The organism is Luteimicrobium sp. DT211, from assembly GCF_049844995.1.
GTDB lineage: Bacteria > Actinomycetota > Actinomycetes > Actinomycetales > Cellulomonadaceae > Luteimicrobium.
Map to the genome: position 1 here is coordinate 318917 of NZ_JBNCMC010000001.1, position 111739 is coordinate 430655.

The window sequence follows — 111739 nt, forward strand, 5'->3', positions numbered from 1 at the left end:
TCTCCGGCAAGCTGGCCCTCAAGGCGACGGACGAGCTGTCCGGCGTGAAGTCGATCCAGTACTCGCTCGACAACGGCAAGACCTGGAAGACGTACACGTCGGCGGTCGCGATCTCCGGCGCCCCGAAGGCCGTGAGCTACCGGGCGACGGACAAGGCGGGCAACGTCAGCGCGACGACGTCCGTGACGGTCCAGGGCGTCCTGACGCTCTCGAAGCCGGTCGTCAAGGGTTCGGCGGTCGTGGGCTCGAAGCTCACCGCGTCGGTCGCGCAGCACACCTCCGGCGCGACGCTGTCGTACCGGTGGAACCGGGACGGCAAGGCGATCTCGGGTGCCACGAAGTCGACCTACACCGCGGTGTCGGCCGACCGGGGCACGAAGCTGAGCGTCACGGTCACCGAGAAGAAGTCCGGCTACACGACGGTCACCGCCACGTCGGCGGCGACGACCGTGCTGGGCAAGCTGACCCTGTCGACGCCCACCATCGCGGGCACTGCGGCCAAGGGTCACACCGTGACCGCGAAGGTCGCGCAGCACACCTCCGGTGCGCAGCTCTCGTACCAGTGGTACCGCAACGGCAAGGCGGTCTCGGGTGCGACGTCGTCGACCCACAAGGTCGTCTCCGCCGACCAGGGCAAGAGGCTGACCGTCAAGGTCACGGAGAAGAAGTCGGGCTACCTCACGGTGGTGAAGACCTCGGCCTCCAAGACCGTGAAGAAGTAGCGGCTCAGCCGAACGAGGCCCCGTCGTCCACCCGGACGACGGGGCCTCGTGCCGTCCGGTCTCGGGCCGCGTCGCTCTCGGCGCGTCCTAGGGTGGGCGGGTGACGACGGAGACCGGGTACCGGGAGCCGGACGCTGCGGCCGTCGGGAGGCTCGTCGACGAGGTCCTCACCGCCGCAGGCGACCCGGCGCGCGCCGCGACCGCCGCGTGGGTCCGGAGCGGGTCGTCGTCGCTCGTGGTGCTGGGGGAGCGCACCGCCGTCCGCGTCGCCCGCGACCCGCACGCCGCGCCCGAGCTGCTGCGCGCCCAGCGGCTCGTCGACGCGCTGCCGTACCTCCCGTTCGCGGTCCCGCGCTCGGTCGGCGAGGTCGCCGTGCTCGACGGCGTCACCGCGGTCCCCGTCCGGCGGCTCGGCGGGACGCCCCACGAGCCGGGGAGCGGCGACCCGGTCGAGCTGCGCCGGCTGCTCGTCGCGATCCACACGATCGACCCCACGCCCCTGGAGGGTCTGCTCGCCCGCCCCCGCGCGTTCTACGGCGGCGACCGCTGGTACGAGGTGCTCGCCGAGGACGCCGTCCCGCTCCTGCCCGCGACGCTGCGCGCCGCCGCCCGGGACGCCGTGGACCGGCTGGCCGCAGCCGAGGTGCCGGTGAGCGCCGTCGGGCACGGCGACCTCGCGGGCGCCAACGTGCTGTGGGACGGCGGGCGCGTCGTCGGGGTGCTCGACTGGGACCTCGCGAGCGTGGACGACCCCGCCGAGGACGTCGCCAGCCTCGCCGGGTGGCACGGCTGGGACCTCGCACCCGCGCTCGCCGACCCCGCCACGGTCGAACGGGCGGCGTTGTTCCGTGCCGTCGCCCCGCTCACCGTCGTGGCGTTCGCGCTGCTCCGGGGACGGCCCGACGAGGAGGTCGCGCGCGCCGTCGCCCGCGCGGCCGAGCGCCTCCCGGGCAGGCTCCCGGGATAGCCGAACGGCCCTACCGGCGCGCGGCGGACCCGTCGACGACCTCCCCGTACGCGGTGACGAACTTCCCGAGCAGGGTGACGAGCTGCTCGGCGTCGTCGGCACCGAGGGCGGCGAGGGCGGCGTCGTACTGGCCGAGCGAGCTGGCGATGGCCTCGTCGAAGATCGCGAGGCCGTTCTCGCTTGCCGTGAAGACGTAGGCGCCGCGCTCGGGGTCGCGCTCGCGGTCGAGGAGGCCGGCCTGGTGGGCGGCGTTGACCTGACGGTTGACGGTGGACTGCTCGAGGTTCAGCTCCTCGGCGATCTGGCGGAGCGTCCGCGGCGTGTGGTCGCTGAAGAGCCAGAGCAGCCGGCCGTCGGCGACGTTGAGGCGGCCCTGGTGCTCGGCGATGCGCCGGTGCTGGTCGAGGTGGAAGAGCGCGGACGCGACGCGTGTCCCGGGCGCTGCCTCGCGAGAGGTCACGGCGGAGCGGGTCCGGGCGGACGGTCGGGCGGCGGTCATGGGTCCTCCTGCGGTGGGGGCGTCGTTGCCCCTCGTGAGATATGTAGGTAGCATACATGACAGGTCAGCCTTGTGTAACTTGCACATCCCTCCGAGGAGTCCCCGTGAACCCGCCGTCCACCACCACCGCGCGCCGGAGCGACCGCGCGGTGCTCGTCATCGCGGTGCTGTGCTTCAGCAGCCTGTGCGCCGCGCTGATGCAGTCGCTCGTCATCCCGATCCAGTCCGAGCTCCCGCAGCTCCTGAACACCAGCGCCAGCAACGCGTCGTGGGTCGTCACCGCGACGCTCCTGGGCGGCGGCGTCTCCATGCCGCTCACGGGTCGCCTCGCCGACATGCTCGGCAAGAAGCCCGTGCTCGTCGCCGCCGCGTCGATCCTCGTGATCGGCTCGTTGATCTGCGCGCTGTCCGACTCGCTCGCGTTCGTGCTCGTCGGCCGCGTCCTGCAGGGTGTCGCGATGGGCTACATCCCCGTCGCGATCTCGATGGTCCGCGAGGTCGCCCCGGCTCGCCTGGTCAACACCGCCGTCGCCGCCGTCAGCGCGACGCTCGGCGTGGGCGGCGCGCTCGGCCTGCCGCTCGCCGCCTGGATCGCCCAGGGCCACGACTGGCACCTGCTGTTCTGGGTCTCGACCGTCCTCGCCGTAGCCATGGTGGTGCTGTCCGTCGTCGTCCTCCCGCACGTCCACGACGCGCACCCCGCGCGCATCGACGTGATCGGCGCGATCGGCCTCGCCGTGGGTCTCGTCGGCGTGCTCGTCGGCATCTCCAAGGGCAGCGACTGGGGCTGGGGAGAGCTCTCCACGATGGGCTCGATCGTCGGTGGCGTCGTCGTCCTGCTCGTCTGGGGCTGGTACCAGCTGCGCCGGCAGGACCCGCTCGTCGACCTGCGCACCATGAGCAAGAAGCCGATCCTCTTCACCAACCTCGCCGCCGTGCTCATCGGCTTCGGGATGATGGCGCAGTCGATCGTCGTGCCGCAGCTCCTCGAGCTGCCGTCAGCGGCCGGCGGCCTCGGCCAGACCATCCTCGCGGCCGGTCTGTGGATGGCGCCCGGCGGCCTCATGATGATGGCGTTCGCGCCCGTCTCCTCGAAGCTCCTCACCCGCTTCGGCGGCCGGATCACCATGTCGCTCGGCGCGTTCGTGCTCGCCGCCGGCTACGTCGTCGCCGTCTTCATGACGAACGCGCCGTGGCAGCTGCTCGTCGCGTCCTGCGTGGTGTGCGCGGGCGTCGGGATCGGCTACGCGGCCATGCCGACCCTGATCCTGAGCAACGTCCCGGCAGCCGAGGCCGCGTCGAGCGTCTCGGTCAACACGCTCATGCGGTCCATCGGCACCACCGTCGCGGGCGCGGTCATGGCGCTGGTCCTCACGAGCCAGACGTTCACGCTCGCCCCGGGCACGCCCGAGATCCCGACGCACGGCGCGTTCCGCCTCTGCTTCCTCATCGGCGCGCTCGCGGCGGCCGCCGGCGCGGCGATCGTCCTGCTGATCCCGCGGCGCGGCCGGACGCCCGAGGTCCCCGCCGAGGACGCGGCGCCTGCCGTCCGCGACGAGCTCGCCGTCGCCGCCGTCGCGGAGTAGGGCACCGGGGGCAGGGGTCAAGGATCGGGCGCGCGACACGCGCCCGATCCTTGACACCGTGCAACGGCGCGGGATAGACACCTAGGGGCTTGGACAACGCTGTCAGCCAGCGATGTCACCAGCGTGGTCGAAGCGTTCAGTGCGTCCGTCTCACACCGCACGAAGGGCAGGAACCGACGATGGTGCACCACCCCTTACGAGGACGTCGCGCATGGCGCGTCCTGGCGGCCTCCGGAGCAGCCGCAGCGCTGCTCACGGGGGCCTTCACGGCCGGGCCTGCGCAGGCGCAGAAGCTCCCGGCGCTCGTCACCGACCCCGCCACGTACGTCGACCCGATCATCGGGACGTCGAACGCCGGCAACACCTACCCGGGCGCCGTCGTGCCGTTCGGCATGCTGGCCTGGAGCCCGCAGACGTCGACCGGCAACCAGGCGTCCAACCCCGCGCCCGGCGGCTACCGCTACGACGCGACCCGCATCCGCGGCTTCAGCCTCACCCACCTCAACGGCGTGGGCTGCTCGGGCGCCAACGGCGACATCCCGGTCATGCCGTACGTGGGCGACGTGACCTCGTCGCCCAGCGCCGACACGAAGGACGCCACCTACGCGAGCACGTTCTCGCACGCGAACGAGAAGGCCGAGGCCGGCTCGTACTCCGTCCGCCTCGACAGCGGCGCGAGCGCCTCGCTCACGACGACGCAGCGCACCGGCACCGGGCTGTTCGGCTTCCCGGCGGGCAAGGCCGCGAGCATGCTGTTCCGCACCTCGAGCTCGGAGTCGGGGAGCACCGACGCCACGGTCACGGTGGACCCGAAGGCCAAGACGGTCACCGGCTCCGTCGATGCGGGGAACTTCTGCGGCCCGCAGAGCGCCAACAACCGCCACGACGGCTACACGCTGTACTTCACCGCCCACTTCGACACGAAGTTCGCGTCGGAAGGCACGTGGAAGGACGACGCGCTCACCCCGGGCTCCACGTCGGCGTCGGGCGGCACGGGCTACTCCACGAGCGGCAACCCGGTCGCGGGCAAGGGCTCGGGCGCGTACGTGACGTTCCCCGCCGGGACGCGCCAGGTGCAGGTCAAGGTCGCGATCTCCTACGTGAGCGCGGCCAACGCCGAGCTCAACCTCAAGGCCGAGAACCCGGCCTCGAAGACCTTCGACAAGACCCGCAAGGCCGCCGTCAAGACCTGGGACCGGGCCCTGGGCGCCGCCCAGGTCGGCGGCGGGACCCAGGACCAGAAGACGACGTTCTACACGGCGCTCTACCACTCGATGCTCGAGCCCACGCTCACGAGCGACGTCGACGGCCGGTACCTCGGCGGCGACCGGAAGGTCCACACCGTCACGAAGTACCAGGACGAGCAGTACGGCACGTTCTCCGGGTGGGACCAGTACCGCGGCCAGGTGCAGCTCCTCGCGCTGCTGAACCCCGACGTCGCGAGCGACTACGCCCAGTCCCTCAAGAACTACGCCGACCAGCGCGGCGGCGAGTGGGACCGCTGGCTCCTCGAGAACGCGAAGACGAGCGTCATGTCCGGCGACCCGTCGGCCGCGGCGCTCGCGGGCATGTACGCGTTCGGGGCTCGCGGGTTCGACGTCAAGGGCTCGCTCGCGTCGCTCGTCACGGCGGCGACCGTCCCGACCGAGAACGACCTCAGCAGCGCCGGCTGCAACGTCGAGTGCGTCGGCCAGCGCCCCGCCCTCGACCAGTACCTGAAGATCGGCTACGTCCCCGCGGACGACTGCCACTGCTGGGGCGGCGCGGCCGAGACCCTCGAGGACTCCGCGGCCGACGCCGGCATCTCCGAGCTCGCCTCCGCGCTCGGCAAGGACGCGGTCGCCTCCGAGTTCCGCGACCGCTCCGGCGCGTGGAGCAACGTCTTCGACCCCGACGCGACCTCCGACGGCGGCTACATGCGCAACCGGTCGGCCGACGGCACGTGGTCGGGAGCGAGCTTCAGCCCGGGGACCGGCTCCGGCTTCGTCGAGGGGTCGAGCGCCCGGTACACCTGGATGGTCTACTCCGACGTCGCCGGGCTCGCCTCGGCGCTCGGCGGCAAGCAGGCCACCGTCGACCGGCTCGACGGCTTCTTCAAGGCCGACGACGGCACCTTCGACTTCTCCGCGAAGGACGACACCAAGTACGACGCCACCAACGAGCCCGACATCAACGCGCCGTACCTCTACGACTACGTCGGCGCGCCGTACAAGACCCAGGAGACGGTCCGCGCGGAGATGGACCAGCTCTGGACGGCCGACTCCGGCGGCATCCCCGGCAACGACGACGCCGGGACCATGTCGTCCTGGTACGTGTGGTCGGCGCTCGGCATGTACCCGCAGAACCCGACGCGCGCGGACCTCGTCCTCACGTCGCCGCTGTTCCCGCGGGCCGTGGTGCACACCGGCACGGGCAAGACCATCACGGTGAACGCGCCGGCCGCGTCCTCGAAGAACGTCTACGTCCAGGACGTCCAGGTCACCGGCGCGCCCTCGAACCGGCCGTGGGTCCCCGCGTCGTTCGTGAAGAAGGGCGGCACGCTCGACTACACCCTCGTCGCCAAGGCCCAGAAGTCGTGGGGCAAGGCGGCGGCCGACGCCCCGCCCTCGTTCCGCGACGGCGAGATCCCGGCGTTCGTCCGCTCCTCCGACTCGTCCGTGAAGGTCGAGCCGGGTGCGCAGGCGAAGACGTCGCTCACGATGTCGACCATGACCGGCAAGCAGGTCCGGGTGCGGTGGAGCATCGAGGCGCCGGACGGGCTGAAGGTCACACCCTCCGCCAGCGCGGTCACCGTCCCGAAGTCCGGGCAGGTCACCGTGCCGGTGACGGTCAAGGCCACCAAGCAGGCCGCGGACGGCGTCTACACGCTGCCCGTCACGGCGACGACGACCGACGGGCAGCGCATCGCCGCGGCCCCGCTCACGGTCACCGTCGGCACCGAGGGAACGCTGAGCTGGTACGTCAACAACCGCGCCATCTCGGCCTCGGACGACGACCCGAAGGCGAACTTCGACGGCGAGGGCTGGAGCTACTCGGCGGCGGCGCTCGCGGCGGCCGGGGCGACCCCGGGCGGGACCGTCTCGGCCGGCGGGTTCGACTTCACCTGGCCCGACGTCGCGCCGGGCTCGCCCGACAACGTCGTGGCCGGCGGCGGCGACCAGGTCCTCGACCTGAGCGCGTCGTCGAAGGGCGCGACGAAGCTCGCGTTCCTCGGCAGCGCGAGTGAGGGCCAGGCGTCCGGCACGGTGACCCTCACGTACACGGACGGGTCGACGCAGACGGCCACCGTCGGGTTCAGCGACTGGACCCTCGGCGGTGGTGGCGGTGCCCCGCAGTTCGGGAACGTCATCGCGCTGCAGACCGCGTACCGCGACCAGTCGGGCCTGGGCAAGGACCCCGTGAAGACGGACATCTTCGCGACCGCGCCCATCGCCCTCACCGCGGGCAAGCAGCTCCAGAGCGTGACGCTGCCGACCACGGTCGACGGCGGCGACCTGCACGTGTTCGCGGTCGCCACGGCCTGACGGCCATCGGACGGACGGCCCGGCCGGGGTGGGTGCTCAACCCCCGGCCGGGCCGTCGTCGTGCCCGGGGAGCGAGCCGCGGAGCAGACGGGTGAGGATCCCGGTGAGGCGCGGCTCGACGTCGACCAGGGCGTGCCCGAGGCGCGGGTCGCTGCGGTACAGCGCGAGGACCTCCGCGCCGGGGGTGGCGATCTGCCAGAACGCCCCGGCGAGCGCCACGGCGGTGGCGACGACGTCGACGGCGGCCGGCTCGGGAAGTGTGGGCAGCGCGCCGCGTGTCGTGGCGACGATCGCCTCGAGCTCCTCGTGGGTGACCAGCTTGAAGGCGCGCACGGCCTCCACGGAGACGTTCCGCTCGAGGTTGAGCGGCGCGTGCGCGAGCAGGTCGCAGAAGGGGCCGCGCGCGGCGAGCGTGCGCGCGTAGGCGCCCGCGACGGACGACGGCGTGGGGGCGTCGTCGCCCGCGAGCTCCGCCCGGACCGCGGGGCCCCACTCGCGCCATCCGTCGGCGGTGAGCCGCAGGAAGATCTCCTCGCGCGTCTCGAAGTACCGCAGGAGTGCGGACTTGTGCATTCCGACGGCGTCGGCGACGTCGGTGAGCGTGATCTCGCGGACGCCGCGCTCGGAGGCGAGGCGTCGGGCGGCGTCGAGGATCGCCTGCTCGCGTGCCTGCTTGGCCTCGGCGCTGCGCGCGCGCTGGAACCCGGTGGTGGACGTCACGCAGGCAGTCTAGCGCAACGGCGTTGCGCTATTAAGAGAACGGTGTTGTACTAACTGTCATGCAGCAGACATGGTTCATCACCGGTTCCTCCCGCGGCTTCGGCCGCGCCCTCGTCCGTGCGGCCCTCGAGGCGGGCGACCGCGTCGCCGCGACCGCGCGCCGACCCGAGTCGCTCGACGACCTCGTCGCCGAGTACGGCGACCGCATCCGCCCGATCGCCCTGGACGTCACCGACCCGGACGCTGTCGGCGCGGCGCTCGCCGACGCACGCGAGGCGTTCGGGCGCGTCGATGTGATCGTCAACAACGCCGGCTACGCGAACGTCGCGCCCATCGAGACGGCCGACGACGCCGACGTCCGCGCCCAGTTCGAGACCAACTTCTGGGGCGTCTACCACGTGTCCAAGGCGGCGATCCCGCTCCTGCGCGAGCAGGGGGGCGGGCTCGTGATCCAGTTCTCGTCGGTGGGAGGCCGCGTCGGCGGGTCACCCGGCATCGCGTCGTACCAGGCGGCGAAGTTCGCGATCGACGGGTTCAGCCGGGTGCTCCGCGCCGAGACGGCGGCGTTCGGCATCAAGGTGCTCGTCGTCGAGCCGAGCGGGTTCCGCACCGACTGGGCGGGAGCCTCGATGACGGTGCACGACATCCCGGCCGAGTACGCCGCGACGGTCGGGGCCGCCGTCCGCGACCCCGCGACGTTCCCCGGCGACCCCGCGCGCGCCGCCGGGATCCTCGTCCGCGTCGCGAAGCGCGCCGACGTCCCCGAGCACCTGCCGCTCGGCTCGGTGGCGTCCGCGATGTCCGTCGCGCAGGACGAGCGGCTGCTCGCCGAGGACCGGCGGTGGGCCGCAGTGAGCGCCTCGGCCGACGCCGACCAGCCGTATCCCGTCGAGCTCCCGCCCGATGGGTCCAGACTGGCGTCATGAGCGACTGGAACCAGGGCATCATCGACGAGTTTCGCGCGACCGGCGGGAGTGTCAGCAACTTCGGCCGGGGGCTGGTGCTGCTGCACCACCGCGGCGCGAGGACGGGCATCGAGCGTGTGAGTCCCGTCGCGGCGATCCGCGAGTCCGACGACTCGTGGTTCGTCGCGGCGTCGAAGGGCGGGGCGCCCGAGAACCCGGCGTGGTTCCACAACGTCCTCGTGCACCCCGACGTCGAGATCGAGACGCCCGACGACGGCACGGTCGCCGTGCACGCCGTCCGGCTGACCGGCGCGGAGCGGGACGAGGCGTGGGGGCGGTTCACCGCGATGTCGGAGGGGTTCCGGTCGTACGAGGCGAAGACGACGCGGACGATCCCGGTGCTGCGCCTCACCCGGCGGACCGCGGGCTGAGCGCCGCGGGCGCCGTCGTCGGCCGAAAGGTGCAACCAAAGGGTTGCATCGAGGCTGGCGTCGTGCAACGCTGAAGTTGCAGAACGGGTGCCCGGGAGAGCCGCCCCGACGACCGAGCGAGAGGAAGCACCATGACCACCGTCAACGAGCCCGCCGTCATCGACGACGAGGCGTTCCGGGTCACCCGCACCGTCCGGATCGAGGCGTCGCGCGAGCGCGTGTGGGCCGCCCTCACGCGGGAGGACCTCCTGGCCGAGTGGTTCCCTCAGCGCGTGACCCTGCCCGACGCCGTCCCGGGGGCGACCGGGACCTTCACGTTCGACGGCTACGCCGACGTCCCCGTGCGGGTCGACGAGGCCGACGAGCCGCACGCGTTCGCGTACACCTGGGGTCAGCCCGGCGCACCGCTGACCCCCGAGACCTCCACGCAGGTCCGCTTCACCCTCGCCGCCGACGGCGCCGCGACGGTGCTCACGGTCGTCGAGACCGGCTTCGAGCGGCTCGCCGACCCCTCCGCCGCGATGCGCGGCAACCGTGAGGGCTGGACGAGCGAGCTCGACGAGCTCGTCGCGTTCGCGGAGGGCGCGTGGGTCGACGCGGAAAGTCCCGCGTCGTGACCGCCGCGTCCACGGCCGCGGCGGGTGTCGTTCCCGTGTTCAACGCCCTCGGCGACGACACCCGGTGGGCGATCCTCCAGCACCTCGGGCAGGCCGACCTGTCCGCGTCGGCGCTCGCGGAGCGGCTCCCCGTCACGCGGCAGGCGATCGCCAAGCACCTCGCCGTCCTCGCCGACGCCGGACTCGTCGAACCCGTGCGCGTCGGGCGCGAGGTGCGGTACCGCGCGCTCGGCGCGCGGCTCACCGAGACCGCGCGCGCCCTCGAGGCCGTCGGCGCGGCGTGGGACCGCCGCCTGGCCGCCCTCAAGCGGCTGGTCGAAGACGAGGATCGCGGTCGCTAGTGCGCCGCGCGAGCTGTCGAACGGGGTCGCGTGCGGCCCCTCAGGCAAGCACGGAGGTCTCGGCCGGCGTCGCTGCGGGAGGCGGAGCTGCGTCCCGAGCGCCCCGGACGGCGTCCAGGTAGTCGGCGACGGCGTCACGATTGCGCTCGAGGCAGCGAATGCGGTCGGTCATCCGGTCGCGTTCGCGCTCCAGGGTCGCGATGGTCTCGTCGGTGGCCTCCGAGATCCGGATGGTGCGCGAGGTGTCCATGCACGGCAGGACCTCCTTGATGATCCGGGTCGGCAGCCCTGCGTCGAGCAGACCGCGTACCTGGAGCACGCGGTCGACGCAGGACTCGGCGTAGACCCGGTACCCGCTCGGGGACCGGCCGGAGCTGACCAGCCCTTGCTCCTCGTAGTAGCGCAGCAACCGGCGAGACGTGCCGGTGCGGTCTGCCAGCTCTCCGATCAGCATGTGATCCACGCCACCTCTCGATCGCCTTGACCTTCACATCAATGTCAAGGTTTGAGCATAGGGCATGACCACATCGCAGATCGGGTTGCTCGCATCCGGACGACGCAACGAGGACCCACGTCAGAGGCTCTCCTGGTCCCCTCTCCTGGCACTGGGCACGGCCGCGTTCATGAGCATCCTGACCGAGGCCCTGCCTGCCGGGGTCCTGCCCGAGATGGCCCGCGACCTGTCCGTCAGCGAGTCGGCGGCGGGCCAGCTGCTGACCGTCTACGCCATCGCGACCGGCGTCGCGGCGATCCCCCTGTCCGTGGCCACGTCGGGATGGCGACGCAAGCGGCTGGTGCTGCTCGCCGTGGCCGCCTTCGCCGTCGCCAACGTCGTCACCGCGGTGTCCTCCAGCTACCTCCCGACCATGACGTCTCGGTTGTTCGCCGGTGTGGCGGCCGCAGCCGTCTGGGCCGAGCTGGTCGGGTACGCGCGCAGACTGGCACCGCCTCATCTGCAGGGGCGGGCGATCGCGATCACCATGGCGGGCATCCCGCTGGCCCTTTCTCTGGGCATCCCGGTCGGCACCTTCCTCGGTGGACTGTTCGGCTGGCGACCGACCTTCGGCGTCGTGGCCCTGATCTCCGTCCTGCTGCTCGTCTGGATCGGCGTCTCGGTGCCCGACGCCTCAGGGCAGAAGTCCGGGAAGCGGCAGCCGATCCTGCAGGCGCTCAAGCTGCCCGGCGTCGTGCCGGTGCTGTTCGTGGTGGCCGCCTACGTGCTGGCCCACAACATCCTCTACACCTACATCGCCAGCTTCCTCGACGAGTACGACATGGGCGGCCGGCGCGACATCGTCCTGCTGGTGTTCGGCACCGCGTCCGTGGTGAGCATCTTCGTCACGGGTGCGTTGGTCGACCGCAGGCTGCGGCAGCTGACGGTGGTCTCCGTGGCGTTGTTCATCGTTGCGGCGGTGATGCTGGTGCTCGTCGCCGAGAGCGAGATCGCCGTGTACACGTCGATGGTGCTGTGGGGGCTGGGCTGGGGCGGGGTGGCCACCCTGCTGCAGACCGCCGTCACGGACGCGGGTGGCGACCGAGGTCAGGCCCTGCTGGTGACCACCTGGAACTCGTTCATGGCGGTCGGTGGCGCAGCCGGTGGCATCCTGCTCGACGGCATGGGCCCGACCTCGTTCCCGTGGAGCGTGCTGCTCCTCCTGGTGCCGGCGCTCCTCGTTGTCGTCGTTTGCCACCGGCACGGCTTCCCCACGAAGCGCCCGGACGCGGCATGAGCCACGCACGGTGAGGATCGGCGCTCCTGCCTCAGTCGGCCACGAGGGACATCAGCTCGGCGGGCGCCGTCCGCGGCGTGGACTCGTCCGTCCACGTGCGGCGGCAGCCGTCGAGCTCGACCCACACCGGGCTGCCCGTGTCGTCGCCGACGACGGGCAGGACGACGGCGAACTGGGTCGGGTCCGTCCGGCACGGCGGCGCCAGGGGGCCCTCGCCTGGGAGCGCGAGGACGCGCGCGACGTCGTCGCCCCGGAGCTCGCCCCCCGAGGCGAAGGTGCCCATCGGGACGTGGGTGCCGTCGCCGGTGTCGATCGCCTGGTCGGGGTCGACGTCGTAGCGGCAGACCCGGACGGCGTCGACGGCGATGCCGGCGGCGGTCGGCGGTGCGGAGGTGGCGTGCGACGTCGGCGGCTGGAGCTTCCAGCCCGTCTCGCAGTCGGCGTCGAGCGCGGCGCGCGGGGTGAGCAGCGCGACCTTCGTCGTCTTCCGGGACTCGACGGTGAGGTCGGCTAGCGCCGCCCGCACGGCGCCCTTGGTCTTGTGGCACGCGTCGACCGGCCAGTACGTGAGGACAGCATGCCCGTCCGCGTCCACGAGCCACAGCGGCGGGACGATCTCGGCGTCCGCGGTGCACGCCAGGCCGGCGGCCGGAGGGCGGTCGTCCGGCTCGGCCAGTGCGGCGAGCAGCGGCGCCAGGTCGCCCGCGTAGCGCACCCGCTCGACGGCGGACCAGACGCCGTCGGCGTCCGTGACGGTCGGCATCGCCGGGCACTCGACCGCCGCCACCGCGACGAAGCCGCCGGGCACCCGGCCCGGCGTCGGCATGCTCGGGGTCGGGACGCCGGAGCCGTTCTCGGGGAGAGGACAGGTCGCGCGGTCCTGGACGCTCGCGTCCGGCACGGGCGTCACCGTGGGCTCCGCCACGCCGGACGCCGTGCTGCAGGCCGCGAGCAGCGCGGCGCCGAGCGCGAGCGCGACCATGACGCGGACGACGGTGCCGCGACGTCGGGAGGACACGGGTCCATCGTGCCGCCGCGCGCCGTCGACGCCCAGCGTCGACGGGTCACGGTTCGGCCGCGGTCTCGCGGCGGGTCGGTTGTGCCGGGTCGCTCATCACGGGAAAGATGGCCGCTCGTACGGAACCCGATGGTCAGGAGCGCACGCCCGATGGAGCACACCCCCCGCGGCCTCGCCCCGTCGACACGGATCCTGCTGGCCCTCGCCGCCGCCGTCGTCGCGCTGGCCGGCCTGCACGCCGCGCGCGGCGTCTTCGGCCCCATCGCCCTGGGCGCGGTGATCGTCATCATCGTGCTGCCGCTGCGTGCGCCGCTCGTCGCGCGGGGCTGGCCGTCGTGGGTCGCGAACACGGCCGTGATCGTCGCCGCGTACGTGATCCTGGCGATCCTCCTCGCGATGCTCGTGTACGCGGGGGTGCAGTTCGGGCACCTCGTGTCGTCGTACGTGGACGAGCTGCGCCAGACCGCCCAGGACATCACCGACCGGCTCACCGACCTCGGCCTCGCATCCTCCACGGCGGACGACGCCGCCCGCTGGCTCGATCCGTCGAAGCTGATCTCCATCGGGACCAAGATCAGCGGCACGGCCGTCTCGGTGGCCGGCGCGTTCTTCTTCGTGCTGGCGTACGTGATCTTCATGGCCGCCGACGCCGCCCGGTACAGCCACGCGCGCGGCGTCTTCGGGGCGACGCGGGGCGCGGTGATCGACCGGGCCGAGGCGTTCAACGACGGCGTCCGCCGCTACTTCGTGGTCAACGCGACGTTCGGCGCGATCGTGGCGATCGTCGACGGGTTCGCCCTCTGGCTGCTGGGCGTCCCGGCCCCGGCCGTGTGGGCGATCCTCGCGTTCGTCACCAACTTCATCCCGAACATCGGGTTCGTCCTCGGGCTGGTGCCGCCCGCGGTGCTGGCGCTCGTCGTCGGCGGGTGGCCGCTCGCGCTCGCGGTCGTGGCCGTGTACTGCGTCGTGAACGTCGTCCTGCAGGTGCTGGTCCAGCCCAAGTTCGTCGCCGACACCGTGAACCTGAGTCTCACGCTGAGCTTCGCGTCGGTGGTCTTCTGGACGTTCGTGATCGGCCCGCTCGGGGCGATCCTCGCGATCCCGCTCACCCTGCTGGTCCGCACGCTCGTGCTCGAGCCCGACCCGGGCGCCGGCTGGCTGCGGTGGCTGTCGGGCGACCCGGCGGCGCGTGATCCCGGGCCGGGCGCCGTCGTCGAGCGCGACCCCGAGCCGGCACCCGCGGAGGGCGCGCCGCCCGCCTGAGCCTCACGCGACCGGCGGCCGCCAGTCGAGGATCCAGTCCAGCCGCTGCGCCGCCCGCGGCAGCAGCCAGCTCCCGACGGCGCGCATGGCCAGGTCCCGCGCGTGGACCAGCATGGGCGCCCGCCACGTGGTCGCGGCCCCGACCTGCGCCGACATCCGCGCGACCCGCTGGGTGCGCCCCTTGCGCGCCGCCGAGTACGCGGCGAGCGCCGGGGGGATCACCGCGCCCGACGTGGGCGTCGCCCGCAGGCTCGCCGCGAGGACGACGGCGTCCTCGATGGCCTGCGCCCCGCCCTGCCCCAGGTTCGGGGTCATGGCGTGCGCGGCGTCGCCGAGGAGGGCGACGCGGCCGACGTCGTACCGGGGCAGCGGGTCCTTGAGCCAGCGGAGGTCGTGGTGGAGCAGGGTCGTGGGGTCGAGGTCGTCGAGGAGCGCGCGCAGCGGCGGGTGCCAGTGCCCGAACCGGCGCTGGAGCTCGCCGACCTCGTCCTGGAACACGGTCCCCTCGGGCATCGTGGCGGTGAGGTAGCAGTAGACGCGCCCGTCGGCCAGCGGCGTCAGCCCGACCACGGACCCGCGCCCCCAGGTCTCGGCGGGCTCGACCTCCACCGGCTCGGGGGTGACGAACCGCCACGCGGTCACGCCCGAGTACGCGGGCCCGGGGTGGCGGGGGAACAGGGTGGTGCGGACGGGGGAGTCGATGCCGTCCGCCGCGACGACGACGTCCGCGGCGATCTCCTCCTCGTCGCCCCCGGCCGTGGCTGCCGTGCGGACGGTCGCCCGCTCGGTCGAGCCGCCGGGGTCGACCGAGGCGACCCGCACGCCCAGCCGGACGGCGTCGTCGGGGAGGGCGCCCCGCAGCAGGTCGACGAGCTGCGAGCGGTGGAGCAGCACGGTGGGCTCGGGCCCGACCATCGACGCGTCGGCCCGCACCAGCCATCGGCCGTCGGGACGGCGCAGGCCGACCGGTCCCTGGAGCGCCGCGAGGTCGCGGACCGCGTCGCCGAGGCCGAGGGTGTCGAGCGCCCGCACCGCGTTGGGAGCCAGCGCGATGCCGGCGCCGACGGGTTCGAGGGAGGTCGCCTGCTCGAGGACGGCGACGTCCCATCCTCGGACTCCGAGCGCGACCGCGGCCGTGAGGCCGCCGATCCCGCCACCGACCACGATCGCCGTCCGCTCGTCCGCCATGCGTTCGATCCTCGCGCGTAGCGGCACCAGCCACCACAGTTCCGCCGCCGGGGCCGGCCGCGGCGCGCGGAAACGGCACGGCGTCGCGGCTCGGCGGACCGGTGAGCGGTGTCGGCGCCCGCGCTGTGGTGGCTGGTGCCGCTACCTCCCGAGCGTCCGGACCTGCGCCGCGGGGAGCGTGGGCCACCAGTGGTCGTAGCGCGCGTAGACGAGCGGCTGCCGGTCTGCGAGCAGCGCGCGGAGGCTGCGCGCCTCGGCGTCGAGCCCCTCCCAGGTTTCCTCCGGCAGGTCGTGGAAGGCGGTGGCCTCGATGCCGTCCGGGGTCGTGCGCCACGCTCCGGCGACGCGCCCGTCGACCAGAAGCGTCGGCAGGGCGTCGCCGTTGCGCCGCAGGACGTGCGCGGCGTACCCGGGCGGGACGAGGCGTGTGCGGTCGCGGTGGGCGAGCAGGACGTCGTCCCACATGCCGAGGAGGCGCGGCGGCGCGGGCGTCCCGGCGGGCGGGCGGGGAGCGTCGGGAAGGTCGAGCAGGCGCGCGCCGTCGGGCCCCTCGAGCTCCACGAGGTCGCCCCGCAGCGCAGCGATCGCGGGACCGCTGAACGTCCGGCGGAGCATCGTGAACTGCCCGAAGTCGGCCTCCGACGCCGGCCCGAACGCCTCGAGATACCGGCGCAGCAGGTGCACGACGGCGGGGTCGTCGCCGGGCGGCATCGCGTCCGCAGCGGTGCTCGCGAGGGCGTGGAGGGTGCGGCGCCTCGGGTCGTAGGACCAGGGCGAGCCGGTCGGCACGTAGCGGAGCGGCGCGAACGTGCGCAGCGCCCACCAGGCCGCCTTGGCGCGCTCGGGGTCGTCGAGGCGGTCGGTGAGGAACGCGACGACCTCCTCCTGGGTGCGCGGCTCGGCGGCGAAGGCGGCCAGGACGTCGCGGAGCTCGTTGGCCTCGGGGATCGTCAGGCCCGCGGGCAGGAACCGGCGGTCGCCGAGGCGAGAGCGTCGCAGCGGGTCGGTGACGGCGCGGTGGAACGGCGCCCAGTCGTCGGCGTGGACGGCGTGGAACGTGATCCGCATGAGCGTGGCCCGCACGACCGTCCCGTCGGCGAACGCGGCGTCCAGGGCGGCGGGGTCGAAGCCGTCGACCCGGTTCCAGAGCGCAAGGTACGGGGACGCCGGCTCCTGGGCCTGGACCGCCGCGATGCGGCGGACCGCCTCGGGGACGGGCAGGCGCTCGCGCGCGAGCAGGAGCTGCCGGGCGAGGGTCGCGCGGTTGAGGTCGTCGAGCGTCAGGGGCACGGGTCGACCTTCCGGTGCTGCGGGGTGACGCGCAAGGGCGGCTCGCCGCCGAGGTCGAGGGTTTCCGCCGAGGTCGAGGTCCTGGGGCTCGTACTCGCCGGAAACCCACGTACTCGGCGGGCTGGTGGGACGTGCGCGGGCCTCAGGCGCCGTCGTCGGGCGGGCACTCGGCGAGGCGGGCGGCGAGGTGGAGGAACTCGCGCCGTTGCGCCGGGGTGAGGGGGGCGAGGAACGCCTCCTGCACCCCGTCGATCACCGCGTCGAGCTCGCCCAGCCGCGTCACGCCGTCGGGCGTGATCGTCACGATCTTGCGGCGCTTGTGGCCGGGGTCCGGGGTGCGGGTGACGAGCCCGCGGGGCTCGAGCTCGCCGAGCGCGCCGGTCACGTCGCTGCGGTCGATGCCGGTCCGCCGGCCGAGGTCGGCCTGGCTCATCGCGCCCCACTGCTCCAACGCCGCGAGCAGCCGGTAGTGGTAGCTGCGGAGGCCGGCGCCGTCCGTCTCGAACGCGGCGGCGAGCAGGCGCGAGACGCGGGCGTGCATCCGGCTGACCTGCCAGGTGGCGCGGGCCTCGAGTCGTGCCGGGGTGTCGGCGGAGTCGTGGTGGACGGTCACGGGTAAAGGCTAGCCGTTGTGGGTGCGGCCAACACTCGCTACGGTGGAGGAGTCAGTGTTGGCAGTGCCAACATGGAGTCTGCGACGAAGGGCCGGAGCCATGACCGCCACACCAGGGAAGGAGCGGCCGCGGGTCATCGTCGTCGGGCGCAGCCCGAGCGTGCTCGAGGCCGCCGTCGACGACCTGCGCGCCCAGGGCTACGACGCGGACGCCACCAACCAGTTCGCCAGCGTCCTGGACGACTACGACGGCCGGTCCGTCGACGTCCTCGTCTTCGGCGGGATGGTCCCCGCCGACGCCAAGGAGCGGCTCCGCCGTGACGTCTCCGCCCTGAACCCCCAGGTGACGGTCGTCCAGGGGCTCGCCGGCATCGCGGGACTCATCGCCGCCCAGGTCCGCGCCGCGACCTCGCCGGGCGCGCCCGCCGTCGCCTACGACCCCGACGCCCGGACGGTCTCGGTCACCCTCGAGGCGGCCGCGGACGTCGTCGTCGACGCCTGGTGGGCCGTGTCCATGACGCCGCCCGAGCCCACGAGCGCGTCCCTGCGCGTGCTCGACGCGCGGCTCGAGGCCGGGACGCACGCCGTCGCCCTGCCCGACGACGTCCCGTCCGTGGCGTCGTTCGTCGCCGTGACCGTCGGGCCGTCCACCGGGGTGGTCGTCGTCGGGCCGATGCCGCGCGCGGTCACGCAGCTCGCGCCGCGGACCGGCACCGACGGCCAGCTCCCGCCCGTCCGGGCCGTCTCGACCGGCGCGGGAACCGACTAGCGGAGCCGGTCCGCGACCTTCGCCGCGGTCCGCCGCAGCGCGCCGACGATGCGATCGGTGTCAACGTCCTGCCGGCCCTCCCACGTGACGGCGACGGCGGCCCGCACGTCCGGGGACTCCACCGCGACGGCGACCGACCGGAACCCCAGCGTGACCTCGCCGTCCTCGACGGCGTACCCGCGCCGGCGGGTCTCGACGAGCAGGGCGCGGAGCTGGGACGGCGTCGTCGGGCCGAGGCCGGTGCGGTCGGTAAACGCGGCGCGGTCGGGGTAGAGGGCGCGCACCTGCGCGGCGGGGAGCGCGGCGAGGACGGCGCGGCCGGACGCTGTGAGGTGCGCGGGCAGCCGCACCCCGACGTCGGTGACGAGCGGCGGCCGCCCGGGCGCGCGCTCCTCGAGGACGTAGACGACGTCCGACCCGTGCAGCACCGCGAGGTGCGACGAGTGTCCGACCTCGTCGACGAGCCGTGCGAGCGGGAGCCGCGCCAGCCGCGCCAGTCCCTCCTGCCGGCTGTAGCCCTGGCCGACCTCCCACGCCGCCAGCCCGACGCCCCACGTGCGGTCCTCGGGGTAGTGCACGACGAACGACTCCGCGGCCATCGCGGTGAGCAGGTGGTACGTCGTCGAGCGGGGCAGGTCGAGGTGCGCGGCGATCGTTGCCGCGGGGACGGGCGACGGGCGTGTCGACAGGTAGCGCAGCACGCGGAGCGTCGCGGTCGCTGCGGGCACGGGGCGGGGCACGTCTCCATCGTCCCGCCTGATCGTTCGGCGGGTCGTCGGAGGCGGCTGAAGGATGAACCTCGACGTATCTCCTTGGCACGTGGATGAGATACCTTGGGGTATCGGTAGCCCTAGAAGGAGCGAACCTCGTGGTATCGAACATGCAGATGATCCGCCGATCGATCGAGGGACGGGTCGAACCACTTCGCGACCATCCGTCCGCGACCGCCAGGCCGGCCGGGGGCTGGGTGCGTGCCGTGAGGTCGGCCCTCGGCATGTCGGCGACCGACCTGGCGCGTCGCCTGGGCATCACCCCCGCGGCCGTGCGCAAGCTCGAGGCGAGCGAGCGCAACGGCGTCGTCCGGCTCGACACCCTCACCCGGGCGGCCGACGCCATGGGGTGTGATGTGGTCTACGCGCTCGTGCCACGAACCTCGCTCGAGGAGTTCGTCGCGGCGCGTGCGCGGGAGCGCGCCAACGCCGAGCTCACCCAGGTCGACACGACCATGGCACTCGAGGCCCAGCGGACGAGCCAGGCGGAACGGGCCCACCTTCGCGACCAGCTCGCGGACGAGCTGGCCCGTTCGAGCCGTTTGTGGCGGGACCCGTCGTGAGCTTCGGGCCGGAGCCTGATGGCGCTACCCCGCTCGCAGAGGAGGAGCGTGTGGGGTTGATCGCCGACTGGGTCGCCACCCGCGAGGAGCTCAACGTGGTCGAGCAGGCCAACGTGGCCGGTGGCCTGGCGCGTGTCCTCCGCGGTCGGCCGCCCTCACTGGAACGAGCCCTCGACGACGTCTTCCTCCGCGATCTTCACCGTCGGCTGTTCGGCGCCGTGTGGTCGTGGGCCGGGACCTACCGGACGACCGAACGCAACATCGGGCTCGATCCGTGGCGGGTCCCGGTCGCGGTCCGCAGCCTGCTCGACGACGCCCGCTACTGGTTGGTGCCAGACGTCGACTGGATCACCGTCGACCAGGCCTTGTGCCAGGTCCACCATCGTCTGGTCGCGATCCATCCGTTTCCGAACGGGAACGGGCGAACGGCGCGGGCCTATACCGACGCCCTCGCTCGGGCGTCCAGGCGACCCGTGTTCACGTGGGGTGGCGGCGGCGATCTCCAGCGCCCGACCCCAGATCGGGGCGCCTACCTGACCGCGCTTCGTTCCCTGGATCGTGCGCCGGAGGATCGGCGGGCGCTCGACGCTCTCGTCGCCTTCGCTCGCTCGTAGCCCGCCCGCGTCCGAGGCCCCGTCCGTCTCGGATCCGAGACCCGATCGCCTCCAGATGCCTGGGATCCGAAGGCCCCCGCGCGCTTCCATGGTCCTGTGAACACCGTTGCCACCCGGACCGTGCTCGTCGGCGCGGGACCCCTGAGCCCCGCGGACGTCGTCGCCGTCGCCCGTGAGGGCGTCCCCGTCTCCCTCGCGCCCGACGCGCGGGAGGCGATCGCGGCCTCGCGTGCCGTCATCGACCGCCTGGCCGCGAGCGACGAGCCCGTCTACGGCGTCTCGACCGGGTTCGGCGCCCTCGCGACCCGCCACATCGCCCCCGCCGACCGCGCCCGGCTCCAGCGCAGCCTCATCCGCTCGCACGCCGCGGGGACGGGGCCGCGCGTCGAGGACGAGGTCGTCCGCGCGCTCATGCTCCTCCGCCTCTCGACCCTGGCCACCGGTCGCACCGGCGTCCGGCTCGAGACCGCCGACGCCTACGCCGCCCTGCTCAGCAGCGGCCTCGTGCCCGTCGTCCACGAGCACGGCAGCCTCGGCTGCTCGGGGGACCTCGCGCCCCTCGCGCACTGCGCGCTCGCGCTCATGGGGGAGGGGGACGTCGTCGACGACGGCGCGGTGCGCCCGGCGGCGGAGGCCCTCGCGGACCACGGGCTCGCGCCCGTCGAGCTCGCCGAGAAGGAGGGGCTCGCCCTCATCAACGGGACCGACGGCATGCTCGGCATGCTCCTGCTCGCCCTTCACGACCTCGACCGTCTCGCCGACGCCGCCGACCTCGCCGCCGCGCTCTCCGTCGAGGGCCAGCTCGGGACGGACCGCGTCTTCGCGGAAGACCTCCAGGCACTGCGGCCCCAGGCGGGCCAGGCGGTCTCGGCCGCGCACCTGCGTGCGCTGCTAGCCGGGTCGCCGATCGTCGCGAGCCACCGCCACGGCGACGGTGTGGTGCAGGACGCCTACTCGCTCCGCTGCTCCCCGCAGGTCGCGGGCGGCCTCCGCGACACGATCGCGCACGCCCGGACGGTCGCCGGCCGCGAGCTGGAAGCCGCCATCGACAACCCGTCCGTCCTCCCGGACGGCCGCGTCGAGTCGCACGGCAACTTCCACGGCGCCCCGCTCGCGTACGTGCTGGACTTCCTCGCGATCCCCGTCGCCGACGTCGCCGGGATGAGCGAACGCCGCACCGACCGGTTCCTCGACGTCGCCCGCAACCGCGGGTTGCCGCCCTTCCTCGCCGACGACCCCGGCGTCGACTCGGGGCTCATGATCGCCCAGTACACGCAGGCCGCGATCGTCTCCGAGCTGAAGCGCCTCGCCGTCCCCGCGAGCGTCGACTCGATCCCGTCGAGCGCGCTCCAGGAGGACCACGTCTCCATGGGCTGGTCCGCGGCGCGCAAGCTGCGCCGCGCCGTCGACGGCCTCGCCCGCGTCCTCGCGATCGAGATCCTCACGGCCGCCCGCGGCGTGGACCTGCGCGCCCCGCTCGAGCCCGGACGCGCGACGGGCGCCGCGATCGCCCGCCTGCGCGAGGTCGCCCCGGGCCCCGGCCCCGACCGTTTCCTCGCCCCCGAGATCGAGGCCGCGACGGACCTCGTGCGCTCGGGCGCGCTCGTCGACGCGGCCTTCGCGGCCGCCGGCCTCGCCGCCGCAGGCAACCCGACCACCGGAACGGAGCAGACCTCATGACGCACCCGCCCGTCCGCGCCCCGCGCGGCACCACCCTCTCGGCCAGGTCCTGGCAGACCGAGGCGCCGCTCCGCATGCTCATGAACAACCTCGACCCCGAGGTCGCGGAGCGCCCCGAGGACCTCGTCGTCTACGGCGGGACCGGCCGCGCGGCGCGCAGCTGGGAGGCGTTCGACGCGATCGTCCGCACCCTGCGCACCCTCGACGACGACGAGACCCTCCTCGTGCAGTCCGGCAAGCCCGTCGGCGTCTTCCGGACGCACGCGTGGGCGCCGCGCGTCCTCATCGCGAACTCGAACCTTGTCGGGGACTGGGCGACCTGGCCCGAGTTCCGCCGCCTCGAGGCCGAGGGCCTCACGATGTACGGGCAGATGACGGCCGGGTCGTGGATCTACATCGGCACCCAGGGCATCCTCCAGGGCACGTACGAGACGTTCGGCGCCGTCGCGCGCAAGCGGTTCGGCGGCACCCTCGCGGGGACGCTCACCCTGACCGCCGGCTGCGGCGGCATGGGCGGCGCGCAGCCGCTCGCGGTGACGATGAACGGCGGCGTCGTGCTCGTCGTCGACGTCGACGAGGCCCGCCTGCGCCGCCGCGTCGAGCGCGGCTACCTCGACGGCGCCACCGACTCCTACGACGACGCCGTCGCCCAGGTCCTCCAGGCCAAGGCCGAGGGGCGGGCGCTGTCCGTCGGGCTCGTCGGCAACGCGGCCGAGGTCTTCCCGCGGGCGCTCGCGGACGGGCTCCCGATCGACGTCGTCACGGACCAGACCAGCGCCCACGACCCGCTCGCCTACCTCCCGGTCGGCACGAAGGTCGAGGAGTGGAAGGACGAGGCAGCCCGCGACCCCGAGGGCTTCACCGAGCGCGCCCGCGCGTCGATGGCGCGGCACGTCGAGGCGATGGTCGGGTTCATGGACGCCGGCGCCGAGGTCTTCGACTACGGCAACTCGATCCGCGAGGAGGCGCGGCTCGGCGGCTACGACCGCGCGTTCGCGTTCCCGGGCTTCGTCCCCGCGTACATCCGCCCGCTGTTCTGCGAGGGCAAGGGCCCGTTCCGGTGGGCCGCGCTCTCGGGCGACCCCGCCGACATCGCTGCGACGGACCGCGCGATCCTCGACCTCTTCCCCGACGACGAGCACCTGCGCCGCTGGATCACGCAGGCGAGCGAGAAGGTGCACTTCGAGGGCCTGCCGGCCCGGATCTGCTGGCTCGGCTACCAGGAGCGCCACCTCGCGGGGCTGCGGTTCAACGAGATGGTCGCGTCAGGCGAGCTGTCCGCGCCCGTCGTGATCGGGCGCGACCACCTCGACTCGGGCTCCGTCGCCTCCCCGTACCGCGAGACCGAGGCCATGGCCGACGGCTCCGACGCGATCGCCGACTGGCCGCTCCTCAACGCGCTCCTCAACACGGCGTCGGGCGCGACGTGGGTGTCGATCCACCACGGCGGCGGCGTCGGGATCGGGCGCTCGATCCACGCGGGCCAGGTGATCGTGGCCGACGGCACGGACCTCGCCGCGGAGAAGATCGTCCGCGTCCTCGTCAACGACCCCGGCACGGGCGTCATGCGCCACGTCGACGCGGGCTACGAGCGGGCGGCCGAGGTCGCGCGCGAGCGCGGGCTCCGCGTCCCGATGGCGGAGGGCTGAGCGCGTGGTCTCCGGGGTGACGGGCCTGCTCGACGACGTCGCCGCCGTCGGGCGGTCGCGGTCCGGCGGGTACCGGCGGTTCGCGTGGACGACCGAGGACCTCACGCTGCGCGACTGGTTCGACGGGCAGGCAGCGGCGCGGGGGCTGGAGGTCCTCGAGGACGGCAACGGGAACCGGCTCGCCGTCTGGGGTCGGTGGTCGGGCAACCCCGGCGAGGGCGCCCTGCTGATCGGCTCGCACCTCGACTCCGTGCCTGACGGCGGCGCGTTCGACGGGCCGCTCGGCGTCGCGTCGTCCTTCGCCGCGGTCGACCGGCTGCGGGCGGGCGGCTTCGCGCCGACCCGCCCGATCGTGATCGGGAGCTTCACCGACGAGGAGGGCGCGCGGTTCGGCGTCGCGTGCCTCGGCTCCCGCCTCGCGACCGGGGCCACCACCCCCGAGCGTGCCCTCGCCCTCCGCGACGACGACGGCACGACCCTCGCTGAGGCCATGCGCGCCCAGGGGCGCGACCCCCGGGCCGCGGGACCCGCGGACTGGCTTGCCGGCGTCGGGCAGTTCGTCGAGCTGCACGTCGAGCAGGGGCGCGGGCTCGTCCACGACGACGCGGCCGTCGGCGTCGCCACCGCGATCTGGCCGCACGGCCGCTGGCGCCTCGACTTCTGCGGCGAGGCCAACCACGCCGGCGCGACCCCCATGGGCGACCGCAAGGACCCCATGCTCACGTACGCCGCGACGGCGCTCGCGGCCCGGCGGCTCGCGGGCGACGCGCGCGCGACGTTCGGCCGGCTCGCCGTCGAGCCCAACGGCACGAACGCGATCCCGTCCCGCGTCACCGCGTGGCTCGACGCCCGCGCGGCCGACGAGGGCGAGCTCGAGCGGCTCGTCGAGGGGATCGTCGCCTCGGCCCGGTCCGCCGCCGCCGACGACGGCACGACCGTCGACCTGTCCGCCGAGTCGGTCACGGGCGCGGTCGCGTTCGACGTGCCGCTGCGCGACCGGCTGGCCTCGCTGCTCGACGCCCCCGTCCTGCCGACGGGAGCCGGCCACGACGCGGGGATCCTCGCGGCCGCGATGCCGACGGCGATGCTCTTCGTCCGGAACCCGACGGGCGTCTCGCACGCGCCGTCCGAGCACGCCGACGACGCCGACTGCGAGGCCGGAGCCGACGCCCTCGCCGCCGTGGTCCGGGAGCTGGCGGGATGACGCACGCCGCGTTCGCGAACTGCCACAGCCACGTGTTCCACCGGGCGCTGCGGGGCCGCGAGGTCGGCGGCGACACGTTCTGGGCCTGGCGGGACCGGATGTACGCGGTCGCGGGCGTGCTCGACCCGGACCTCCTGCGCGCGCTGGCGCGGGCGACCTACGCCGAGATGCGCCTCGCGGGGATCGGCGCGGTCGGCGAGTTCCACTACGTGCACCACGCCCCGGGCGGCGCTCCCTACGCGGACCGGCACGCGATGGCTGACGCGCTCGTCGACGCGGCCCGCGAGGTCGGGATGCGGCTGTGCCTGCTCGACACCTGCTACCTCCGCTCCGGGTTCGACGCCGACCCGCTGAGCGCCGAGCGATTGAACGGCGTCCAGCGCCGGTTCTCCGACCGCAGCGCCGAGGCCTGGGCCGAGCGAGCCCAGGACCTGGCGACGCGGTACGCGGGGGCGGGGGACGTCGTCGTCGGGGCGGCGATCCACTCGGTCCGCGCGGTCCCGGAGGCCGACCTGGCGACCGTCGCGGCGGCCCTGCCCGACGCGCCGTTGCACGTCCACGTGTCCGAGCAGCCGGCGGAGAACGCCGCGTGCCTGGCGGCCACCGGCCGCACGCCCGTCGCGCTGCTCGCCGACGCCGGCGTCTGGTCGCCGCGCACCACCGCGGTCCACGCGACCCACCTCACGCCCGACGACGTCGCGACCCTCGGTGCGTCCGGCGCGACGGTCTGCCTGTGCCCGACGACGGAGGCCGAGCTCGCCGACGGGGTCGGCCCGAGCGTCGCGCTGCGCGAGGCGGGGGTGCGGGTCACGCTGGGGTCGGACAGCAACACGGTGATCGACCCGTTCGTGGAGGCGCGCGCGGTGGAGATGCACGAACGGCTGGCGAGCGGTCGCCGCGGGTCGTGGGCGGCCGAGGCGCTGTGGCGCGCTGCGACGACCGACGGGTACGCGTCCCTGGGCTTCGACCCGGGCCTCTCGGACGCGGACGGCTTCGAGCTGCGGTCCGGGTCGGTGCGGACCGCGGGCACGGCCGAGCCGCTCTGGGCTGCGACGGCCGCCGACGTCGTCCCGCCCCCGGACCTCGACCCCGGCCGGGTCGCGGCCGACCTCGCGGCGGCCGTCGGCGCGATCTGGGAGCGCGTGTGACCGCGCGCCTCGTGACCGGGATCGGCGAGCTCACGACCTGGGACGCCGACCGGCCGGTGCTGCCGGACGCGGCGTTCGTCGTCGAGGGCGGGCGGGTCGCCTGGTGGGGAGCCGCCGCCGACGCTCCGCCCGCGGACGAGCGCGACGACCTCGGGGGAGCGGCCGTGATCCCGGGCTTCGTCGACTCGCACACGCACCTCGTCTTCGCCGGGGACCGGGCCGCCGAGTTCGAGGCCCGCATGGCGGGCGCCCCGTACCGGGCGGGCGGGATCCGGACGACGGTCGCCGCGACCCGCGCCGCCTCCGACGACGAGCTCGACGCCGGCGTGCGCCGGCACCTCGCCGAGATGCACCGCCAGGGCACGACGACCGTCGAGATCAAGAGCGGCTACGGGCTCACGGTGCGGGACGAGGAGCGGGCGCTCCGCATCGCTCGCCGGCACACCGCCGAGACCACGTACCTCGGGGCGCACGTCGTGCCGGTGGGGACGGACGTCGCCGCCTACGTCGAGCTCGTCACGGGGCCCATGCTCGACGCCTGCGCCCCGCACGCGCGCTGGGTCGACGTGTTCTGCGAGGAGGGCGCGTTCGACGCCGACGCCGCGCGGACCGTCCTGCGGGCGGGGGCCGCCGCCGACCTGGTGCCGCGCGTGCACGCGAACCAGCTCGGGTACGGCCCGGGAGTGCAGGTCGCGTGCGAGGTCGGTGCCGCGGCCGTCGACCACTGCACCTACCTGACCGACGTCGACGTCGACGCGCTCGCGTCCACCGGGACAGTCGCCGGGCTGCTGCCGGGAGTCGAGTTCTCCAGCCGGCACCCGTACCCCGACGCGCGACGCCTCCTCGACGCGGGGGTCACCGTGGCGCTCGCGACCGACTGCAACCCGGGCAGCAGCTACACGTCGTCCATGCCGTTCTGCGTCGCGCTCGCCGTCCGCGAGCTGCGGATGACGCCGCGCGAGGCGCTGTGGTCCGCGACGGCCGGGGGAGCGGCGTCGCTGCGACGCGACGACGTCGGGCACCTGCGCGTCGGGGCGCGCGCCGACTACGCGGTGCTCGACGCGCCGTCGGCCGTGCACCTCGCCTACCGGCCGGGCGTGCCGCTGGTGCGGGAGACCGTCGTCGGGGGCGAGCGGGCCGCATCCTGACGCGGCGCCGCCGTCGCTTCGGCCGACGTAGCGCGACCCACCTCCACAGTCCGCACGACGTCTGCCCGCGGCGATGAGTTCCGACGACGGCGCAGGTCAGGAAGGGTGAAGAGGCGACGCCTACCGCGTCGCCCGACCCGAGCAGGAGGACCCGCCATGTCGTTCCAGGCCTACCTCGACGCCGTCGAGACCAAGACCGGCAAGACGCCGCGCGAGATCGTCGATGAGGCGAAGGCCCGCGGCTACGCCGAGCCGTCCGTAAAGGCGGGCGTCATCCTCGAGTGGCTGGCCGAGGAGTACGGCCTGGGCCGCGGGCACGGGATGGCGATCGTCCACGTCGTGAAGAACGGGCCGGCGATCAGCTCCAAGCACGTCGGGTCGGCGGGAGCGCACGCCGACCCGACCGACACCCTCTGGCTCGACGGGAAGGCGACCGACCCGGCCCGCGCCTGACTCCGGCGGCCGCTCCGGTCCGGTCGCGAGGCCACGAAATCCCGCGAAGATCAACGTTGTCTTTGCCCCGGGCGCTGTCCATAGTGGACGTCCGGCGAGCGAAGGGCGGGGCATGCACGCACAGGTCAGCAGGGTCGAGCAGGTGGCCGAGGAGCAGCGGTCGGTCGACGCGATGTACGCGCGTTTCGACCCGGAGGTGACCGCCAAGGTCGCGGCGCAGGATCGCGCGATGGCCGCACCGGTCGGGGAGCGGAGCGACCTCTACGTCCGGGACGTCGAGGTCTCGCAGGTGGCGGCGAGCCTGCGGCAGCTGCGGGCGGCGGACCACGGGCTGTGCTTCGGGCGCATCGACGGCTCCGACGGAGGCGAGGCGCTGCACGTCGGTCGGATCGGCCTGCGGACCGAGTCCGGTGAGCCGTTGCTCGTCGACTGGCGGGCCGAGGCCGCGCGGCCGTTCTACGCGGCGACCCTCGCGTCGCCTCTGGGGGTGCGCCGGCGTCGGCACCTGCGGCTGGAGGGGCGGGAGGTCGTCGAGCTGACCGATGAGATCCTCGACGGCACCGCGCCGACCGGCGCCGACCTCGTCGGGGACGGCCCGCTGGTGTCCGCGCTCAGCGCGGCCCGGACCGGCCGGATGCACGAGGCAGCGGCGACCCTCCAGACCGAGCAGGACGAGATCGTCCGGTCTCCCCACCGCGGGGTCATGATCGTGGACGGCGGCCCCGGCACCGGCAAGACGATCGTCGCGCTGCACCGGGCGGCGTACGTCCTGTACGCGTTCGGTGCGGTCGCCGAACGCGGGGTGCTCGTCTTCGGCCCGAACCGGCGGTTCCTCACCTACATCTCCGACGTGCTGCCGTCGCTCGGCGAGAACGACGTGCGGCTGGCGACCATGCCCGACGTCGTCGGCGTGGAGGCGACGCGGACCGAGCCCGACCGGCTCGCGCGGCTCAAGGGACGCGCGGCGTGCGCCGAGGGTCTGGCGTCCTGGGTGCGGCGGCACGAGCCCCACGGCGTCCCGCTGGAGCTGACGGCGACGGGCGAGACCGTCGTCCTCGACGTCGCCCTGGTCGATGCCGCGCGGCGACGCGCGCTCGAGGGCGGCGTCGGGCACAACCGCGCCCGCGTCCGCTTCACGGAGCACGTCGTCGACGACCTGGTGAACGAGCTCGAGCGGCGCACCGCGCAGGAGGTCGCCGACTTCGAGGAGGAGCTGGAGGCGCTCGGGATCGACCTCGACCGCATCGCGGGCACCGGCGGCCGGCACGTCGGCCCCGGCGGCGAGGGCCCCGGGGACGGCCTGGGCATCGACTGGGACGGCATCCGCGACCAGCTCCTCGACGACCCGGCCGTGGACCGGACGATCACGCGCGTCTGGCCTCGGCTGCGCCCCGCGGACGTGGTCCGCGGCTTCCTCGGCGACCGGCGCGCGCTCTCGGCGGCCTTCCCCGATCTGGCCGACGACGACGTCCCCTCGCTGGGCGGGCACGACGGCTGGAGCAGCGCCGACCTCGCGCTCCTGGACGAGGCCGCCGCGCTCGTCGACGGTCTCCCGGAGGCGGTCTACGGGCACGTCGTCGTCGACGAGGCGCAGCTCCTGTCCGAGATGGAGTGGCGCGCTCTGGTGCGCCGCTGTCCCGGTCGGTCGATGACGATCGTGGGCGACCTCGCGCAGGCCGGCCCGGCGACCACCGTCCGCACCTGGGACGAGCTGGGCCCGTTCGTCGGCGACGGGGTCGCGCACCACCGCCTCACCGTCAACTACCGGACCACAGCCGAGATCCTGGGGGCGACCGAGCCGCTGCTCGCCGAGATCGCGCCCGACCAGCGGCTGTCCCGCTCCCTGCGGCACGGCGAGCAGCCGCGCGTCGTCGGCGTGACCGAGCAGTCGGTCACCGCACGCCTGCGCGACCTGGTCGCCGAGCTTGCGCAGGAGCGCCCCGACGAGCTCGTCGGGATCGTCGCCCCGGCGGGTTGTGCCCAGGAGCTGGAGGCCGTGCTCGCGGGAACCGGCGCCGCCGTCGTCGCGGCCCCGGACGCCCGCGGGCTGGAGTTCGACACGGTCGTCATCGTCGACCCCGACGGCATCCGGGCCGCCGGGGAAGCCGGCCTGCGCGACCTCTACGTCGCCCAGACCCGCGCGACCAAACATCTGGTGAGCCTGCAGCTCGCGCGTCCCGAGGCGGACGCCGACACGAGGTGACCGGCCGTCCTGTTCGCCGAGGGTGACATGGTCGAGCTCGCGGTGGTCCGTCCCCCGCCACCGCGCGGCCCGACCGGTCACGATCGGTATCGAACCGCCGCGCAACCGCAGATCGTGACCGCTCAACGGGGCGACCCGGCATGCGCGAACGCAGCGTCACCGTCGGCGAACGGGGCGTCACCGTCGGCGAGGTGGGTATCCCTCAGCCGCGGAGGCCCGCGACCAGCAGCCCGACGAGCCGGCGGGCGTCGAAGCCGTGGCTGCTGGTCGCGCCGGCGCACAGGTTCCCGACGCCGCGCATGAGCTCGAGGGGCTCGATCGGCGCCGTGATCTCGGCGCTCGCCGTCGCAGCGTCGACGAGCTGTCCGCAGACGGGCACGAGCCGGTCGAGGAAGTAGGCGTGCAGGGGGTCGAAGCAGCTGTCGTCGGACTGCAGGACCGCCGCGAGCCCGTGCTTGGTCACCAGGAAGTCGACGAACCTGTCGATCCACAGGGTCAGCGCCTCGAAGGGGCTGTCGTGCGTCGCGAGCAGGCGCGGCCCGGCCTCGGCGAGCCCTTCCACCTGGTGCTCGTACACGGCGATGATCAGGTCGGCGCGGGTGGGGAAGTGGCGGTAGATCGTCGCGGTCCCGACGCCGGCCTCCGCGGCGATCCGGCGGACCGGCGCCTCGACGCCCGACGCCACGAAGACCGCGGCGGCCGCGTCGAGGAGTGCCTCCTGGTTGCGGCGGGCATCGGCTCTGCGGGGCCGCGCCGTCGCGGTGTCGTCGTCGCGCGCGTCGGCAACGGTCATCGCGTCGGGCCTCCTCGTCAGGTGCTCAGTCACCCGTTGCTAAACGGGACGCTGTTCCGTATCGTCGAAGCGGGACGTCGTCCCGCTTCCGTCGATGATGCCATGAACTGACCCGAGGAGCCTTGCCATGCCCAGAACCGTGGTGTTCGACCAGACCGGTGAGCCCGACGTCCTCCACGTCGTCGACGAGCCGTCCCGCGAGCCCGGGCCCGGCGAGGCGCGGGTCCGGATCGAGGCTGCGGCCGTGAACCGGCTCGACCAGCTCATGCGCGCGGGCCACTTCCCGCGCCCCTTCCGCCTGCCGCACGCGCGGATCGGGTGCGAGGGGACCGGCGTCGTCGACGCCGTCGGGCCGGGCGTGGAGAACGTCGAGGTCGGCGACGCGGTGCTCTTCGCCGCGGTGCCCGCCATGGACCTCGACGGCACCTACGCGGAGGAGACCGTCGTCGCGGCGAGCTCGCTCGTGCCGCGTCCCGCCGGCCTGGACGCCGTCACCGCGGCCGCGCTCTGGGTCTCCTACTCCACGGCCTACGGCGCGCTCGTCGAGAAGGCCGGGATGCGCCCCGGCGACCGCGTCCTGATCACGGCGGCGTCGAGCACCGTCGGCCTGGCCGCGATCCAGGTCGCGAACCAGATCGGCGCCGTGCCGCTCGCCGTGACCCGCACCGACGCCAAGAAGGCCCGGCTCCTCGCCGCCGGCGCCGCCGAGGTCTTCGTCTCCGCCGACGACGACGTCCCCGCGGCCGCCCGTGCGTTCACCGGCGGGGCGGGGGTCGAGCTGATCCTCGACTCGGTCATGGGCCCCGGCCTCGCCGACCTCGCGACGGCGGCCGGGCCGAGGGGCACGCTGGTCACCGTCGGCTGGCTCGACCCGCGCCCCGCGACCATGCCGACCCAGGCGCCGCTGACGATCCACCGCTACATGAGCTTCGAGCACACCCTGGACCCGGTGGTGGTCCGACGGATGGCGGCGTTCCTCGGCGCGGGTCTGCGCACGGGCGCGCTCGCGCCCACCGTGGACCGGACGTTCCCGCTCGCCGACGCCGCCGCCGCCCACCGGCACCTCGAGCAGGGCGACCCGTTCGGCAAGATCGTCCTGACCGTCTGAGCTGCACCCTGCCGCACGGGGTGCCGCAACGGGTACCGTCGGGCGTCATGACGGAAGCTCGTGCGTCGGTGCGGGCGCCGCTCCCGCCCGTGCGAGGCGCGACCGTCGACGACGAGACCCGCTGCGTGCACTGGTCCTCCCCGCTCGACGTGGTCGCCCTCCGGTTCTGGTGCTGCGGCGTCTGGTACCCGTGCTTCGAGTGCCACGAGGACGACGCCGACCACCCCGCCGTCCCTCGCCCGCCGTCCGCGTGGGACGAGCCGTCCGCGCTGTGCGGGGTGTGCGGTCACGTCATGACGACGCCCGAGTACCGCGCGTCGGACGCGTGCCCGCGCTGCGCCGCCCCGTTCAACCCGGGGTGCCGCACCCACGCGCACCTGTACTTCGCCGACTGACTGGGGCCGTCCGCCCTGCCGAAGAGGAGAACGCCGTGACCGTCCCCGCCCTGCGCACCCGCGACGAGCGCCGCGCCGACACGCTTGCCCGGTTCGAGCGCGACGTCGACTGCTGGGTCGCGAGCGCCACGCCCGACGGCGTCCCGTACCTCGTCCCGCTGTCGTACCTGTGGGACGGGGAGACGTTCCTGCTGTCGACGGTCTCGTCGTCGTCGACGGCGCTCAACCTGGTCGCGTCCGGCCGCACCCGGCTCGCGTTCGGCGCGACCCGCGACGTGGTGCTCGTCGAGGGGGAGGTGATCCGCGTCGTGCCCGACGACGCGACCGCCTCGGCATTCGCCGCGGCCACCGGGTTCGACCCGCGCGAGGAGCCGCAGGAGTACGCCTACCTGGCCGTGAGACCGCTGACGGTGCAGGCGTGGCGCGAGGGGAACGAGCTTGCGGGCCGGACGCTCATGCGGGACGGCGCCTGGCTCTAGGAGCTCGGCGGGCCGGGTCGGGTGCTTGTCAGCGCGTGGTCCTCGTAGTTGGATGAGCGGGCATGACAACGATGTCTACGAAGGAGGAAATCTCCATGGCTCGAACGGTCCGCACACGAACCCTGGCTACCGGTGCCCTGCTCGCGGGCGTCGCCGGCCTCGTCGGGGCGGCGTTCGCCGCGCCCGCGGGAGCGGCCACGCCGACGCAGTCCGCCGCGCTCCCGCCGGACACCGGGAGCCTCGGCCAGTGCAGCGCCGGGGCCGGACGCGACACGCTCGTCCCGACCGGCGCCGTCGCGAACGACCGCTTCACCCAGGCGTTCCGCGAGTTCGGGAACGGCGGGGGCGGCTGGTCCGACCACGGCGGCTGGGCGGCGTCCGACGGCGTCTACTCCGCCGACGTCCCGGGCCACGGCGTCGTGTGGCTGATGAACGACACGTTCCTCGGGCCGGTCAACGCGGACGAGAGCATGACGTCGCCCGGCTTCATCCATGGCTCGGCGGTGCTCGGCGGCCGCGACGGCCTGCCCGACACCACGGTCACGCAGGGCACGCACGATGCGCCCGAGTCGCTCGTCTCGCCCCCGGGAAGCGACGGCGACCCCTGGTACTGGAACGGCGACGGGATCGTCGACGGCGGCAAGCTGCTCCTGTTCGAGGGTCGCACCGGCTCGACCGACGGCCCGCCGCCCTGGAACTTCGGCTGGCTGGGGAGCGACATCGCGACCCTCTCGACCCGGGACCTCTCGGTCGAGAAGATCACGCCGACCTACGGGACACCTGGCGGCGTCGAGTGGGGCAACGAGCTGGTCAGGTGCGGCGGCTACATCTACGTCTACGGCCAGCTGAGCGGCGACATGTACGTCGCGAGGGCGCACGTCGGGCACCTGGCCGAGAAGCACTGGCAGTTCTTCGACGGGACGGGCTGGTCCCAGGACGAGCTGTCCGCCGCGTCGATCGGCAACGACGTCGGCGCCTCGTACAGTGTGACTCCCATGGACGGGCAGTTCGTCCTGACGACGACGGCCAACGCCATCTTCACGGACCACAAGATCTACGTGGCGACCTCGGACTCGCCGACCGGCCCGTTCGTGAACCGGACGGCGGTCTACACCGCGCCCGAGGGGGTCGGCCACATCTACGCGCCCTACAACGTCGCCGCCCACCCGACCATCAGCAAGCCGGGCGAGCTCGTGGTGTCGTACAACGTGAACTCGCAGGTCGGGGACGACCTGCTGGCGAACGCCAACAACAACCGCCCGCGGTTCGTCACGATCACGTTCGACCGGGTGCCCCGGGGCTGACGCGCGTCGGGCGGGCGGCAGTGAGGGGACGCCGCCCGCCCGCCCGGCCGGGTCGCGCGGCAGGGCAGTGTGACACCTACGGTGCCAGTGTTACACTTGGACGGTGCCCACCACTCGACCGCGCCACCCCGTCACGGAGACGGACGCCGTCGCACACGCCCTCGACATCGCGCGTCGCCGGTGGCCGGGAGAACGGCCGACCGCCTTGCTGACGCACCTGATCATGGCCGGGGCGAGTGCCGTCGAGAGCGATCTGAGCGACGGTGAGAGACAACGCCGGCGTGCCGTAGAAGAGCTGACGAGCCTGGCCGCGTACTACCCCGACGGCTACCTGCAGGAGATCCGCGAGGGCTGGTCGGAATGATCGTGGTCGACGCGAACGTGGTGATCGCGGCGAGCACGCCCGCTCATCCTCACCACGACGCCGCGCAGCGCATCGCCAGCGAGCACGGGGGTGACGGGATGGTCCTTCACCCCCTGACGATGGCCGAGGTCCTCGTCGGTCCAGCTCGGGTGGGGGCAGAAGTCGCCGCACGGCACGTGCTCGAGGCGGCAGGGTTCGACATCGCTCCCGACGGGGGCCCATCGCCTGAGGACCTAGCGCGGGTTCGGGCGACCGCCGCGCTGAAGATGCCCGACGCTTGCGTCCTCGCGACGGCTGAGCAGCTCTCCGTGCCGCTCGCGACCTTCGACCAGCGATTGACCCGCGAGGCGCAGGCTCGCCGGGTCGCCGTCCTCGGGCTCGGAGCGGACGACTGACAGGTCGTCACGCCGATCGGCCGGCCGCCGTGAGGACCCGCGTCCGCTCTGCGAGGAAGTCCTCCCAGGTCCGGGTGCCGGTCGCGTGCTCGGGCGTGAGATTCGCGCCGGCCCGGTAGGCGGCGGCCGCCTTGCCGGGGTTCCGCATCGGCAGGATCGGCCGACGACGCCCGGTCGCCCGCAGGCAGTCGCGGACGAGGTCCGTCATGGGGTACGTCGTCGGGCCGCCGAGCTCGGCGACAAGTCCCTGGGGCTCGCCGAGCGCGAGCCCGGTGAGGCGGTCGGCGACGTCGCGCGCGTCGACCGGCTGGAAGCTCACCCCCGCGAACACGGGAACGACCGGCATCTTCCCCAGCTGGTCCGCGAGGTCGGCCACGAAGTCGTGGAACTGCGTGGCGCGCAGGATGGTCCAGGGCAGCCCCGACGCGGTAACGACGTCCTCGGCGAGCCGCTTCGCCTCGAAGTACCCGAACTGCGCGCGGTCGAGCCGCGACTCCACCGGGATCCGGTCTACCCCGACCACGGAGATGTGGACGAGGTGCTCGACCCCGGCCGCGACCGCCGCGTCGACGAGCGTGCGGGCCTTGGCGTCGTCCCCGGCGGCGCTCCCGGCGCAGTGCACGACGACGCCGACCCCGGCCAGCGCCTCGGCGACGCCTTCTCCGGTGGCCAGGTCGCCCGCGACGAACTCGACCCCCGCGGAACCGGAGCCGCGCGGCTCGGCGGAGGCGCCGTCGTCGGGCAGGTGGCGGGCCAGGACGCGCACGGGGCGCCCGGCCGAGCGCAGCCGCTCGACGACGAGGCGGCCGAGCGTGCCGGTGCCGCCGGTCACGAGGACGGTGGGGCGGTCGGCGGAACCGGTGCGGGTCATGGGACGTCTCCTTCGGTGTGGTGTCACGCTGCGCTGCTGCGGCGTGTCAGGGTGCTGACACCCCGGACGGAGGGAACGTGACATGACGACGAGCGAGGATCTGCTCGCCCGGTTCGAGGAGCAGCGCCCGAGGCTCCGGGCGGTGGCCTACCGACTGCTCGGGTCGCTGCCCGACGCCGACGACGCCCTGCAGGACGCGTGGCTGCGGGTGGCGGGCTCCGGCGGGGACGAGGCGGAGGGCCGCGCGGAGATCGTCAACGTCGACGGGTGGCTGACCACCGTCGTGTCGCGGGTCTGCCTCAACGCGCTGCGGTCGCGCCGGACGCGCCGCGAGGACCCGTTCGAGGTGCACGTGCCGGAGCCGATCGTCGGGCCCGTGTCCGGTCAGGACCCGGAGCACGAGGCGGTCCTCGCGGACCAGGTCGGGCTCGCCCTGCTCGTCGTGCTCGAGACGCTCGGGCCGGCCGAGCGGCTGGCGTTCGTGCTGCACGACATGTTCGCCGTGCCGTTCGACGAGATCGCCGTGATGCTCGACCGGACCCCGGAGGCGGTGCGGCAGCTCGCGAGCCGCGCGCGACGCCGCGTCCGCGCACGCCCGACCGCGCCCGACCCGGACCTCGCCGAGCAGCGACGCGTCGTCGACGCGTTCTTCGCCGCCGCGCGCGACGGCGACCTCGACGGGCTCCTCGCGATCCTGCACCCGGACGTCGTCCTCACGTCCGACGGCGGCCGGGCGCGCCCGGCCATGTCGATGGTCCTGCACGGGCCGGCGGAGGTCACGAGCCAGGCCGTCATCGCGGCGGCGAGCATGCCGCAGCTGCCGTACCCGGCGCTCGTCAACGGTGCCGCCGGGGTGGTCGTGGCGCCGCACGGGAAGGCGCAGTTCGTCATGGCGTTCACGGTCGTGGACGGTCGGATCGTCGCGGTCGACGTCCTCGCCGACCCGGAGCGTCTGGGGCACGTCGACGTGGCGGCGTTGCTACCGTGACGCCCGTGTGGAGCAACGCGCTCGGCCTGACCCTCACCGGGTTTGCGCTGCTCGCCGCCGCGAGCCCGGTGGTCGGCGCGTACCTCCTCGACCGTCGCCACCTGCTCACGAACCGTCTCGCGCTCGGCGCGGTGGCGTCGTTGCTCGTGGGTCTCGGCGGCCTGACCGTCATGGTCCTCACGCCGGTGACGGACGAGATCACCTGCGACGCGGCGGCGTTCGACCTGCTCGGCGACGGCTTCGACGGCGGGAACCCGCCGTGCCTCGCCGCGACGCGCACGTACGTGGGGCTGGGTCTGCTGATCGTCGTCGTGGCGACGGTGCTCTGGTGGGTCGCCGCCGCGAGGACCCGGCGTCGTGCACCCGCGACCGCCTGACCGCGGGCTCCGGCTCAGGCGCCGCCGGCGCCCTTGCCGCCGTCGACGCGCAGGACGGTCCCGGTGACGTACGACGCGGTGGGGGACGCGAGCCACGCGACGGCGTCGGCGACCTCGTCGGCCGTGCCCATGCGTCCCAGCGGCACGAACCCGCCGACCCTCGTTCGGACCTCCGCGGGCTGCGCCATGATCGGCCCCGACTCGATGGGCCCGGGCGCGACGGCATTGACCCGGATCCCGCGGGCGGCGTAGTCGATCGCCGCGGTCCTCGTCAGCCCGACGACGCCGTGCTTGGCCGCGACGTACGCCGACATCCCGGGCGCGCCGGCGACGCCCGCGGACGACGCGACGTTGACGATCGTGCCGCCGTCGGCCATGACCGCGAGCTCGGCGCGCATCGCGACGGCGACGCAGCGCAGGCTCACGGCGAGCACGCGGTCGAGGTCGTCGAGGTCGAGCTCGCCGAGCGGCGACGGCCGGTGCGCGGTGCCGACGTTGTTGATCGCGACCGCGAGGCCGTGGGGCCCGGCCGCAGCGGCGACGGCAGCGAGGAGGGCGTCGTCGTCCCGCACGTCGAGGGCGACCGTCTCCACCTGCGCGTCGGAAGCCGCCCGCAGGGAGTCGGCGAGCGTGGCGAGCGCGTCGCCGTCCCGGGCGACGAGCGTGACCCGCGCCCCGGTCTCGGCGAGCCGGCGCGCCACCGCGTTGCCGATCAGCCCGTTCGCCCCGACGACGACGGCGCTGGCGACGGCGGTCATGCGTCGGCCCGCCCGGTCTCGCGGAGCGCCGGGACCTGGTGCCGTGAGCGGGGAACCAGGAAGGCGTAGGCGACGAGCCACAGCAGCCCGCCGAACCGCGCGACGGGCAGCAAGTACTGCAGCGGCTCCACGACCAGCGACAGGAAGCTGACCTCGGCGACGGCGGCCAGCACCAGGCCGACCCAGGCGAGCCACCGTGGCACGAGCCGGAGGATCAGGGCTGGGACCGCGGCCCCGGCGACGAGCAGCCCGAGCCCGACGGCGAACCCCACCCCTCCGGTCGCGAACGCGAGGAGGGCGAGCGCGCGGGCGACGGCTGCGTCGTCTGGCACGCCGTCCTGGGCGGCGGTCCAGGTCGCGAGCGCGGAGACGGCCATGAGTGCCGCCGCCAGCACCCCGCCCACGAGGCCGATCGCGGGCCCGGGGACGCGGATGCCGAGTCGGCGCTGCCGCGTGTAGACGGTCGCGGCGAGGATCGCGAGCGGGACCGTCGCGCCGAAACCCAGCAGCGCGGAGACGCGGAAGCCGGCGGGGTGGTCGGCGTAGCGCGCGGCGACGTCGGACGCCGAGGCGCCGACGGGCGACGACGCGCCCGAGCCGCCCGTCGCGGCGACCACCACGACGACGCTCGCCACGAACAGGGCGGCCGCGACCACCGCGAGCGCGCCGGGGTGCGGGCCGCCGTCGGCGCGTGGGGCGCTCGGACGAGGTCGAGCCGTCGATTCAGTCATGCCATCAACGATTACATGCATGAATCATTCCGTCAACGGGGTATCCTCGACGCATGGTGAAGGCAGCGCCCAGCGGACCCCGGACGGCCTTCGCGCTCTCCCAGCTCGGCTCGTACGTGAGCGACGCGTTCGCGAGCGCGGTCCGCGAGGTCGGGCTCAGCCCCTCCGAGGCGGGAGTGCTGCGGCTGCTCTCGCGCGAGCCCGGCCTGAGCCAGCGCGAGCTCGCGAACCGGCTGGGCACCCAGCCCAGCCGCGTCGTCGCGCTCGTCGACGGGCTCGAGGGGCGAGGGCTCGTCGTCCGGCGGCGCAGTGAGACCGACCGCCGCAACTACGAGCTCCACCCCACCGACGACGCGCGCGCGCTCGGCCCGCGCCTCCGGGCGCTCGCCGAGGCCCACGAGGAAGCCGTCCTCGCGCCCCTGACCTCCCGCGAGCGCGAGGAGCTCGCCCGGCTCGTCGGCAAGCTCATCGCGGGTCACGGCCTCGACGCGCAGGTCCACCGCGAGACCGCCCCGACCCGTCCCGCCTGAGAACGCCGGCGCAGGGACGCCCGGTCGTACGCTGGCCCCATGGCCGTCGGCCGGGCGCAGGGGTGGTTCTCGGAGGCGCAGGTCCCCGAGATGCTCTACGGCGCCGTGGTGGCGGCCTCGGTGCTTGCCGTCGTCAGCGTGCACGCCCCGCCCGGAGACCGGGTCGTCGTCGCAACGGTCGTGGTGGCGCTGGTCTACTGGCTGGCCCACGTGTACGTCGACGCGGTCGGCGGGCGATTCTCCGATCGCGAGCACTCGACGGGCACGCGCGTCCTGCACGCACTCAACGACAACTGGGCCGTCCTCATCGGCTCGGCGCCGCCCATCGTCGCGCTGCTGGTCGCTCGGGCGCTCGGCGCCGACGGCGAGACCGCCGCGTGGTGGGCGCTCTGGGTCACCGGCGGTCTCCTCATCACCGTGGGTGGCATCGCCGCGTGGCGCGCGGGTGCCCGCGGCTGGGGTCTCGTAGGCGAGATCCTCGTCGGCGGCTGCTTCGGGCTTCTCGTCGTGGCGCTGAAGTACGCGCTGCACTGAGCTGCCAGGGATGGCGGCCCACGGGCGGCGCCTCTACCGTGAGCCCATGACCCTCACCCCGGGTTTCCAGGGACGACCGCGACCGACCGGCGTCGCACTGCCGCCCGGCCAGTACGAGGTCACGGACTTCCCCGTCCTCTCCGCCGGCCCGACGCCGCGCGTGCCGCTCGAGTCGTGGGAGCTGGTGATCCGCAACGAGGACGGCACCGACTGGCGCTGGTCCTGGGACGACCTCCAGCGGCTTCCCCAGGACGACCCGCAGGTCGACCTGCACTGCGTGACCCGCTGGTCGAAGTTCGGCACGAGCTGGCGCGGGGTGAGCCTCGACGTCCTGCTCGCGGACGTCACCTCGACCGCCCAGTACGCGCTCGTCGGCTGCTACGGCGGGTACACGACGAACCTGCCCGTCGCCGACCTCCTCGGTGGCAAGGCGTGGATCGCGCACACGTACGACGGCGCCCCGCTGGCCCCGGTGCACGGCGGCCCGGCGCGGCTCCTGGTCCCGCACCTGTACCTGTGGAAGTCCGCGAAGTGGGTCCGGTCCATCCAGCTCCTCCGCGAGGACCAGCACGGGTTCTGGGAGCAGCTGGGGTACCACGACTACGGCGACCCGTGGCGCGAGCAGCGCTACCAGGGGGACTGACCGTGGCTGCGCCGTCGGGCGGGGTGGAGCTGGGTGCGACGGGCACGGCCGCGCCCGTGCGGCTGGGGGAGCGGTTCGCGACGACGCGCGGCTGGCGGGTCGCGACCCTCGCATCCGCGCGCGTGGAGAGCGCGACCGCGCGGACGCTTGAGCTCGACGTGCCCGACTGGCCCGGCCACCTGGCCGGTCAGCACGTCGACCTGCGGCTCACCGCCGCCGACGGGTACACCGCCGAGCGCGCGTACTCGATCTCGACCCCCCACGACGTCGCCCGCCCGGGCGCCGTCGCGGTCACGGTCCAGCGGGTCCCGGGCGGCGAGGTGTCGCCGTACCTGGTCGACGCGTTCGAGGCCGGGCAGCTCATCGAGGTGCGTGGGCCGGTCGGCGGCTGGTTCGTGTGGGAGCCCGGCTTCGCGGGCGCGGCGCCGGTGCTGCTGGTCGCGGGCGGGTCCGGGATCGTGCCGCTGGTCGCGATGGTGCGGGCGCGCCGGGGCGCGGGGGACCGGACCCCGTTCCGGCTCCTGTACTCCGTGCGGACCTCCGACGACGCGATGTTCCTCGATGAGCTCACGGGCGTCCACGGCCGGGCGGATGGCGTCGAGGCCCAGGTCTTCTACACGCGCGCCGCCCCGCTCGACGCGCCCCGCGAGGCGCGCCGCATCGGCCTGCAGGACGTCGCCGCGCACGGCTGGCCGCCCGAGCTGAAACCGGTCTGCTACGTGTGCGGACCGACGGGCTTCGTGGAGGCCGTCACGCGCATGCTGCTCGCGCTCGGGCACGACCCGGCGGCGATCCGGGCCGAGCGCTTCGGGCCAGCGAGCGACTGACCGGCGTCGGACGAAGGAGCGACCATGACCCAGCAGGACACGCTCGCCGAGCAGCCCGGAGCCCTCGACCCGAGCGACGGGCACGTCGACGGCAACGCCGTCGCGGGTGCGCTGGCCGGCATCTTCCTGCCCGAGATCACGACGGCGCTCGTCCGGTGCCGCGCCTGCGGGGACTCGGGGCCCTTCGCGGCGCTCATGGTGTGGGCGCACGGCCCGGGCGTCGTCGGGCGGTGCCCGTCGTGCGAGGCCGTGCTGCTCCGCTACGTCGCGGCGCCCGGCCGGTTGCGCGTCGACCTCAGCGGGATCGCGGAGCTGGAGCTCGCGGCCGTCGGGTCGGTGGACCGGTGAGCGGCCTGCAATCCGTTCAGTCCACCTCCGGCAATCTGTTCAGCTGAAGCCCGGCAATCTGTTCAGTTCGAGTCCGGCAATCCGTTCACTTTCGCGCGGTGAAGGGTATGGTCGAGCTGTGCCCGACTACCGACCGCGCGTCGCCGACGCAGAGCTCTCCGACCTCGTGCAGGCTGTCGGAGCGGTGCTGATCGAGGGGCCGAAGGCGTGTGGGAAGACCGCTACGGCATCGCGGGTGGCCGCGACCGTGTTCACCATGGACCAGGACGGCACCGCTCGGGCATCGATCGAACTGAATCCGGACTACCTGTTCGACCGTCCGACGCCGATCCTGTTCGACGAGTGGCAGGTCGCGCCCGATCTGTGGAACCGCGTGCGCCATGCCGTTGATGCCGCAGATCGCGGGCGTGGGTTGTACCTCCTGGCCGGCTCCGCGACCCCACGTGACGACGTGAACCGGCATTCGGGTGCGGGCCGATTCGGGGTCCTCAGGATGCGGCCGATGAGCCTCTTCGAGTCGAGCCACTCGACGGGTGAGGTCTCGGTCGCCGCGCTCCTGGCCGGGCAGAAGCAGATGGGTCGGGACGGCGGCCTCACCGTGCCGCAGCTGATGGAGCGCATCGTCATCGGTGGCTGGCCCGATCTGCTAGAAGCTGATGAGACCTCGGCGCGTCGATGGCTCTCCGGCTACCTCAGACAGGTCGTCGAGGTCGACATCCCATCGTTCGTAGGGCGCCGTGACCCCCGCACGATGAGCCGCGTCCTCGCGTCGCTCGGGCGATTCGTGGGTCAGAGCCCGACCACCCGAGCCATTTCCGCGGACGCCGGTGGCGAGCGCGGTCCGGTCGCGCCCGCCACGATCTACAGCCATCTCGACGCGCTCGAGCGGCTGCAGCTCCTCGACAACTCCGAGGCGTGGCAGCCGCACATGAGATCCCGAACGAGGCTTCGCACAACGGCGACCCGCTACTTTGTGGATCCGTCGCTCGCGACGAGTGCGCTGGGCGTCTCCAGCACGGATCTGCTGAACGACCTGGAAGCGGCCGGCTTCCATTTCGAGGCGCTCGTCCTCCGTGACCTGCGCATCTACGCGCAGCGTCTCGAGGGGCGCGTCGACACGTGGCGTGACGCTGAGGGCCACGAAGTTGACGCCGTCATCACGCTCCCAGGCGGCGAGTGGGCAGCGGTCGAGGTCAAGATGAGTCAGAAGGACGTGGACAAGGCGGCCGCGGCGCTGCTGCGTTTCGCCGACCGCGTCGACACCGAGAGACAAGGGAAACCGATGTCCCTCATCGTGGTCACCGCTACCGGCAGCGCGGGTCGTCGGCCCGACGGCGTGAATGTCGTCCCGATCACCGCGCTCGGGCCGTGACCCGCCAGGTCGCTACGCTCGATCCCTGATCACCAGCGCACGGGTCCGTCCGCGTCGACGAACGTGCCTGATGGCTCCGACGCGTCCAGGGTGGCGGCGCGGTGCACGACCTCGGCGGCCTGTTCCGGCGTGACGGGTGCCTGCTCGCGGTTGCCCGGGGCCAGGTCCGTCTGCACCCACCCCGGGCACACGGAGGTCACCTTGATCGGGGTGTCGGCGAGCGCCTTGGCAAGCACGATCGTGATCGCGTTGAGAGCGGCTTTCGACGACTGGTAGGCCGGCACCACCATGGCGTGCCAGGGCGAGTCCGGGTCGGTCTGGTGGGCGAGCGACCCCATGGTGCTCGACACGTTGACGATCCGCCCGCCCGGGCTCCGTCGGAGCAGAGGAAGGAACGCCTCGACGAGGGCGACCGGGCCGAGGACGTTGGTCGCGTAGGTCTGCTCGAACATCGCCAGGTCGACGACCTCGGCCGGGTCGGCCTGGGTCGCCTCCGGGAGGATGCCCGCGTTGTTGACGAGCACGTCGAGACGTCCGAACCGCTCGGCGACCTGACCGGCCGCTACCCGAACGGACGTCGGGTCCGTGACGTCCAGCGCCACACTGCTCGCGGCGAGGCCGTCGCGCACGAGCTGGTCTGCGGCCTCGTCGCCGGTCTCGGGCCGCCGCGCACCGACGACGACGTGCGCGCCGTCCTGCGCCAGCCGCCTGGCGGATGCCAGCCCGATCCCCCTGGTGCCACCGGTCACGAGTGCGATCTTCACGGTCAGGTCCCTCCGTCGGCTTCAGCCGCCCTGTCGGGCGGCCCTACGGGTGCCAGCACATCAGGTGGTCGCTGTGGGCGTCTGGCGGAAATCCGACCATGCTCTGAGGCAAGTCCCGGAGGCGAGTCCCGGCGGGTCGGGCCGGTCGCGGGCCGTGGCATGTTCGACGCGCCCGGCTCTCCGCCGCTAGGCCGCGCTGATGACCGCCGGGCGGTCGAGGAGCTCCAGGAGCCGCGGAGCGAGCGCGGCAGCGTGGTCGGACGCGCCGGTGACGGCTGAGACCTGCCACCGCGGCGTCGTGTCCTCGGGCAGGCGGAGGACCGCGAGCCCCTCGGCCTGTGGCTTGGCGCCGATCTGCCGGGGCACGAGGGCGACGCCCAGCCCCCGGTGCACGAGGTCGAGCAGCGTGTGGATGTCGTTGACGGTGCAGCGGACGCGGCGGCGCACGCCCTGCGCCTCGCACGCCGCGTCGTTGAGCGGCCGCACTCCCCAGGAGCGCTGGAAGTCGACGAAGTCGAGGCCGTCGAGGTCGGACCAGTCGAGGCGGGCCCGCGACGCGAGCGGGTGGTCCGCCGGCGCCAGCAGGACGATCGGCTCGCTCGCGATGGGCGTGCGCGCGAGCGCCCCGAGGTGGTCGGTCGTCGCGACGAAGGCGACGTCGAGCTCGTCGGCGCGCAGCTGTGCGAGGAGGTCGTGCGAGCCGTCCTGCGTGAAGTGGATCTCGACGTGCGGGTACCGCTCGTGGAACCGCTCGAGCAGCGCGGGCGGGTCGACGACGGCGAGGCACTGCTCGGCCCCGACGCGCACGGTGCCGGTGACCTGGCGCGTCACCCGCACGACGGCGTCCCGCGCCGCCGTCGACGCCGCGAGCATCGCCCGGGCGTGGGGCAGGAGGGCGAGGCCGGCGTCGGTGGGCTCGACCCGCCGCGTCGTGCGGGTGAACAGCGGGGTGCCCAGCTCGTCCTCGAGGCTGCGGACCGACGCGGACAGCCCCGACTGCGAGACCCCGCACAGCGCGGCGGCGCGCGTGAACTGCTGCTCGTCGGCGAGCGCGACCAGGTACTCCATCTGCCGCAGATCCATTGATCGGCTCGCCTTCTGAATTCGATCAGCGCTAGTTGTTGGACTTCTAGGTTACGGGGTCCCTACGCTCGAGGCACCCACCACGAACCACGATCACCGAGGATCAACAGTGAAGACCTTCACCCTGCCCGGCACCGAGATCACCGCGCCGAACGTCGTCGCGGGCATGATGCGGATCCCCGACAAGACCGACGACGAGATCCGCACGCTCGTCCGCACCGCGCGCGACGCCGGCATCGACTTCTTCGACCACGCCGACATCTACGGCGGCTCGCTGCACAAGTGCGAGGAGCGGTTCGCCGAGGCGCTCGCCCTGACGCCATCCGAGCGCGCCGAGATCACCCTTCAGACCAAGTGCGGGATCGTGCCGGACGGGCCGTACTTCGACTTCTCGTACGAGCACATCGTCGAGTCGGTCGAGGGGTCGCTGCGCGCGCTGCGGACCGACTACATCGACATCCTGCTGCTGCACCGCCCCGACGCCCTCGTCGAGCCCGACGACGTCGCACGCGCCTTCGACGAGCTGCAGGCCGCGGGCAAGGTCCGGGCGTTCGGCGTCTCGAACCACACGCCGGGCCAGATCGAGCTGCTGCGCCGGTCCGTGACGCAGCCGATCGTCGCGAACCAGGTGCAGCTCTCGATCACGCACGCGCCGAGCGTCGCGCAGGGCGTCGCGATGAACATGGGCGACCTCGACCAGTCGATCAGCCGCGACAACGGCGTCGTCGACTACTGCCGCCTCAACGACATCACCCTGCAGGCGTGGTCGCCCTTCCAGGCGCGGTTCTTCAACGGCGTGTTCCTGGGCTCGGACGACTACCCCGAGCTCAACGCCGTCATCGACCGCCTCGCCGCCCAGTACGACGTCCCGGCGATCGCCATCGCGACCGCCTGGATCACGCGCCATCCTGCGCGGATGCAGGTCGTGCTCGGCACGACGACGCCGCAGCGCGTCGCCGACGCCGCGCTCGGCTCGGAGATCCCGCTGACCCGCGCGGAGTGGTACGAGCTCTTCCGCGCCGCGGGCCACCGCGTCCCCTGACCGACCCCGTCTCACCGGTCATTCCCACGCGCGGAGCTCCTCATCGGGGAGATCGTCGAAGAAGGTCTGGGGCACCTCGAACGGCACCGAGCCCGACGGGCGCTCCCGCTCGAGGCCGACGGCGGTGAGGCGCGCAACCGGCTTTCCGGCGCGGGTGACCACGACCTCCTCGCCCCGCTCCACGCGCTGAAGCAGATCGGACAGGCGCGCCTCCACCTCCCGGGCGTCCACGTGCTCGGTCATGCGTCCAAGCCTGGGCCGACCTGGTCGAGTAGGCCAGCCCGGTGCGCCGTGCCTTTCATTCGCCGCCGCAGGTGCCGAAGGAACGCAAGGCCTGCAGGTCGAAGGCCGGACCGGCCATCGCGGGCAGGCGCTGCGTCGTCGTCGTGCCGAGTGCGCCGCGCAGGTGCGCTGCAGGCCGCACCCGGCGGCTGAGGGCGTCGCAGTCCGTGACCTGCCACCGCACGACGAGGACCGCGTCGTCGCCCGAGCGAATCCGGTCGAGCGGGGTTCCGGTGGTCTCGTCCTCGATGCTCGCGTCGACGACGCGAGCGCCCGGCACGTCGTCGACGCCGTCGAGAGCGAGCCACGGCCAGGCTTCGGCGCCCGCCCCGACGGTCGTCTCGACGATCGCGCCCGGCTCGGGGGCCCACGCCGCGTCGTCCATGTCGACGAGACGCGGACGCACCAGCTCCGGCGAGAACCAGGCCGCCACCAGGAGCGCGACGACGACGATCACCGCGGCGACCCGCCGCCGTCGGGACGTCCGAGGGACGAGGTCGGCAAGCACCAGCGCTCCGCCGTCGGTACTGTTCATTGGCACACTGTAGTGTGCCAATGAGGTCGCGCCAACGGGTGCGACGCCGTGCGGAAGCTGACAGAGGAGGCGCCCGTGGCGCTGTTCGCGCTCCTGGTGGTGGGCGTGCTCGTGCTGGCCGTGGCCGTCCTGCTGCAGCGCGCCGCGTCCGTGTCCGACGCCGACGTCGCCTGGCTCGCCGGGGCCGAAGTCGTGCCCGCGGACGAGGCCTGTGTGTACCGGGCGTACCTCGTGCGACACCGGTCGCGACGCGTGCTGGGCGGGCTGAGTGGCGTGGCGCTCGCCGTCGTCCTCGGCGTGCGGTGGGCGGGATCGGTGCGGATCGGGCTGGGCGAGGGAAGCCCGCTCACCGACGTCCTGTTCTGCGGGCTCGCAGGCACCGTGCTCGGGGCGTTCTCCGCCGAGGCGTACCGGCTCCGCCCGGTCGCCGCGCACCCTGCCGTCGCGTCGCTCGAGCCCCGCCCGCCCGTGGCGCGGCCCGGCGTGATGCGCGCCGGGTGGGGCGTCGTCGGGGCGGCGCTGCTCGTCGGGATCGTCGGCTGGATCGCCACGGGGAGCGTCGCGGCGTTGGTCATGGGCCTGGCCGGGGCCGCGCTCGTGGCCGTCACGGCGGCGACCGAGCGCGCCGTCCGAGGGCGCCGCCGCATCGTGACGGAGCCGCGCGTCATGGCCGTCGACGCGCGGCTTCGGGAGTTCGCCGGCGAGGTCGTCGCGTGGCTCGCGCTCGCGTCCGCGATCCTCGCCGCCGGCTGGGTCTGCGCTCTGCTGCCGTGGGACGGGGCCGTCGCCGGATGGGTCGGGCTGGGGACGGCGTGCGCGAGCCTCGTCGGGACCGTCCTCGCGTTGCGCCGGGCGTCGCCGCGCCCGCGGCGCGGCCGCGTCGCCGTCCGCTTGGCGGCGCGCCCGGCGGTCGGCTCCGGGCCGTCCACGTGATCGTCCGCGTCGATCCCGCCTCGCCGGTGCCCGTGTCCGAGCAGCTTCGGGCGCAGATCGAGCGGCTCGTCCTGTCCGGCGGTCTCCCCGCGGGCGCGCGGCTACCCACGGTCCGCGACCTCGCGACCGACCTCGGCCTCGCGCGGGGGACCGTGAACAAGGTCTACGACGCGCTCGCGCGCGACGGCCTCGTCGAGACGCGCGGCCGGCACGGGACCGTCGTGCTCGCGCCCGCCGCCCGGCCCGAGCCCGCCGCCGCGCGGGCGGACCTCGACGCGGCGGCGGACGCGCTCGTCGTCGTCGCGGCACAGCTCGGGCTCGACGCCCGGGCCACGTACGACGCCCTCGCGGACGCGTGGCACCGGCTCCGCCCTGCTGAGGGCGCGCCGTCCGCGTCGACCTAGACGGGCGATCGGGCCGGCCCGGCGGGGGTCAGAGCAGGGCGCGGAGGCCGTCGGCGAGCGGCGTCGTCGGGCGGCCGATCAGGGTGCGCAGGTCGTCGGTCGCGTCGCCGAGGTCGCCGCGCGCGATGTCCTGGTCCAGCGTGACGACGAAGCCCACGGTCCCCTCGTCGAGTCCCGCGCCGAGCAGCAGCTCGCGCTGCTCGTCGGCCGTGACGCTCCGATGGGTGACCGGGGCCCCGAGCACCTCGGCCGCCGCCACGGCGAAGTCATCGAACGTCCATGCGACGTCGCCGGAGAGCTCGTAGACCGTGTTCTCGTGCCCCTCACCGAGCACGACGGCGACCGCCCCGGCCGCGTAGTCCGCGCGGCTCGCGCTCGCGACCCGCCCGTCGCCGGTGCTGGTCACGACCTCGCCGGTCTGACGCGCCTGCGCGAGCGTGCCCGCGTAGTTCTCCGTGTACCAGTTGTTGCGGAGGAAGGTCCACGTGAGGCCGGACGCGCGCAGCGCCTCCTCGGTGGCCTTGTGCTCGGGGTTCACGACGAGCCCGCTCGTGTCGGCGTGCGGGGCGCTCGTGTAGACGACGCGCCCGACGCCGGCGGCCACGGCGGCGTCGACCACCGCCGTGTGCTGGGCGACGCGCTGCCCGACCTCGCTGCCGGAGACGAACAGCAGCACGTCGGCGCCGGCGAACGCCGTCTCCAGGCTGGCCGGGTCGGCGTAGTCGATGACGGCGGTGCGCACCCCGTGCTCGGCAGCGAGGGTCGCCAGCCGCTCGGGGTTGCGCCCGGCGGCGACGACGGCGGACGGGTCGGTGCCCGCGGCGACGAGCCCCTCGACGGCGAGCCGGCCCAGGTGTCCGGTGGCTCCGGTGACGACGATCGACATGACGTTCCTCTCGGTGGACGGTGCGCGTGCGGTGCCGCCGCGCGTTCGCCTGCGACAACCCGCCCGCCGCCGCCTCCCTTCCCGCGAAGTACCCCTCCGCGCGGGGTACTTCGCCGAAGTACCCCGCGCGGAGGGGTACTTCGGCGGGAAGGGCAGGGGTCGGTCAGGAGGTCAAGAGGACAGGAGGTCAGGACAGCAGCGCGAGGACCTCGTCCGTGGTCCCGGTCTCGCCGAGGCGCGGGAAGATCTGCGCCACGCTGTGGTCGTGGACCTCGGCCGACCGGTCGGCGACGGCGTCGGTCACGACCGCGACGTGGTAGCCGTGCTCGTGGGCGGCGCGGGCCGTCGACTCGACGCCGATGCTGGTGGCGATGCCGGTGAGGACCACCTGGGTGACGCCGCGGCGCCGGAGCTGCACGTCGAGGTCGGTCCCGTGGAACGCGCCCCAGTTGTGCTTGGTCACGAGCGCGTCGCCCAGGGGTGCGAGTACGTCGACGATCTGGTCCCAGCCCTCGGGGCGGGGTGCGCCGGGGCCGGCGTCGCGGGCCGCCTCGGTCCGGCCGGGGACGGCGTCGGGCCCGGAGAAGCTGACGCGCACCAGGACGACGGGGAGGTCGCGGGCGCGGAAGGCCTCGGCGAGGCGGACGGTGCGCTCGATCACGTCGTCCGCGGCGTGCGGCTGGGTGGGCATCGAGGCGATGCCGTTCTGCAGGTCGATGACGACGAGCGCGGACTTCGGGTCGATGGTGCTCAGGGACACGGTGGTGCCTTTCGTGATGGTGCGGTGTGACAGGGGAAGGGGAAGTTCAGGACGCCGAGGTGGCCGTGCGCCCGATGCGGGCCAGCGACCGGTCGACGAGCGTGAGCGCGAGGAAGACGACGCCGCACCCGAGGGTGAACCAGGCGAGGTCGTGCAGACCGCCGGTGGTGGCGCGGTCGCCGAAGAACGCGGCGGTCGCGGCCGAGGAGGCGAGCGCCCCGACGTAGGCGAACGTCCGGAGCAGGCCCGCGGCGGACGCCATCCGGGCCGGGTCGGCCTGGTGATACAGGGCGTTCTGGTTGGCGAGGCCGTTGAGACCTTGCGGCAGCCCGAAGACGAGCCCGATCGCGACGAGGAACCAGATCGCGGTGTCGCCGTCGACGAGGAGCAGCCCGGCGCACACGAGGACCTGGAAGATCCCGCCGGCGACGAGCTTGCCGCGCACGGCGGCCCGGCGTCCGGTGATCGCAGTGACCACGATCGCGGAGGCGAACATCGGCATCAGGAGCAGCCCGGCTCCGGAGGCGCTGAGCCCGCGGCCGGCCTCGAGCCACTGCGTGAACCCGTACAGGAGCGAGTACTGGACGGTCGCGGCGAGGAACTGCCGGGCGTACGTGGCGAGCTGCGGGACGTTGCCGCCGAGCACCCGCAGGTCGACGAACGGCACGACCGCCCGCAGCTCGCGCCACGCGAACGCGGCGCCGACGACGGCGGCCAGGCCGAGCAGCCACGCGTCCGAGGCGTGCGGGGCCATCACGAAGAGCATGAGCGCGACGAGCGCCCCCGAGAACAGCACCATCCCCGCCAGGTCGATGCCCCCGGGGCGGCGGGCTCCCACGCCCGCCGGGGCGTCGTCGTCGGCGGACCCGAGGCCGCGCGGCAGCCAGAGGGCGCCGAGGACGAGGCACGCCGCCGACAGCGGGATGTTCACGGTGAACACCGACCGCCACCCGGCGCTGGAGACCAGGAACCCGCCGAGCGTCGGGCCGATCACGGCGATGACCTGGTTCGAGATGGTCAGCGCGGACAGGATGCCGCTGGGGCTCGGGTCGCCGGTGCGCCGCGACTCGGAGCGGATGAGGTACATCGACGCCGGGTAGCCGGCACAGGTCCCGAAGCCGAGCAGCACGCGGGCGAGGATAAGCACGCCGAGGTTCGGCGCGACGGCGCCGAGGACGCCCGCGACGCCGACGAGCCCCGTCCCGACGAGGAAGAGCGTCCGCGGGCCGAACATGTCGATCAGCCGGCCGACCACGGGCTGCCCGACGGCGGTCGCGAGGTAGAGCGCGGTCACGAGCCACGCCGTCTGCGACGAGGCCACGCCGAACGCGGTGGCGATCGGCACGAGCGCGACCGCCAGCATCGACGAGTTGATGGGGTTGAGGATCGACCCCAGGATCATCGGCGTGACGAGCCGCCGGTCGAAACGGTCGGGCGGCGCCTGGTGCACGTGGGGGGAGCGGTGGAGCAGGGAGGTCACGGCTGGGTCAGTCTCTCCATCAGGGCGATGGCGTCGGTGAGGGTGCGCAGCTCGTCGGCGTCGAGGCGCTCGGAGAGGGCCTTCGCGAGCCACTCCTGGCGGGCCTGACGGCTTCCCTCGAAGACCTCCTTGCCGGCGGGGGTCAGCGTGACGAGCTGGCGACGGCCGTCGTCGGGGTCCGGGGTGCGCACGACGTACGCGCGCTCCTCGAGGACGCCGAGCGTCGCGGCGACCGACTGGGGCCGGACTCGCTCGGCGGCCGCCAGGGCGCTCGCCGTGGCGGGCCCGTGCTTGCCGAGCCGGCTGAGCAGCGCGGTCTGCGAGGGAGTGAGCTCGTGGTTCTCGGACATCTCCAGCAGGCGCCGCCGGAGCTGCCCGACGACGGCGCGCAGCTCGCGCGCGGTGCGCGCGGCCGGGTCGTTCTCGGGGCGCTCGGGCGCGTCGGTCTGCTGGGGCATGCCCCCAGACTAGAACTCGACAGGTAAGACTGTCCAGTTAACCCTGTCGATCGTGCCGAGTGGCCGTCACACGTGCTTCGGGAACGACGCGAGGAACACGATCCCGACGGTCAGCAGCACCAGCGCGCCGCCGAGCATCGCCCACTGCGCGCGGACCGCAGCGAACCGGCCCGAGAACGCCGCGAAGAACAGCACGAGCGCGAACAGCACCGTCAGGATCGTGTAGTTGTCGCCGCGCTGGTTGTTGCGCAGCGCCGTCTGGAACAGCGCATCGGCGCGCGCGTCGGCGGCCGCGGCCTCCTTCTGACCCGGCGGCACGTACGAGTCGAGCTCGAACGGCGTCTTCGGGGCGGCGGGGTTCTTGAGCGGCTTCGCGGCGAGCCACTCCTCGAACGCGGGCTTGAAGCGGTCCGGGAAGCGCTCCTCGGCGAACTTCTCGAGCGCCGTGTCGTGCTGCGCCACGGCCTGGACGTACAGCGTGAACGCGGAGAGGTCGATCTGCTTGGCCGCGCTCGCCTCGGCCGCGTCCCGGGACGCCTCGATGCGCGCCGACGACGCCTGCGAGAACGCGATCGACATCGCGCCGCCCCACTTGCTCGCCTCGAACCCGCTCCAGGCCGTCAGGATCGCCGTCAGCGACAGCACCACCACCGTGATCGTCTCGCGGACGTGCGGCCAGCGGTCGGTGTCGGCGGTCCCCGTCGTGTTCGTCACGTGACGGACGATATCGACGAGAACCGCCGACCGCGCGACGAGCGCTACGGCGCTCAGACCTCCCGCAGCACCTCGGCGACGAACCGAGCCGAGCGTTCGCGCAGACCCTCGATGCGTCGCTCGATCACCGCGGCGCGGAGGTCGGGGTCGTCGCGACCCGTCTCGGCCAGCGTCGGGCGGCGGCGGACGTTCCGCGAGCACGCGAACTCCGTGCACACGAGCGTCCCGACGGTGTCGCCGCGACGCCCCGGCGCCCCGGCCCGGCGCGCGACGTAGAGCGAGATGTCCTCGGTGTTGACGACGTCCTCGCACCAGGCGCACACACCGGTGCGCCGGACCCGGCCCGCCGGGTCGGTGGCGCGCAGCAGCACGCCGGTGGGGCCGTCGTCGGGCGCGGTGCCCGGGACGACCGCGTACGCGAGGAGGGGCGCCTTGCGGTCGCGCCAGCCCAGGTAGTCGAGGCGGTCCCAGTCCAGCTCGGACAGGACGGGGAGCGCGGCCTGGGCGGCCTCGCGGCGCGACGCGTTCACGAACGACGCGCGGATCTGCTTCTCGGTCAAGGGGTGCATGGCAGTGGCTTTCCGGTCGACGGCGCTCACCGCGGACGGCGCGACGCCGACGCGGGAGCAGGAGGGGACGACGATGCGGCCCGCGTCACGCCCCGACGACCGCGAAGGGTCGACGATCAGCGCTGCGGGCGGCCGGAGCGCGTGCCCGAGCAGGCCGTCCCGGCCACCCCGCAACCTGCGGTGACGCTGTGCATCCGCTCGCTCCTCGTCCGTCGACGTGCCTCGGTCGCGGCGCGACCGGTCCGTCCAGTGTGCCTCAGGACGGCGCGGGCCGTGGCCCCGTTCTCCGGACCGGGCGACCGCCGGTCACCCCCGGGCGACCTCGTGGTCGAGCTGCACGACCCCCGACCCGAACCGCCGGACGCCGGTGAGTTGCAGGTCGACGCGGAGCCCGCGGGGCAGCGCGGGCAGCCCGCCGCCGACGCTCACCGGGAACACGAGCAGCTGAACCGCGTCGACCAGCCCCGCGGCGAACGCGGCGGCCGCGAGCGCCGGGCCGCTCACCGCGACGTCCCGGTCCGACGCCGCGACGAGCGCCCGGACCTCGTCCGGATCGAAGCGCTCGACGAGGTCGGTGCGGGGCGTCGCCACGTCGTCGAGCGTGGAGGAGTACACGAGCTTGTCGGCGGCCCGCCACAGCCGGGCGAAGTCGCGGACGGCGGCCGATTCCTCCTCGGGCTCGCCGGCCGCGGGATGGTCCGGGGCGATCGTCTGCCAGGCCGTCATCACCTCGTACATGCGCCGCCCGTACAGGAACGTCCCGACGTCACGGCTCGTGTCGTTCACGGCGGCATGGACCTCCTCGTCGGGCATCGCCCACCCGAAGCCGCCGTCCGCGTCGACCGCGTAGCCGTCGAGGGACGTGAGCATGAGGTAGCGCAGGCGTGCCATGACCGGTGGATCCTTCCGGCTCAGGGTCGGGTGGCGGTGGCGACGAGCGCGCTCATCGGCGCGCGGAGCGGACCCGGCCCGAACCGCTCCTCCAGGAGCGCTGCCGCCCGCGCCTCGATCGCGGCCCGCTGGCCCGGGTCGTACGACTCGAGCTGGGCGCGCAGCGGCGACCCGCGGGGGATCGCGAGCGCCGCGGACCCGGGCGAGTCCGCCCGGCTGTCGAACTGCACGGCGTCGACCGCGTCGACCGTCAGCCCGCCCGCCGCGAGGTCCCGCCGGATGCGGTCCGCGTCGTCGTAGCCGTACGCGACCTCGGTGATCACGCTCGGCGGGGCGTCCGGCAGGACCTCCCGGTACGCGTCGTCGACCGCCGCTGCCACGGCGTTCGCTGCGACCGGGCCCCACGCGCTTAGCAGGTACGCCCCGCCGGGCCGCAGCACCCGGCGGGCCTCCGCGTGCGCGGCGGCCCGGTCGGGGAAGAACATCACGCCGAACTGGCACACCAGCAGGTCGAACGACGCGTCGGCGAACGGCAGGTGCTGCGCGTCGGCCACCTTCCACTCGACCTCGGGCGCACCCGGCGGGCGCTCGAGCCGGGTGCCGCGTGCGACGTCGATCATGCCGGGGTTCAGGTCGGTCGCGACGATCGTGGTGCCGGCCGGGAGTGCGGCGGCCAGGCGCCGCGTCACCACTCCGGTGCCGGCCGCGAGCTCCAGGACCGCGGACGGGTGCCGACCCACGGCCCGCGCGACCAGGTCGTCCGCGTAGTCCTCGAAGAGGAGCGGCACCAGCAGCTCCTGGTACGCCGCGGGGACCCCGCCCGCGAAGAGCCGGCCCGCGTCGTCGTCGGCCATGAGGACCTCCCGGTGCCTGCCGCTCCTTGCGTTCTACCGCCGCTGTCCCGTGCCGTCCAGCAGTGGTGCCCGGGGCACGGTGTCGCCAACCGGGCGCAACGGGCGCTCGCTACCCGGGCGTGCCGGCGTCGGGCGCGAAGCGGCGCGGGGTGCGTGCGGCCCCGTGCCGGAGCGCCGGCACGAGCGTGGCGGCGAGGGTGGCGGCGACCACGATCCCGATCCCCACGCCGACGACGACGCCGGCCGGACCGCGCAACGGCCCGTCAGCGCGGGAGCCCCGGACGGCGTGGTTCGACTGCCACGACAGGACGGACCCGTTCGACTGCCCCGAGAGCACGGACGCGGCCGACTGGAACGAGCCGATCGACAGCCAGGACATCGCGGAGCCGATCGACGACGACGACGCGAACGAGCCCACCGAGGCGAACGACGCGAACGAGCCGACCGACCCGATCGACAGGACCGAGCCGTTCGAGGCGATCGAGAGCACGCTGTCGCGCGACCACAGGGACCAGCGGGACGAGTGGACTGCCATGGCCTCATCGTCGCGCGGCGGGCGGCCGCGTGCGCGTCAGACCGCGGCGGAAGCCGGCCTACTCGCCGACGACCCCGTCGATCCGTTCGCGCAGCAGGTCGGCGTGCCCGTTGTGGCGGGCGTACTCCTCGACCACCTTGACGACGCACCACCGAACGGTCCGGCTCCTGGACCGGGTCAGGTCGTCGAGGCTCTGCTGCGCGAGCAGCGTGTCGACGGTGTCCTGCTTCGCGCGCCAGCGCGCGAACGACGGCTCGACCATCGAGACGTCGAGACCGAGGATGTCGCCGTCAGGGTCGTCGTCGGGACAGTAGAGCGGCTCGACCGGCGCGGGGCCGAGCGTGCCCTCGAGGTACCAGTGCTCCATCTCGGTGAGATGCCGCACGAGCCCCAGCAGCGACAGGTCCGACGGCGGCACGGACCGCTCGACGAGCTGCTCGGGCGTGAGGTCGGCGCAGCTGCGCGAGAGCGCGTCGCGGTGGAACGCGAGCCAGCCCAGGAGGAGCTCGCGATCGTCCGCGAACGGCTCCGGCTCGTCGAGTGCAGGACGCTTGGACGTCACGCGACAGACGCTAGACCCGCGCCCGCCCCAGGTCGCGCCGAGATACCGAGAGACGGCCGAGATACCGAGGCTGCATCGGTATCTCGGCCGGAACTCGGTATCTCACGGCCGGGTGGCCGGCCGCGGGCGGGGATCGGCGGGCGGCTCAGCGCAGCACGCGGTAGCGCAGGTGGGTGACCGACGGCGTCACGCGGGAGTCGAGGAGCTGGAGCTCGAGCGGCTCGACGCCCTCGAAGAGCCGCTCGCCCGCGCCCAGCGTCCGCGGCACGACGTGCAGCGCCAGCTCGTCGATCAGCCCGGCCGCGAGGGCCTGGTTGACCGTCGACGCCCCGCCCGACACCTCGACGGGGCGTTCCCCGGCCACCTCCTGCGCGCGGGCCAGCGCGGCCTCCACGCCGTCGGTGACGAAGTGGAACGTCGTGCCGCCCTCCATCTCGATGCTGTCGTGGGGGTGGTGGGTGAGCACGAACACCGGCGCGTGGTACGGCGGTTCGTCGCCCCACCAGCCGCGCCAGTCGCGGAACCGGTCGTCGTCCTCCCAGCCGCCGCGGACCGGGCCGTACATGTTCCGGCCCATCACGTACGCGCCGGCGTCGGTGAGCGATGCGATCTCCGCGTCATGCTGCCCGGCCTCGTCGAACATCCACGGCTTCATCAGCTTCTCGACGCCGTCCACGCCGATCGGGCTCTCGAGGCTCTGGTCCGGGCCCGCCGCGTACCCGTCGAGCGACACCGCCATCCCGCACGTGACCGTTCCCATGTGCTCCACCCTTCCGTCGTCGTGCCTGGAGTGACCCGCGCAGCCCCGGAAACTCATCGCGAGGTGTGCGGGCGGCCCGTCTACCTCGCGAGGTCGAGGGCGCCGGCGAGCTCGTCGACCGTCGTCGAGCCAGGCGGGCGGCGGGCCACGGCGGCCTGGCGAGCGAGCCGCTGGACCGTCGCGTTGAGCGGCGCGTCGAGTCCCGCGAGCCGGGCCAGGAGGACGATCTCCCCGTTGAGGTAGTCGGTCTCGATCGAGCCGTCGCCGCGCGCCACCGACTGCCACGACGAGCCGCCGACGACGTCCGGCATCCCGGGCACGGGCCGGACGTCGAACACGTTCCCGCGCCAGGCGTCCTCCTCCGCGTCGGTCGCCCACGTGATGCCCGACGCGCGATACACGTCCTCGGCCTCCGCGACCAGCCGCCGGGTGAGGGGCCCGATCGGGCCGATCGCGCCGTCCGGTCCCAGCAGCGCCTGCAGGGCGTTGGCGAGGTTCTGCAGGAGCTTGCGGTGCTTCCACCGCAGGACGTCGTCGACGACGTGGATCCCGAAGGTCGACGCACCCCAGTCCCGGGCGATCGCGTCGAGGGCCGGGGCGACGTCGTCGGACGGAGGGCCCGGCGGGTAGGTGCCGACGATGAACGTCCCGGACTGCGGGGCGATGCGTACAGCCGTCTCGCCGGCGACGAGGTGGGTGGCGGGCAGCCACACGCACGCCCCGAGCACGCGCCGGAACAGGCGGAGCGCCATGCGCTCGGCGGCGACCCCGTTGGTCAGGGAGACCACGGGCAGGAGCTCGCCCGCGGTGCCGACCGGTTCCGTGTCAGGGTCGGCGGGATCGGCGTCGGCCGGGAGGACGGGCGCGTCGACCCACGTCTGCAGGGCGGCCGGCGCCTGGTGCGTCTTGGTGGCCAGGACGAGCACGTCGTCGGCGCGCAAGCGGGCATCGGCGGGTGTGCGGGTGACCTCGACGCGGACCCTGACGTCGTCGTCGGGGGACCGCAGGCGGTACCCGGCCCGCTCGATCGTGTCCGCCGTCGCGCCGCGCGCGACGAGCAGGGGCGGGTGGGCGGGCGAATGCTGGGCGAGGCGCGTGGCGAGGGTCCCGCCGATCGCGCCCGCCCCGATGATCACGTAGCGCACTCCGCTACCCTGCCACGCGATGAGCGGCGGGGGGGGGGGGGGGGGGGGGGGGGGGCGCCCCCCCCCCCCCCCCCCCCCCCACGCCGGGTCAGCGGGTCACAGCCCGTGCGAGGGCTGCACCCACGTCGAGGGCGCGGGCGGCGCCACGACCGTGGGGCGGTCGTTGCAGGTGATCGCGTTCGGCGTGTACGGGGCCAGCCAGTTGGTGCCGGGGTGGTACTCCGCGTTGTTGTCGATCCCGTCGTTGCCACCGAGGTCGTCGATCGTGAACTCGGAGCCCGCGGCCGTGAAGTTGAACGACCCGCAGTTGTTCACGCCCCACCAGCCGATGTTGCGCACGTCGGTGTTCTGGATCGTGGCGTGGCCGGCGGCGCGGGCGATCAGCACGTCCGTCCCGGCGCCGTCGACGCGGACGTCCTTGATGTGGACGTTCGGGACGGAGACCTGGTCCTTGACGCCGTAGTCGGAGACCACCATGAGCGCGGCGTACGTGTTGTCGAGGAAGTGGTCGCCGGTGATCTCGATGTCGGCGTCGATGCTCTTCTCGAGCGCGTAGATCCACAGCGCGCCGAGCCCGAAGTTCCAGTTGAGCTCGAGCGGCCCGCCGCGGACGGTCGTGTTGTCCGTGATCGCGACCTTCCCCGCGAACGCCGTCGCGCCGAACCGGGAGCCGAGCTGGATCGCGGAGCCCTCGCGGATCGGGTCGGAGACGAGGTTGTTCGAGACCGTGAGGTCGCGGCCCCCGTAGAGCGCGATGCCGTTCGCCAGGACCGGCGTCTGGACGGTGTTGTGGTCGAACGTGTCGTTCGCGTCCTCGGTGCCGTCGGACCACATGGCCAGCGCGTCGTCGCCCGTGTTGCGCAGCACGTTGTTCCTGACGAGCGAGCCCGTCACGCCCGTGTGGAAGTTCACGCCGTCGGCGATCTGGTCGGCGATGACGTTGTTCGTGATCCTCAGGTTCGACATAGGGCCGTCGACCCAGATCCCGACCTTCGTGTGGTGGATGTACAGGCCGTCGATCGTGGAGTCGCTGAACGCCCCGCCGATGCCGTTGACCTGGTCGGTGTCGATGCGCTCGCGCACGTCTCCCTCGATCGCGAACCCGGACAGGTGCACGTCCGTCGAGCCGCCGTCGGCCGCCGACTTCCCGTAGAAGCCGACGCCGGTGTGGACGGAGCCGTCCGCGGCCGGCTGGTCGAGCGTGACCTGGTGGCCCTTGAAGATCGTGTACCAGGAGCCGGCGCCCTCGATCGTGACGTCGTCGACGACGACGTGCCGGTTCACCTGGTACGTCCCCGCGGGTACGTAGACCTTCAGGTGGTGCTTCTTCGCGAACGCGACGGCCTTGTCGAGCGCCGGAGCCGAGTCGCGGCGGCCCGTCGGGTCGGCGCCGAACAGCAGGACGTTCGCGGCCACGAGGTCGACCTTGGGGCCCGCGACCTTCTGCGTGTCCAGGACGTCGATCGTGGTCGTGGAGGCCGTGGCGTTCTTCGGGACGGCCAGTCGGAGCGTCGTCCCCGCCGGCAGGGTCCGGCCCAGGAGCACGCGCTGCTCGTCGTAGAAGTGGTTCGGTCGGAACGGGGCCGGGAACGTCGTCGTCGTGCCGGGGGAGCAACCACACTCCGCCGTCCACCAGTCGGGCTGGATGGAGGTGGTGAGCGTCGGGTCGTTGCTGAACGGGTACGCGTTGTAGAGCCAGGCGTACTGCGAGGTCAGGGTGACGGTCTTGGTCAGGGCCCCCGCCTCCTGGCCCGACGACGTCACCGTCAGCGGCGAGGTGATCCCGCCGCCCTGCGGGGCGTCCGGGATCGAGTAGCGGACCGTGATCGCGTTCGTCGCGCTCGCGAGCGTGAAGTCGACGTACTGCCCGCGGTCGAGGCTGACCGCCGACCGCCCGGACGCCTCGGCCGGGAGCGTGTACGCGTCCCGGCCCGGGCCGATGACCGTGCCGTTCGTGGCGGCGTTCTCCGCCTCGTACTCGGTGATGCCGAGGGACGCGCCGCGCCCGGCGGTGAGCGACGGGTCGATGCCCGCCGTCGTGACCTTCGTGGGAGCGGGCGGCTGGGGCGTGCCGTGGGCGAGCGCGGCGCCGCCGGTGGTGGCCACGAGGCCGAGCGCCGCCGCCAGTGCTGCGGTGGTCGCGACGGCGCGGGCCGCGGTGGGGCGCCTCAGGCGCCCCCGCTGATCAGGTCGGAGCTGTCGTGTCATCGTCGACTCGTCTTCTCTCGGTGGAGCCGGCGGCCGCGCGGGCCGCAGCCGCATCGTCGCGGGCTGAGCCGAGCGTAGGTCCGCACGCAGGAACACCACAAGGCATCGGCAAGGAACTGTCACCTGATTGTGAGGTTCTTGCGCAATTCTGCGTCGCTACATGACGGACGGCGGTGGCGCCCCCGCGTGTTCGGAGTCGTCGTTCACGGCTCGCTGAGTCGGTCGATCGTCTCGAGTCCATCGCCCGCGGCAATGTCCCACAGCCCGGCGTCGGGGGTGCCGTACCACTCGTCGTCCGCCTCGAGATACGCCGCCTCGAGGCGTGACGGATCGATCACCGGCACGTTCACGCTGGCCCTCATGTCGACCATCCTGTCTCGGACTCGAGTCCGGTGCCCGGAGGCACGTTCGCCGCCCCCGCCCCCGTGCCGGATGATTTCCGGTGTGTCGACCGCAACCACGCCCGGCCGGGTGCGCAGGTTCCTGCTCTCCGGCTACGAGCGCCGCCCCGCCCGCGAGCAGGGCCCCCACGGCGTGCCCGAGGCGGGCGGCCGGCGTCACCGCTGGTGGCAGGTCATGTGCCTGTCCGGCGTCGACTACTTCTCGACCCTCGGCTACCAGCCCGGCATCGCGGCGCTCGCGGCCGGGGCCGTCGCACCGGTCGCGACGCTCGTCCTCGTCGCCCTGACGCTCGGCGGCGCGCTGCCGGTCTACCGCCGCGTCGCCCGCGACTCGCCCCACGGCGAGGGGTCGATCGCGATCCTCGAGCACCTCCTGCCGTGGTGGGCGGGCAAGGTGTTCGTCCTCGTGCTGCTCGGGTTCGCGGCCACCGACTTCATCATCACCATGACGCTCTCGGCCGCCGACGCCGCCGCCCACGCCGTCGAGAACCCGCTCATGCCCGAGGCCCTGCGCGGCCAGCACATGGCGATCACGCTGCTGCTCCTCGCGCTGCTCGCGGCCGTGTTCCTCAAGGGGTTCCGCGAGGCGATCACGATCGCCGTGCCGCTCGTGGGCGCCTACCTGCTGCTCAACGTCGTCGTCGTCGGCGACGCGCTGTGGCACGTGGCGACCGCACCCAGCCTCGTCACCGACTGGCGGAACCTGCTCCATGTCGAGCACCCCGACCCCGTCGCGATCGTGCTCGTCTCGCTCGTCGTCTTCCCCAAGCTGGCGCTCGGCCTGTCCGGGTTCGAGACCGGTGTGGCGGTCATGCCCGAGATCCAGGGGGCACCCGGCGACACCGAGGCCAAGCCCGTCGGGCGGATCCGCGGCGCCAAGAAGCTCCTCACGACGTCCGCGGTGATCATGAGCGCGATGCTCGTGCTCAGCTCGTTCGTCACGACCGTGCTCGTCCCGGCCGACGACTTCGAGCCCGGCGGCCCGGCCAACGGCCGCGCGCTCGCGTTCGTGGCGCACGAGTACCTCGGCTCGGGCTTCGGGTCCGTCTACGACGTCGTCACGATCCTCATCCTGTGGTTCGCGGGGGCGTCCGCGATGGCGGGGCTGCTCAACCTCGTGCCGCGCTACCTGCCGCGCTACGGCATGGCGCCCGAGTGGACCCGCGCGCGCCGGCCGCTCGTCCTGGTGTTCCTGTTCGCCGCCGTCGTCATCACGCTCATCTTCCGGGCGAGCGTCGACGCGCAGGGCGGCGCGTACGCGACGGGCGTGCTCGTGCTCATCACGTCCGCGGCCGTCGCCTGCACCGTCTCCGCCCGGCGGGCAGGCGAGCGGCGCGCGACCATCATGTTCGGGCTCGTCGCCGCCGTGTTCGTGTACACGACCGTCGCAAACGTCGCCGAGCGGCCCGACGGCCTCCGCATCGGCCTCGTGTTCGTGCTCGCGATCGTCGTGCTGTCAGCGGTGTCCCGGATCGGGCGGTCGTTCCGCGTCCGCGACGCGGGTGTCGACCTTGACGACGTCGCCCTCCGGATCCTTGCCGACACCGACGACGGCGAGGCCGTCCAGCTCGTCGCCCACGAGCCCCCGGGCGCCGACGAGGACATCCCCCTCACGCCCAAGGCGCGCGAGGCCGCGCTCGCCCGGCGCGGCCGGCCCTCGTTCCGCGTCGGCCGCGCCGAGTACACCGCCAAGGCGTCCGAGGTCCGGCGCCTGCGCCGCGTGCCCGACGACGTCCCCCTCGTCTTCCTCGAGGTCACCGTCCTCGACTCGTCCGAGTTCGAGGAGCGGCTCGAGGTGCACGGCGAGTACCGCTACGGCTTCCCGACGCTCACCGTCGCCAGCTCCAACGTCGCCGGGACCATCGCGTCCGTCGCCCTCGCCGTGCGGGACCGGACCCACGTGCCGCCCGAGATCTACGTCGACTGGGAAGAGGGGAACCCCGTGAGCCGGATGGCGCGCTACCTCCTCTTCGGCACCGGCGAGGTCGGGCCCATCACCCGCGAGATCCTGCGCTCCGCCGACCCCGACCCCCGGACGCGTCCGGTCGTCCACGTGGGCTGACGGCGCTCGGGCGCCGACATCGCTCGCGAGGGGATCGTCAGGGGGCGACGAGCGTGAACCCGCCGTCCCACGTCGTCGCGCCCGACGACGCCAGGGTCATCTGGAGGAAGCCGAGCGCCTCGAGCTCTCGGGCGCGCTTGAGGCTGCCCGCGTCGACCCCGCGCAGCCCTGCCGCGTTCGCGAGGTCGACGACGGCCTGCCGTGCGTCGTCGTCGTCGCCGGCGACGAGCACCGTCAACGGTGCGCCCGCGAGGGTGCCGCGTGCGAGCGCGCCCGCGAACGTCGTGTTGAACGCCTTGACGACCCGGGCCTGCGGAGCCGCCTCGGCGATCGCCGCCGCGGCCGACGCGTCAGCCGGCACGACGAGCGAGTCGAAGGTCGCGAAGTCGACCGGGTTGGTGAGGTCGACGACGACCCGCCCCGCGAGCGCGTCGGCCTGCTGAGCCGCGATCTCCGTCGCCGCCCGGAACGGCAGCGCGAGGACGACGATCTCCCCGGTGAGCGGGTCGCCCAGGGTGCCCGGGGTGCCGGTGCCGAGCTCCGTCGTCACCGTCCGGGCCTCCGTGGGGTCTCGGCTCACGACCTGGAGCTCCGCGCCCGCGGCTCTCGCGACGCCGCCGACGGCGCGCGCCATCCCGCCCGCCCCGATGATGCTCACACTCGTCACGACGATCCTCCTGCGTTCCGCTTCGGTGGTGCCTGCCGCTCCCAGCGTGCGTCCGCGCGTCGGGCGGCGCACCCCGGTCGGCCGCACGGAGCGTCGCCGTCGGCGTACCCGGGGCGTCAAGATCCCCGACGCCGCCGTCAACGTTCCGTCAAGACAGCCGATCCCGCCCTCCCGCGCGCCTAGAACGGAACTGCCCCGGCACTCGCGGGGCCGCCCGGCGTCGTCGGGCGACGAACCGTCCGGAAGAGGTGCGCGGCTGATGGCCGACCTCGTCTACGTCCTGATCACGGTGGCGTTCTTCGCCGCCGTGGCCGTGGTGGCACGCCGCGGCATCGGCCGAGGGGAGGGGCGATGAGAGCGGAAGACTGGGTCGGCCTGGCCGTCGCCGCCGCCCTGACCGTCTACCTGTTCGTCGCGCTCCTGCGCAGCGACAAGGTCGGGTGACCCGTGTCCGTCTCCACCCAGGCGTGGTTCGCCGTCGGGCAGGTCGGCGTCCTGATCCTCCTGCTCGCGGCCGTGCACCTGCCCTTCGGTGCGTACATGGCGCGCGTCTTCACGAGCCCGCGCCACCTGCGGGTCGAGTCCGTCGCCTACCGGGCGGTCCGCGTCGACCCCGACGCCGAGCAGACCTGGCGCGGCTACCTCATGTCGCTCCTCGGCTTCTCGGCCGCGTCGGTCCTGTTCCTCTACGCGCTCGGTCGGCTGCAGGCGCACCTGCCCCTGAACCTCGGCTTCAGCGGCCTCGACCCCGCCGGCGCTTGGAACACCGCCGTCTCGTTCGTGACGAACACCAACTGGCAGTGGTATTCCGGCGAGCAGGCCGCCGGGCACCTGTTCCAGATGGCCGGGCTCGCGGTCCAGAACTTCGTGTCCGCGGCGGTCGGCCTCGCGGTCGCGATCGCGCTCGTGCGCGGGTTCTCCCGCTCGCTCACCGACGGCCGCGTCGGCAACTTCTGGTCGGACCTCGTGCGCGCCGTCGTGCGCATCGTGCTGCCCATCGCGTTCGTCGCGGCCGTGCTGCTCCTCGCAGCCGGCGTGATCCAGAACTTCCTCCCCCACGAGGCGATCACGACGGTCACGGGCGGCAGCCAGGACGTCCTCGGCGGACCCGTCGCCTCGCAGGAGGCCATCAAGCAGCTCGGCACCAACGGCGGCGGCTTCTTCAACGCCAACTCGGCGCACCCCTTCGAGAACCCGACGCCGTGGACCAACCTCCTCGCGATCTTCCTCACGCTCGTCATCCCGTTCTCGTTGCCCCGCACGTTCGGCCTGATGGTCGGCGACCGCCGCCAGGGCTGGGCCATCCTCGGCGCGATGGCGGCGCTCTTCGTCGCCGCCGTCGGCCTGCTCACCTGGTCCGAGCTCGCCGGCCCCGGCGCCGCGCCCCACGCCGCGGGCGGCGCGATGGAGGGCAAGGAGACCCGCTTCGGGCTCGCCGGCAGCGCCCTGTTCGCCGCGACGACGACGCTCACCTCCACCGGCGCCGTCAACGCCACCCACGACTCGCTCACCGCCCCCGGCGGCGGGATCGCGATGTTCGACATGATGCTCGGCGAGATCGCCCCCGGCGGCGTCGGCTCCGGCCTCTACGGGATGCTGATCGTCGCGATCATGACCGTCTTCCTGTCCGGGCTCATGGTCGGGCGCACGCCCGAGTACCTCGGCAAGAAGATCGGCCAGAAGGAGATCACGCTCGTCGCGCTCTACGTGCTCACCATGCCGCTGCTCGTGCTCGTCGGGACCGGCGTCTCCGTCGTCACCGGCGCCGGGCTCGCCGGGCCGCTCAACACCGGCCCGCACGGGCTGTCCGAGGTCCTCTACGCGTTCACGTCCGCCGCGAACAACAACGGCAGCGCGTTCGGCGGCCTCACCGCCGGCACGCCGTACTACAACACGCTCCTCGGTCTCGCGATGCTCGTCGGCCGGTTCGTGCCCATCGCCCTCGTCCTCGCGCTCGCCGGGCGCCTCGCGTCCCAGCCGACCGTCCCCGCGTCGTCGGGCACGCTGCCCACGCACAAACCCCTGTTCGTCGGGCTCGTGGGCGCCGTCGCGGTCGTCGTCGTCGGCCTCACCTTCGTCCCCGCACTGTCCCTCGGTCCTCTCGTGGAGTCTCTGTCATGAGCCCGTCTTCTGTCGTTCGCCCGGCCGACGCCGCCTCCGCGGGGGGCGGGGCGGGTCTTCCATCCGGCCTCGTTCCTCGGCCTCCCGCCAGACCCGCCACGACCCGCCCCACCCCCCGCTCCGGAGGCGACGGCCTCCCTCCACGCCCGCGTTCCGGCCTCACGACGGCGCAGCTCAAGGCGGCCTTGCCGGCCGCCGTGCGGAAGCTCGATCCCCGCGTCATGTGGCGGGTGCCCGTCATGTTCGTGGTGGAGGTCGGGGCCGCGCTCACGACCGCGCTGGCCGTCGTCGATCCCAGCGTGTTCGCGTGGGTGATCGCCGCGTGGCTGTGGATCACCGTGCTGTTCGCGACCCTCGCGGAGGCCGTCGCGGAGAGCCGGGGGCGCGCCCAGGCGTCCAGCCTGCGCGCCACCCAGCGCACGACGACGGCGCGCAAGGTGCAGGGTCCGTCCGACCAGCTCGCGTACGGGTCGGGGCTCGCGGCGCTGCCGACCGTCGAGGTCGCGTCGTCGCAGCTGCACGTCGGGGACCTCGTCGTCGTCGCGGCGGGCGAGACGATCCCCGGCGACGGGGACGTCGTCGAGGGCGTCGCCTCGGTCGACGAGTCGGCGATCACCGGCGAGTCCGCGCCCGTCATCCGCGAGTCCGGCGGCGACCGGACGGCCGTCACGGGCGGCACCACGGTGCTGTCCGACCGGGTCGTCGTGCGGATCACCGCGGAGCCCGGCCAGACGTTCGTCGACCGGATGATCGCCCTCGTCGAGGGGTCGGAGCGCCAGCGCACCCCCAACGAGATCGCGCTCAACGTGCTGCTCGCGTCGCTCACGATCATCTTCCTGCTCGCCGTCGCGACCCTGCAGCCGATGGCCGTGTACTCGCACGCCCGCCAGTCGCTCGTCGTGCTCGTCGCGCTGCTCGTGTGCCTCATCCCGACGACGATCGGCGCGCTGCTGTCGGCCATCGGCATCGCAGGGATGGACCGCCTGGTGCAGCGCAACGTGCTCGCCATGTCGGGGCGCGCGGTCGAGGCCGCGGGCGACGTCGACGTCCTGCTGCTCGACAAGACCGGCACCATCACCTACGGGAACCGGCGCGCGAGCGCGCTGCTCCCGGCCCCCGGCGTCGAGGCCGACCATCTCGCCGAAGCCGCCCAGCTCTCGTCGCTCGCCGACGAGACGCCCGAGGGGCGCAGCATCGTCGACCTCACGCAGGCCGAGTACGGACGCCCCGCGCTCACCGACGACACCCTCGCCGGCGCGACGCTCGTGCCGTTCAGCGCGTCGACCCGGATGTCGGGCGTCGACCTGCCCGGCCCCGGCACCGCGCACGACGGCGCAGGCGCCCCGGTCCGCCGGCTGCGGAAGGGCGCGGCGAGCGTCGTGCACCAGTGGGTGCGGTCCACGGGCGGCGAGTCCCACGACCGTCCGGCGGACGGCCCGTCGGAGCACACGCTCGTCGGGCAGGCCGTGGACGCGGACGTCGAGGCCGTGAGCGGCCAGGGCGGCACCCCGCTGGTCGTCGCCGAGCAGGTCGGCGACGCGCCCGCGCGGCTGCTCGGCGTCGTCCACCTCAAGGACGTCGTCAAGGAGGGGCTCGTCGAGCGGTTCGCCGAGCTGCGCGCCATGGGCATCCGGACCGTCATGGTCACGGGCGACAACAAGGTCACCGCCCGCGTGATCGCGGACGAGGCCGGCGTCGACGACGTGCTCGCCGAGGCCACGCCCGAGGACAAGCTCGCGCTGATCCGGCGGGAGCAGCAGGGTGGCAAGCTCGTCGCGATGGCGGGCGACGGCACCAACGACGCGCCCGCGCTCGCGCAGGCCGACGTCGGCGTCGCGATGAGCACGGGGACGACCGCCGCGAAGGAGGCCGGCAACATGGTCGACCTCGACTCGGACCCGACCAAGCTCATCGAGATCGTGGGGATCGGCAAGCAGCTCCTCATCACGCGGGGCGCCCTCACGACGTTCTCGATCGCCAACGACATCGCCAAGTACTTCGCGATCATCCCGGCCATGTTCGTCGTGGCGTTCCCGCAGCTGCACGTCCTCAACGTCATGCACCTGCACAGCCCGGAGTCCGCGATCACGTCGGCGATCGTCTTCAACGCGCTCGTCATCGTCGCGCTCATCCCGCTGGCCCTGCGCGGCGTGAAGTACCGGGCCGTCTCGGCGGTCGCCCTGCTGCGCCGCAACCTGTGGCTCTACGGCGTCGGCGGCCTGGTCACGCCGTTCCTCGGCATCAAGCTCATCGACCTCGTCGTGTCGCTCGTGCCGGGCCTGCGCTGAGCGCTCCCGTCCCGCGAACCGCGACCGAACCCATGAAAGAAGAGACCTCATGACCACCGAAGGACTCGCCCCTGCACCCGAGGGCGGCGCCGGCCTCCCCGTCGGCGGATCCGGCGGGCGCCCGACGACCGCCGCGAGCCTCGCGGCCCTGTGGCGCCAGACCTGGGCGGGGCTGCGCGTCCTCGTCCTGCTCACGCTCCTGCTCGGCGTGGCCTACCCGCTCGCCGTGACCGCGGTCGGGAAGATCGCCTTCCCCTGGCAGGCGCAGGGCTCCCTGCTCACCGCCGACGGCGCGCACACCACCTCGCGCTCGGACGCGGTGGGCTCGGCGCTGATCGGGCAGGGGTTCGGCGCGGCCGACGAGGACCCGCAGTGGTTCCACCCGCGCCCGTCGGCGGCCGGCGAGGGCTGGGACACGCTCGCGTCGGGCGGCTCGAACCTCGGCCCGAACGACGCGGACCTCGTCCGGGCGATCGGGGAGCGGCGCGCTGCGGTCGCGGCCGCCGACGGGGTGGACCCCGCGTCCGTGCCGCCCGACGCCGTGACCGCGTCCGGCTCCGGGCTCGACCCGCAGATCTCGCCCGCGTACGCGCGCGAGCAGGTGGCACGGGTCTCCGCGGCCCGTGACCTGCCGGCCGCCCAGGTCCGGGCGCTCGTCGACCGGTACACGCACGGCCGCGACCTCGGCGTCCTCGGGAGCCCGCGCGTCGACGTCCTCGAGCTGAACCTCGCGCTCCAGAAGCTCGGGGGCGCCGGCTCGTGACCGAGCCGGGGGAGGCCGCGAGCGCCGATGATGGGGGCATGAACCGCGGACGCCTGACGGTCTACCTCGGCTCCGCGCCCGGCGTCGGGAAGACGTTCAAGATGCTCGACGAGGCCCGCCGACGCCGCGCGCGCGGCACCGACGTCGTCGTGGGCCTCGTCGAGACGCACGGGCGCGCGGAGACGACCGCCGCGGTCGGCGACCTGGAGGTCGTGCCACGGGCGCGCGTCGAGCACCGCGGCACGGTGCTCGAGGAGCTCGACGTCGACGCGGTGCTGGCGCGGAGCCCGGAGGTCGTGCTCGTCGACGAGCTCGCGCACACCAACGCCCCCGGCTCCGCGCGCCCCAAGCGCTGGCAGGACGTCGCGGTGCTCCTCGCCGCCGGCCTCGACGTCATCACGACGGTCAACGTGCAGCACCTCGAGTCGCTCAACGCGGACGTCGAGGCGATCACGGGGATCCGGCAGCGCGAGACCGTGCCGGACCGGGTGGTGCGCGAGGCCGACCAGATCCAGCTGGTCGACCTGTCGCCGCACGCCCTGCGGCGGCGGCTGGCCCACGGCAGCGTCTACCGGCCCGAGCAGATCGACGCGTCGCTCGCCGCCTACTTCCGCGAGGGCAACCTCACGGCCCTGCGCGAGCTCGCGCTGCTCTGGCTCGCGGACCGGGTCGACGACGCGCTCGCCGCCTACCGCGAGCAGCACGCCATCACGGGGACCTGGCCCGCGCGCGAGCGCGTCGTCGTCGCCGTCACCGGCGGGCCCGAGGGGGACACGCTGCTGCGGCGGGGCGCCCGCATCGTCGAGCGCGCCGCCGGGTCCGAGCTGCACGCCGTCCACGTCCTCGCGACCGACGGCCTGCCCGGGCCGCCCCCGGGCGCGATCACGGCCGCCCGCCAGCTCGTCGAGTCGCTCGGCGGGACGTTCCACACGGTCGTGGGGGAGGACGTCGCGACCGCCGTCGTCGACTTCGCGCGCGGCATCAACGCGACCATGATCGTCGTCGGTGTGTCCCGGCACTCGCGGTGGCGCGAGGCGGTCGTCGGCTCGACGGCGGCCCGCGTCGTCCAGCTCGCCGGCTCCGTCGACGTGCACCTCGTCACGCACGAGCGGGCCCGCACCGAGCGGTTCGTGCGGGGCCGGTGGAGCTCGCTGTCGCGCGGGCGGCGCGCCTGGGGCTGGGTCGCCGCGGTGCTCGTCCCCGCCGTCCTCGTCGTGTTCCTCTCGACCGGCGACGGCGCGAGCCTGTCGATCGACGTCCTCCTGTACCTCGTGGGGGTCGTCGGGGTCGCGCTGCTCGGCGGGATGTGGCCCGCGCTCGCGTCGGCCGTGCTCTCGTTCGCGTGCCTCAACTGGTTCTTCACGCCCCCGACCGGACGGTTCACCGTCGCGGAGGGGGAGAACGTCGCGACGCTCGCCGTGTTCGTCGTCGTGGCGGCGTCCGTCGCGGCCGTCGTCGACGTCTCCGCCCGACGCGCGGGCGAGGCCTCGCGGGCACGAGCGGAGGCCAGCACGCTCGCCGGGCTGTCGCGCTCGGTCCTCGCGGGCGAGGACTCGCCCGAGGCCGTCGTCGCGCGCCTCGTCACGACCTTCGGGCTCCAGGGCGCGCGGCTCGAGGAGCGGGCAGCGCCCGGCGCGCCGTACGAGGTGGTCGCGGCGTCGGGCCGCCGCCCCGCCGCCGGTGACGCCGGCACCGCCGACGGTGACGCACAGGACGGCTCGGTCGTCGACGTCGACCCGCTCCGCCGGCTCGTCGTCTCCGGGCCCCCGCTGCCCGCCGCCGACCGCCAGGTGCTCGAGGCGTTCGCGGCGCAGGCGGGGATCGTGCTGGAGCGCCGTCGCCTGGCGGAGCGGGCGTCGCGCGCCGCCGTCCTCGAGGAGGCCGACGCGGCCCGCACGGCGCTCCTCGCGGCCGTCTCGCACGACCTGCGCACGCCGCTCGCGTCGATCCGGACCGCCGTCGACGGGCTCGCCGCGCAGGACGTCGTCCTCGACGAGGAGGACCAGGAGGCGCTCGTCGCGACCGCCGACGCCGCGACGACCCGGCTCGAGCGGCTCATCGAGAACCTCCTCGACCTGTCCAGGCTCCAGGTGGGCGGCCTGCGGCCACGGCTGGTCACGGCGTCGCTCGACGAGGTGGTGCCCGTCGTCCTCGAGGCCGTCCCCGCCGCGCGCGTCGTCTCGGACGTGCCCGAGGACCTCCCGCTCGTCAGCACCGACGCCGGGCTGCTCGAGCGCGTCGTCGCGAACGTCGTCGCGAACGCGGTCCGCTTCCAGCCCGCGGGCGCGCCCGTCCGGCTGACGGCGTCGGCCGACGCGCGCGCGGTCGAGCTGCGCGTCGTCGACACGGGTCCCGGCGTCGACGACGACCGCAAGGAGCGCATGTTCGACGCGTTCCAGCGGCTCGACGACACGAGCGCCGGCGGCCTGGGGCTGGGGCTCGCCGTGGCGCGGGGCCTCGCGCGAGCTGTCGGCGCGACGCTCGATCCCGAGGACACGCCGGGCGGCGGGCTCACCATGGTCCTGCGGGTCCCGCGTGCGAATCTTCTGGTTTCGAGGTCGCCGGGCACCGACGACACCGGCGGCACCGCCGCCGACGCCCGGCCGCCCGCCCCCAGCCCGGTCCCCGAGGAGGCCCCGTGACCCCAGCGCCCGAGCACGAGCCCGGTGGCAACCGCGTCCTCGTGGTCGACGACGACGCCGGGCTGGTCCGTGCTCTCGCGATCAACCTGCGCGCGCACGGCTGGCTCGTGACCACCGCCGGCTCGGGGCGGGACGGGCTGGACGCCGTCGCGCGCGACCACCCGGACGTCGTGCTGCTCGACCTCGGGCTCCCGGACCTCGCGGGCCTCGACGTCATCGCCGGGATCCGCGGGTGGAGCCGGGTGCCGATCGTCGTGCTGTCGGCGCGGCAGCTCGGCGAGGACAAGGTCGACGCGCTCGACGCCGGCGCCGACGACTACGTGACCAAACCCTTCGCGATGAACGAGCTCATGGCGCGGTTGCGGGCCGCGGTCCGCCGGGCCGAGCCGGGCGACGGCGACGAGCCCGTCGTCGAGGCCGGGGACCTGCACGTCGACCTCGCCCGCCGGACGGTGACGCGCGCGGGCGAGGAGGTCCGCCTCAGCCCGACCGAGTGGGCGCTGCTCGAGGTGCTGGTACGCAACCGGGGCCGGATGGTGGGCCGCGAGCAGCTGCTCCACGAGGTGTGGGGCCCGTCGTACGGGACGGAGAGCCACTACCTGCGCGTCTACGTCGCGCAGCTGCGCCGCAAGCTCGAGGACGACGCCGCCGCCCCGCGCCACCTCCTCACCCACCCGGGCGCGGGCTACCGCTTCGAGCCGTGACCTCGTCCGCGAGGCCGGCGACCGTGGCGGTCCGCTGGGCGTGGGGGCCTGCGGCCCCGTAGCCTCACCGGATGCCTACCCGACCCACGCGACGCCGTGCGCTGCTCCGGGCGACCGGGTTCGGGCTCGTCTTCGCCGTGCCGGTCGCCGTCCTCGCCTACCTGGTACGAGCGGAGTCCGACCTCGTGGTCGAGCGCGACCACGACGTGGTCGAGGCGGCGACCGCCTGGACGCGGGCCCACCCGCTCGTGCACGACCTCCTGCTGGTGTGGCAGGAGGTCTTCAACGTGCGCTGGGTGGCGCTGGCGGGCCTCGCGACGTGCGCGTGGTTCGGCTGGCGTCACCACGGCCTGCGCACGCGGGCGCTGTGGGCCGCGGGCACGATCGCGGGAGCGTGGGCCCTCCAGCTCGCCGTCAAGGCGCTCGTCGGCCGGGCGCGCCCGGTCGTGGAGGACGCCGTCGCGCACGCGCCCGGGTCGTCGTTCCCCTCCGGCCATGCCACCCAGATCACCGCCACCGCGGTCACCCTGACGCTGCTCGTCTGGCCCGTGCTGGGCGCCCGGGCGCGCGTCGTCGCCCCGCTGGTCGCAGGCGTCCTCGTCGTCGCCACCGGTCTCGACCGCATCCTCCTGGGCGTCCACTTCCCGTCCGACGTGCTGGCCGGGGTGCTGCTCGGCGGGGGCCTCGCCGGCGCGTCGTTCGTGGGATACCGCGGGTGGAACCCGCTCCCGACCCTTCCTGCCGACCCTCCGAGAGGATCCGTGAACCGCCCGTGACCCTGCCCTCCGTCGCCGAGGCCACTCCACCCCCCGCCGGCGACCTCGCGAGCCTGGGCGCGTCGCGTGGCGACCGGTTCGTCCACCGCTACGAGCTCGACCCGAGCCGCCCGCAGGTCACGGCCGCGCTCCGGGACGCGGCGGTCCGCGCGCTCGCGCCAGCGGTCCTGTGGTGGGTCCTGGTGGCCGCCTCGGGCCTCGTGATCGTGCACGTCCTCGACGGCTTCCGCGCCGAGGACGCCGTCGACCGCTGGTTCGAGCACCGTCGCACGGGGACGTTCGACGCCGTGAGCTCCGTGTTCAGCACCGTCGGGTCGACGCCGTACGCGATCGGCGCGTGCGTGCTCGTCGCGTGCCTGGTCCTCTGGCGCACGCGGCAGTGGTGGTTCGCCGTGGTCGCTCCGCTGGCGCTGTCGTTGCAGGCGATCGTCTTCGCGTCGTCGTCGACGCTGGTGGGCCGCTCACGGCCCGACGTGGTCAAGCTCGACGACTCCCCGCCGACGTCGAGCTTCCCGAGCGGCCACACGTCGGCGAGCTCGGCGCTCTACTTCACGGTCGCGGTGATCGCGCAGCGCATCCAGCACGACGCGCTGCGCCGGACCGTGACCGTCGTCGCGCTCCTGGTGCCCTTCTGCGTGGCGACCGCGCGCCTCTACCGCGGCATGCACGCGCCGCTCGACGTGACCTTCGGGCTGCTCAACGGGACCGTCTGCATGGTGCTCGCGTGGGGCTACCTGCGGCGGGACGTGCGGTCTCAGCAGCCGCAGGGCACGCAGACGCGGAGCGCCGCCGGCCGGACGGACACCTCGAGGGTCGTGGACGGCTCGATGACGTCGCCGTCGACCTGACGGCGCTCGGGCCGCGCGGTCCGTACGACGACGTGCGAACCGCGCAGCAGCTCGCGCCGAGGGACGTGCCGCCGACGCAGCGCGACGCCCGCGAGCAGGTGGAGCCAGTGCCACGCGGTGCGGGGAGCGATGACCGCGACCTCGAGCACACCGCTGTCGGCCTCGGCGTCGGGCAGGAGCTCGAGCGCGCCCTGGAGGCGTCCGACGTTCCCCACGACGACCGTGCGCGCGTGCCGGCGCAGCGGCTCGGCGTCGTCCACCACGACCTCGACGTGCAGCTCGTCGTCGAACAGGTGCTTGATCGCTGCCACGACGTAGGCCACGGGGCCGGCCGCGTTCTTGAGACGCGTCGGGGCGTCGTCCATGATCGCGGCGTCTAGGCCGATCCCGGCCATGACGACGAACGTCAGGTCCCCGGTGACGCCCACGTCGATCCGGCAGCGGTCACCGCGCAGGACGACGTCGAGCGCCCCGTCGACCTCGGCCGGGATGCCGAGGTTGCCGGCCAGCAGGTTGCCGGTGCCTCCCGGGAGCACGCCGAGCGCGGCGTCGGTGCCTGCGAGCCCCTGCACCGCGGCCCGCACCGTCCCGTCGCCCCCGCACACGAGCACCACCTCGGCGCCGTCGGCCGCGGCCTGCCGTGCCTGGCCCGTGCCCGGGTCCTCCGCGGTGGTCTCGAACCAGGCGGGCTCGGGCCAGCCCGCGTCGGCGAGCCGGTGCGCGACGTGGTCCCGCAGCTCGTCCGGATCCTCGAGCCGGTTCGGGTTGAGGATCACGGCGACGGATCCGGGGATCACGTCGGCGTGCTGGGCGGAACGTCGGCTGGTGTCGGTCACCCGCCGATGATCCCGGATCCCCGGTCCCCGTGTCGCGCGACGCCGGGCGGGTGGCAGCGAGGGGAACGCCTTTCACCCCAGGTGCACGAGGTCCGCGCTCCCTGGGGTGAAAGACGTTCCCTCCGGAGGAGGGTCAGGACGCCGGGCGCTCCCGGCGGAACAGGGCGAGCGCCCAGACGTACGACCCGACCCCGATGACGACGGCCCAGATCACCGTCGCGACGACGTCGGACGTCTGCACGGACCCGGCGAGCAGCCCGCGGACGGTGTCGATGAAGGGCGTGAACGGCTGGTGCGCGGCGAACCACGCGAGCCACCCGGGCATCGAGTCGACGGGCACGAACCCGCTGCCGAGGAACGGCAGGAGGATGAGGATCATCGGCAGGTTGCTCGCGGTCTCGACGCTCTTCGCGACGAGGCCGAACGCCGCGCCGAGCCACACGATCGCGAACGACAGCAGCACGACGACCCCCACGAGGGCGAGCCAGTCGGCGGGCGAGGCCCCCGGCCGGTAGCCCATGACGACCGCCAGCCCGAGCACGACGGCGGAGGTCACGACCGCCTCGATGGTCACGGCCAGCACGTGCCCGCCGATGATCGAGCCCCGCGACACGGGCATGGTGCGGAACCGCGACGCGATGCCCCGGGTCACGTCCATGGAGACCGAGATCGCCACCCCCGACGCCGCGCCCGCGATCGCCATGACGACGATCGTCGGCGCGACGAACGCGAGGTAGGCGGCGCGGCCGGTCTCGCCGCCGGTCTGGGCGAGCACGTCGGCCGGGAGGCCCGCGCCGAGCGTCCCGCCGAACACGTAGACCGACAGCAGGAGGAACAGGACCGGGGCGCCGATGACGAACACGGTCAGGCCGGGGTACCGGAGGATGTGCAGCAGGTTGCGCCGCAGCATGGTGAGCCAGTCGCGCGCGGTGGAGGGGCGCCGGGCGGTGGTCGCGGGGCCCGAGGGGCGGGACGGCGCGAGGGTCGAGGGTGCGGTGGTCATGACAGCTCCTTCGCGGTGGACGCCGTCCGGCTGGGGGCGGCGGGCTGGGTGAGGGACAGGAAGACCTCGTCGAGGTCGGGCGTCTCGACGGTGACGCTCGCCGAGGTGATGCCGGCGTCCTCGAGCCGGCCGAGGACGTCGCGGACCGAGACGAGGTCGTCCGCGCTGGGGATGCGGGCGCTCAGGGTGGCGTCGTCGCGGACGGCGTCGGGGAAGACCCGGGTGGCGGCGTCGAGCTCGACGGCGTCCGCGACCCCGACCCGCACGTGCCCGCCGGGGACCCGCCGCTTGAGCTCGGCGGGCGTGCCCTCGGCGACGATCCGGCCGCCGTCGAGCACGCCGACGGTGTCGGCGAGCTGGTCCGCCTCCTCGAGGTACTGGGTGGTGAGGAGGATCGTCGTGCCGTCCGCGACGATCTCCCGGACGATGTCCCACAGCTCGCGCCGGCTGCGCGGGTCGAGCCCGGTGGACGGCTCGTCGAGGAAGATCACGCTGGGGCCGCCGACGAGGGTCATGGCCAGGTCGAGCTTGCGGGTCATGCCGCCCGAGTAGGTGGCCGCGGTGCGGTCGGCGGAGTCGGCGAGCCCGAACCGGTCGAGCAGCTCCGACGCCCGACGGCGACCCTCCGCCTTGGGCAGGTGGAGCAGGTCCGCCATGAGCCGCAGGTTCTCGGTGCCGGTGAGCAGGTCGTCGACGGCCGAGAGCTGGCCGGTGACGCCGATGGCGCCGCGGACGGCGTCGGCCTCGCGGACGACGTCGTGGCCCGCGACCCGCGCCGACCCGGAGTCGGGGTGCAGGAGCGTCGCGAGGGTGGAGACGAGCGTCGTCTTGCCGGCTCCGTTGGGGCCGAGCAGCGCGTAGACGCTGGCCTGGGGGACGGTGAGCGAGACGTCGTCGAGGACGACGTGGTCGCCGTAGGACCGGCGGAGGTTCTGGACCTCGATGGCCGGTGCTGCGCTGAGGTTCATGGCAGTTCCTCTCATTCGGGGCATCTCGGGCGCCGTTGAGGGTGCACGAGGTCGTGCCGCGGGCTCGGTGGTGGCCGCGCGGCCTGGGATGGAGCTCTTCTGGGGTGCCGAGGTAGACGGGCGGCCCGTCTACCTCGCGGGGTGGTCAGGCGTGCGGACGGCGGACGATCACGTCGCCCCAGCTCGTCTGGGCGTGGATCTCGACGGTGGCGCCGGCATCGGAGGCGTCCGGGCCGTCCGCGCCCGGCGCGGACGCCGGCTCGAGCTCGCTGCGGACGAGGCCGCTCTTGCTGCCGAGGTCGAGCCAGGCGGCGACGCCCTCGGGGACGCCGACCTCGATCGAGCCGTAGCCGGACTCGACCCGAACCTGCCCGCGGTCGATGCGCTCGACGACGGTCTGGCCGTAGCTGCCCTTCACCTCGACGTCGCCGCGCGCGTTCTCGACGGTGACGTCGGCGTGGGCGCTCTTGACGGACAGGGTGCCGGTGATCTCGCCGATGGTCGTCGAGCCGTTGTTGCACTTCACGGTCGCGTCGCCCGCGATCTCCCGGACGCGCACCGCGCCGGCGCCAGCGGTCAGCGCGACCGTGCCGGTGGCCCGGCCGACGGTGATCGCGCCGGCGGAGCTCTGCAGGTCGACCGGGCCGGCCTCGTCGACCCGGACGTCGCCCGCGGACGTGCGGAACGTGACCGCGCCCAGGACCCCGCGGGTGAGCAGGGTGCCCGCGGCGACCCGGCCGCGGAGCTCCGAGCCCTCGGGCAGCTCGACGAGCACGTCGACCGAGTCCTTGGACGGGCCCAGCGGATTGAACCGCCACGACCGCGGCGTGCGGATCTGGACGACGCCGCCCGCGAGGTCGACGCTCGTCTCGGAGGCGAGGCGGACGTCCCCGCTGCGGTCGGGCCGGTGGGGCCGGACCGTCACGACGGTGTCGTCGCGGTCGCTCGCGACGACGTCGAGCCGGGCCCAGCCGAGCTCGGCGTCGAGGACGACGGGTCCGGGCGTCGGGAACTGGCGGGGGCCGGGGGTGGCGGTCGTCTTGCTCTCGGTGGTCATGGTCTTTCCCCTTGCTGCGTGATGGTCGGACTGCGGTGTGATGGTCGGACGGTCGGTCGTGGCTAGCGGGCCCAGCCGGTGACCCTGCGGCCGTCGGCGACGGCGGGGGTCGAGCCGGGGCTCTGGGCGGCCGCGGGCTCGAGGGCCGCCGCGACGGCCCGGACGAGCCAGGTGTTGAGGGAGACGTGGTCGCGGACGGCGGCCGCCTCGACCTGCGCCTTGAGCTGGTCGGGCAGGCGGAGCGTGGTGCGGGTGGTGGCGGCGTCGTCGGGGACGACGGCGGGCGCCGCCGCGGCCATCGCGACGGGCTGTGATGTCGGCGTGGTGTCACGCTCGGCGAAGACGGGCGCGGCGGGCGCGCTCACGACGAACTCGGGGTCGCGTCCGCGGAGCCGCACGTCGACGCCGCCCGGGGCGAGCTCGGCGCTGATCTCGCCGGCCGCCTCAGACAGCGCCTCGAGGAGGACGAGCCGCGTGGCGGCGTCGAGCGGCAGGACCAGGCGCTCGGCCAGCGCGCGGGCCTCGTCCCCGGCGGCCTCGGCCGCGCTCACGAGCTGGCGCTGGAGTTCGTCGACGTATCCGTGGAGTTCCATGACACCAACAATGACACCATGGTGGTGTCGCGTCAAGAGGTGTGGCGTCACGGGATGCGCGAGTGGTGTCGGATGGTTCCGGCGGGCCGTCGTGCACGGCTCGCAGGGTGCCGCTAGGTTGCGAGCATGACCGGCGACATCACGATCGGGACCCTTGCCGACGTCGACGGCGACACCCCGGCAGCGCTCCGGGCGTCGCGCTTCAACCGGCACACGTTCTGGTGCGGGCAGAGCGGATCCGGCAAGACGTACGCGCTGGGCGTCGTCCTCGAACGCCTGCTCCTCGGGACGCAGGTCCCGATGCTGATCCTCGACCCCAACGCGGACTTCGTGCGGCTGTGGGAGGTGCGCGACGAGACCGACCCGGAGACGGCCGCGGCGCTCGGGGCGCTCGACGTGCGGGTGCTGCGCCCCCGCGGGCTGGCCGACGCGTCCCCGCTCCACGTCCGGTACATCGACATGAGCCTGCGTGCCCGGGCCGCCACCCTGCAGATCGATCCCGTCCGCGACGCCGCCGAGTACAACGCCCTCCTCCACCTCGAGGGTGAGGTCGGGCCGCTCGAGAGCGACCACCTCGCCACCGTTCTGCGCGAGTCGGACGACCCCGCCAAGCACGCGCTGCTGCGCCGCCTCGAGAACCTCGGCGTCCTCGACTGGGACGTGTGGGCGCGGGGCCAGACGTCGGCGGAGGACGTCGTCGACGAGCGCCCGCGCGCGACCGTCATGGACCTCGGAGGCTTCCACGAGCAGCAGGAGGCGAGGGTCGCGGCGCTCGCCGTCCTCGACCACCTCTGGGCGACGCGCGAGCGGCGGCGGCCGATGCTGATCGTCATCGACGAGGCCCACAACCTCTGCCGGCCCGACCCCGAGACCGACGTCGAGGCCGCGCTCACGGAGCGGATCGTCCAGATCGCAGCGGAGGGTCGCAAGTACGGGCTGTGGCTGGTGCTGTCGACCCAGCGGCCGTCGAAGGTGCACGTCAACGCGCTGTCGCAGTGCGACAACCTGGCCCTGATGCGGATGAGCTCGCCGCGGGACCTCGCCGAGCTGGCCGACGTCTTCGGGTACGCGCCCGCCGACCTGCTCGCCGCCTCGCCGCACTTCCTGCAGGGCCAGGCTCTGTTCGCCGGCGGGTTCGCGCCCGAGGCCTCCGTCGTCCAGGTGGCCGCGCGCTGGACGCACGAGGGCGGGTCGGACGTGGCCGTCCCGCTCTGAGCGGGGCGCGCCGTGGGAGGCGCGTGCCACGATCGCCCGGTGTCGAGCGACTACCTCATGGAGATCCACAGCCCGGAGTTCCTGGCCATGGCGGCCCGCGTCGAGGAGGCGTACGCGCTCACGGCGCGGCTCAACGCGCTCCCGTTCGACGACCACGAGGGCAAGGCCGCGGTCCTCGAGCAACTCCTCGGCGCGCCGCTGCCCGACAAGGTCACGATCCACCCGCCCTTCTACACGGACCACGGGCTCCACCTCGAGCTGGGGGAGCGCGTGTTCGTGAACCAGGGCTGCACGTTCCTCGACTACGCGGGGATCCGGCTCGGCCCGCGCGTCATGGTCGCGCCGCAGGTCACGTTCATCACCGTCGGCCACCCGGTCGAGCCGGAGCCGCGCCGCCGCTACCTCACGGGCGCGCCCATCGACGTCGCCGAGAACGTGTGGATCGGCGCCGGCGCGACGATCCTGCCGGGGGTCACCATCGGCCGCGACGCGGTCGTGGCGGCGGGCGCCGTCGTCGCCGACGACGTCCCCGCGGGCAGCCTCGTCACCGGCACCAAGGCGGCCGTGCGCCGGACGTGGGCCTGACGCTCAGGCGGGTGGAAACGCGCGGCGCCCGACGAGGACGATCACGAGCCCGGCTGCGACGAGCGCCGCGCCGAGCCAGGGGAGGGTCCCGAGCCCTCTGCGGTCCAGGACGAGCGCCCCGAGCGCCGCGCCGCCCCCGATCCCCACGTTCGCCGTCGCGTTGACGAGTGCGCCCGCGACGTCGGGCGAGGCGCCGCGCGTCCGGACGGCCGCCGTCTGGAAGATCGACGCGACGGCGCCGAACGACGCGCCCCACACGGCCGTCGACGCGAGCACGCCGCCGCGCGACGGGAACGCGAGGGCGAGCGCGGCGAGCGAGGCCGCGAGCACGGCCAGGACGAGGATCGCCGTCCGGCGGGGTGCGACGTCGAGCCGGGCCGCGCTGAACCACAGGCCCAGCAGGCCGAGCGCGCCGATGCCCAGCAGGACCGGGCCGACCCCGCTCTCGGAGATCCCGGCGTGCAGCAGCAGGACCGCGACGTAGGTGTAGACGACGTACTGGCCCAGGTAGACGACAGCGTTGGTCGTGACGGCCGTCGCCAGCTGCGGACGGCGCCCCGCGACGGGGGCGGTGTGCGCGGTGTCCGACTCGACGGGCGGCAGGAACGCCGCGACGAGCACGGTGGTCAGGAGGCACACGCCGGCGAGCACCCCGAAGGCGAGGCGCCAGCCCACGGCGGTGCCGAGCGTCGTCGAGAGCGGGACGCCGAGCACGAAGCCCGCCGACGCGCCCGCCGTCACGAGCGCCATCGCCCGGCCGGTGAGGTGGGGGCGCACGAGCCGGGCGGCGTAGCCGATGCTCAGCGAGAAGAAGAGGGCGTGCGCGACCCCGCCGAGGGCGCGCGCCCCCGCGACGACCCCGAACGCCGGCGCCACCGCGACGACCGTGTCGCTCACGGTGTACGCCAGGAGCGTGGTGAGCAGGAGCCCCTTGCGGGGCAGGCGGCGGGTGCCGAGCGTGAGCGGCAGCGCGAGCGCCGCGACCATGAACGCGTACACGGTGACGAGGAGTCCCACGGTCCCGTCGGAGACGTCGAACGCGTCGCCGATCTGCGGCAGCAGGCCTACCGGCAGCATCTCCGTCGTGATCGCGGCGAACGTCGCGAGCGTCAGCGCCACGATGCCGCCCGCCGCGTCGCGGATGCTCGACGCCGGCTCGGCGGTCGTGGTGCGGGGAGAGGTCACCCCTCACTCTGGCACGCGGGTCGAATCGATGCGAGACCCTGTCGACGGTGACACTGCGTTCGCCGACGGTGACGTTCGGTTTGCCGACGGTGACGTTCGGTTTGCCGACGGTGACGTTCGGTTCGCCGACGGTGACGTTCGGTTCGCCGTCGGCGAACCTGGCGTCACCGTCACCGTCGGCGGAGGTGGGCGCGAGCGGAGACCGAGCGCGACGGTCCGGGCCGCCCGGACCGGCCGAAGGAGCCTCGCGGACCAGCCCTCAGGCGAGGGCGGCGTCGAGCAGGGCCGCCGCGACGTCGCGGGACTCCTGACCTGCCGTGGGGAGGTGGTCGATCCGGAACGCGAGCCCGGCGCCGTCGTAGATCATCTGCAGACGACGCGCGAGGGCCTCGGGGTCCCGTGCGCCCGCCTCGCGCGTGAGGTCGGTGAGCACGCCGAGCAGCCAGCCGCGGTAGCGCTCGGTCTCCTCGACGGCGGCGCTGCCCGACGGCGACTCCGCGGCGGCCGCGGTGAACGCGCAGCCGCGGTAGTCGGGCTCGGCGAACCGCTCGGCCTGCGCGTCGAAGACGGCGAGCACGCGGTCGCGCGGGTCGGTGTGCGCGGCGACGTGACGTTCGACCCGCGCCTGGATGCGGTCGTGCCGCACCGCGAGGTAGGCGCGGACGAGCTCGTCCTTGGACCCGAAGGTGCTGTAGAGCGACGCCTTGGCGACGCCGGCGCTCTCGATGATCCGGTCGATGCCGACCGTGTGGATGCCCTCGGCGTAGAAGAGGTCGTCGGCCGCGTCGAGGAGGCGCTCGCGGGCGGTGCGGCGGTCGGTGGCCTGCTCCGGTCCGGCGGTGGCGGTCCTGCTCATGGGCTTGACTCTAACAGACAGGTCTGTCTAGCGTGAAGCCTCGGCACAGACAGACCTGTCTACTCAACGGACGACCTACGGAGGCAGCCATGCTCGACACCCACGCCGTGCCCCCGTGCCCGGCCGCGTCCGGCCTGGAGGCGGGAAAGCGCGCGACCCCGAGCGCGGTCGCTCGTCGCTCCCGCCGCCTGCCCGACGCCGCCGCGTTCGTGCTCCTGCTGTCGGTGATCGTGTTCTTCCTCGCGGCGTCGAGCGCGCCGACCCCGCTCTACGCGACCTACCAGGCCGAGTGGGGTTTCACCCCCATCACCACGACCCTCGTCTTCGGCGTCTACGCCGTCGCCGTCCTCGCCGCGCTGCTCGTCGCCGGGCGGCTCTCCGACCATGTGGGCCGGCGCCCGGTGCTGCTCGGGGCGGTCGGCCTCCAGATCGGCGCGATGCTCGCCTTCACGACGGCCACCGGCGTGGACGGACTCATGCTGGCGCGCGTCGTCCAGGGCATCGCGACGGGCGCGGCCGCCGGCACCGTCGGCGCGGCGCTGCTCGACCTGTCGGCGCGTCACGGCGCGCTCGCCAACGCCGTCGCCACGCCCATCGGGACCGCGCTCGGCGCCCTCGGCGCCGGGATCCTCGTGCAGTACCTGCCGCAGCCGACGCACCTCGTCTACGACGTGCTCGTCGGCGTCTTCGCGCTCCAGGGGCTCGGCATCCTGCTCATGGCGGAGACCCTCGCGGCCGCCAGACCCGGCGCGCTCGCCTCGCTCCGGCCGCGGCTGGGCGCGCCGCGGGCCGCGCGCGTCACGCTGCTCGGCGTCGTCCCCGCGCTGCTGGCCGGCTGGTCGCTCGCGGGCCTCTACGGGGCGCTCGGGCCGTCGCTCGTCCGGCTGCTTGAGCCGTCCGCGGGCGTCGTGGCGGGGGGCGCGTCGCTGTTCGCGCTCGCCGGCAGCGGGGCGCTGAGCGTCTACCTCGTCCGGTCGGTCCCGGCCCGCACGGTGCTGCTGCTCGCGATGCCCACGCTCGCCGTCGGGCTGGGGATCACGCTCGCCGCGCTGTCGGCCGGCTCGCTCGCGCTCTTCTTCGTGGGGACCGTCGTCGCCGGGCTCGGGTTCGGCGCGAGCTTCACCGGCGGGATCCGGCTGACCGTGCCGTTCGCGCCGGAGCACGAGCGGGCCGGCCTGCTGTCCGTGCTCTACGTCGTCGCGTACGTGGCGATGGGGCTCCCCGCGGTCGTCGCCGGGTACCTCGTGGTGCACGGCGGCGGGCTGCTCACGACCACGCGCGAGTACGCGCTCATCGCGATCGGCCTCGCGGTCGTCGCGAGCGTCGTCCTGCTGGTGACCGGCCGCTCGCGTGGCGCCCGGACCGTCCGCGCCTGACCGACCCGCCGAGAACGGGGCAGGCCCGTGCTCGCTCTGCAACCGGTTGCCGAAACTCTTCGACCTGGTTCTGCACCGCTGGCAACGGATAGCCGGGCACACCCAGGCAGGGCCTCCAGTCACACCTTGCACGGATTGACTGGCCTCGACCGCCGACCGTTGGTCGCACAGATGCCCCCGTTGCTCGCACAGATGCTCCACTTCACCGCAAAGCCTGCCCGAGCCTGTACAGGGGCCCGGCTGCGAAAGGGGGCGGGTGACATAGTCGTCGGCACTCACGTGACGTCCCGTCACGAGCTGTCAGAGAGGACATCTATGAGCCAGTCCTGGTCCCTGAGGACCCGCCTCACGGCCGGATCCGCAGCTGCGTTCGTCGCCGCAGCCGTCGCCGTCGTCGCCGGCCCGCTCACCAGCTCACCGGCTGACGCCGCATCAGCGCGTCCGGTCACGACTGTCACCACCTGGGCCGCGAGCGACGACAAGGCCGGCGGAAGCCTGACCGACGTCACCCTTCGCAACCTGCTGCACACCACGATCGGTGGCAGCAACCCCCGGTTCCGAATCTCGAACTACTTCGGCACGGCACCGATCACGTTCTCGTCCGCCTACGTCGGCACGCCGGCGGCGAACGACTCGGCGGCGATCTTGGCGGGCAGCAACCGTCGGATCACCTTCGCCGGGAAGAGCTCGGTGACCATTCCCGCTGGCGCGGTCGTGCTCAGCGACCCGCTGCCTGAAAAGCTCCCGGCCGGCGCCGACCTGTCGGTGTCGCTGGCCCTGCAGGGCACGGCGAGCGTGATCACCGCCCACAACCGTACGATGCAGTACACCTTCAAGTCCGACACTGGCGACTGGGCGGCCGACGGTTCCGCGGACCACTTCGGCACGCAAGACGCCAACTGGTTCTTCCTCGACGGAGTCACGGTGGACTCCTCGACACGCGTCGGCACCATGGCTGCCCTCGGGGACTCGATCACCGACGGCGTCGGATCGACGATCAACGGGAACGACCGTTGGACCGACGACCTGGCCCGACGGGTCGAGAGGCTTCCGGCAGCCAAGCAGTTCGGGATCGCGAACGAAGGGATCTCAGGAAATCGTCTGGCCTCCGGAGGCGGATCCGCAGGAGCACCCGGCGAGACCCGGCTCGTGCGTGACGTGCTCACCAAGCCCGGCATCGGCTCGGTCTTCCTCTTCGAAGGGATCAACGACGTCAGCGGCGGCATCTCGGCCGCGGACCTGATCGCTGCCGATAAGCAGGTCGCCGCGCAGGCTCACGCCATGGGGAAGTGCGTCTTCGCAGCCACGATCACCCCGGCCGGGATCTCGGACGCCGGCCAGGAAGAGGTCCGTAACGAGGTCAACAGCTACCTCCGCCACACCCGGGATTTCGACGCGGTCTTCGACTTCGATGCGGTGGTTCGCGATCCGCAGGACCCCAGCATGCTGGGCACCGTGGACGACTCCGGCGATCACATCCACCTCAGCGACGCCGGCTACCGTGCGGTTGCCGACTCCATCGACCTTCGCGAACTCACCTGCTGAAGCGCCTCGTTGTCTCGGCGCGGTAGCCGTCGGGCGCTGCCGGAACGACGAAACCCTCGGTCGGCTCAACCGGCCGAGGGTTTCGGTAACGGGTGGCCTCCGTCGAGGAGGCCACCCCTGTTCTCAGTCCTCCGCCTCCGTGCTCGACGCGAGAGGGTGGTGCGCAACCCCGTGCTCGACGACGGCCGCCGCACCGTCCGGGTCCGTCCACGGCAGACTGGGGGCCACGACGAGCGGGGGAGGTTCGATGCGGCAGGTGCCTGACGAGCTGCGGGTGGAGCGCTACGGCGCGCCCAACCCCGCGTCACCGGTCCCCGTCACGACCCTCGCCTGGCGGACGACCGGGTACGCGCTGGCGATCCAGGTCGGGCTGTGGGTCGTGGTGACGCTGCTGGCGGCGTTCGTCGACGGCGTCCTGGCGGCGCGAGAGGCGGGCGCGGACACCACGTTCACCGGGTTCGGCATGGTGCTCGTGCTCGTCGGCGGGCTGGCCGCCGTCGTCGTGACCGCGCTCGCAGGGTTCTCGATGGCCCGGCTCCTGGAGTCCGCGGTCCGCAAGTTCGCCCCGTCCGCCCGCCACGAGCGGGTGGCGGTGACGGTGTTCGCGGTGGCGGGGGCCGTCGTCGGCGGGGCGCTCGTGGCGCTCGCGCTGCGGGGGCAGCTCGGCCGGCCCGGCGGCGTGGACCCGATGACCTCCGGGGCGCTGGTGTGGGGCGTCGTCGCGGGCGCCCTCCCCGCGGGCGCGGGCCGGTGGCTCGCTGCTCGGCGCCGGCCCCGACGCCCGGCCGCGTCGGAGGTGTGATCCCCGGGCGGCGGATGTCCGGGGCTCCCGGCAGGATCGGACCCATGACCACGGACGACTTCTGGATCTGCCGCACGTGCGGCGTGGAGCGGGCTGACCGCCCCGAGCTGTGCCCGATCTGCGCCGACGAGCGCCAGTACGTCGTCGAGTCGGGCCAGACCTGGACGACGCTCGCCGAGCTCGCCGCCGACGGCTGCCGGGTGCGCGTCGACGAGCTCGAGCCCGGCCTGCACGCGCTCCGGGGCGACCCGGGCGTGGGGATCGAGCAGGAGTCGAAGGTCGTCGTCACGCCGCACGGCAACCTGCTGTGGGACCCGCTCGGCTACCTCGACGACGAGGCCGTCGCTGCAGTCCGGGGCCTCGGCGAGGTCGTCGCGATCGCGTCGAGCCACCCGCACATGTTCGGGGTGCAGGTCGAGTGGAGCCGGCGCCTGGGCGGCGTGCCCGTGCTCGTCGCCGAGGCGGACGCCTCGTGGGTCGGGCGGCCCGACGACGCGATCGAGACCTGGTCGGGCTCGCGCGAGGTCGTGCCCGGGCTGACGCTCCACCAGGTCGGCGGGCACTTCCCGGGCAGCGGCGTCGTGCACTGGGCCGGGACGGCCGACGGCAAGGGCGCGCTCCTGTCGGGGGACACGGTGTTCGTCAACGCGGACCGGAAGTCCGTGACGTTCATGCGGTCGTACCCGAACCACCTGCCGCTGTCGGCCGCCGTGGTCGAGCGGATCGCGTCGCGCCTCGAGCCGCTCGGGTTCGACCGGATCTACCACAACTTCCACGGGCGCATCGCGGCCGACGGGCACGGCGTGCTGCGCCGGTCCGCCGACCGGTACGCGGCCTGGGTGCGCGGGGACCACGACGACCTGACCTGAGCGCCGGGCCTCCCCGCGGCGAGTCACGTCGGCCGGTCGGGGCGCGTCAGGGGGTCGTCAGCAGGCAGAGGCCGACGTGAAGCGCGCCGGCCACGAGCAGGGAGAACCAGCCATGACCCAGCCACGGAGCGTCGTCTACACCGTCACGGACGTCGCAGCCAGCAAGGCGGTGTTCACCGCCCTCTTCGGCGAGCCCGACGTCGACCAGCCCTACTACGTCGGCTACGGCGACGGCGGGCAGCACGTCGGGATCACGCCCTCGCGCGACGGGGTGACGGGGCCGATCCCGTACTGGCCCGTCGACGACGCTGCCGCCACCGTCGCGGCGCTCACCGCAGCGGGCGCGACCGTCGTCCAGGAGCCGCAGGACGTCGGCGGCATGCTCGTCGCCGTCGTGCACGACCCCGACGGCGGCGCGATCGGCATCTCGCAGGCGCTCTGAGCGCGGCCGGGGGTCCGGGCGGTCAGTCCGCCCGGGGCCCCGCCGCGCTCGGCACCCACGTGCGGGCGACGAGGTCCGCCAGCGTGCCGAGGAACCGTTCGGCGTCGATCGCGTGCGGGTGCTCGCCGTCGTAGACGTCGCGCAGCACCCAGTAGTGGCTGACGGCCGAGGCGACGACGGACGCGAGCGCGTCCCAGTCCGGGGTCCCGACGGGCTCCTCGGGCTGGGCCCGCAGCCAGCCCGCGAGCGTCTGGACGACCGCGGCGAGCTCCTGCTCGCGCACCCGGTCGAGCAGGTCGGGGAAGGCCACGAGGTCGCGGACGACGAGGCGGTTGACGTCCCGCTCCTCCTCGAGCCTGCGCAGGCCCGCGCGCGCCACGGCGACGAGCCGGTCGCGCAGCGGGAGGGCGGCGAGGGCGAGCGGGTCCTCGAGGAAGGCGGCGAGCCCGCGGCCCTGCTCGGCCTGCCGGCGCAGGCCCTCCTCGAGCAGCGCGCGCTTGGACGGGAAGTGCCGGTAGAGGCCGCCCGCTCCCGGCGACAGTCCGGCGGAGGCCTCGATCTGGGCGATCGTCGTGGCCCGATAGCCCTGGCGGCCGAACAGGTCCATCGCGGCGGCGACCACCGTGCCGCGGGTGCCGCGGTTCCGGGACGACGTCGCCCCGGCCTCAGGCATCGAGCGTGAGCTCGTAGTGGACGGTCTCCCAACCCTTGCGGCGGTGCATCCAGGGGACGAGGCGGCGCTGGAGCACGGGGTACTTCGCGGCGAGGAGCGCGCGGGCGCGCGCCTCGTCCGTCCCGGTGACGCGGTGCGCGAGCCCCGTGACGGCCGGCCCCGTGGGCCTGCCGCGCAGCGTCGTCGCGGGGGCGACCCGGACCTGCGGGAAGTTGCGGAGCCTCTTGTACTTGCCCGAGGCGTCGTAGGCACGGAAGTACATGCGCCCATCGTCGTCCACGACGACGCTGACGGGCGTCGCGACCCACGTGCCGTCCCGCTTCCGGGTCTCGAGGGCGATGGTCCGCTGCGTGCGCAGGAGCTGCGGCGTGAGCCGGTGGGTGGTGTCCATGGTGACTCTCCTCTGGGTAAGTAACCACTTACTGACACCGTAGCGCGGCACGCCGAGCCCGACAAGACCGCCCCGAAGGGCTCGCGAACGGGACAATGGCGCATGACCTCCACGCGCTACGCCCTGATCGGCTACGGCGGCTCCGGCCGCGGCATCCACTCCCGGTTGATCCGTGAGGCCGGCGGCACCGTGACCGACGTCGTCGTGCGCAACACGGGTAGGCGGGCCCAGGCCGCCGGCGACTGGCCCGGAGCCCGCCTGCACGACGACGTCTCGCACCTCCTCGAGTCCCGGGACAGGTTCGACGTGGTCGTCGTCGCGAGCCCGTCCCATCTCCACGTCGAGCACGCCGCGGCGGTCTCGGGCGCGGGGGTGCCGTTCGTGCTCGACAAGCCGATCGCGACCGACGCGGCGAGCGCCCGCGAGGTGGTCGCCGCTGCCGGGAGCACCCCCTTCACGGTCTTCCACAACCGCCGGTGGGACCCCGAGCAGCTGACGCTCGCGGCCGTCGTCGGGCGCGGGGAGCTCGGCGAGGTGCACACGTTCGAGCGGCGCTGGGAGCGGTTCCGCCCGGTCCCGCGGGACCGCTGGAAGGAGAACGACCCCGTCGGCGGCGGGCTCCTGCTCGACCTCGGGCCGCACCTCGTGGACTCCGCGACCCGGCTCTTCGGGCGGGTCACCGCCGTGTCAGCGCACCTGCGCGCGCTCACCACGCCGACGGAGGACGACGTGTTCCTCGAGCTCCAGCACGCCGACGGCGGCGCTGTCGACGGCGCGGGCGCGGTCACCGGCGGTGTGGTCTCGCGGCTGTGGGCCGGCTCGGTCGTCGGGGCTCCCGGCCCCCGCACGCGGGTGCTCGGGCGGGGCGGCGCCTACCTCGTGACCACGTACGAGACGGCGTCGGAGGCGTCGCCGTTCGAGGTGCTCGACGCCGACGCGCCCGCGGGCTCGGAGGGCTGGGTCGTGCGCGGGCGCGAGAAGGTCGCGGTGCCGCGCGCCCGCGGCGGCCACGCCGACTTCTACCGGCTGGTCGCCGCGTGGGTGGCGGGGGAGGGCCCGGCGCCCGTCGACCCGGCCGACGCCGTCCGCACCGCCGAGGTGCTCGACGCCGCCCGCGTCGCCGCGCGCGAGGGTCGACGCGTCGAGGTGTGACACCCGCGCGGCGTGAGGCGGGCGCAGGACCGTAGCGTGGGGCCCATGAGCTCGTGGTGGAAGTCGGCGGTCGTCTACCAGATCTACCCGCGGTCGTTCGCGGACTCGAACGGTGACGGCGTCGGCGACCTGCCGGGCGTCGAGTCGCGCCTGGACCACCTGAGCGACCTGGGCGTGGACGTCGTCTGGCTGTCGCCCGTGTACGTGTCCCCGCAGGCGGACAACGGCTACGACATCGCGGACTACCAGGCGATCGACCCGATGTTCGGGACGCTCGACGACTTCGACCGCCTCCTCGCGGCCGTCCACGAGCGGGGCATCAAGCTCGTCATGGACCTCGTCGTCAACCACACGAGCGACGAGCACCCGTGGTTCGTGTCGTCCCGGGACGGCGGGCCGGACGGCCCGCACCGGGAGTGGTACTGGTGGCACCCGCCGCGCGAGGGCTTCGCCGCGGGCTCGCCGGGTGCCGAGCCGACCAACTGGGAGTCGTTCTTCTCCGGCCCGGCGTGGATGCTCGACGAGGCGAGCGGCGAGTACTACCTCCACCTGTTCGACCGCAAGCAGCCCGACCTCAACTGGGAGAACCCGCAGGTCCGGCACGCCGTCTACGCCATGATGCGCTGGTGGCTCGACCGCGGCGTCGACGGCTTCCGGATGGACGTCATCAACCTCGTCTCGAAGGTGCTGCCGCTGCGCGACGGCGCCCCGAACGGCCACGGGGCCCTGGGTGACGGCAGCCCGCTCTACACGACGGGGCCGCGCGTCCACGAGTACCTGCAGGAGATGCACCGCGAGGTCTTCGACCGCTACCCCGGCCGCGAGCTGCTCACCGTCGGCGAGACGCCGGGCGTGACGCTCGAGGAGGCGATCGCGTTCACGGACCCGAACCGGCGCGAGGTCGACATGGTCTTCCAGTTCGAGCACGTCGGGCTCGACCACGGCCCGAGCGGCAAGTTCGACCCCGTCCCCCTCGACCTGCTCGACCTCAAGGCGTCCCTCGGCCGCTGGCAGGCGGGGCTCGGCTCGGTGGGCTGGAACTCGCTCTACTGGGACAACCACGACCAGCCGCGCGTCGTCTCCCGGTTCGGCGACGACGGCCGGTACTGGCGCGAGTCCGCGACCGCGCTCGCGACCCTGCTGCACCTGCACCGGGGGACGCCGTACGTCTACCAGGGCGAGGAGCTCGGCATGACGAACGCGCCGTTCGCCTCGATCGCGGACGTGCAGGACGTCGAGGCGCTCGGCTTCTACGGCCAGCAGGTCGCGTTCGGCCACGACCCCGAGGTGCTGCTCGAGGGCATCCGCGCGATGGGCCGCGACAACGCGCGCACCCCCGTCCAGTGGTCGGCCGGGCCCGGCGCCGGCTTCACGACAGGCACCCCGTGGCTCGCCGTCAACCCGAACGCGACGTGGCTCAACGCCGACGCGCAGCGCGACGACCCGGAGTCGGTGCTGTCCCACTACCGCAGGCTGATCGCGCTGCGGCACGCGGAGCCCGTCGTCGCGGACGGCGACTTCACGATGCTGGTGCCGGACCACCCGCACGTCTACGCGTACGCCCGCGAGCTCGACGGCGACCGGCTCGTCGTCGTCGTCAACGTGTCGTCCGACGAGCAGGAGGTGGCGCTCGCTGATCTGGTCCCGCCGGGCGCCGCCCTCGGCGACGTCGTCCTGGCGAACCTGCCTCCCGTGGGGGGCGAAGGAACGACGCCGACGCCGGACCCGGGCGCCGTCGTCCGGCTGCGGCCGTGGGAGGCCCGGGTGAATCTCTCCCGGTGAGCCCAGACGGGGGGCTGACCTCCCGACCGGCGGCGGGACTCTGAGGGAGCGCTCCCACCGTCGACACGGGCCCGGCCGGTCCGGAGAACTGCCCGGCGAACCTGCCATGATGCCCGCATGACGCACACGCCCGGCCGCCTCGCGCCTCCCGCGACCCGACCCGGCGCGTCCGCGCCCGTCACGCCGCCCGACCCCGCCTACGAGCGGTTCGCCCGGCTGCTGTCGGTGCACCTCGACGTGCCCGTGGCGCTCGTCTCCCTGCGGCGCGACGACGGCCACGTGGGGTTCCCGGGCGCCGTCGGGCTCACCGGGGAGTACGCGCGGACGCGTGTGCTCGCGATCGAGGACTCGTTCTGCCGCCAGGTGCTCGCCACGGGCGACCCCCTCGTGCTGCCGGACGTCCGTGCGACGGAACAGCTCGACAGCCCCGCGCTGCGCGAGCTCGACGTCGCCGCATATGCGGGATACCCGGTGCTCGACACCTCGGGGGCCACGGTCGGGACCCTCTGCGCGATCACACACGAGCCGCGCGCGTGGACCCAGGCCGAGCTCACCGTCCTGGCCGACCTCGCCGAGGCGTGCGCGACGCAGGTCCGGCTCCGCGAGGAGAGCGCCCGGGCGCGCTCGGCCGAGCTCGCCGCGACCCGCCGGCACCGCAACGCCCGCACGCTGCTGCACGTCGCGGAGGCGCTGTCGGCGACGACGACGGTCGACGAGGTGCTCGCCGTCGCGCGGGGGCTCGTGGTGGAGCGGGTCGGCGCGACGCGGGGCGCCGTGGCGCTCGCGGACGCGCGCGGGAAGATCCTGCACTGGGCCGAGCACGGCGAGATCCCCGGCCTGGGGGAGGCGATCTGGAGCGACGACCTCTTCACCGACCAGCACTGGCCGTCGGTCCAGGTGCTGCGCACGCGCGAGGCGCTGTGGTTCGAGACGAACGACGACGTCCTCGAGCGCTTCCCGCGCATGCCCGCGGAGGGCGGGCCGGGGGCCCTCGCGCTGCTGCCCATGCTCACCCGCGACGCCGTGCTCGGCGTCATCGTCCTGCGCTGGGCCGACCGGCGCATGTTCGACCACGCGTTCCGCGACCTGCTCAGCACCATCGCGGGGTACACCGCGGTCGCGCTCGAGCGCGCACGGCTCCTCCAGCACCGTCGCGACGTCGCGCACGTCCTGCAGACCGCGCTGCTCACCGACCTGCCCGCGCCCGACGGCGTCACGCTCGACGGCGCGTACGTCCCCGCCGTCCTGGGCGACCAGGTGGGGGGCGACTGGTACGACGCGCTGGTGCTGCCGTCCGGCGACGTCGCGGTGACGATCGGCGACGTGACCGGTCACGACATCGACGCCGCGGCGCTCATGGGCCAGCTCCGGTCGCTGCTGCGGGGGTTCCTGTGGCGCGACGACCGCACCCCGGCGCAGACCCTCGCGCAGCTCGACGCCGCGAACGTGGGGACGGGCGTGCACGCGACGGCGTCGGTCCTCCTGGCGCGGCTCGGCGCCGCCGGCACGGACGGTGCCCGCACCCTCACCTGGTCGAGCGCGGGGCACCCGCCGGCGTTCGTCGTCCGGGCGTCGGGCGCGGTGCAGCGGCTCGACGGCGCGCGCGACCTCATCCTCGGCGTCGCGCCCGGCGCGGCCCGCCACGACCACACGGCCGAGCTCCGTCCGGGCGACACCGCCGTGCTGTACACGGACGGCCTGGTTGAACGGCGGGGCGAGGACCTGCACCACGGCCTCGACCGGCTGGCCGCGGTGCTCGCGGGCGGCGGCCCCGGCGCCGGCGGGACCGGCGCGCCGGTGACGCCCGCGGGCGACGGCACCCCCCGCGTCGCGCCCGTCCAGGTGGTGCGGACGCTGGTCCCGGGCGACCTGCACGACGACGACATCGCCGTCCTCACGCTCCGCGTCGACCCGGTCTGAGCACGGGATCCCCGCCCGCCGAACACGGGCTCCCGGCCCGTCTGCTCGGCGAGACGGGCCGGGGGCCCGTGTTCGGCGGGCGGAAAACCCGTGCTCGCGAGGTAGGCGGCGCGGAGGCCTGTGAGACTTCACAGGCGGCGCGGAGGCCTACCTCGGCGGGGTCGGCGGGGCGAGGAGGGCGTCGAGCGCCGCGTCGGTGCCGTCCCGCAGGATCGCGCCCGCGTGCGCCGCGACCTCGGCGGCCAGCCGCGCGGCGCGGGGCTCGTCGTCGCGCAGGTAGCCGGCGGCGTCGAGCGTCGCGCGGACCCAGTCGACGACGTCGTCCCCCGGGGACCCCCGGCGCGCCGCGGAGAGGACGGCGGCCTCGTCGCGGGGGGCGAACCCCGGCACGACGACGGCGCTGCTCCAGAGCACGAGCGTCGCCGCCAGCCCGAAGGTGCTGAGCGGCGCCTCGCGGCCGGCCGCCCAGGTGTCGAGGACGACCGGGAGGTTCCGGGCCCGCCACTTGGACAGCGCGTTGAGCGTGATGTCGGCGAGGTGGTGGTGCAGGTACGGGTTGGTGAACCGCTCGGAGATCTTCGCGGCGAACGCCTCGAGCTCGCGCCGGTCGCCCGGGATCGACGGGAGGATCTCGGTCCGCAGTAGCCGGGACAGGAAGGCGGCGACGTCGGGCCGCTCGACGGTCTCGCGGACGGACTCGCAGCCCAGCAGCAGCCCCACGGGCGCGAGCAGGGTGTGCTGGCCGTTGAGGATCCGGACCTTCGTCTCCCGGAACGGATGCACGTCCGGCATGAACTGGACCGGCAGACCCGCGCGGTCGAGGGGGAGGAGCTCGCTGACGACCGGGTCGCCCCCGATCACCCACTGCGCGTAGAGCTCGCCCTTGACGACGTCCTGGTCCGCGAAGCCGAGCTCGTCCTGGATGGCCTCGATCTCGTCGCGCGGGAACCCGGGCACGATTCGGTCGACGAGCGAGTCGTGGAACGTGCAGGCGGTCCGCACCCACGACGCGAACCCGTCGCCGAGCCCGGCGTCCGCCGCGTGCCGGAGCACGTACCGGCGCAGGGTGGTCGCGTTGTCCTCGATGAGCTCGCAGCAGACGACGGCCAGCCCGGCCGCGGGGTCGCCGCCGAAGTGCTCGTACCGGTCGTGCAGGAGCGCGGTGACCTTGGCGGGGAACGACCGCGGAGGCCTGGCGTCGAGGTCGTCGCCCTGCACCCAGGCGATGCCCGCCTCGGTCGTGTTCGAGACGACGACCCGCAGGTCGGGGGACAGGTAGAGCCGGCGGTAGCGCTCGAACTCGCCGTGCGCCCGCACGACCTCCTGCACGCACTCGACGCGCGTGACCTCGCGGACGGCCCGCCCCTCCCGCACCCCCTCGAGGACGACGTGGTACAGGCCGTCCTGCTCGCGCAGCGCGCTCGTCGGGCGGTCGGGGACGTCCGTCGGCTGGACGATCGCGACGCCGTCGTGCATCACGCCTGCCGCGTTCGCCTGCTGGACCATCTGGTCCACGAACGCGCGGAGGAACCTGCCGCTCCCGAACTGGAGGATCGTGACCGGCAGGTCGGGCTTGGTGACCGTCGTCGCGTCCAGCGGTGCGAGGGTGGTGGCGTCGCTCATCCCGTCAGGCCTTCGCGTACGCGGTCAGGGGGAGGCGGTACGCCAGGTCGATCGCCGTGTCGACGGCCTCGTCGAGGTCGAGCCGGTGCTCGGCGACGAGCCGCGCCAGGTACCCGGCGTCGACGCGGCGCGCCAGGTCGTGGCGGGCGGGGATCGAGCAGAACGCGCGCGTGTCGTCCACGAACCCCGACATGTTGGAGAACCCGGCCGTCTCGGTGACGTCCTCGCGGAACCGGCGCATGGCGTCGGGCGCGTCGAGGAACCACCACGGAGCGCCCAGCCGGACCGCCGGGTACACGCCGGCGATGGGCGCGAGCTCGCGCGAGAACGTGTCCTCGTCGACCGTGAAGAGCACGATCCGGAAGCCGGGGTGGTGACCGAACGCCTCGAGCAGCGGGCGCAGCGAGCGCGTGTACTCGGTGACGACGGGGATGTCGAAGCCCGTGTCGGGGCCGAACAGGGCGTGCTTGCCCCGGTCGTGGTCGCGCAGGACGCCCGGGTGGAGCTGCATGACGAGCCCGTCCTCGGCCGACATCGCTGCCATCTGGAACAGCATGTGCCCCGCGAACGCGTCGACGTCGGCCGCCGTGACCTCGCCTGCGAGCGCGGCCGCGTAGATCCGGCCGGCCTCGGCGTCGGTGAGCGGCGTCGTGTCCGCGCTCAGGTGGCCGTGGTCCGTCGCGCGGGCCCCGGCCGCCTTGAACCGGAGCCGCTGCGCCCGGAGCGCGGCGAGGTAGCCGGCGTACGTCGTGACGTCCTCGTCGGCGGCCTCGCCGAGCCGCTCGACGTCGGCCCGCCACGTCGGCCGGTCGAGGAGCACGACCGGGTCCGGCCGGAAGGTCGGCACGACGCGGTCGCCGAACCCGTCGGCGGCGAGCTTCGCGTGGTCGTCGAGCGTCGCCCACGCGGGGTCGGTGGTCGCGAGGATCTCGATGTCGAACCGGTCGAGCAGCTGGCGCGGCCGGAACTCTTCGTCGGCGAGGACCGCGGCGACCGTGTCGAAGGTCGCGTCCGCGCTCGCGGCCGACGGCCGCTCCGTCACCCCGAAGATCTCGACGAGCGCCGTCTCGAGCCAGAACCGGGTGGCGGTGCCGCGGAAGTGCTTCCAGCCCGCGCAGAACCGGCGCCAGATCTCGCGGGGGTCCTCTTCGACGACGACGCCGCTCCCGCCCGCGACCGGCCGCACCCCGAGCTGCTCGTTGCGCAGGCCCTGGGAGACGAGGAGCCGGACCAGGTAGTGGTCCGGCACGACGATCAGCTCGGCCGGGTTCGGGAAGGCCCGGTTGTCGGCGAACCACTCGACGGGCACGTGACCGTGCATCGAGACGAGCGGCAGGCCTCTGGTCTGGGCGTAGATGTCGCGCGCGATCGGCCGCACGGCCGGGTCGGCGGGCAGGGCGCGGTCCGGGTGGAGGGTCCACGGCTGGGCGGAGGCGGGGGCGGGGTCGGTGAGGGAAGGCACGGTGGGCTCCGGAAGGCGTGAGTTTCGAACGGGTCGGTCGGGGCGGGAGCGGTCAGCCGGTCCGGCGACGACGCATCTCGGCGGCGAGGAGGAGGAACGGCCCGACGCCCTTGTGGTCGTTCGCGACGATCGGCTCGCTCATGTAGTAGGCGTACGAGCCGTCGCGGCCGGCGGCACCGCCGAGGCCCGCGACCTGGCAGACCTTGTTGACGTTGACCCAGCCGCGGTCGGTGAGGCTGAGGAACTCGCGGGTGGCGGAGCCCCAGGCGTGGTCGAGGTGCCCCGCCCAGTCGTCGTCGAGGTAGCCGAGACGCAGTCCCTTGGCGACGGCCGCGAGGATCATGAGCGAGCCGGACGCCTCGAGGTAGTTGAGCGGCCGGCCACCCTGGTCGGGCACCTGGTACCAGAGGCCGGTGCGGGCGTCCGCGACGCCGCGGACCGCGCCGAGCAGCGACCGGAGGTTTCCCAGGATCGTCGCGCGCTGGGGCAGGGTCTCGGGGAGGTGCTCGAGGACGTCGGTCATCGCCATCGCGAACCACCCGAGCGCACGCAGCCAGACGTGCGGCGACCAGCCGGTCCGCGGGTCCGCCCACGGCATCGACCGGGACTCGTCGTACGCGTGCCGGCACAGGCCCGACGCCGGGTCGAGCGTGAGGTCGTACGCCGACGTGAACTGGAGGGCGACGTCGTCGAACAGGTCCTCGCGGCCGAACGTCGCGCAGTACCGCGCGTAGAACACCGAGCCCATGTACAGCCCGTCGAGCCACGTCTGGTACGGGTAGATCTTCTTGTGCCAGAACGTCCCGGCCTCGAGCCGCGGCTGGTGCCGGAGCTGGTCGAAGAGCAGGTCCGCGGCCTTGCGGTACCGCTCCTCGCCGGTCTCGTCGTACAGGTCGAGGACGACCTTGCCGTTGTTGACGTGGTCGAGGTTGAGCTCGTCGTACCGGTAGGCGTGGATCGAGCCGTCGGGGCGCACGAAGTGGTCGAGGTTGCGCCGGACGTACTCGAGGTAGCGGGGGTCGCCGGTGAGCCGGTGGACGGCGAGGACGCCGCCCAGCATGAGCCCGTCCTCGTACTCCCACTTGTCGTGGGGGTTCATGACGGGCTCGCGCGCGAGCATCGTGTCGGCGCCCAGCGTCGCCCAGTCGGTCGACGCGTCGCCGTACGGCGCCCACGCGGGGGCGGCGGTGGTCGGTGCGGTCATCGCATGTCCGTGACGGGGAAGGTGTCCATGTCGTCGAAGGCCTGGTTCTCGCCGGCCATGGCCCAGATGAACGAGTACGACGCCGTCCCGACGCCGGAGTGGACGGACCACGACGGTGAGATCACGGCCTGCCGGTCGGCGACCACGAGGTGGCGGGTGTGGTCGGGCTGCCCGCACAGGTGCACGACGCGGGCGTCGGAGGGGACGTCGAAGTACAGGTAGCACTCGGTGCGGCGGTCGTGGGTGTGGGCGGGCATCGTGTTCCACATCGAGCCGGGGTGGAGCTCGGTGACGCCCATGACGATCTGGCAGGACCGCACGCCGTTCTCGTGGATGTACTGGTTCAGGGTCCGCCGGTTGGAGGTCAGCGGGTCGCCGAGCTCGCGGCGGTTCCCCTCGCCGGGCAGCACGAGGGTGCTCGGGTAGGTGGTGTGCGCGGGCGCGGAGAACAGGTAGAACTGCGCGCCACCGTCGCTGTCGGGGCCGTCGCTGAAGACGACGTCCCGGGTCCCGCGCCCCAGGTACAGGCAGGCGCCCTTGGGCATCGTGAAGGTCTGCCCGTCTGCGGTCACGGTGCCGGCCTGGCCGACGTTGACGATCCCGACCTCGCGGTGCTCGAGGAAGAACTCGGAGCGGATCTCGTCGTAGGTCGGCAGCGCGAGCTCGGCGCCCGCGGGGACCGCCCCGCCCAGGACGATCCGGTCGTGGTGGGTGTAGACCAGCGTGACCTCGCCCGGGACGAAGACCTGCTCGAGGAGGTAGGTGTCGCGCAGGTCCTGGGTGTCCATGCCCGCGATCTGGTCGGGGTGGGTCGCGTACCGCTGCTCCATCGGGGTGTCTCCTCGGTGCGTTCTCGTTCGGGTGGTGCGTGGGTTCGGGGGTGGGGCCGCTCAGCGCACGAGCCAGCCGCCGTCGACGGGGATCACGGCCCCGTGGACGTACGCGGCGGCGTCCGACGCGAGGAACACGACCGCGCCGGCGAGGTCCGCGGGGGTGCCCCAGCGCCCGGCGGGGATCCGGTCGCTGATCGAGCCGGCCCGGGCGGCGTCGCCGCGCAGCGCCGCGGTGTTGTCGGTGGCCATGTAGCCGGGGGCGACGGCGTTGACGTTGACGCCGTGGGCGGCCCACTCGTTGGCGAGGGCCTTGGTCAGCCCGGCCACCGCGTGCTTGGACGCGGTGTAGCCGGGGACGGTGATGCCGCCCTGGAAGGACAGCATCGACGCGACGTTGAGGATCTTCCCGGACCCGCGGGCGAGCATGTGCCGCCCGGCGGCCTGGGACAGGTGCCAGACGGCGTCCAGGTTCACCGCCAGCACCTCGTCCCACCACCCCGCGGGGTGCTCGGCGGCCGGGGCACGGCGGATCGTGCCCGCGTTGTTGACCAGGATGTCGACGCGTCCGACGGCTGCCACGGCGTCGTCGACGACGGCGGCCAGCTCGTCCGGGGAGGCGGTGGCGAGGTCCGCGGTCACGACGTGCGCCCGGCGGCCGAGCGCGCGGACCGCGTCGGCCGTCGTCGAGTCAGCAGACCGCTCCACGCACACCACGTCCGCCCCGGCCTCCGCCAGGGCGAGCGCGATGCCCGCGCCGAGCCCGCGGGACGAACCCGTGACCACCGCCACGCGGCCGTCGAGGCGGAACAGGTCGAGGACCATCGGTGCGCTCCTTGGTGCTGGTGCTGGTGCTGGTGCTGCTGCGAGGGGGGCGCCCGGCGGGGCGGGGGCAGAACCGTGCGACCGTGCCTCGCGGCCGCACGGCCCCGCCCCGCCGGGAGCGGTGGATCGGCTCAGATCACTGGCCGATGGCCTTGTTGACCTCGTCCATCCACGCCTTGGCGGCGTCCGCGGCGCTCTTCTTCCCGAAGATGACGTCCGAGTTGACGCGGCCGGTGATGTCCGAGACCTCGCCCGAGCCCTTCGGCGGCACGGGCTTGGTGGTCTCGAAGACCTTGTCGTCCGTGAGCTCCTTGATGAACGCGGCGCTGGTCTTGTCGGCGTCGTCGAGCTTGGGGAGGATCGCCTCGCGGACGTCGAGGTTGGACGGCAGACCGCGGTCGGTGAGGTTGATGTCTCCGGCCTTCTGCGAGTTCAGCATGAAGTCGACGAACTCTGCCGCCTCCTTGGGGTGCTTCGACTTCGCGGAGACCGAGTAGGACATCGCCGCGCGCAGGTACTCGCCGGTGTGGCCGAACTCGGAGTCGCCGGGGGCGCGCAGGAGCTGCAGCGGGTGCCCTGCGTCCTTCTGGATCGCGGAGAGCTGGTTGGACCAGAACCACGCCATCGCGCCCTTGTTGGTCGCGGGCAGCGAGCCGTCGACGCCGGCCGACTGGACCTCGGTGGCCGTCGACGCGGAGGGCTCGGCCTTCGACTTGATCTGGTCCACGGACCGCTGGAACCAGGACGTGATGGTGTCCTCGGAGAGGCCGAGCTTGCCGTCGGCGGTGAACATCTCCTCGCCGTGCTGGCGGGCGAGGACCTCGAGGACGGGCTCGATGAAGCTGTAGTTCTGGACGCCGTAGACCTTGCCGTCGGACTTCTTGGTGATCTCCGCGGCGATCTTCGAGTAGTCGTCCCAGGTCCACGTCTTGTCGTCGGGGAGCGCGACCCCGGCAGCCTTGAACGCCGCCGGGTCGGCGACGACGGCGTGGACGTTGACGCCCGACGCGATGCCGTAGAGCTTGCCGTCGATCTTGCCCGTGTCGAGGACGGTCGGGTCGATCTTGCTGGTGTCGATGTCCTGCGAGCCCAGGTCGGCGAGGAGGCCGCGGGTCGCGTACTCGGTGAGGTAGCGGTCGTCCTGGGTCATGACGTCGGGCAGGTCGTTGCCGGCCGCCATGACGTTCATCTTCTCGAAGTACTCGTCCCAGGAGGTGTTGACGGCCTCGACCTTGATGTTCGGGTGCTCGGCCTCGAACGCCGCGATGATCTGCTGGGTCGTCGTCACGCGGGAGTCTGAACCCCACCACGAGAACTTGATGGTGACCTTGTCGCCGTCGCTCCCCCCGGTGGACTTGTCGCCGCTGCCGCCGGTGGCGGAGCAGGCGGCGAGGCCGACCACGGCGAGCGTGACGACTGCTGCGGAACCGGCGCGGCGTACGCGGCGGCTCATCGACTTGGACATGATGTGGTGTCTCCTTCGGCTTTCCGATCGCGGCGCAGCCGTCGATCCCGGTGCGGCCGACGGCGTCGTCGACCACGTGTGGATGGGTGACCTGTTACTTGATTCCTGTCGTGGCGATCCCGCGCACGAGGTACTTCTGCCCGAACAGGAAGATCAGGAAGATGGGGATGATCGTCACGATCGACATGGCGAACATGGGTCCCCAGGAGCTCCCCGACGAGGAGTCGAGGAAGAGGCGCAGCGCGAGCGGCGCCGATTTCACGTCGTCGGACGTGAGGAACACGAGCTGGCTGAAGAAGTCGTTCCACGTCCAGATGAACGTGAAGATCGCGACCGTCGCGAGGGCGGGCACGGACAGCGGGAGCATGATCCGCAGGAAGATCCGCGGGTGCCCGCAGCCGTCGAGCCGGGCGGCCTCCTCGAGCTCCATCGGGATGCCGCGGAAGAACTGCACCATGAGGAAGATGAAGAAGGCGTCCGTGGCGAGCAGGCTCGGCACGATGAGCGGCCAGAACGTGTTGACCCAGTCGAGCTGCCGGAACATCACGTACCGCGGGACGATGATCACGTGGATCGGCAGCATGATCGTGACGAGCATGACCGCGAACCAGATGCCCCGGCCACGGAACTTCAGCCGGGCGAACGCGTAGGCCGCCATGGTGCAGCTCACGAGGTTGCCGATGAGGCAGCCCATGACGATCGCGAACGAGTTGAGCAGGTACTTGCCGAACTGGTATGTCAGCGCGTTCCAGCCGGTCGAGTAGTTGGAGAAGTCCCAGCGGCGCGGGACCAGCGAGAGGTCCTTGAAGATGTCCTCCGTGGGCTTGAACGAACTGCCCAGCATCCACAGGAGCGGGTAGATCATGACGATGCACCCGGCGATCAGGAGGACGTGCCGGAGGACCGATCCGGTGCGGCTGCGCCAGAGGTGCTTGCGGCGCTTGACGGGCGCTGCGGAGGCGAGCTCGGAGATCCGGTCCCCGAGGTCGGTGCGGGAGAGTGTCGGCGTCGACATCGCGGCTTTCCTTTCAGTCCCCGTAGTGGACCCAGAACTTCGACAGCCAGAAGTTCAGGCCCGTGAGGGTGAGGACGATGAGGACGAGGATCCAGGCCATCGCGGACGCGTAGCCCATGTGGAGGTTGGAGAAGCCCTCCTGGTACAGGTAGAGCGTGTAGAAGAGCGTCGAGTCCGAGGGGCCGCCCGTCCCGCCGGAGACGACGTAGGCCTGGGTGAAGGCCTGGAACGCTGTGATCACCTGCATCACGAGGTTGAAGAAGATGATCGGGCTCAGGAGCGGCAGCGTGATCGAGCGGAACTGCCGCCACCTGGAGGCGCCGTCGAGCTGGGACGCCTCGTAGTACATGTCGGGGATCTGCCGCAGGCCGGCGAGGAAGATGATCATCGGCGAGCCGAACGTCCACACGTGCAGCAGGACGATCGTCCAGAGCGCGGTGTCGGGGTTGGAGACCCAGCCCGTGCCGGTGATGCCGAAGAGCCCGAGGAACTTGTTGACGAGCCCCTCCTCGCCGAAGACCTGGCGCCAGAGGATCGCGATCGCGACCGAGCCGCCCATGAGCGACGGCAGGTAGATCACGGAGCGGTAGAAGGCGAGGCCCCGCATGCCCTGGTTGAGCAGGATGGCGACGGCCAGCGCCGCGGCGAGCTGGAGCGGCACGCTCGTGACCACGTACGTCAGCGTCACCTTGAGCGACTGCCACATGCGCTCGTCGTGGAACAGGTCCACGAAGTTCTTGAACCCGACCCACTGGGGCGAGGTCAGCAGGTCGTACTTGGTGAACGAGAGGTAGAGCGACGCGATCAGCGGGAACAGCGTGACCGCGGCGAGCCCGACGAACCACGGGGCCAGGAAGACGAGCGCGGCGCGTCCGTCGGACTTGCGCAGGTTGGTCGAGGTCGTGACCCTCGGCCCTCCGCGCTGGCGCTTGATCGCCTTCAGCTCGTTGATCGCTGACATGACTCACTTCCTCGTAAGTGCCGACCACGCTCGGTGTGGTCACGGTCATCAGTAACCGGTTTCCAGAACCTAGCGGGTGATCTCGATGCTGGCAAGTGCCGTGATCGAGCCGTGATCGAGCCGTGATCTAGAGGCCTGCGAGGCCGTGGGAGCGCGACCACGGAGCCCGCGCCGGCACGCACGAGTGACAGCGTGTCTGCGGATGCGGTAGCGTCCGCAAGAAACCTGTTTCTCACGCAGAGCACCGGGGAGCACCCACGATGACCACCAACGGGTCGTCCGGGTCGGCAGGGTCGCCGACCACGGGCACCGGACGCCGCGGCCGCGAGCAGTCGGCCGCCGGCGCCACCATCAGCGACGTCGCCGCGGCGGCGAGCGTCTCCCGCGCGACCGTGTCCCGGGTCATGAACGGCCGCAAGGTCGACCCGGAGCTGGCCGAGCGCGTCCGCCAGGCCGCCGCCGAGCTCGACTACCGGCCGTCCGCGATGGCCCGGTCGCTGTCGCTGGGCCGCACGCAGGCCGTCGGCGTCGTGGTCCCCGACCTCACGAACCCGATGTTCCAGGAGGTCCTGCGCGGCATCGCCGCCGGCGCGGACGCCGCGGGCTACGGCGTCGTCGTCGCGGAGACCGCGGAGCGGCCCGAGCGGGAGGCGCGCGCGGTCCGCAGCACGCGCTCGCGCGTCGACGCGCTCGTCATGGTCGCGCCCCGCATGACCGACGACGAGCTCGCCGCCGCGGTCGCCGCGACCCAGCCCGTCGTCCTCGTCAACCGGACGCTGCCCGAGTCGTCGGTGCCGGCCGTGAGCGTCGACTACGCCGAGGCGATGTACGAGGCGGTCGAGCACCTCATGACGCTCGGCCACCGCTCGGTCGTGTACCTCGCGGGGCCCGAGGCGTCGTCGTCGAACGCGGAGCGCTTCGCCGGGTTCGAGACGGCGCAGGCCTCGTTCGGCGGGGTCAGCTTCATCTCGGTGCCGTGCGGCGCGACCATCGCGGACGGCTACGGCGCGGCCGAGGCCGTCCTCGCGACGCGCGCGACCGCCGTCGTCGCCTACAACGACCTCGTCGCGTTCGGGCTGCTCGGGCGGCTCAGCGAGCTCGGCGTCTCCGTGCCCGGCGAGGTGTCCGTGGTCGGCTTCGACGACATCGACCTCGCCCGGTTCTCGACGCCGCCGCTCACCACCGTGGCGGTGCCCCGCACCCAGCTCGGCGAGCGCGCGTGGACCCGGCTGCACGAGCAGATCTCGACGACCACGGGGCACGGCGAGGACGCGGGCCCGGCGCTCCCGGACAGCTCGACGGACCTCCTGCGCACGCACCTCGTCCTGCGCGCCTCCACCGGCCCCGCGCCCGACGTCGCCGAGCGCGCCGAGGACCTGTCGCGCGTCCCCGGCCCGACGGCGTGGCGCAGCGACGTCGTCGGGAACGTCCTGACGGCCGGCGGCGTGCGCATCGCGCGGTACGTGACCGGCGAGACCATGCGCCCGGAGCACTCGCCGCGGCCCTACCTGCACCCGGTCCGCGCGCTGTCCGGGGCGCGCCTGACCAGCGCCAACCCCGCCGACCGCCGCCACCTGCACGGGCTGTCGCTGGGCCTGCCGGACGTGAACGGGACGTCGTTCTGGGGTGGCCGCACGTGGGTCCCCGGCGAGGGGATGACGCTGCTCGCCAACCACGGCCGGGAGGTCTCGCGGCGCGGCCCCGCCGTGGATCCGGGCGACCCGGGCGTGCTCCGCGACGAGGTGGACTGGCTCGCGAGCGACGGGGTGCCGCTCTTCGCCGAGCAGCGGGTGCTGCGGTCCCGCACGCTCGCGGGCGGCGCCGGCTGGGCGCTCGGCTGGTCGAGCCGGCTCACGGCCCAGCGCGACGTGACGATCTCCGGTCCGGCGCGCTCGCGGCCCAACGCCGCGGGGTTCGGCGGCCTGTACTGGCGGTTCGCGCCGATCGAGGAGTGCACGGTGGCGTCCGCCGACGGCGTCGGCGCCCGCGCGTGCCTCGGCTCGCGCTCGCCGTGGCTGTCCCTCGCGCTGCGGACGGCGGGCTCGTGGACGACCGTCGTCCTCCTCCAGGACGGGCAGGAACGGTGGTTCGTGCGCACCGAGCCGTACGTCGCCGCCGGGCCCGCGCTCGCGTGGGACGCGCCGGTCCGGCTCGCCGCGCGCGAGTCCCTCGACCTGGGGCTCACCGCCCTGGTGCTGGAGGGGCTGCACACGCCCGCGGCCGTCGTCGAGCGGTGGCTCCCGCTCGCCGCGCACGCGCTCGAGGGGGAGGCGGACCGTGACTGAGCTCGCACCCGCCCGCGCCGGGCTCCTCGCGCTGCACGACGGCGACGACGTCGCGGTGGCGACGCGCGACCTCGCCCCGGGCGACGTCATCGAGGTGGGCGGGCGCGCGGTCACGATCGTCGACGCCGTCCCGCGGGGGCACAAGGTCGCGCTCGCCGACGTGGCGGCCGGGGCCGACGTGCACAAGTACGGGCAGTCGATCGGCGTCGCGACCCGGCCCATCGGCGTCGGGCAGCACGTCCACGCCCACAACCTCGGGTTCGAGGAGGGCCGTCGGGACCACGCTCTCGGTGGCACGCACACCGAGCTCGCGGTGCCCGACGGCCCGCGCCCGACGTTCCGGGGGTTCCGGCGCGCGGACGGACGGGTGGGCACGCGGAACTACGTCGCGATCCTGACCTCGGTGAACTGCTCGGCGTCGACGGCGCGGATGATCGCCGCCCGGTTCACGCCCGAGGTGCTCGCCGCGTACCCGAACGTGGACGGCGTCGTCGCGCTCACGCACCAGTCGGGCTGCGGCATGGTGCCGTCCAGCGAGGGCGGGCAGCTGCTGCTCCGGACCCTGCGGGGGTACGCGGCGCACCCGAACGTCGCGGGGCTGCTGGTGCTGGGGCTGGGCTGCGAGATGGTGCTGACCGAGCAGATCTCGACGCGGTCCGGCTCGGGCGCGTTCCTCGGGATGCCGGGCGTCGGAACGCCCCCGCCCCCGGTCGACCCGGTGCTCGCCGACATCCCCGCCGACACGGTGGTGGAGTCGCTGACGATCCAGGAGACGGGCGGCGTCCGCGCCACGGTCGCGGCGGGGGTCGCGGCGGTCGAGCGGATGCTGACGGCCGTCGACGCGCGTGAGCGGGTCGAGTGCGACGTGTCCGAGCTCGTGCTCGCGCTCAACTGCGGCGGGTCGGACGGGTACTCGGGGATCACGGCCAACCCGGCGCTGGGGTGGGCGTCGGACCGGCTCGTCGCGTACGGCGCCGCGTCGGCGCTCGCGGAGACGCCCGAGGTCTTCGGTGCCGAGCACCTGCTCACCCGCCGCGCGACCTCGCCCGACGTCGCGCAGCGGCTGCTGGACCGGATCGAGTGGTGGAAGGACTACACCGCGGCCGGTGGCGGCAGCATGGACAACAACCCGTCGCCAGGGAACAAGGCAGGCGGGCTGACCACGATCCTGGAGAAGTCGCTCGGCGCCGTCGCCAAGGGCGGGCGCGCCGACCTCGCCGCGGTCTACGAGTACGCCGAGCGGATCGAGCCCCACGTCGGCTTTGCGTTCATGGACACGCCGGGCTACGACCCGGTGTCCGTGACGGGGCTCGTGGCGGGGGGCGCGAACGTCGTCGTGTTCACGACGGGGCGCGGGTCGGTGTTCGGGTGCCGCCCGACGCCGTCGATCAAGGTCGCGACCAACACCCCCATGTACCGGGTCATGTCCGAGGACATGGACCTCGACGCGGGGCGGATCGTCGAGGGCACGGCGACGCTCGAGCAGGTGGGGCAGGAGATCTTCGACGCGATCCTGCGGGTCGCGTCAGGGGAGCGGACGGTGTCGGAGGACCTGCTCATCGACGGGCAGACGATCGGCACGGAGGAGTTCATCCCGTGGCACGTGGGAGCGGTGACGTGAGCGCCGCGGTCGAGGCCGAGGCGCTCCTTACGGCCGAGCTGCAGGCGCGGATCGACGCGGCGGGTGCGGCGGGCGGCGGGCGCGTCGTCGTCGGGCCGGGCGTGCACCGCACGGGCGCGCTGCGGCTGCGCTCGCACGTCGAGCTCCACGTCGAGGCGGGCGCCGTGCTGCAGTTCGTCCCCGACCCGGCGCTGTACCCGCCGGTCGAGGCGCGCTGGGAGGGCGCGCCGGCCACGATTCATCAACCGTGTCTGTACGCCGACGACGCCGAGCACGTGACGATCTCCGGCGACGGGACGATCGACGGCGGGGGAGCGGCCTGGTGGTCGGCGTTCCGGGAGGGCACGCTCGAGCACCCCCGGCCGACGCTCCTCGGGCTGCACCGCAGCCGGCGCGTCGTCGTGCGGGACGTGGCGTTGCGGAACTCGCCCGCCTGGACGATCCACCCGCTGCTGTGCGAGGACGTCTCGATCCGCGACGTGAGCATCCTCAACCCGCCCGACTCGCCGAACACCGACGGGATCGACCCCGAGTCGTGCCGGAACGTGCGGATCAGCGGATGCCACGTCGACGTCGGCGACGACTGCATCGTCCTCAAGGCGGGCACGGAGGCGACCGCCGCGCGGGTGCCGTGCGAGAACGTCACGGTCGTCGGCTGCACGTTGGTGCACGGGCACGGCGGGATCGTGATCGGCTCGGAGATGAGCGGCGACGTGCGCAACGTCGTCGTCGCCGACTGCGTGTTCCAGGGCACCGACCGCGGGATCCGGCTCAAGACGCGGCGCGGGCGCGGCGGCGTCGTCGAGGACGTGCGCGTCTCGAACGTCGTGATGGACGACGTGGGCTGCCCGTTCGTGATCAACGCCCACTACTTCTGCGGGCCGGGCGGCAGGGAGCCCGTCGTGTCCGACAGGTCCGCGCAACCGGTGGGGCCGGGGACGCCGTCGTTCCGGCGGATCAGCCTCGCGCACGTGAGCGCCCGGCGGGTCCGGGCGGCGGCGGGCTTCGTGCTCGGGCTCGCCGAGAGCCCGGTCGCGGAGCTCACGCTGGACGACGTGAGCGTGTCGTTCGCCGACGACCCGGCGCCGTTCGCGCCCGCGATGGCGGAGGGCGTCGAGGAGTCGGTGCGGCGGGGCCTGGTGCTCACGGGCTGCGACGACGTGCGGCTGAGCGGCGTGCGGATCGCCGGCGCGGAGGGCGAGGCGCTCGAGCTCGACCGGGTGTCGGGGCTACGCGTGGTGGACTGCACCGTCGACGGGAAACCGATTCCCGTTCGCTGAGCCGGGCTCAGGGCAAGCTGTGCGACGGCTGGTGCGAGAAAGGCGTTCTGAGTCGTTGGAAACCTGAGAAACCGATTGCCGGACGAGGGCTAGATGACTACGGTCGGGGCCGTGGGGCAACGTCGCCCGCAGTCTCGATGGAGGACGCCGCAGATGCACCGTTCACGACCGAAGTCGCTCGTCGCGACGATCGGAGCCCTCACCCTCGGGGGCACACTCCTGGCAGGCGGGCCTGCGCTCGCCCACGGCTCGTCGCACGCCGACGGGGCCGCGCACCGGACCGACCCGACGTGCACGACGGCGAACAGCCGACTGCTCGGGACGCGCCCCACGACCCCGACCAACCTCTGCGTGCCCGGCGCAGCCACCGACAGCACGAGCACGCTCCTCGTCTGGAACAAGCCCGAGTCGACGGACGTCGTGGACTACGTGGTGTACCAGGACGGCCGTGCGATCGGGCGCTCGTCGGCGAACGCCGAGGAGCACACGCCGTCGCAGCAGTACGTCGACACGTTCTACGCCGACGACGCCGACGGCTGGCACGTCAAGGTGCTCAGCCACAGCTTCAAGGTCACCGGGCTGGCCGCCAACCGCGACTACGCGTTCGCCGTGCGGGCGGTGCTCGCGGACGGCCGGCTGTCCGCGCCGTCGGGCACCGTCCACGTCACCACGGCCAAGAAGGCGCACCGCCAGGTCGTCACCGCGCCGCAGTTCGGCGCCGTCGGCGACGGCACGACCGTGAACACCGCGGCCATCCAGAAGGCGATCGACACCTGCAACGCGCCGAGCTGCACGGTCGTGATCCCGCGCGGCACGTTCCGGACCGGCGCGCTCTTCCTGCACAGCGACATGACGCTCGAGCTCGCGAAGGGCGCGCGCCTCCTCGGGTCGGACAGCTGGGCCGACTACCCGGTGACGCGGGGCTACTACCTCTACGCGATCCCCACGCCCGTCCCCACCGACCCGAGCTACACGGCCTACCTGCGGCCGCCGTCGCTCCTCAACGTCCGCCCCGACGACCTCGGCCGCAGCGAGCGCAACCGCCGGCCGGGCGCCGTCGCCCGGAACGTGCGCATCGTCGGGCCCGGCGTCATCGACGGTGATGGCTGGAAGCGCACCGCGGCCGGCACGACCACCGACGAGAACGGGAGCCAGCTCCCCGACTACGTCGCCTCGAGCGCCGCGAAGGTCGCGACCGACGGCATCCTCGCCGCGAACCAGGTCGAGCACGCCCGCGCGACGATCGACACGATCCCCGGCATCGTCAACCGCCCCGAGACCGTCTCGGACTCCTCGATCTACGGCCAGTACCGGTCGAGCATCGCGACGTTCATCGGCGTCGACGGCCTCTACCTCGACGGCTTCACCGTCGAGAACCCGGCGTTCCACGGCGTGATGGTCCTCGACTCGGCGGACGTCGGCGTCTACGGGACCCGGAACACGACGTTCGACACCAACAACGGCGACGCGATCGAGTTCGGCGGCACCCAGGGCGCCGTGGTCGCGAACAACTTCTTCGACTCGGGCGACGACGTCGTCAACTTCGCCGCCGGCCAGGGCCTGTACGGGGCGCAGGGGCGGTCGACGGGTGACGTCTGGATCCTCGGGAACTACGTGCGGCGCGGCCACGGCGGCGTCGCCATCGGTAGCCACACCGCGGCGTGGGTGCACGACGTCCTGGCCGAGGACAACGTGTTCAACGGGACCGAGACGGGCGCGCTGCGCATGAAGTCGACGTCCGACATGAACGGGGGCGCGCGCGACGTCGTGTTCCGCGACAGCGCCGTCGCCTGCATGAAGACGAGCGCGGTCATCGCGTCGCTCAGCTACACGCTGTCGCCGTCGGGCTACGTGAGCGGGGACTCCGCGACGTTCCGCGACATCCTCGTCCGGGACGTCAGCGTGGACTCGAACAGCTCGTCGACGTGCGGCATGGCGTCGAGCAACTCGAAGCCGGTCATCGACATCGAGGCGGGGCCCGCGAACGACGCGGACACCGTCGGGCAGTTCACGTTCGACGACGTCCAGTTCCGCAACGTGAACCCGACCGGCATCGAGGGGCTCACCGACTCGACCTTCAAGGACGTGTGCTTCGCGAGCGTGCTCGGCGGGGCGAACCCGTGGAACCTCGACGCGGCCTCGACGGGCAACACGTTCACGAACGTGTCGCCGGCGCCGGGGGCGGGCGGCCCGACGGGTACCTGTCGCTGACGGACCGCGGCGAGCCGCGCTGAGGTAGCGCCTTTCGCCCGAGACAGCGCGGAGTACGTGCTACGTCGGGCGAGAGGCGCTATCTGCGGGGCGGTCAGGCGGCGAGCGCCAGGCCGCCGAGACGGTCGTCCGTGCGGACCCGGGCCGTGAGCGCACCCGCGGGCCGTGCCTCGCCGCGACCCGTGAGGTCGAGCACGCGGACGGCAGCGGGGGCGCCGATCCCGGCGCGCTCGCGCAGCTCCGCGAGCCGGGCGCGCGCCGCCTCGCGCTCGAGCGCCTCGACGACCTCGCGCAGCACCTCCGCGAGCGATGCGCCCAGCGCTCTGCAGAGCGCCGACACCACCTCCGACGACGGCTCCTTGCGACCGCGCTCGACCTCCGACACGTAGGCGACGGACAGCCGGGCGCGCTCGGCGACGTCGACGATCCGCAGGCCCTGCTCGTCGCGCCGTCGGCGCAGCGAGGCGCCGAGCGCGGTGCGCAGCAGGGTGGGGACCGTGGTCGGCGCCGGCGTGGGCCGCACGGGTGGGAAGTGGCGGCTGCGTGTCGTCACGTCGTCCTTCATGGTGCGTCCTCCGGTCGATCGGCTCCTTCCCGACGCTAGCCCGGGGCCGCGGCGGACGCGCCGTCGTGCGTTGCGCCCTCAGCAGATCGGGCCGTTCTTCCAGGGGCAGATCGGCCCGGGGCAGAACGCGGGGTCGGTGCGCACAGCCGGGTCGCAGACTCGGAGCATGCCCGAGGACACCACCGCCCCCGTCGACCGCGAGCTCGCCCGCGAGCTCCTCAAGCACCGCATCGTCGTGCTCGGACGCGAGGTCCGCGACGACGACGCCAACGAGATCTGCGGCCGCATCCTGCTGCTCGCCGCCCAGGACCCGCAGGCCGACATCCAGCTCTACATCAACTCGCCCGGAGGGTCGGTGTCGGCGGGCTTCGCCGTCTTCGACACCATGCGCCTCGTCCCGTGCGACGTGCAGACCGTCGCCATGGGCTTCGCCGCGTCGATGGCGCAGGTGCTGCTCACAGCGGGCACGCCCGGCAAACGGTTCGCGCTCCCGCACACGCGCATCGTCATGCACCAGCCGCTCGGCGGGATCGGCGGCTCGACCACCGACGTCCGCATCCAGGCCGAACAGCTCAAGCAGACCAAGGAGCTCATGGCCCGGATCACGGCCGAGCAGACCGGTCAGCCGGTCGAGCGGATCGTCGCCGACGCCGACCGCGACCACTGGTTCACCGCCGAGGAGGCCAAGGAGTACGGGCTCGTCGACCACGTCGTCGACCTGCCCCTGCCCGTCGGCGTCTGACCGGGCCCGCTAGCCGCGAGCGATGCGAACCTGCCAAGATGCGGCGATGTCCTCCGCCCTGGGCCCTGAAGCCGATGCCGTTGTCGCGCGGTCGTACAGCTTTCGGCTCAGGCTTCGGCTTGGTGACAGCGGCATTGCCGCCGCTGAATCTGAACTTGACCTCGGGGTCGCCGCCGGGCTTCCTGCAGGCAGTGTGGTACTTAGGTCAATCCGCGGTCGCCTACCGTCGTGGCCACCTCGTTGATCTCCGACGCAGGCTGGCCTTCGCCGTGTACTCCTCGTCCTTCAGCGTCACCGAGCCCGACGCGCGGTTCCTCGTGCTCATGGCCGCGCTTGAGGCGCTCATCGAGCCGAAGCAGCGCCCGTCGGAAGTGGTGGACCACGTCGACGCACTGATCGCATCCACCAAGGCGTCGAACCTCCCCGATGCCGAGAAGGCGTCGCTCGTGCGCAGCCTCAATTGGCTCCGAGTGCAGTCGATCGGACAAGCGGGTCGAGAGCTTGCGTCGACCCTCGGAGAGAAGGTCTACGACGGTCGGAAGCCTGCTGCCTTCTTCAAACGCTGCTACAGCACCCGAAGCGATCTCATCCACGGCAACATCCCGCTGCCTGAGCGTCAGGATGTCGACCGAATGGCCGCCATCCTCCAGCGTTTCGTGGGCGACCTGCTCAGCGGAGCACTCGCCACGGATTTGCCACCGTTCGAGCCTGAGGGCCCAGGGCGGCAGGCCTGGGAGGATGCGATCGCGGGCCTCGGCTAGCTGTTGAGAATCCCGACGGCGAACCCGCGGCTCGCGGCTGTCAGACGGTCGTCGTTGGTCCACAGGGCGTCGCAGCCGTGGACCTGCGCGGCCGCCACGTGGAGCGCGTCCGGCGTCTTCATGCCCGTCGCAGCCCGGAGCCTCGCCGCCCGCTGGAAGACTGCGCGTTCGAGATCGACCTGCTGGAACAGCTCGAGCGCCGCACGGTACCGGTCCTCGATGTCGATGTCCCTACGGCGCATCGGGCCGACGAGGCACTCCAGGTGCACCAGCGGGCTGACGGCGAAGAGCTCGTCGCGAGCGAGCAGCCGGCGGACGGTGTCGCCCCGTGCCCCGCGGTCCTCGACGGCATAGATGACGAGGCAGCTGTCGAGGTAGATCACTCCCAGCCCTCTCGTTCGTCCGCAACGTCGAGGTCGAGCAGCTCGGGATCGCGCGCGAGCCGCTCCGGGAGGGGGTGGTCGTCCAGCCACTGCACGATGAGGTCACCTCGCCCGTGCACGACGTCGACTCGCACGGGAACGAGACGCACGACCGGGACGTCACGCTTAGCGATGACGACGTCCTCGCCCGCTGCGGCGCGCGCGATGAGCTGAGAAAGGTTGTTGCGCGCTTCGAGCACATTGACCTGCATAGCCGTCGCCACTCCGATCTGGCCAGAACTCCTGGCTAGATGTACAGCGTGCTCGTGAGCGGGCCTCACGTCAAGGTCCGGGCGCCCGCTCAGCGTCTGCGGTGGTCCTCGAGCGGGACGCGGGGCCCCCGCCGGACACCGCGCGCGTAACCCGCGAGGAGCAGGTGCTTCGCCACGCGGTGCCGGTGCCCGCGGTACGGCTCGAGGAGCGCGAGCATGCCGTCGTCGTCGACGCGCTCCCCGGTGAGCGCCCAGCCGACCTGCCCCGCGAGGTGGAAGTCTCCGACGGCCAGCGCGTCGGGGTCGCCGAGCGCCCGCTGCGCCGCCTCGGCCGCCGTCCACACGCCGACGCCGGGCAGGGACCGCCAGCGCCGCCGTGCCTCGGCGGGGTCGAGTGCGGCGCACCGCTGGAGCGACGAGGCGACGCGCGCGCACG

At 73.6% G+C, this 111739-nt stretch carries 114 protein-coding genes (2 of these 114 cut by a window edge); 62 read left to right on the plus strand and 52 right to left on the minus strand.

The window, feature by feature from the left end; translation table 11 throughout:
• Both ACLQ14_RS01430 and ACLQ14_RS01435 read left to right on the plus strand, forming a co-directional pair.
• Window positions 1–722, plus strand: the 3' portion of a protein-coding gene (locus ACLQ14_RS01430; RefSeq protein WP_425809109.1) for a glycoside hydrolase family 3 C-terminal domain-containing protein. 3451 nt of this gene lie to the left of the window's left edge; the window shows 722 of its 4173 coding nt (coding positions 3452–4173); its start codon lies beyond the left edge, outside the window; it ends in the stop codon at window positions 720–722.
• A 100-nt stretch (window positions 723–822) separates the two neighbouring features.
• Window positions 823–1689 carry a phosphotransferase family protein gene (locus tag ACLQ14_RS01435; RefSeq protein ID WP_425809111.1) on the plus strand — a complete coding sequence of 289 codons (867 nt, stop codon included), beginning with the start codon at window positions 823–825 and terminating at the stop codon, window positions 1687–1689.
• A 10-nt stretch (window positions 1690–1699) separates the two neighbouring features.
• Here ACLQ14_RS01435 and ACLQ14_RS01440 read toward each other — a convergent pair whose 3' ends face one another.
• Entirely contained in the window at window positions 1700–2188 is a 489-nt protein-coding gene (locus ACLQ14_RS01440) for a MarR family winged helix-turn-helix transcriptional regulator (RefSeq protein WP_425809113.1), read from the minus strand.
• Window positions 2189–2292: 104 nt separating this feature from the next.
• On the opposite strand from ACLQ14_RS01440, the gene ACLQ14_RS01445 reads away from it, so the two are divergent.
• Both ACLQ14_RS01445 and ACLQ14_RS01450 read left to right on the plus strand, forming a co-directional pair.
• Window positions 2293–3774 (plus strand): MFS transporter, encoded by a 1482-nt coding sequence (locus ACLQ14_RS01445; protein ID WP_425809115.1) that lies wholly within the window; start codon window positions 2293–2295, stop codon window positions 3772–3774.
• A gap of 179 nt (window positions 3775–3953) precedes the next feature.
• A complete protein-coding gene (locus ACLQ14_RS01450; RefSeq protein ID WP_425809117.1) occupies window positions 3954–7298 on the plus strand; it encodes a GH92 family glycosyl hydrolase in 3345 nt (1114 codons plus the stop codon).
• A gap of 36 nt (window positions 7299–7334) precedes the next feature.
• Here the strand turns inward: ACLQ14_RS01450 and ACLQ14_RS01455 are convergent, their stop codons facing one another.
• A complete protein-coding gene (locus ACLQ14_RS01455) occupies window positions 7335–8018 on the minus strand; it encodes a TetR family transcriptional regulator (protein WP_425809119.1) in 684 nt (227 codons plus the stop codon).
• Window positions 8019–8077: 59 nt separating this feature from the next.
• On the opposite strand from ACLQ14_RS01455, the gene ACLQ14_RS01460 reads away from it, so the two are divergent.
• From ACLQ14_RS01460 to ACLQ14_RS01475, 4 genes are all read left to right on the plus strand, one after another.
• Entirely contained in the window at window positions 8078–8944 is an 867-nt protein-coding gene (locus ACLQ14_RS01460) for an SDR family NAD(P)-dependent oxidoreductase (RefSeq protein ID WP_425809121.1), read from the plus strand.
• On the plus strand, window positions 8941–9354 hold the full coding sequence (locus ACLQ14_RS01465; RefSeq protein ID WP_425809123.1) for a nitroreductase/quinone reductase family protein: 414 nt from the start codon (window positions 8941–8943) through the stop codon (window positions 9352–9354). Before ACLQ14_RS01460 ends, ACLQ14_RS01465 begins: the two co-directional genes overlap by 4 nt.
• 131 nt (window positions 9355–9485) lie before the next feature.
• Window positions 9486–9971, plus strand: a complete 486-nt coding sequence (locus tag ACLQ14_RS01470; RefSeq protein ID WP_425809125.1) for an SRPBCC domain-containing protein — start codon at window positions 9486–9488, stop codon at window positions 9969–9971.
• Entirely contained in the window at window positions 9968–10312 is a 345-nt protein-coding gene (locus tag ACLQ14_RS01475; protein WP_425809127.1) for an ArsR/SmtB family transcription factor, read from the plus strand. The genes ACLQ14_RS01470 and ACLQ14_RS01475 overlap by 4 nt, the downstream gene beginning before the upstream one ends.
• Before the next feature lie 40 nt (window positions 10313–10352).
• Here the strand turns inward: ACLQ14_RS01475 and ACLQ14_RS01480 are convergent, their stop codons facing one another.
• Window positions 10353–10766, minus strand: coding sequence for a MerR family transcriptional regulator (locus ACLQ14_RS01480; RefSeq protein WP_425809129.1), 414 nt, complete (start codon window positions 10764–10766; stop codon window positions 10353–10355).
• Between the two features lie 169 nt (window positions 10767–10935).
• Here ACLQ14_RS01480 and ACLQ14_RS01485 point away from each other — a divergent pair, with 169 nt between their 5' ends.
• The gene (locus ACLQ14_RS01485; protein WP_425809131.1) at window positions 10936–12042 is read left to right on the plus strand and encodes an MFS transporter; all 1107 of its coding nucleotides are present in this window, start codon (window positions 10936–10938) and stop codon (window positions 12040–12042) included.
• 31 nt (window positions 12043–12073) lie between these two features.
• Here ACLQ14_RS01485 and ACLQ14_RS01490 read toward each other — a convergent pair whose 3' ends face one another.
• Window positions 12074–13060: a hypothetical protein gene (locus ACLQ14_RS01490; RefSeq protein WP_425809133.1), complete on the minus strand. Its 987-nt coding sequence runs from the start codon at window positions 13058–13060 to the stop codon at window positions 12074–12076.
• A gap of 150 nt (window positions 13061–13210) precedes the next feature.
• On the opposite strand from ACLQ14_RS01490, the gene ACLQ14_RS01495 reads away from it, so the two are divergent.
• Complete coding sequence (locus tag ACLQ14_RS01495) at window positions 13211–14323, plus strand: AI-2E family transporter (protein ID WP_425809135.1); 1113 nt, start codon at window positions 13211–13213, stop codon at window positions 14321–14323.
• A gap of 3 nt (window positions 14324–14326) precedes the next feature.
• Here ACLQ14_RS01495 and ACLQ14_RS01500 read toward each other — a convergent pair whose 3' ends face one another.
• The 3 genes from ACLQ14_RS01500 to ACLQ14_RS01510 all read right to left on the minus strand — a co-directional run bounded on the left by ACLQ14_RS01500 (window position 14327) and on the right by ACLQ14_RS01510 (window position 17414).
• A complete protein-coding gene (locus ACLQ14_RS01500) occupies window positions 14327–15511 on the minus strand; it encodes an FAD-dependent monooxygenase (RefSeq protein WP_425809137.1) in 1185 nt (394 codons plus the stop codon).
• A 141-nt stretch (window positions 15512–15652) separates the two neighbouring features.
• Entirely contained in the window at window positions 15653–16801 is a 1149-nt protein-coding gene (locus tag ACLQ14_RS01505) for a winged helix DNA-binding domain-containing protein (RefSeq protein ID WP_425809139.1), read from the minus strand.
• 142 nt (window positions 16802–16943) lie between these two features.
• A complete protein-coding gene (locus tag ACLQ14_RS01510) occupies window positions 16944–17414 on the minus strand; it encodes a MarR family winged helix-turn-helix transcriptional regulator (protein WP_425809141.1) in 471 nt (156 codons plus the stop codon).
• Between the two features lie 100 nt (window positions 17415–17514).
• Between ACLQ14_RS01510 and ACLQ14_RS01515 the strand changes: the two genes are divergently transcribed.
• Entirely contained in the window at window positions 17515–18183 is a 669-nt protein-coding gene (locus tag ACLQ14_RS01515) for a hypothetical protein (protein ID WP_425809143.1), read from the plus strand.
• Here the strand turns inward: ACLQ14_RS01515 and ACLQ14_RS01520 are convergent.
• Window positions 18180–18923, minus strand: coding sequence for an IclR family transcriptional regulator (locus ACLQ14_RS01520; protein ID WP_425809145.1), 744 nt, complete (start codon window positions 18921–18923; stop codon window positions 18180–18182). The genes ACLQ14_RS01515 and ACLQ14_RS01520 overlap by 4 nt on opposite strands.
• Before the next feature lie 146 nt (window positions 18924–19069).
• Between ACLQ14_RS01520 and ACLQ14_RS01525 the strand changes: the two genes are divergently transcribed.
• From ACLQ14_RS01525 to ACLQ14_RS01565, 9 genes are all read left to right on the plus strand, one after another.
• On the plus strand, window positions 19070–19516 hold the full coding sequence (locus ACLQ14_RS01525; RefSeq protein WP_425810176.1) for a mobile mystery protein A: 447 nt from the start codon (window positions 19070–19072) through the stop codon (window positions 19514–19516).
• The gene (locus tag ACLQ14_RS01530) at window positions 19513–20130 is read left to right on the plus strand and encodes a mobile mystery protein B (RefSeq protein ID WP_425809147.1); all 618 of its coding nucleotides are present in this window, start codon (window positions 19513–19515) and stop codon (window positions 20128–20130) included. The genes ACLQ14_RS01525 and ACLQ14_RS01530 overlap by 4 nt, the downstream gene beginning before the upstream one ends.
• Before the next feature lie 96 nt (window positions 20131–20226).
• Entirely contained in the window at window positions 20227–21810 is a 1584-nt protein-coding gene (gene hutH / locus ACLQ14_RS01535) for a histidine ammonia-lyase (RefSeq protein WP_425809149.1), read from the plus strand.
• Window positions 21807–23459, plus strand: a complete 1653-nt coding sequence (gene hutU, locus ACLQ14_RS01540; RefSeq protein ID WP_425809151.1) for a urocanate hydratase — start codon at window positions 21807–21809, stop codon at window positions 23457–23459. Before hutH ends, hutU begins: the two co-directional genes overlap by 4 nt.
• 4 nt (window positions 23460–23463) lie before the next feature.
• Complete coding sequence (locus ACLQ14_RS01545; RefSeq protein ID WP_425809153.1) at window positions 23464–24663, plus strand: allantoate amidohydrolase; 1200 nt, start codon at window positions 23464–23466, stop codon at window positions 24661–24663.
• A complete protein-coding gene (locus ACLQ14_RS01550) occupies window positions 24660–25811 on the plus strand; it encodes a formimidoylglutamate deiminase (RefSeq protein WP_425809155.1) in 1152 nt (383 codons plus the stop codon). Before ACLQ14_RS01545 ends, ACLQ14_RS01550 begins: the two co-directional genes overlap by 4 nt.
• The gene (hutI, locus tag ACLQ14_RS01555; protein ID WP_425809157.1) at window positions 25808–26959 is read left to right on the plus strand and encodes an imidazolonepropionase; all 1152 of its coding nucleotides are present in this window, start codon (window positions 25808–25810) and stop codon (window positions 26957–26959) included. Before ACLQ14_RS01550 ends, hutI begins: the two co-directional genes overlap by 4 nt.
• A gap of 156 nt (window positions 26960–27115) precedes the next feature.
• Window positions 27116–27412: a DUF4287 domain-containing protein gene (locus tag ACLQ14_RS01560; protein WP_425809159.1), complete on the plus strand. Its 297-nt coding sequence runs from the start codon at window positions 27116–27118 to the stop codon at window positions 27410–27412.
• A gap of 112 nt (window positions 27413–27524) precedes the next feature.
• On the plus strand, window positions 27525–29615 hold the full coding sequence (locus ACLQ14_RS01565; protein WP_425809161.1) for a HelD family protein: 2091 nt from the start codon (window positions 27525–27527) through the stop codon (window positions 29613–29615).
• A 202-nt stretch (window positions 29616–29817) separates the two neighbouring features.
• Here ACLQ14_RS01565 and ACLQ14_RS01570 read toward each other — a convergent pair whose 3' ends face one another.
• Window positions 29818–30408, minus strand: a complete 591-nt coding sequence (locus ACLQ14_RS01570) for a TetR/AcrR family transcriptional regulator (protein ID WP_425809163.1) — start codon at window positions 30406–30408, stop codon at window positions 29818–29820.
• 127 nt (window positions 30409–30535) lie between these two features.
• On the opposite strand from ACLQ14_RS01570, the gene ACLQ14_RS01575 reads away from it, so the two are divergent.
• The 6 genes from ACLQ14_RS01575 to ACLQ14_RS01600 all read left to right on the plus strand — a co-directional run bounded on the left by ACLQ14_RS01575 (window position 30536) and on the right by ACLQ14_RS01600 (window position 34453).
• Complete coding sequence (locus tag ACLQ14_RS01575) at window positions 30536–31516, plus strand: zinc-dependent alcohol dehydrogenase family protein (RefSeq protein WP_425809165.1); 981 nt, start codon at window positions 30536–30538, stop codon at window positions 31514–31516.
• Window positions 31517–31563: 47 nt separating this feature from the next.
• Complete coding sequence (locus ACLQ14_RS01580) at window positions 31564–31911, plus strand: CHY zinc finger protein (RefSeq protein WP_425809167.1); 348 nt, start codon at window positions 31564–31566, stop codon at window positions 31909–31911.
• 35 nt (window positions 31912–31946) lie between these two features.
• Window positions 31947–32390: a pyridoxamine 5'-phosphate oxidase family protein gene (locus tag ACLQ14_RS01585; protein ID WP_425809169.1), complete on the plus strand. Its 444-nt coding sequence runs from the start codon at window positions 31947–31949 to the stop codon at window positions 32388–32390.
• 95 nt (window positions 32391–32485) lie between these two features.
• Window positions 32486–33694 carry a hypothetical protein gene (locus tag ACLQ14_RS01590; RefSeq protein ID WP_425809171.1) on the plus strand — a complete coding sequence of 403 codons (1209 nt, stop codon included), beginning with the start codon at window positions 32486–32488 and terminating at the stop codon, window positions 33692–33694.
• A gap of 103 nt (window positions 33695–33797) precedes the next feature.
• Window positions 33798–34058 carry a hypothetical protein gene (locus ACLQ14_RS01595; RefSeq protein WP_425809173.1) on the plus strand — a complete coding sequence of 87 codons (261 nt, stop codon included), beginning with the start codon at window positions 33798–33800 and terminating at the stop codon, window positions 34056–34058.
• Window positions 34055–34453, plus strand: a complete 399-nt coding sequence (locus tag ACLQ14_RS01600) for a type II toxin-antitoxin system VapC family toxin (protein ID WP_425809175.1) — start codon at window positions 34055–34057, stop codon at window positions 34451–34453. The genes ACLQ14_RS01595 and ACLQ14_RS01600 overlap by 4 nt, the downstream gene beginning before the upstream one ends.
• A 7-nt stretch (window positions 34454–34460) precedes the next feature.
• Here the strand turns inward: ACLQ14_RS01600 and ACLQ14_RS01605 are convergent, their stop codons facing one another.
• A complete protein-coding gene (locus tag ACLQ14_RS01605) occupies window positions 34461–35324 on the minus strand; it encodes an SDR family oxidoreductase (protein ID WP_425809178.1) in 864 nt (287 codons plus the stop codon).
• A gap of 82 nt (window positions 35325–35406) precedes the next feature.
• Here ACLQ14_RS01605 and sigJ point away from each other — a divergent pair, with 82 nt between their 5' ends.
• Both sigJ and ACLQ14_RS01615 read left to right on the plus strand, forming a co-directional pair.
• Window positions 35407–36312, plus strand: a complete 906-nt coding sequence (gene sigJ / locus ACLQ14_RS01610; RefSeq protein WP_425809180.1) for an RNA polymerase sigma factor SigJ — start codon at window positions 35407–35409, stop codon at window positions 36310–36312.
• Window positions 36313–36317: 5 nt separating this feature from the next.
• Window positions 36318–36689 (plus strand): hypothetical protein, encoded by a 372-nt coding sequence (locus ACLQ14_RS01615; protein WP_425809182.1) that lies wholly within the window; start codon window positions 36318–36320, stop codon window positions 36687–36689.
• A gap of 14 nt (window positions 36690–36703) precedes the next feature.
• Here the strand turns inward: ACLQ14_RS01615 and ACLQ14_RS01620 are convergent, their stop codons facing one another.
• Window positions 36704–37447: an SDR family NAD(P)-dependent oxidoreductase gene (locus ACLQ14_RS01620; protein ID WP_425809183.1), complete on the minus strand. Its 744-nt coding sequence runs from the start codon at window positions 37445–37447 to the stop codon at window positions 36704–36706.
• Window positions 37444–38178 carry a hypothetical protein gene (locus ACLQ14_RS01625; protein WP_425809185.1) on the minus strand — a complete coding sequence of 245 codons (735 nt, stop codon included), beginning with the start codon at window positions 38176–38178 and terminating at the stop codon, window positions 37444–37446. The genes ACLQ14_RS01620 and ACLQ14_RS01625 overlap by 4 nt, the downstream gene beginning before the upstream one ends.
• Window positions 38179–38231: 53 nt before the next feature.
• Between ACLQ14_RS01625 and ACLQ14_RS01630 the strand changes: the two genes are divergently transcribed.
• The 6 genes from ACLQ14_RS01630 to ACLQ14_RS01655 all read left to right on the plus strand — a co-directional run bounded on the left by ACLQ14_RS01630 (window position 38232) and on the right by ACLQ14_RS01655 (window position 42432).
• Window positions 38232–38708 carry a MarR family winged helix-turn-helix transcriptional regulator gene (locus ACLQ14_RS01630; RefSeq protein ID WP_425809187.1) on the plus strand — a complete coding sequence of 159 codons (477 nt, stop codon included), beginning with the start codon at window positions 38232–38234 and terminating at the stop codon, window positions 38706–38708.
• 39 nt (window positions 38709–38747) lie between these two features.
• The gene (locus ACLQ14_RS01635; protein WP_425809189.1) at window positions 38748–39242 is read left to right on the plus strand and encodes a hypothetical protein; all 495 of its coding nucleotides are present in this window, start codon (window positions 38748–38750) and stop codon (window positions 39240–39242) included.
• Window positions 39243–39288: 46 nt separating this feature from the next.
• Window positions 39289–39885, plus strand: a complete 597-nt coding sequence (locus tag ACLQ14_RS01640) for a molybdopterin-dependent oxidoreductase (protein ID WP_425809191.1) — start codon at window positions 39289–39291, stop codon at window positions 39883–39885.
• A gap of 2 nt (window positions 39886–39887) precedes the next feature.
• A complete protein-coding gene (locus ACLQ14_RS01645; RefSeq protein WP_425809193.1) occupies window positions 39888–40712 on the plus strand; it encodes a ferredoxin reductase in 825 nt (274 codons plus the stop codon).
• Between the two features lie 24 nt (window positions 40713–40736).
• Window positions 40737–41060 carry a DUF6510 family protein gene (locus ACLQ14_RS01650; protein WP_425809195.1) on the plus strand — a complete coding sequence of 108 codons (324 nt, stop codon included), beginning with the start codon at window positions 40737–40739 and terminating at the stop codon, window positions 41058–41060.
• A gap of 118 nt (window positions 41061–41178) precedes the next feature.
• The gene (locus ACLQ14_RS01655; RefSeq protein WP_425809197.1) at window positions 41179–42432 is read left to right on the plus strand and encodes an ATP-binding protein; all 1254 of its coding nucleotides are present in this window, start codon (window positions 41179–41181) and stop codon (window positions 42430–42432) included.
• A gap of 29 nt (window positions 42433–42461) precedes the next feature.
• Here the strand turns inward: ACLQ14_RS01655 and ACLQ14_RS01660 are convergent, their stop codons facing one another.
• Together ACLQ14_RS01660 and ACLQ14_RS01665 are read right to left on the minus strand one after the other, a co-directional pair.
• Window positions 42462–43196 carry an SDR family oxidoreductase gene (locus ACLQ14_RS01660; protein WP_425809199.1) on the minus strand — a complete coding sequence of 245 codons (735 nt, stop codon included), beginning with the start codon at window positions 43194–43196 and terminating at the stop codon, window positions 42462–42464.
• 186 nt (window positions 43197–43382) lie between these two features.
• Window positions 43383–44279 (minus strand): LysR family transcriptional regulator, encoded by an 897-nt coding sequence (locus tag ACLQ14_RS01665; RefSeq protein ID WP_425809201.1) that lies wholly within the window; start codon window positions 44277–44279, stop codon window positions 43383–43385.
• 109 nt (window positions 44280–44388) lie between these two features.
• Here ACLQ14_RS01665 and ACLQ14_RS01670 point away from each other — a divergent pair, with 109 nt between their 5' ends.
• The gene (locus ACLQ14_RS01670) at window positions 44389–45321 is read left to right on the plus strand and encodes an aldo/keto reductase (protein WP_425809203.1); all 933 of its coding nucleotides are present in this window, start codon (window positions 44389–44391) and stop codon (window positions 45319–45321) included.
• Between the two features lie 18 nt (window positions 45322–45339).
• Here ACLQ14_RS01670 and ACLQ14_RS01675 read toward each other — a convergent pair whose 3' ends face one another.
• Window positions 45340–45564 carry a type II toxin-antitoxin system Phd/YefM family antitoxin gene (locus ACLQ14_RS01675; protein ID WP_425809205.1) on the minus strand — a complete coding sequence of 75 codons (225 nt, stop codon included), beginning with the start codon at window positions 45562–45564 and terminating at the stop codon, window positions 45340–45342.
• A 55-nt stretch (window positions 45565–45619) separates the two neighbouring features.
• Window positions 45620–46138, minus strand: coding sequence for a hypothetical protein (locus ACLQ14_RS01680; RefSeq protein WP_425809207.1), 519 nt, complete (start codon window positions 46136–46138; stop codon window positions 45620–45622).
• 48 nt (window positions 46139–46186) lie between these two features.
• On the opposite strand from ACLQ14_RS01680, the gene ACLQ14_RS01685 reads away from it, so the two are divergent.
• Window positions 46187–47071 carry a hypothetical protein gene (locus ACLQ14_RS01685; protein WP_425809209.1) on the plus strand — a complete coding sequence of 295 codons (885 nt, stop codon included), beginning with the start codon at window positions 46187–46189 and terminating at the stop codon, window positions 47069–47071.
• A gap of 32 nt (window positions 47072–47103) precedes the next feature.
• Entirely contained in the window at window positions 47104–47475 is a 372-nt protein-coding gene (locus ACLQ14_RS01690) for a GntR family transcriptional regulator (RefSeq protein ID WP_425809211.1), read from the plus strand.
• A gap of 28 nt (window positions 47476–47503) precedes the next feature.
• On the opposite strand, the gene ACLQ14_RS01695 is transcribed toward ACLQ14_RS01690, so the two are convergent.
• From ACLQ14_RS01695 to ACLQ14_RS01760, 14 genes are all read right to left on the minus strand, one after another.
• Window positions 47504–48361, minus strand: coding sequence for an SDR family oxidoreductase (locus ACLQ14_RS01695; RefSeq protein WP_425809213.1), 858 nt, complete (start codon window positions 48359–48361; stop codon window positions 47504–47506).
• A 187-nt stretch (window positions 48362–48548) separates the two neighbouring features.
• Window positions 48549–49121: an isochorismatase family protein gene (locus ACLQ14_RS01700; RefSeq protein WP_425809215.1), complete on the minus strand. Its 573-nt coding sequence runs from the start codon at window positions 49119–49121 to the stop codon at window positions 48549–48551.
• Between the two features lie 46 nt (window positions 49122–49167).
• The gene (locus ACLQ14_RS01705) at window positions 49168–50601 is read right to left on the minus strand and encodes an MFS transporter (RefSeq protein WP_425809217.1); all 1434 of its coding nucleotides are present in this window, start codon (window positions 50599–50601) and stop codon (window positions 49168–49170) included.
• Entirely contained in the window at window positions 50598–51059 is a 462-nt protein-coding gene (locus tag ACLQ14_RS01710) for a MarR family winged helix-turn-helix transcriptional regulator (RefSeq protein ID WP_425809219.1), read from the minus strand. The genes ACLQ14_RS01705 and ACLQ14_RS01710 overlap by 4 nt, the downstream gene beginning before the upstream one ends.
• 66 nt (window positions 51060–51125) lie before the next feature.
• A complete protein-coding gene (locus ACLQ14_RS01715; protein ID WP_425809221.1) occupies window positions 51126–51773 on the minus strand; it encodes a hypothetical protein in 648 nt (215 codons plus the stop codon).
• Window positions 51774–51826: 53 nt separating this feature from the next.
• Window positions 51827–52342 carry an FBP domain-containing protein gene (locus tag ACLQ14_RS01720; RefSeq protein ID WP_425809223.1) on the minus strand — a complete coding sequence of 172 codons (516 nt, stop codon included), beginning with the start codon at window positions 52340–52342 and terminating at the stop codon, window positions 51827–51829.
• A 306-nt stretch (window positions 52343–52648) separates the two neighbouring features.
• Window positions 52649–53233: a dihydrofolate reductase family protein gene (locus tag ACLQ14_RS01725; protein ID WP_425809225.1), complete on the minus strand. Its 585-nt coding sequence runs from the start codon at window positions 53231–53233 to the stop codon at window positions 52649–52651.
• A gap of 20 nt (window positions 53234–53253) precedes the next feature.
• The gene (locus ACLQ14_RS01730; RefSeq protein ID WP_425809227.1) at window positions 53254–54087 is read right to left on the minus strand and encodes a class I SAM-dependent methyltransferase; all 834 of its coding nucleotides are present in this window, start codon (window positions 54085–54087) and stop codon (window positions 53254–53256) included.
• 109 nt (window positions 54088–54196) lie between these two features.
• The gene (locus ACLQ14_RS01735) at window positions 54197–54622 is read right to left on the minus strand and encodes a hypothetical protein (protein ID WP_425809229.1); all 426 of its coding nucleotides are present in this window, start codon (window positions 54620–54622) and stop codon (window positions 54197–54199) included.
• 58 nt (window positions 54623–54680) lie between these two features.
• Window positions 54681–55184, minus strand: a complete 504-nt coding sequence (locus ACLQ14_RS01740; protein ID WP_425809231.1) for a DinB family protein — start codon at window positions 55182–55184, stop codon at window positions 54681–54683.
• Between the two features lie 145 nt (window positions 55185–55329).
• Window positions 55330–55944, minus strand: a complete 615-nt coding sequence (locus ACLQ14_RS01745; protein WP_425809233.1) for a dihydrofolate reductase family protein — start codon at window positions 55942–55944, stop codon at window positions 55330–55332.
• An 80-nt stretch (window positions 55945–56024) separates the two neighbouring features.
• Window positions 56025–57089, minus strand: a complete 1065-nt coding sequence (locus ACLQ14_RS01750) for a ketopantoate reductase family protein (protein ID WP_425809235.1) — start codon at window positions 57087–57089, stop codon at window positions 56025–56027.
• 96 nt (window positions 57090–57185) lie between these two features.
• Window positions 57186–59297: a glycosyl hydrolase family 28-related protein gene (locus ACLQ14_RS01755; protein ID WP_425809237.1), complete on the minus strand. Its 2112-nt coding sequence runs from the start codon at window positions 59295–59297 to the stop codon at window positions 57186–57188.
• Between the two features lie 203 nt (window positions 59298–59500).
• The gene (locus ACLQ14_RS01760) at window positions 59501–59659 is read right to left on the minus strand and encodes a hypothetical protein (RefSeq protein WP_425809239.1); all 159 of its coding nucleotides are present in this window, start codon (window positions 59657–59659) and stop codon (window positions 59501–59503) included.
• 70 nt (window positions 59660–59729) lie between these two features.
• On the opposite strand from ACLQ14_RS01760, the gene ACLQ14_RS01765 reads away from it, so the two are divergent.
• Window positions 59730–61760 (plus strand): amino acid transporter, encoded by a 2031-nt coding sequence (locus ACLQ14_RS01765; RefSeq protein WP_425809241.1) that lies wholly within the window; start codon window positions 59730–59732, stop codon window positions 61758–61760.
• A gap of 37 nt (window positions 61761–61797) precedes the next feature.
• Here ACLQ14_RS01765 and ACLQ14_RS01770 read toward each other — a convergent pair whose 3' ends face one another.
• Window positions 61798–62427, minus strand: a complete 630-nt coding sequence (locus ACLQ14_RS01770; RefSeq protein WP_425809243.1) for an NADPH-dependent F420 reductase — start codon at window positions 62425–62427, stop codon at window positions 61798–61800.
• Window positions 62428–62778: 351 nt separating this feature from the next.
• On the opposite strand from ACLQ14_RS01770, the gene kdpF reads away from it, so the two are divergent.
• The 8 genes from kdpF (at window position 62779) to ACLQ14_RS01810 (ending at window position 72569) form a co-directional block, all read left to right on the plus strand.
• On the plus strand, window positions 62779–62871 hold the full coding sequence (kdpF, locus tag ACLQ14_RS01775; RefSeq protein WP_425809245.1) for a K(+)-transporting ATPase subunit F: 93 nt from the start codon (window positions 62779–62781) through the stop codon (window positions 62869–62871).
• A gap of 3 nt (window positions 62872–62874) precedes the next feature.
• Complete coding sequence (gene kdpA / locus ACLQ14_RS01780; protein ID WP_425809247.1) at window positions 62875–64548, plus strand: potassium-transporting ATPase subunit KdpA; 1674 nt, start codon at window positions 62875–62877, stop codon at window positions 64546–64548.
• Window positions 64549–64745: 197 nt separating this feature from the next.
• Complete coding sequence (gene kdpB, locus ACLQ14_RS01785) at window positions 64746–66836, plus strand: potassium-transporting ATPase subunit KdpB (protein WP_425809249.1); 2091 nt, start codon at window positions 64746–64748, stop codon at window positions 66834–66836.
• Between the two features lie 49 nt (window positions 66837–66885).
• Window positions 66886–67599: a potassium-transporting ATPase subunit KdpC gene (gene kdpC, locus ACLQ14_RS01790; protein WP_425809251.1), complete on the plus strand. Its 714-nt coding sequence runs from the start codon at window positions 66886–66888 to the stop codon at window positions 67597–67599.
• 38 nt (window positions 67600–67637) lie between these two features.
• Entirely contained in the window at window positions 67638–70241 is a 2604-nt protein-coding gene (locus ACLQ14_RS01795) for a DUF4118 domain-containing protein (protein ID WP_425809253.1), read from the plus strand.
• Window positions 70238–70945 (plus strand): response regulator, encoded by a 708-nt coding sequence (locus ACLQ14_RS01800; protein WP_425809255.1) that lies wholly within the window; start codon window positions 70238–70240, stop codon window positions 70943–70945. The genes ACLQ14_RS01795 and ACLQ14_RS01800 overlap by 4 nt, the downstream gene beginning before the upstream one ends.
• Before the next feature lie 71 nt (window positions 70946–71016).
• Window positions 71017–71721, plus strand: coding sequence for a phosphatase PAP2 family protein (locus tag ACLQ14_RS01805; protein ID WP_425809257.1), 705 nt, complete (start codon window positions 71017–71019; stop codon window positions 71719–71721).
• Window positions 71718–72569: a phosphatase PAP2 family protein gene (locus tag ACLQ14_RS01810; protein WP_425809259.1), complete on the plus strand. Its 852-nt coding sequence runs from the start codon at window positions 71718–71720 to the stop codon at window positions 72567–72569. Before ACLQ14_RS01805 ends, ACLQ14_RS01810 begins: the two co-directional genes overlap by 4 nt.
• Here ACLQ14_RS01810 and ACLQ14_RS01815 read toward each other — a convergent pair.
• The 5 genes from ACLQ14_RS01815 to ACLQ14_RS01835 all read right to left on the minus strand — a co-directional run bounded on the left by ACLQ14_RS01815 (window position 72476) and on the right by ACLQ14_RS01835 (window position 77026).
• Entirely contained in the window at window positions 72476–73405 is a 930-nt protein-coding gene (locus ACLQ14_RS01815; protein ID WP_425809261.1) for a diacylglycerol/lipid kinase family protein, read from the minus strand. The genes ACLQ14_RS01810 and ACLQ14_RS01815 overlap by 94 nt on opposite strands.
• Before the next feature lie 133 nt (window positions 73406–73538).
• A complete protein-coding gene (locus ACLQ14_RS01820; protein WP_425809263.1) occupies window positions 73539–74408 on the minus strand; it encodes an ABC transporter permease in 870 nt (289 codons plus the stop codon).
• Complete coding sequence (locus ACLQ14_RS01825) at window positions 74405–75376, minus strand: ATP-binding cassette domain-containing protein (RefSeq protein WP_425809265.1); 972 nt, start codon at window positions 75374–75376, stop codon at window positions 74405–74407. The genes ACLQ14_RS01820 and ACLQ14_RS01825 overlap by 4 nt, the downstream gene beginning before the upstream one ends.
• Before the next feature lie 145 nt (window positions 75377–75521).
• A complete protein-coding gene (locus ACLQ14_RS01830; RefSeq protein WP_425809267.1) occupies window positions 75522–76433 on the minus strand; it encodes a DUF4097 family beta strand repeat-containing protein in 912 nt (303 codons plus the stop codon).
• 62 nt (window positions 76434–76495) lie between these two features.
• On the minus strand, window positions 76496–77026 hold the full coding sequence (locus ACLQ14_RS01835; protein ID WP_425809269.1) for a histidine kinase: 531 nt from the start codon (window positions 77024–77026) through the stop codon (window positions 76496–76498).
• Between the two features lie 126 nt (window positions 77027–77152).
• Here ACLQ14_RS01835 and ACLQ14_RS01840 point away from each other — a divergent pair, with 126 nt between their 5' ends.
• Window positions 77153–78241: an ATP-binding protein gene (locus ACLQ14_RS01840; RefSeq protein ID WP_425809271.1), complete on the plus strand. Its 1089-nt coding sequence runs from the start codon at window positions 77153–77155 to the stop codon at window positions 78239–78241.
• A 39-nt stretch (window positions 78242–78280) separates the two neighbouring features.
• Window positions 78281–78826 carry a DapH/DapD/GlmU-related protein gene (locus ACLQ14_RS01845; RefSeq protein ID WP_425809273.1) on the plus strand — a complete coding sequence of 182 codons (546 nt, stop codon included), beginning with the start codon at window positions 78281–78283 and terminating at the stop codon, window positions 78824–78826.
• Between the two features lie 3 nt (window positions 78827–78829).
• Here ACLQ14_RS01845 and ACLQ14_RS01850 read toward each other — a convergent pair whose 3' ends face one another.
• Window positions 78830–80011 carry an MFS transporter gene (locus tag ACLQ14_RS01850; protein WP_425809275.1) on the minus strand — a complete coding sequence of 394 codons (1182 nt, stop codon included), beginning with the start codon at window positions 80009–80011 and terminating at the stop codon, window positions 78830–78832.
• 259 nt (window positions 80012–80270) lie between these two features.
• Window positions 80271–80867 carry a TetR/AcrR family transcriptional regulator gene (locus ACLQ14_RS01855; RefSeq protein ID WP_425809277.1) on the minus strand — a complete coding sequence of 199 codons (597 nt, stop codon included), beginning with the start codon at window positions 80865–80867 and terminating at the stop codon, window positions 80271–80273.
• Window positions 80868–80956: 89 nt separating this feature from the next.
• On the opposite strand from ACLQ14_RS01855, the gene ACLQ14_RS01860 reads away from it, so the two are divergent.
• The 5 genes from ACLQ14_RS01860 (at window position 80957) to ACLQ14_RS01880 (ending at window position 85901) form a co-directional block, all read left to right on the plus strand.
• The gene (locus ACLQ14_RS01860) at window positions 80957–82243 is read left to right on the plus strand and encodes an MFS transporter (protein WP_425809279.1); all 1287 of its coding nucleotides are present in this window, start codon (window positions 80957–80959) and stop codon (window positions 82241–82243) included.
• 315 nt (window positions 82244–82558) lie between these two features.
• Window positions 82559–83788 (plus strand): GDSL-type esterase/lipase family protein, encoded by a 1230-nt coding sequence (locus ACLQ14_RS01865; RefSeq protein ID WP_425809281.1) that lies wholly within the window; start codon window positions 82559–82561, stop codon window positions 83786–83788.
• Window positions 83789–84044: 256 nt separating this feature from the next.
• A complete protein-coding gene (locus ACLQ14_RS01870; protein WP_425809283.1) occupies window positions 84045–84590 on the plus strand; it encodes a hypothetical protein in 546 nt (181 codons plus the stop codon).
• 44 nt (window positions 84591–84634) lie between these two features.
• On the plus strand, window positions 84635–85459 hold the full coding sequence (locus tag ACLQ14_RS01875) for a hydrolase (protein ID WP_425809285.1): 825 nt from the start codon (window positions 84635–84637) through the stop codon (window positions 85457–85459).
• A 112-nt stretch (window positions 85460–85571) separates the two neighbouring features.
• Window positions 85572–85901: a VOC family protein gene (locus ACLQ14_RS01880; RefSeq protein WP_425809287.1), complete on the plus strand. Its 330-nt coding sequence runs from the start codon at window positions 85572–85574 to the stop codon at window positions 85899–85901.
• A gap of 22 nt (window positions 85902–85923) precedes the next feature.
• Here ACLQ14_RS01880 and ACLQ14_RS01885 read toward each other — a convergent pair whose 3' ends face one another.
• Both ACLQ14_RS01885 and ACLQ14_RS01890 read right to left on the minus strand, forming a co-directional pair.
• A complete protein-coding gene (locus ACLQ14_RS01885) occupies window positions 85924–86574 on the minus strand; it encodes a TetR/AcrR family transcriptional regulator (RefSeq protein WP_425809289.1) in 651 nt (216 codons plus the stop codon).
• Window positions 86567–86965 (minus strand): PPOX class F420-dependent oxidoreductase, encoded by a 399-nt coding sequence (locus tag ACLQ14_RS01890; RefSeq protein ID WP_425809291.1) that lies wholly within the window; start codon window positions 86963–86965, stop codon window positions 86567–86569. Before ACLQ14_RS01890 ends, ACLQ14_RS01885 begins: the two co-directional genes overlap by 8 nt.
• A 102-nt stretch (window positions 86966–87067) precedes the next feature.
• On the opposite strand from ACLQ14_RS01890, the gene ACLQ14_RS01895 reads away from it, so the two are divergent.
• The 3 genes from ACLQ14_RS01895 (at window position 87068) to ACLQ14_RS01905 (ending at window position 91819) form a co-directional block, all read left to right on the plus strand.
• On the plus strand, window positions 87068–88117 hold the full coding sequence (locus ACLQ14_RS01895; RefSeq protein WP_425809293.1) for a Gfo/Idh/MocA family protein: 1050 nt from the start codon (window positions 87068–87070) through the stop codon (window positions 88115–88117).
• 45 nt (window positions 88118–88162) lie between these two features.
• A complete protein-coding gene (locus ACLQ14_RS01900; RefSeq protein ID WP_425809295.1) occupies window positions 88163–89899 on the plus strand; it encodes a glycoside hydrolase family 13 protein in 1737 nt (578 codons plus the stop codon).
• Window positions 89900–90016: 117 nt separating this feature from the next.
• Complete coding sequence (locus ACLQ14_RS01905; RefSeq protein WP_425809297.1) at window positions 90017–91819, plus strand: GAF domain-containing SpoIIE family protein phosphatase; 1803 nt, start codon at window positions 90017–90019, stop codon at window positions 91817–91819.
• A gap of 147 nt (window positions 91820–91966) precedes the next feature.
• Here the strand turns inward: ACLQ14_RS01905 and ACLQ14_RS01910 are convergent, their stop codons facing one another.
• The 8 genes from ACLQ14_RS01910 to ACLQ14_RS01945 form a co-directional block, all read right to left on the minus strand.
• A complete protein-coding gene (locus tag ACLQ14_RS01910) occupies window positions 91967–93442 on the minus strand; it encodes a tagaturonate reductase (RefSeq protein WP_425809299.1) in 1476 nt (491 codons plus the stop codon).
• A gap of 4 nt (window positions 93443–93446) precedes the next feature.
• Window positions 93447–94904 carry a glucuronate isomerase gene (gene uxaC / locus ACLQ14_RS01915; protein ID WP_425809301.1) on the minus strand — a complete coding sequence of 486 codons (1458 nt, stop codon included), beginning with the start codon at window positions 94902–94904 and terminating at the stop codon, window positions 93447–93449.
• A gap of 52 nt (window positions 94905–94956) precedes the next feature.
• Window positions 94957–96108 carry a glycoside hydrolase family 88/105 protein gene (locus tag ACLQ14_RS01920; protein WP_425809303.1) on the minus strand — a complete coding sequence of 384 codons (1152 nt, stop codon included), beginning with the start codon at window positions 96106–96108 and terminating at the stop codon, window positions 94957–94959.
• Window positions 96105–96938 (minus strand): 5-dehydro-4-deoxy-D-glucuronate isomerase, encoded by an 834-nt coding sequence (gene kduI / locus ACLQ14_RS01925; RefSeq protein ID WP_425809305.1) that lies wholly within the window; start codon window positions 96936–96938, stop codon window positions 96105–96107. Before kduI ends, ACLQ14_RS01920 begins: the two co-directional genes overlap by 4 nt.
• A gap of 60 nt (window positions 96939–96998) precedes the next feature.
• Complete coding sequence (gene kduD, locus ACLQ14_RS01930) at window positions 96999–97763, minus strand: 2-dehydro-3-deoxy-D-gluconate 5-dehydrogenase KduD (protein WP_425809307.1); 765 nt, start codon at window positions 97761–97763, stop codon at window positions 96999–97001.
• Window positions 97764–97899: 136 nt separating this feature from the next.
• Window positions 97900–99228 carry an ABC transporter substrate-binding protein gene (locus ACLQ14_RS01935; protein WP_425809309.1) on the minus strand — a complete coding sequence of 443 codons (1329 nt, stop codon included), beginning with the start codon at window positions 99226–99228 and terminating at the stop codon, window positions 97900–97902.
• Between the two features lie 94 nt (window positions 99229–99322).
• Window positions 99323–100243 carry a carbohydrate ABC transporter permease gene (locus ACLQ14_RS01940; protein ID WP_425809311.1) on the minus strand — a complete coding sequence of 307 codons (921 nt, stop codon included), beginning with the start codon at window positions 100241–100243 and terminating at the stop codon, window positions 99323–99325.
• Window positions 100244–100256: 13 nt separating this feature from the next.
• The gene (locus ACLQ14_RS01945; RefSeq protein WP_425809313.1) at window positions 100257–101204 is read right to left on the minus strand and encodes a carbohydrate ABC transporter permease; all 948 of its coding nucleotides are present in this window, start codon (window positions 101202–101204) and stop codon (window positions 100257–100259) included.
• Window positions 101205–101464: 260 nt separating this feature from the next.
• Here ACLQ14_RS01945 and ACLQ14_RS01950 point away from each other — a divergent pair, with 260 nt between their 5' ends.
• From ACLQ14_RS01950 to ACLQ14_RS01965, 4 genes are all read left to right on the plus strand, one after another.
• Window positions 101465–103489 carry a DUF6807 family protein gene (locus tag ACLQ14_RS01950; protein ID WP_425809315.1) on the plus strand — a complete coding sequence of 675 codons (2025 nt, stop codon included), beginning with the start codon at window positions 101465–101467 and terminating at the stop codon, window positions 103487–103489.
• Entirely contained in the window at window positions 103482–105110 is a 1629-nt protein-coding gene (locus ACLQ14_RS01955; RefSeq protein ID WP_425809317.1) for a UxaA family hydrolase, read from the plus strand. Before ACLQ14_RS01950 ends, ACLQ14_RS01955 begins: the two co-directional genes overlap by 8 nt.
• The gene (locus ACLQ14_RS01960; RefSeq protein WP_425809320.1) at window positions 105086–106390 is read left to right on the plus strand and encodes a glycoside hydrolase family 28 protein; all 1305 of its coding nucleotides are present in this window, start codon (window positions 105086–105088) and stop codon (window positions 106388–106390) included. The genes ACLQ14_RS01955 and ACLQ14_RS01960 overlap by 25 nt, the downstream gene beginning before the upstream one ends.
• A 153-nt stretch (window positions 106391–106543) precedes the next feature.
• On the plus strand, window positions 106544–108601 hold the full coding sequence (locus ACLQ14_RS01965) for a glycosyl hydrolase family 28 protein (protein ID WP_425809322.1): 2058 nt from the start codon (window positions 106544–106546) through the stop codon (window positions 108599–108601).
• 94 nt (window positions 108602–108695) lie between these two features.
• Here the strand turns inward: ACLQ14_RS01965 and ACLQ14_RS01970 are convergent, their stop codons facing one another.
• Complete coding sequence (locus ACLQ14_RS01970; protein ID WP_425809324.1) at window positions 108696–109166, minus strand: helix-turn-helix domain-containing protein; 471 nt, start codon at window positions 109164–109166, stop codon at window positions 108696–108698.
• Window positions 109167–109332: 166 nt separating this feature from the next.
• Between ACLQ14_RS01970 and ACLQ14_RS01975 the strand changes: the two genes are divergently transcribed.
• Together ACLQ14_RS01975 and ACLQ14_RS01980 are read left to right on the plus strand one after the other, a co-directional pair.
• Window positions 109333–109908, plus strand: a complete 576-nt coding sequence (locus ACLQ14_RS01975) for a ClpP family protease (protein WP_425809326.1) — start codon at window positions 109333–109335, stop codon at window positions 109906–109908.
• Window positions 109909–110030: 122 nt separating this feature from the next.
• Window positions 110031–110669, plus strand: coding sequence for a hypothetical protein (locus ACLQ14_RS01980; protein ID WP_425809328.1), 639 nt, complete (start codon window positions 110031–110033; stop codon window positions 110667–110669).
• On the opposite strand, the gene ACLQ14_RS01985 is transcribed toward ACLQ14_RS01980, so the two are convergent.
• The 3 genes from ACLQ14_RS01985 to ACLQ14_RS01995 form a co-directional block, all read right to left on the minus strand.
• Window positions 110666–111052 (minus strand): type II toxin-antitoxin system VapC family toxin, encoded by a 387-nt coding sequence (locus ACLQ14_RS01985; protein WP_425809330.1) that lies wholly within the window; start codon window positions 111050–111052, stop codon window positions 110666–110668. The two genes, ACLQ14_RS01980 and ACLQ14_RS01985, sit on opposite strands and share 4 nt — an antisense overlap.
• Window positions 111049–111291: a type II toxin-antitoxin system prevent-host-death family antitoxin gene (locus ACLQ14_RS01990; protein ID WP_425809332.1), complete on the minus strand. Its 243-nt coding sequence runs from the start codon at window positions 111289–111291 to the stop codon at window positions 111049–111051. The genes ACLQ14_RS01985 and ACLQ14_RS01990 overlap by 4 nt, the downstream gene beginning before the upstream one ends.
• Before the next feature lie 101 nt (window positions 111292–111392).
• Window positions 111393–111739, minus strand: the end of a protein-coding gene (locus ACLQ14_RS01995) for a DNA-3-methyladenine glycosylase family protein (RefSeq protein ID WP_425809334.1). The gene runs 601 nt beyond the window's last position; only the last 347 of its 948 coding nucleotides appear in the window; its start codon lies beyond the right edge, outside the window; its stop codon occupies window positions 111393–111395.

Coding starts and splice junctions, on each gene's coding strand:
- ACLQ14_RS01860 (WP_425809279.1), top strand. CDS start 80,957: ATGCTCGACACCCACGCCGTGCCCCCGTGCCCGGCCGCGTCCGGCCTG.
- ACLQ14_RS01590 (WP_425809171.1), top strand. CDS start 32,486: ATGGCTCGAACGGTCCGCACACGAACCCTGGCTACCGGTGCCCTGCTC.
- ACLQ14_RS01550 (WP_425809155.1), top strand. CDS start 24,660: ATGACGCACGCCGCGTTCGCGAACTGCCACAGCCACGTGTTCCACCGG.
- ACLQ14_RS01570 (WP_425809163.1), bottom strand. CDS start 30,408: ATGACCGTTGCCGACGCGCGCGACGACGACACCGCGACGGCGCGGCCC.
- ACLQ14_RS01620 (WP_425809183.1), bottom strand. CDS start 37,447: ATGACCGCCGTCGCCAGCGCCGTCGTCGTCGGGGCGAACGGGCTGATC.
- ACLQ14_RS01940 (WP_425809311.1), bottom strand. CDS start 100,243: ATGTCGACGCCGACACTCTCCCGCACCGACCTCGGGGACCGGATCTCC.
- sigJ (WP_425809180.1), top strand. CDS start 35,407: ATGACGACGAGCGAGGATCTGCTCGCCCGGTTCGAGGAGCAGCGCCCG.
- ACLQ14_RS01605 (WP_425809178.1), bottom strand. CDS start 35,324: ATGACCCGCACCGGTTCCGCCGACCGCCCCACCGTCCTCGTGACCGGC.
- ACLQ14_RS01515 (WP_425809143.1), top strand. CDS start 17,515: ATGACCGCCACACCAGGGAAGGAGCGGCCGCGGGTCATCGTCGTCGGG.
- ACLQ14_RS01680 (WP_425809207.1), bottom strand. CDS start 46,138: ATGAACAGTACCGACGGCGGAGCGCTGGTGCTTGCCGACCTCGTCCCT.
- kduI (WP_425809305.1), bottom strand. CDS start 96,938: ATGGAGCAGCGGTACGCGACCCACCCCGACCAGATCGCGGGCATGGAC.
- ACLQ14_RS01865 (WP_425809281.1), top strand. CDS start 82,559: ATGAGCCAGTCCTGGTCCCTGAGGACCCGCCTCACGGCCGGATCCGCA.
- ACLQ14_RS01635 (WP_425809189.1), top strand. CDS start 38,748: ATGGCCGTCGGCCGGGCGCAGGGGTGGTTCTCGGAGGCGCAGGTCCCC.
- ACLQ14_RS01480 (WP_425809129.1), bottom strand. CDS start 10,766: ATGCTGATCGGAGAGCTGGCAGACCGCACCGGCACGTCTCGCCGGTTG.
- ACLQ14_RS01805 (WP_425809257.1), top strand. CDS start 71,017: ATGCCTACCCGACCCACGCGACGCCGTGCGCTGCTCCGGGCGACCGGG.
- ACLQ14_RS01725 (WP_425809225.1), bottom strand. CDS start 53,233: ATGGCACGCCTGCGCTACCTCATGCTCACGTCCCTCGACGGCTACGCG.
- ACLQ14_RS01560 (WP_425809159.1), top strand. CDS start 27,116: ATGTCGTTCCAGGCCTACCTCGACGCCGTCGAGACCAAGACCGGCAAG.
- ACLQ14_RS01795 (WP_425809253.1), top strand. CDS start 67,638: ATGAACCGCGGACGCCTGACGGTCTACCTCGGCTCCGCGCCCGGCGTC.
- ACLQ14_RS01840 (WP_425809271.1), top strand. CDS start 77,153: ATGACCGGCGACATCACGATCGGGACCCTTGCCGACGTCGACGGCGAC.
- ACLQ14_RS01950 (WP_425809315.1), top strand. CDS start 101,465: ATGACCACCAACGGGTCGTCCGGGTCGGCAGGGTCGCCGACCACGGGC.
- ACLQ14_RS01665 (WP_425809201.1), bottom strand. CDS start 44,279: ATGGATCTGCGGCAGATGGAGTACCTGGTCGCGCTCGCCGACGAGCAG.
- ACLQ14_RS01460 (WP_425809121.1), top strand. CDS start 8,078: ATGCAGCAGACATGGTTCATCACCGGTTCCTCCCGCGGCTTCGGCCGC.
- ACLQ14_RS01440 (WP_425809113.1), bottom strand. CDS start 2,188: ATGACCGCCGCCCGACCGTCCGCCCGGACCCGCTCCGCCGTGACCTCT.
- ACLQ14_RS01710 (WP_425809219.1), bottom strand. CDS start 51,059: ATGCCCCAGCAGACCGACGCGCCCGAGCGCCCCGAGAACGACCCGGCC.
- ACLQ14_RS01580 (WP_425809167.1), top strand. CDS start 31,564: ATGACGGAAGCTCGTGCGTCGGTGCGGGCGCCGCTCCCGCCCGTGCGA.
- ACLQ14_RS01830 (WP_425809267.1), bottom strand. CDS start 76,433: ATGACCACCGAGAGCAAGACGACCGCCACCCCCGGCCCCCGCCAGTTC.
- ACLQ14_RS01625 (WP_425809185.1), bottom strand. CDS start 38,178: ATGACTGAATCGACGGCTCGACCTCGTCCGAGCGCCCCACGCGCCGAC.
- ACLQ14_RS01495 (WP_425809135.1), top strand. CDS start 13,211: ATGGAGCACACCCCCCGCGGCCTCGCCCCGTCGACACGGATCCTGCTG.
- hutU (WP_425809151.1), top strand. CDS start 21,807: ATGACGCACCCGCCCGTCCGCGCCCCGCGCGGCACCACCCTCTCGGCC.
- kduD (WP_425809307.1), bottom strand. CDS start 97,763: ATGGTCCTCGACCTGTTCCGCCTCGACGGCCGCGTGGCGGTGGTCACG.
- ACLQ14_RS01675 (WP_425809205.1), bottom strand. CDS start 45,564: ATGACCGAGCACGTGGACGCCCGGGAGGTGGAGGCGCGCCTGTCCGAT.
- ACLQ14_RS01470 (WP_425809125.1), top strand. CDS start 9,486: ATGACCACCGTCAACGAGCCCGCCGTCATCGACGACGAGGCGTTCCGG.
- ACLQ14_RS01880 (WP_425809287.1), top strand. CDS start 85,572: ATGACCCAGCCACGGAGCGTCGTCTACACCGTCACGGACGTCGCAGCC.
- ACLQ14_RS01650 (WP_425809195.1), top strand. CDS start 40,737: ATGACCCAGCAGGACACGCTCGCCGAGCAGCCCGGAGCCCTCGACCCG.
- ACLQ14_RS01450 (WP_425809117.1), top strand. CDS start 3,954: ATGGTGCACCACCCCTTACGAGGACGTCGCGCATGGCGCGTCCTGGCG.
- ACLQ14_RS01695 (WP_425809213.1), bottom strand. CDS start 48,361: ATGTCGATCGTCGTCACCGGAGCCACCGGACACCTGGGCCGGCTCGCC.
- ACLQ14_RS01970 (WP_425809324.1), bottom strand. CDS start 109,166: ATGAAGGACGACGTGACGACACGCAGCCGCCACTTCCCACCCGTGCGG.
- ACLQ14_RS01640 (WP_425809191.1), top strand. CDS start 39,289: ATGACCCTCACCCCGGGTTTCCAGGGACGACCGCGACCGACCGGCGTC.
- ACLQ14_RS01885 (WP_425809289.1), bottom strand. CDS start 86,574: ATGCCTGAGGCCGGGGCGACGTCGTCCCGGAACCGCGGCACCCGCGGC.
- ACLQ14_RS01630 (WP_425809187.1), top strand. CDS start 38,232: ATGGTGAAGGCAGCGCCCAGCGGACCCCGGACGGCCTTCGCGCTCTCC.
- kdpF (WP_425809245.1), top strand. CDS start 62,779: ATGAGAGCGGAAGACTGGGTCGGCCTGGCCGTCGCCGCCGCCCTGACC.
- ACLQ14_RS01975 (WP_425809326.1), top strand. CDS start 109,333: ATGCCCGAGGACACCACCGCCCCCGTCGACCGCGAGCTCGCCCGCGAG.
- ACLQ14_RS01760 (WP_425809239.1), bottom strand. CDS start 59,659: ATGAGGGCCAGCGTGAACGTGCCGGTGATCGATCCGTCACGCCTCGAG.
- ACLQ14_RS01720 (WP_425809223.1), bottom strand. CDS start 52,342: ATGCACCCCTTGACCGAGAAGCAGATCCGCGCGTCGTTCGTGAACGCG.
- ACLQ14_RS01895 (WP_425809293.1), top strand. CDS start 87,068: ATGACCTCCACGCGCTACGCCCTGATCGGCTACGGCGGCTCCGGCCGC.
- ACLQ14_RS01920 (WP_425809303.1), bottom strand. CDS start 96,108: ATGACCGCACCGACCACCGCCGCCCCCGCGTGGGCGCCGTACGGCGAC.
- ACLQ14_RS01835 (WP_425809269.1), bottom strand. CDS start 77,026: ATGGAACTCCACGGATACGTCGACGAACTCCAGCGCCAGCTCGTGAGC.
- ACLQ14_RS01910 (WP_425809299.1), bottom strand. CDS start 93,442: ATGAGCGACGCCACCACCCTCGCACCGCTGGACGCGACGACGGTCACC.
- ACLQ14_RS01735 (WP_425809229.1), bottom strand. CDS start 54,622: ATGGCAGTCCACTCGTCCCGCTGGTCCCTGTGGTCGCGCGACAGCGTG.
- ACLQ14_RS01755 (WP_425809237.1), bottom strand. CDS start 59,297: ATGACACGACAGCTCCGACCTGATCAGCGGGGGCGCCTGAGGCGCCCC.
- ACLQ14_RS01820 (WP_425809263.1), bottom strand. CDS start 74,408: ATGACCACCGCACCCTCGACCCTCGCGCCGTCCCGCCCCTCGGGCCCC.
- ACLQ14_RS01945 (WP_425809313.1), bottom strand. CDS start 101,204: ATGTCAGCGATCAACGAGCTGAAGGCGATCAAGCGCCAGCGCGGAGGG.
- ACLQ14_RS01890 (WP_425809291.1), bottom strand. CDS start 86,965: ATGGACACCACCCACCGGCTCACGCCGCAGCTCCTGCGCACGCAGCGG.
- ACLQ14_RS01600 (WP_425809175.1), top strand. CDS start 34,055: ATGATCGTGGTCGACGCGAACGTGGTGATCGCGGCGAGCACGCCCGCT.
- ACLQ14_RS01900 (WP_425809295.1), top strand. CDS start 88,163: ATGAGCTCGTGGTGGAAGTCGGCGGTCGTCTACCAGATCTACCCGCGG.
- ACLQ14_RS01935 (WP_425809309.1), bottom strand. CDS start 99,228: ATGTCCAAGTCGATGAGCCGCCGCGTACGCCGCGCCGGTTCCGCAGCA.
- ACLQ14_RS01730 (WP_425809227.1), bottom strand. CDS start 54,087: ATGGCCGACGACGACGCGGGCCGGCTCTTCGCGGGCGGGGTCCCCGCG.
- ACLQ14_RS01905 (WP_425809297.1), top strand. CDS start 90,017: ATGACGCACACGCCCGGCCGCCTCGCGCCTCCCGCGACCCGACCCGGC.
- ACLQ14_RS01500 (WP_425809137.1), bottom strand. CDS start 15,511: ATGGCGGACGAGCGGACGGCGATCGTGGTCGGTGGCGGGATCGGCGGC.
- ACLQ14_RS01875 (WP_425809285.1), top strand. CDS start 84,635: ATGACCACGGACGACTTCTGGATCTGCCGCACGTGCGGCGTGGAGCGG.
- kdpC (WP_425809251.1), top strand. CDS start 66,886: ATGACCACCGAAGGACTCGCCCCTGCACCCGAGGGCGGCGCCGGCCTC.
- ACLQ14_RS01525 (WP_425810176.1), top strand. CDS start 19,070: ATGATCCGCCGATCGATCGAGGGACGGGTCGAACCACTTCGCGACCAT.
- ACLQ14_RS01485 (WP_425809131.1), top strand. CDS start 10,936: ATGAGCATCCTGACCGAGGCCCTGCCTGCCGGGGTCCTGCCCGAGATG.
- ACLQ14_RS01465 (WP_425809123.1), top strand. CDS start 8,941: ATGAGCGACTGGAACCAGGGCATCATCGACGAGTTTCGCGCGACCGGC.
- ACLQ14_RS01745 (WP_425809233.1), bottom strand. CDS start 55,944: ATGGGAACGGTCACGTGCGGGATGGCGGTGTCGCTCGACGGGTACGCG.
- ACLQ14_RS01575 (WP_425809165.1), top strand. CDS start 30,536: ATGCCCAGAACCGTGGTGTTCGACCAGACCGGTGAGCCCGACGTCCTC.
- ACLQ14_RS01965 (WP_425809322.1), top strand. CDS start 106,544: ATGCACCGTTCACGACCGAAGTCGCTCGTCGCGACGATCGGAGCCCTC.
- ACLQ14_RS01565 (WP_425809161.1), top strand. CDS start 27,525: ATGCACGCACAGGTCAGCAGGGTCGAGCAGGTGGCCGAGGAGCAGCGG.
- ACLQ14_RS01765 (WP_425809241.1), top strand. CDS start 59,730: ATGATTTCCGGTGTGTCGACCGCAACCACGCCCGGCCGGGTGCGCAGG.
- ACLQ14_RS01825 (WP_425809265.1), bottom strand. CDS start 75,376: ATGAACCTCAGCGCAGCACCGGCCATCGAGGTCCAGAACCTCCGCCGG.
- ACLQ14_RS01855 (WP_425809277.1), bottom strand. CDS start 80,867: ATGAGCAGGACCGCCACCGCCGGACCGGAGCAGGCCACCGACCGCCGC.